The 113,276-nt window shown below is 62.2% G+C and carries 115 protein-coding genes and 1 pseudogene (2 of these 116 only partly in view); 73 read left to right on the top strand and 43 right to left on the bottom strand.

What is annotated here, in order from left to right; all coding sequences use genetic code 11:
* From FEZ60_RS14455 to FEZ60_RS14440, 4 genes are all read left to right on the top strand, one after another.
* Positions 1-34, top strand: the 3' end of a protein-coding gene (locus tag FEZ60_RS14455; protein ID WP_045063985.1) for a hypothetical protein. Its footprint begins 158 nt before the window's first position; 34 of the gene's 192 nt are visible here — the last part of the coding sequence; its start codon lies off the left edge, out of view; the stop codon is at positions 32-34.
* Between the two features lie 59 nt (positions 35-93).
* Positions 94-237 (top strand): hypothetical protein, encoded by a 144-nt coding sequence (locus FEZ60_RS14450; protein ID WP_165826254.1) that lies wholly within the window; start codon positions 94-96, stop codon positions 235-237.
* Positions 238-319: 82 nt separating this feature from the next.
* Positions 320-613, top strand: coding sequence for a hypothetical protein (locus FEZ60_RS14445; RefSeq protein ID WP_116101786.1), 294 nt, complete (start codon positions 320-322; stop codon positions 611-613).
* Between the two features lie 59 nt (positions 614-672).
* On the top strand, positions 673-816 hold the full coding sequence (locus tag FEZ60_RS14440; protein ID WP_165826256.1) for a hypothetical protein: 144 nt from the start codon (positions 673-675) through the stop codon (positions 814-816).
* Positions 817-884: 68 nt separating this feature from the next.
* Here FEZ60_RS14440 and FEZ60_RS14435 read toward each other — a convergent pair whose 3' ends face one another.
* Positions 885-1,088: a PspC domain-containing protein gene (locus FEZ60_RS14435; protein WP_116101785.1), complete on the bottom strand. Its 204-nt coding sequence runs from the start codon at positions 1,086-1,088 to the stop codon at positions 885-887.
* Positions 1,089-1,226: 138 nt separating this feature from the next.
* On the opposite strand from FEZ60_RS14435, the gene ppk2 reads away from it, so the two are divergent.
* Together ppk2 and FEZ60_RS14425 are read left to right on the top strand one after the other, a co-directional pair.
* Entirely contained in the window at positions 1,227-2,141 is a 915-nt protein-coding gene (ppk2, locus tag FEZ60_RS14430) for a polyphosphate kinase 2 (RefSeq protein WP_172936341.1), read from the top strand.
* 44 nt (positions 2,142-2,185) lie between these two features.
* Positions 2,186-3,019 (top strand): alpha/beta fold hydrolase, encoded by an 834-nt coding sequence (locus tag FEZ60_RS14425; RefSeq protein ID WP_033235572.1) that lies wholly within the window; start codon positions 2,186-2,188, stop codon positions 3,017-3,019.
* A 4-nt stretch (positions 3,020-3,023) separates the two neighbouring features.
* Here FEZ60_RS14425 and FEZ60_RS14420 read toward each other — a convergent pair whose 3' ends face one another.
* The 3 genes from FEZ60_RS14420 to FEZ60_RS14410 all read right to left on the bottom strand — a co-directional run bounded on the left by FEZ60_RS14420 (position 3,024) and on the right by FEZ60_RS14410 (position 7,429).
* Positions 3,024-5,075 carry a prolyl oligopeptidase family serine peptidase gene (locus FEZ60_RS14420; protein WP_242484603.1) on the bottom strand — a complete coding sequence of 684 codons (2,052 nt, stop codon included), beginning with the start codon at positions 5,073-5,075 and terminating at the stop codon, positions 3,024-3,026.
* An 84-nt stretch (positions 5,076-5,159) separates the two neighbouring features.
* Complete coding sequence (locus FEZ60_RS14415) at positions 5,160-6,206, bottom strand: alpha/beta hydrolase family protein (RefSeq protein WP_033235570.1); 1,047 nt, start codon at positions 6,204-6,206, stop codon at positions 5,160-5,162.
* A gap of 176 nt (positions 6,207-6,382) precedes the next feature.
* Entirely contained in the window at positions 6,383-7,429 is a 1,047-nt protein-coding gene (locus FEZ60_RS14410) for an alpha/beta hydrolase family protein (protein WP_033235569.1), read from the bottom strand.
* A 223-nt stretch (positions 7,430-7,652) separates the two neighbouring features.
* On the opposite strand from FEZ60_RS14410, the gene FEZ60_RS14405 reads away from it, so the two are divergent.
* From FEZ60_RS14405 to FEZ60_RS14395, 3 genes are all read left to right on the top strand, one after another.
* Positions 7,653-8,639 (top strand): membrane dipeptidase, encoded by a 987-nt coding sequence (locus FEZ60_RS14405; RefSeq protein ID WP_033235568.1) that lies wholly within the window; start codon positions 7,653-7,655, stop codon positions 8,637-8,639.
* Between the two features lie 49 nt (positions 8,640-8,688).
* Complete coding sequence (lpdA, locus tag FEZ60_RS14400) at positions 8,689-10,092, top strand: dihydrolipoyl dehydrogenase (RefSeq protein ID WP_033235567.1); 1,404 nt, start codon at positions 8,689-8,691, stop codon at positions 10,090-10,092.
* A 138-nt stretch (positions 10,093-10,230) separates the two neighbouring features.
* Entirely contained in the window at positions 10,231-11,223 is a 993-nt protein-coding gene (locus FEZ60_RS14395) for an iron-siderophore ABC transporter substrate-binding protein (protein ID WP_116101780.1), read from the top strand.
* 41 nt (positions 11,224-11,264) lie between these two features.
* Here FEZ60_RS14395 and FEZ60_RS14390 read toward each other — a convergent pair whose 3' ends face one another.
* Positions 11,265-11,678, bottom strand: coding sequence for a helix-turn-helix domain-containing protein (locus tag FEZ60_RS14390; protein WP_033235565.1), 414 nt, complete (start codon positions 11,676-11,678; stop codon positions 11,265-11,267).
* Positions 11,679-11,796: 118 nt separating this feature from the next.
* Between FEZ60_RS14390 and FEZ60_RS14385 the strand changes: the two genes are divergently transcribed.
* The gene (locus tag FEZ60_RS14385) at positions 11,797-12,648 is read left to right on the top strand and encodes an SDR family oxidoreductase (RefSeq protein ID WP_172936339.1); all 852 of its coding nucleotides are present in this window, start codon (positions 11,797-11,799) and stop codon (positions 12,646-12,648) included.
* A gap of 52 nt (positions 12,649-12,700) precedes the next feature.
* Here the strand turns inward: FEZ60_RS14385 and FEZ60_RS14380 are convergent, their stop codons facing one another.
* Positions 12,701-14,299: an MFS transporter gene (locus tag FEZ60_RS14380; RefSeq protein ID WP_116101777.1), complete on the bottom strand. Its 1,599-nt coding sequence runs from the start codon at positions 14,297-14,299 to the stop codon at positions 12,701-12,703.
* Positions 14,300-14,367: 68 nt separating this feature from the next.
* Between FEZ60_RS14380 and FEZ60_RS14375 the strand changes: the two genes are divergently transcribed.
* Positions 14,368-14,943 (top strand): TetR family transcriptional regulator, encoded by a 576-nt coding sequence (locus FEZ60_RS14375; protein ID WP_116101775.1) that lies wholly within the window; start codon positions 14,368-14,370, stop codon positions 14,941-14,943.
* Between the two features lie 7 nt (positions 14,944-14,950).
* Here FEZ60_RS14375 and FEZ60_RS14370 read toward each other — a convergent pair whose 3' ends face one another.
* The 9 genes from FEZ60_RS14370 to urtA form a co-directional block, all read right to left on the bottom strand.
* A complete protein-coding gene (locus tag FEZ60_RS14370; RefSeq protein WP_033235561.1) occupies positions 14,951-15,484 on the bottom strand; it encodes a carboxymuconolactone decarboxylase family protein in 534 nt (177 codons plus the stop codon).
* Positions 15,481-16,653 (bottom strand): MFS transporter, encoded by a 1,173-nt coding sequence (locus tag FEZ60_RS14365; protein ID WP_172936338.1) that lies wholly within the window; start codon positions 16,651-16,653, stop codon positions 15,481-15,483. The genes FEZ60_RS14370 and FEZ60_RS14365 overlap by 4 nt, the downstream gene beginning before the upstream one ends.
* Before the next feature lie 10 nt (positions 16,654-16,663).
* Entirely contained in the window at positions 16,664-17,653 is a 990-nt protein-coding gene (locus FEZ60_RS14360; protein ID WP_033235559.1) for an LLM class flavin-dependent oxidoreductase, read from the bottom strand.
* 103 nt (positions 17,654-17,756) lie between these two features.
* On the bottom strand, positions 17,757-18,458 hold the full coding sequence (locus tag FEZ60_RS14355) for a GntR family transcriptional regulator (protein ID WP_033235558.1): 702 nt from the start codon (positions 18,456-18,458) through the stop codon (positions 17,757-17,759).
* 1 nt (position 18,459) lies between these two features.
* Positions 18,460-19,152 (bottom strand): urea ABC transporter ATP-binding subunit UrtE, encoded by a 693-nt coding sequence (gene urtE / locus FEZ60_RS14350; protein WP_033235557.1) that lies wholly within the window; start codon positions 19,150-19,152, stop codon positions 18,460-18,462.
* Between the two features lie 3 nt (positions 19,153-19,155).
* A complete protein-coding gene (urtD, locus tag FEZ60_RS14345) occupies positions 19,156-19,974 on the bottom strand; it encodes an urea ABC transporter ATP-binding protein UrtD (RefSeq protein ID WP_033235556.1) in 819 nt (272 codons plus the stop codon).
* Positions 19,971-21,077 carry an urea ABC transporter permease subunit UrtC gene (urtC, locus tag FEZ60_RS14340; RefSeq protein WP_033235555.1) on the bottom strand — a complete coding sequence of 369 codons (1,107 nt, stop codon included), beginning with the start codon at positions 21,075-21,077 and terminating at the stop codon, positions 19,971-19,973. Before urtC ends, urtD begins: the two co-directional genes overlap by 4 nt.
* Positions 21,074-21,958: an urea ABC transporter permease subunit UrtB gene (urtB, locus tag FEZ60_RS14335; RefSeq protein ID WP_033235554.1), complete on the bottom strand. Its 885-nt coding sequence runs from the start codon at positions 21,956-21,958 to the stop codon at positions 21,074-21,076. The genes urtC and urtB overlap by 4 nt, the downstream gene beginning before the upstream one ends.
* 48 nt (positions 21,959-22,006) lie before the next feature.
* Complete coding sequence (gene urtA / locus FEZ60_RS14330; RefSeq protein WP_033235553.1) at positions 22,007-23,269, bottom strand: urea ABC transporter substrate-binding protein; 1,263 nt, start codon at positions 23,267-23,269, stop codon at positions 22,007-22,009.
* Between the two features lie 321 nt (positions 23,270-23,590).
* Here urtA and FEZ60_RS14325 point away from each other — a divergent pair, with 321 nt between their 5' ends.
* The 9 genes from FEZ60_RS14325 to FEZ60_RS14285 all read left to right on the top strand — a co-directional run bounded on the left by FEZ60_RS14325 (position 23,591) and on the right by FEZ60_RS14285 (position 32,885).
* On the top strand, positions 23,591-24,334 hold the full coding sequence (locus tag FEZ60_RS14325) for a TetR/AcrR family transcriptional regulator (RefSeq protein ID WP_154883411.1): 744 nt from the start codon (positions 23,591-23,593) through the stop codon (positions 24,332-24,334).
* Between the two features lie 116 nt (positions 24,335-24,450).
* Positions 24,451-25,635: an ABC transporter substrate-binding protein gene (locus tag FEZ60_RS14320; RefSeq protein WP_045063948.1), complete on the top strand. Its 1,185-nt coding sequence runs from the start codon at positions 24,451-24,453 to the stop codon at positions 25,633-25,635.
* 15 nt (positions 25,636-25,650) lie between these two features.
* The gene (locus tag FEZ60_RS14315; protein ID WP_033235550.1) at positions 25,651-26,526 is read left to right on the top strand and encodes a branched-chain amino acid ABC transporter permease; all 876 of its coding nucleotides are present in this window, start codon (positions 25,651-25,653) and stop codon (positions 26,524-26,526) included.
* Positions 26,526-27,530, top strand: a complete 1,005-nt coding sequence (locus tag FEZ60_RS14310; RefSeq protein ID WP_033235549.1) for a branched-chain amino acid ABC transporter permease — start codon at positions 26,526-26,528, stop codon at positions 27,528-27,530. The genes FEZ60_RS14315 and FEZ60_RS14310 overlap by 1 nt, the downstream gene beginning before the upstream one ends.
* Positions 27,527-28,321 (top strand): ATP-binding cassette domain-containing protein, encoded by a 795-nt coding sequence (locus FEZ60_RS14305; RefSeq protein WP_045063942.1) that lies wholly within the window; start codon positions 27,527-27,529, stop codon positions 28,319-28,321. Before FEZ60_RS14310 ends, FEZ60_RS14305 begins: the two co-directional genes overlap by 4 nt.
* Entirely contained in the window at positions 28,305-29,009 is a 705-nt protein-coding gene (locus FEZ60_RS14300) for an ATP-binding cassette domain-containing protein (RefSeq protein ID WP_045063940.1), read from the top strand. Before FEZ60_RS14305 ends, FEZ60_RS14300 begins: the two co-directional genes overlap by 17 nt.
* Positions 29,010-29,018: 9 nt before the next feature.
* Entirely contained in the window at positions 29,019-30,665 is a 1,647-nt protein-coding gene (locus FEZ60_RS14295; RefSeq protein WP_172936337.1) for a class I adenylate-forming enzyme family protein, read from the top strand.
* Between the two features lie 113 nt (positions 30,666-30,778).
* Positions 30,779-31,729, top strand: coding sequence for an alpha/beta hydrolase (locus tag FEZ60_RS14290; protein WP_242484602.1), 951 nt, complete (start codon positions 30,779-30,781; stop codon positions 31,727-31,729).
* A gap of 133 nt (positions 31,730-31,862) precedes the next feature.
* Positions 31,863-32,885 (top strand): alpha/beta hydrolase, encoded by a 1,023-nt coding sequence (locus FEZ60_RS14285; RefSeq protein WP_245006068.1) that lies wholly within the window; start codon positions 31,863-31,865, stop codon positions 32,883-32,885.
* Positions 32,886-32,895: 10 nt separating this feature from the next.
* On the opposite strand, the gene ramB is transcribed toward FEZ60_RS14285, so the two are convergent.
* Genes ramB through FEZ60_RS14270 form a run of 3 tightly spaced genes read right to left on the bottom strand, consistent with a single transcriptional unit; the run spans position 32,896 to position 35,940 of the window.
* Positions 32,896-34,308, bottom strand: a complete 1,413-nt coding sequence (gene ramB / locus FEZ60_RS14280) for an acetate metabolism transcriptional regulator RamB (protein ID WP_033235543.1) — start codon at positions 34,306-34,308, stop codon at positions 32,896-32,898.
* 56 nt (positions 34,309-34,364) lie between these two features.
* Positions 34,365-35,624 (bottom strand): formamidase, encoded by a 1,260-nt coding sequence (gene fmdA, locus FEZ60_RS14275; protein ID WP_033235542.1) that lies wholly within the window; start codon positions 35,622-35,624, stop codon positions 34,365-34,367.
* A gap of 28 nt (positions 35,625-35,652) precedes the next feature.
* Complete coding sequence (locus FEZ60_RS14270; protein ID WP_072782287.1) at positions 35,653-35,940, bottom strand: zinc ribbon domain-containing protein; 288 nt, start codon at positions 35,938-35,940, stop codon at positions 35,653-35,655.
* A 520-nt stretch (positions 35,941-36,460) separates the two neighbouring features.
* Here FEZ60_RS14270 and aceA point away from each other — a divergent pair.
* From aceA to FEZ60_RS14250, 4 genes are all read left to right on the top strand, one after another.
* A complete protein-coding gene (gene aceA, locus FEZ60_RS14265) occupies positions 36,461-37,750 on the top strand; it encodes an isocitrate lyase (RefSeq protein ID WP_003941533.1) in 1,290 nt (429 codons plus the stop codon).
* A 185-nt stretch (positions 37,751-37,935) separates the two neighbouring features.
* On the top strand, positions 37,936-38,832 hold the full coding sequence (locus tag FEZ60_RS14260; protein WP_033235540.1) for a 3-hydroxybutyryl-CoA dehydrogenase: 897 nt from the start codon (positions 37,936-37,938) through the stop codon (positions 38,830-38,832).
* A 90-nt stretch (positions 38,833-38,922) separates the two neighbouring features.
* Entirely contained in the window at positions 38,923-41,229 is a 2,307-nt protein-coding gene (metE, locus tag FEZ60_RS14255; protein ID WP_033235539.1) for a 5-methyltetrahydropteroyltriglutamate--homocysteine S-methyltransferase, read from the top strand.
* Positions 41,230-41,294: 65 nt separating this feature from the next.
* The gene (locus FEZ60_RS14250) at positions 41,295-42,335 is read left to right on the top strand and encodes an NAD(P)-dependent alcohol dehydrogenase (RefSeq protein WP_172936335.1); all 1,041 of its coding nucleotides are present in this window, start codon (positions 41,295-41,297) and stop codon (positions 42,333-42,335) included.
* Positions 42,336-42,354: 19 nt separating this feature from the next.
* On the opposite strand, the gene FEZ60_RS14245 is transcribed toward FEZ60_RS14250, so the two are convergent.
* Positions 42,355-43,167: a SigB/SigF/SigG family RNA polymerase sigma factor gene (locus tag FEZ60_RS14245; protein WP_033235537.1), complete on the bottom strand. Its 813-nt coding sequence runs from the start codon at positions 43,165-43,167 to the stop codon at positions 42,355-42,357.
* A complete protein-coding gene (locus tag FEZ60_RS14240) occupies positions 43,164-43,595 on the bottom strand; it encodes an anti-sigma factor (protein WP_033235536.1) in 432 nt (143 codons plus the stop codon). The genes FEZ60_RS14245 and FEZ60_RS14240 overlap by 4 nt, the downstream gene beginning before the upstream one ends.
* Before the next feature lie 355 nt (positions 43,596-43,950).
* Here FEZ60_RS14240 and FEZ60_RS32900 point away from each other — a divergent pair, with 355 nt between their 5' ends.
* Positions 43,951-44,490 carry an STAS domain-containing protein gene (locus tag FEZ60_RS32900; protein ID WP_342393910.1) on the top strand — a complete coding sequence of 180 codons (540 nt, stop codon included), beginning with the start codon at positions 43,951-43,953 and terminating at the stop codon, positions 44,488-44,490.
* 92 nt (positions 44,491-44,582) lie between these two features.
* On the opposite strand, the gene FEZ60_RS14230 is transcribed toward FEZ60_RS32900, so the two are convergent.
* Complete coding sequence (locus FEZ60_RS14230; protein ID WP_045063920.1) at positions 44,583-45,854, bottom strand: glycosyltransferase; 1,272 nt, start codon at positions 45,852-45,854, stop codon at positions 44,583-44,585.
* A 118-nt stretch (positions 45,855-45,972) separates the two neighbouring features.
* On the opposite strand from FEZ60_RS14230, the gene FEZ60_RS14225 reads away from it, so the two are divergent.
* On the top strand, positions 45,973-46,401 hold the full coding sequence (locus tag FEZ60_RS14225; protein WP_045063918.1) for a DUF6292 family protein: 429 nt from the start codon (positions 45,973-45,975) through the stop codon (positions 46,399-46,401).
* 55 nt (positions 46,402-46,456) lie between these two features.
* On the opposite strand, the gene FEZ60_RS14220 is transcribed toward FEZ60_RS14225, so the two are convergent.
* On the bottom strand, positions 46,457-47,035 hold the full coding sequence (locus FEZ60_RS14220) for a DUF2231 domain-containing protein (protein ID WP_045063917.1): 579 nt from the start codon (positions 47,033-47,035) through the stop codon (positions 46,457-46,459).
* A gap of 100 nt (positions 47,036-47,135) precedes the next feature.
* Here FEZ60_RS14220 and FEZ60_RS14215 point away from each other — a divergent pair, with 100 nt between their 5' ends.
* Positions 47,136-47,357, top strand: a complete 222-nt coding sequence (locus FEZ60_RS14215; protein WP_033235535.1) for a hypothetical protein — start codon at positions 47,136-47,138, stop codon at positions 47,355-47,357.
* A gap of 27 nt (positions 47,358-47,384) precedes the next feature.
* Here the strand turns inward: FEZ60_RS14215 and FEZ60_RS14210 are convergent, their stop codons facing one another.
* Both FEZ60_RS14210 and FEZ60_RS14205 read right to left on the bottom strand, forming a co-directional pair.
* Complete coding sequence (locus FEZ60_RS14210) at positions 47,385-48,239, bottom strand: polyphosphate kinase 2 family protein (RefSeq protein ID WP_033235534.1); 855 nt, start codon at positions 48,237-48,239, stop codon at positions 47,385-47,387.
* A 49-nt stretch (positions 48,240-48,288) separates the two neighbouring features.
* Positions 48,289-49,023, bottom strand: a complete 735-nt coding sequence (locus tag FEZ60_RS14205; RefSeq protein ID WP_033235533.1) for a TetR/AcrR family transcriptional regulator — start codon at positions 49,021-49,023, stop codon at positions 48,289-48,291.
* 136 nt (positions 49,024-49,159) lie between these two features.
* Here FEZ60_RS14205 and FEZ60_RS14200 point away from each other — a divergent pair, with 136 nt between their 5' ends.
* The 6 genes from FEZ60_RS14200 (at position 49,160) to FEZ60_RS14175 (ending at position 54,428) form a co-directional block, all read left to right on the top strand.
* Positions 49,160-50,443 (top strand): DUF445 family protein, encoded by a 1,284-nt coding sequence (locus FEZ60_RS14200; RefSeq protein ID WP_033235788.1) that lies wholly within the window; start codon positions 49,160-49,162, stop codon positions 50,441-50,443.
* 106 nt (positions 50,444-50,549) lie between these two features.
* A complete protein-coding gene (locus FEZ60_RS14195) occupies positions 50,550-51,059 on the top strand; it encodes a helix-turn-helix transcriptional regulator (RefSeq protein WP_033235532.1) in 510 nt (169 codons plus the stop codon).
* Complete coding sequence (locus FEZ60_RS14190) at positions 51,049-51,918, top strand: heparin-binding hemagglutinin (protein ID WP_172936334.1); 870 nt, start codon at positions 51,049-51,051, stop codon at positions 51,916-51,918. The genes FEZ60_RS14195 and FEZ60_RS14190 overlap by 11 nt, the downstream gene beginning before the upstream one ends.
* A 93-nt stretch (positions 51,919-52,011) precedes the next feature.
* On the top strand, positions 52,012-52,305 hold the full coding sequence (locus tag FEZ60_RS14185) for a DUF2516 family protein (RefSeq protein WP_033235530.1): 294 nt from the start codon (positions 52,012-52,014) through the stop codon (positions 52,303-52,305).
* Between the two features lie 105 nt (positions 52,306-52,410).
* Positions 52,411-53,346, top strand: coding sequence for a diiron oxygenase (locus FEZ60_RS14180; RefSeq protein WP_172936333.1), 936 nt, complete (start codon positions 52,411-52,413; stop codon positions 53,344-53,346).
* Between the two features lie 50 nt (positions 53,347-53,396).
* The gene (locus FEZ60_RS14175) at positions 53,397-54,428 is read left to right on the top strand and encodes an alpha/beta hydrolase (RefSeq protein ID WP_033235528.1); all 1,032 of its coding nucleotides are present in this window, start codon (positions 53,397-53,399) and stop codon (positions 54,426-54,428) included.
* A gap of 12 nt (positions 54,429-54,440) precedes the next feature.
* Here the strand turns inward: FEZ60_RS14175 and purU are convergent, their stop codons facing one another.
* Positions 54,441-55,328: a formyltetrahydrofolate deformylase gene (gene purU, locus FEZ60_RS14170; RefSeq protein ID WP_172936332.1), complete on the bottom strand. Its 888-nt coding sequence runs from the start codon at positions 55,326-55,328 to the stop codon at positions 54,441-54,443.
* Between the two features lie 64 nt (positions 55,329-55,392).
* On the opposite strand from purU, the gene deoC reads away from it, so the two are divergent.
* A complete protein-coding gene (gene deoC, locus FEZ60_RS14165) occupies positions 55,393-56,058 on the top strand; it encodes a deoxyribose-phosphate aldolase (protein WP_033235526.1) in 666 nt (221 codons plus the stop codon).
* Between the two features lie 37 nt (positions 56,059-56,095).
* Here deoC and FEZ60_RS14160 read toward each other — a convergent pair whose 3' ends face one another.
* Both FEZ60_RS14160 and FEZ60_RS14155 read right to left on the bottom strand, forming a co-directional pair.
* Positions 56,096-57,616 carry an HNH endonuclease signature motif containing protein gene (locus tag FEZ60_RS14160; RefSeq protein WP_172936331.1) on the bottom strand — a complete coding sequence of 507 codons (1,521 nt, stop codon included), beginning with the start codon at positions 57,614-57,616 and terminating at the stop codon, positions 56,096-56,098.
* 79 nt (positions 57,617-57,695) lie between these two features.
* On the bottom strand, positions 57,696-58,466 hold the full coding sequence (locus FEZ60_RS14155; RefSeq protein WP_033235524.1) for a DUF2993 domain-containing protein: 771 nt from the start codon (positions 58,464-58,466) through the stop codon (positions 57,696-57,698).
* 126 nt (positions 58,467-58,592) lie between these two features.
* Between FEZ60_RS14155 and FEZ60_RS14150 the strand changes: the two genes are divergently transcribed.
* From FEZ60_RS14150 to FEZ60_RS14140, 3 genes are all read left to right on the top strand, one after another.
* Positions 58,593-59,171: a hypothetical protein gene (locus FEZ60_RS14150; RefSeq protein WP_092803323.1), complete on the top strand. Its 579-nt coding sequence runs from the start codon at positions 58,593-58,595 to the stop codon at positions 59,169-59,171.
* 147 nt (positions 59,172-59,318) lie between these two features.
* Positions 59,319-60,758 (top strand): Ig-like domain-containing protein, encoded by a 1,440-nt coding sequence (locus tag FEZ60_RS14145; RefSeq protein WP_092802191.1) that lies wholly within the window; start codon positions 59,319-59,321, stop codon positions 60,756-60,758.
* 83 nt (positions 60,759-60,841) lie between these two features.
* Positions 60,842-62,869 carry an Ig-like domain-containing protein gene (locus tag FEZ60_RS14140; protein ID WP_172936330.1) on the top strand — a complete coding sequence of 676 codons (2,028 nt, stop codon included), beginning with the start codon at positions 60,842-60,844 and terminating at the stop codon, positions 62,867-62,869.
* 72 nt (positions 62,870-62,941) lie between these two features.
* On the opposite strand, the gene FEZ60_RS14135 is transcribed toward FEZ60_RS14140, so the two are convergent.
* The 3 genes from FEZ60_RS14135 to FEZ60_RS14125 are packed head-to-tail and all read right to left on the bottom strand — an operon-like array spanning position 62,942 to position 64,795.
* The gene (locus FEZ60_RS14135) at positions 62,942-63,730 is read right to left on the bottom strand and encodes a hypothetical protein (RefSeq protein ID WP_033235520.1); all 789 of its coding nucleotides are present in this window, start codon (positions 63,728-63,730) and stop codon (positions 62,942-62,944) included.
* A 6-nt stretch (positions 63,731-63,736) separates the two neighbouring features.
* Entirely contained in the window at positions 63,737-64,237 is a 501-nt protein-coding gene (locus FEZ60_RS14130) for a DUF2505 domain-containing protein (protein ID WP_045063896.1), read from the bottom strand.
* 60 nt (positions 64,238-64,297) lie between these two features.
* Positions 64,298-64,795: a DUF2505 domain-containing protein gene (locus FEZ60_RS14125; RefSeq protein ID WP_033235518.1), complete on the bottom strand. Its 498-nt coding sequence runs from the start codon at positions 64,793-64,795 to the stop codon at positions 64,298-64,300.
* Between the two features lie 74 nt (positions 64,796-64,869).
* Here FEZ60_RS14125 and FEZ60_RS14120 point away from each other — a divergent pair, with 74 nt between their 5' ends.
* From FEZ60_RS14120 to FEZ60_RS14105, 4 genes are all read left to right on the top strand, one after another.
* On the top strand, positions 64,870-65,913 hold the full coding sequence (locus FEZ60_RS14120; RefSeq protein ID WP_045066586.1) for a UDP-N-acetylmuramate dehydrogenase: 1,044 nt from the start codon (positions 64,870-64,872) through the stop codon (positions 65,911-65,913).
* 33 nt (positions 65,914-65,946) lie between these two features.
* The gene (locus FEZ60_RS14115) at positions 65,947-67,143 is read left to right on the top strand and encodes an Ig-like domain-containing protein (protein ID WP_033235517.1); all 1,197 of its coding nucleotides are present in this window, start codon (positions 65,947-65,949) and stop codon (positions 67,141-67,143) included.
* 87 nt (positions 67,144-67,230) lie between these two features.
* A complete protein-coding gene (locus tag FEZ60_RS14110; protein ID WP_172936328.1) occupies positions 67,231-68,739 on the top strand; it encodes a hypothetical protein in 1,509 nt (502 codons plus the stop codon).
* 59 nt (positions 68,740-68,798) lie between these two features.
* The gene (locus FEZ60_RS14105) at positions 68,799-69,548 is read left to right on the top strand and encodes an ESX secretion-associated protein EspG (RefSeq protein WP_172936327.1); all 750 of its coding nucleotides are present in this window, start codon (positions 68,799-68,801) and stop codon (positions 69,546-69,548) included.
* 14 nt (positions 69,549-69,562) lie between these two features.
* Here FEZ60_RS14105 and FEZ60_RS14100 read toward each other — a convergent pair whose 3' ends face one another.
* The gene (locus tag FEZ60_RS14100) at positions 69,563-70,312 is read right to left on the bottom strand and encodes an SDR family oxidoreductase (RefSeq protein WP_033235516.1); all 750 of its coding nucleotides are present in this window, start codon (positions 70,310-70,312) and stop codon (positions 69,563-69,565) included.
* A gap of 15 nt (positions 70,313-70,327) precedes the next feature.
* Entirely contained in the window at positions 70,328-72,649 is a 2,322-nt protein-coding gene (locus FEZ60_RS14095) for an arylsulfatase (RefSeq protein WP_172936326.1), read from the bottom strand.
* Between the two features lie 317 nt (positions 72,650-72,966).
* Here FEZ60_RS14095 and FEZ60_RS14090 point away from each other — a divergent pair, with 317 nt between their 5' ends.
* The gene (locus FEZ60_RS14090) at positions 72,967-74,229 is read left to right on the top strand and encodes an ROK family protein (protein ID WP_033235783.1); all 1,263 of its coding nucleotides are present in this window, start codon (positions 72,967-72,969) and stop codon (positions 74,227-74,229) included.
* A gap of 15 nt (positions 74,230-74,244) precedes the next feature.
* On the opposite strand, the gene FEZ60_RS14085 is transcribed toward FEZ60_RS14090, so the two are convergent.
* On the bottom strand, positions 74,245-74,604 hold the full coding sequence (locus tag FEZ60_RS14085) for a nuclear transport factor 2 family protein (RefSeq protein ID WP_033235515.1): 360 nt from the start codon (positions 74,602-74,604) through the stop codon (positions 74,245-74,247).
* 70 nt (positions 74,605-74,674) lie between these two features.
* On the opposite strand from FEZ60_RS14085, the gene FEZ60_RS14080 reads away from it, so the two are divergent.
* Complete coding sequence (locus tag FEZ60_RS14080) at positions 74,675-75,544, top strand: LysR family transcriptional regulator (RefSeq protein WP_116101749.1); 870 nt, start codon at positions 74,675-74,677, stop codon at positions 75,542-75,544.
* Here FEZ60_RS14080 and FEZ60_RS14075 read toward each other — a convergent pair.
* Genes FEZ60_RS14075 through FEZ60_RS14065 form a run of 3 tightly spaced genes read right to left on the bottom strand, consistent with a single transcriptional unit; the run spans position 75,510 to position 77,722 of the window.
* Positions 75,510-76,514 carry a tocopherol cyclase family protein gene (locus tag FEZ60_RS14075; RefSeq protein WP_233365685.1) on the bottom strand — a complete coding sequence of 335 codons (1,005 nt, stop codon included), beginning with the start codon at positions 76,512-76,514 and terminating at the stop codon, positions 75,510-75,512. The two genes, FEZ60_RS14080 and FEZ60_RS14075, sit on opposite strands and share 35 nt — an antisense overlap.
* Positions 76,511-76,903 (bottom strand): PaaI family thioesterase, encoded by a 393-nt coding sequence (locus FEZ60_RS14070; RefSeq protein WP_172936325.1) that lies wholly within the window; start codon positions 76,901-76,903, stop codon positions 76,511-76,513. The genes FEZ60_RS14075 and FEZ60_RS14070 overlap by 4 nt, the downstream gene beginning before the upstream one ends.
* A 45-nt stretch (positions 76,904-76,948) precedes the next feature.
* Positions 76,949-77,722 carry a PIG-L family deacetylase gene (locus tag FEZ60_RS14065; protein WP_033235511.1) on the bottom strand — a complete coding sequence of 258 codons (774 nt, stop codon included), beginning with the start codon at positions 77,720-77,722 and terminating at the stop codon, positions 76,949-76,951.
* Between the two features lie 101 nt (positions 77,723-77,823).
* Here FEZ60_RS14065 and FEZ60_RS14060 point away from each other — a divergent pair, with 101 nt between their 5' ends.
* The 8 genes from FEZ60_RS14060 (at position 77,824) to FEZ60_RS14025 (ending at position 86,346) form a co-directional block, all read left to right on the top strand.
* Entirely contained in the window at positions 77,824-79,050 is a 1,227-nt protein-coding gene (locus FEZ60_RS14060) for an MFS transporter (RefSeq protein WP_095886744.1), read from the top strand.
* On the top strand, positions 78,996-79,823 hold the full coding sequence (locus FEZ60_RS14055) for an alpha/beta hydrolase (RefSeq protein ID WP_116101747.1): 828 nt from the start codon (positions 78,996-78,998) through the stop codon (positions 79,821-79,823). The genes FEZ60_RS14060 and FEZ60_RS14055 overlap by 55 nt, the downstream gene beginning before the upstream one ends.
* 12 nt (positions 79,824-79,835) lie before the next feature.
* The gene (gene mshA, locus FEZ60_RS14050; RefSeq protein WP_172936324.1) at positions 79,836-81,194 is read left to right on the top strand and encodes a D-inositol-3-phosphate glycosyltransferase; all 1,359 of its coding nucleotides are present in this window, start codon (positions 79,836-79,838) and stop codon (positions 81,192-81,194) included.
* Positions 81,191-81,724 carry a YbjN domain-containing protein gene (locus FEZ60_RS14045; RefSeq protein WP_095886741.1) on the top strand — a complete coding sequence of 178 codons (534 nt, stop codon included), beginning with the start codon at positions 81,191-81,193 and terminating at the stop codon, positions 81,722-81,724. Before mshA ends, FEZ60_RS14045 begins: the two co-directional genes overlap by 4 nt.
* 134 nt (positions 81,725-81,858) lie before the next feature.
* Complete coding sequence (locus tag FEZ60_RS14040; protein WP_172936323.1) at positions 81,859-83,460, top strand: AMP-binding protein; 1,602 nt, start codon at positions 81,859-81,861, stop codon at positions 83,458-83,460.
* Positions 83,461-83,506: 46 nt separating this feature from the next.
* Positions 83,507-84,262 carry a phosphoglyceromutase gene (locus FEZ60_RS14035; protein WP_172936322.1) on the top strand — a complete coding sequence of 252 codons (756 nt, stop codon included), beginning with the start codon at positions 83,507-83,509 and terminating at the stop codon, positions 84,260-84,262.
* Between the two features lie 162 nt (positions 84,263-84,424).
* Positions 84,425-85,660: an ATP-binding protein gene (locus FEZ60_RS14030; protein WP_172936321.1), complete on the top strand. Its 1,236-nt coding sequence runs from the start codon at positions 84,425-84,427 to the stop codon at positions 85,658-85,660.
* Positions 85,657-86,346: a response regulator transcription factor gene (locus FEZ60_RS14025; RefSeq protein ID WP_033235505.1), complete on the top strand. Its 690-nt coding sequence runs from the start codon at positions 85,657-85,659 to the stop codon at positions 86,344-86,346. The genes FEZ60_RS14030 and FEZ60_RS14025 overlap by 4 nt, the downstream gene beginning before the upstream one ends.
* Positions 86,347-86,404: 58 nt before the next feature.
* Here FEZ60_RS14025 and FEZ60_RS14020 read toward each other — a convergent pair whose 3' ends face one another.
* Positions 86,405-87,190, bottom strand: a complete 786-nt coding sequence (locus FEZ60_RS14020) for a hypothetical protein (RefSeq protein ID WP_033235504.1) — start codon at positions 87,188-87,190, stop codon at positions 86,405-86,407.
* 66 nt (positions 87,191-87,256) lie between these two features.
* On the opposite strand from FEZ60_RS14020, the gene FEZ60_RS14015 reads away from it, so the two are divergent.
* From FEZ60_RS14015 to FEZ60_RS14005, 3 genes are read left to right on the top strand one after another with little or no spacing between them, the layout of a single operon-like run.
* Positions 87,257-88,207: a Ppx/GppA phosphatase family protein gene (locus tag FEZ60_RS14015; protein WP_033235503.1), complete on the top strand. Its 951-nt coding sequence runs from the start codon at positions 87,257-87,259 to the stop codon at positions 88,205-88,207.
* Entirely contained in the window at positions 88,207-89,286 is a 1,080-nt protein-coding gene (locus FEZ60_RS14010) for a hypothetical protein (protein WP_172936320.1), read from the top strand. The genes FEZ60_RS14015 and FEZ60_RS14010 overlap by 1 nt, the downstream gene beginning before the upstream one ends.
* 7 nt (positions 89,287-89,293) lie before the next feature.
* Positions 89,294-90,124: a sugar phosphate isomerase/epimerase gene (locus tag FEZ60_RS14005; protein ID WP_033235501.1), complete on the top strand. Its 831-nt coding sequence runs from the start codon at positions 89,294-89,296 to the stop codon at positions 90,122-90,124.
* Positions 90,125-90,155: 31 nt separating this feature from the next.
* Here FEZ60_RS14005 and FEZ60_RS14000 read toward each other — a convergent pair whose 3' ends face one another.
* From FEZ60_RS14000 to FEZ60_RS13985, 4 genes are all read right to left on the bottom strand, one after another.
* Positions 90,156-91,589 carry an HAD-IB family hydrolase gene (locus tag FEZ60_RS14000; RefSeq protein WP_172936319.1) on the bottom strand — a complete coding sequence of 478 codons (1,434 nt, stop codon included), beginning with the start codon at positions 91,587-91,589 and terminating at the stop codon, positions 90,156-90,158.
* A complete protein-coding gene (locus tag FEZ60_RS13995; RefSeq protein ID WP_092802142.1) occupies positions 91,586-93,892 on the bottom strand; it encodes a glycerol-3-phosphate 1-O-acyltransferase in 2,307 nt (768 codons plus the stop codon). The genes FEZ60_RS14000 and FEZ60_RS13995 overlap by 4 nt, the downstream gene beginning before the upstream one ends.
* A 3-nt stretch (positions 93,893-93,895) precedes the next feature.
* A complete protein-coding gene (locus FEZ60_RS13990) occupies positions 93,896-95,362 on the bottom strand; it encodes a wax ester/triacylglycerol synthase domain-containing protein (RefSeq protein ID WP_172936318.1) in 1,467 nt (488 codons plus the stop codon).
* 128 nt (positions 95,363-95,490) lie between these two features.
* Positions 95,491-96,138, bottom strand: a complete 648-nt coding sequence (locus FEZ60_RS13985) for a TetR/AcrR family transcriptional regulator (RefSeq protein ID WP_092802136.1) — start codon at positions 96,136-96,138, stop codon at positions 95,491-95,493.
* A gap of 135 nt (positions 96,139-96,273) precedes the next feature.
* Between FEZ60_RS13985 and FEZ60_RS13980 the strand changes: the two genes are divergently transcribed.
* The 7 genes from FEZ60_RS13980 to FEZ60_RS13950 all read left to right on the top strand — a co-directional run bounded on the left by FEZ60_RS13980 (position 96,274) and on the right by FEZ60_RS13950 (position 101,760).
* Entirely contained in the window at positions 96,274-96,906 is a 633-nt protein-coding gene (locus FEZ60_RS13980) for a MerR family transcriptional regulator (protein WP_172936317.1), read from the top strand.
* Between the two features lie 10 nt (positions 96,907-96,916).
* A complete protein-coding gene (locus tag FEZ60_RS13975) occupies positions 96,917-97,777 on the top strand; it encodes a thioesterase family protein (RefSeq protein ID WP_172936316.1) in 861 nt (286 codons plus the stop codon).
* A gap of 34 nt (positions 97,778-97,811) precedes the next feature.
* On the top strand, positions 97,812-98,627 hold the full coding sequence (gene proC, locus FEZ60_RS13970) for a pyrroline-5-carboxylate reductase (protein ID WP_033235495.1): 816 nt from the start codon (positions 97,812-97,814) through the stop codon (positions 98,625-98,627).
* A gap of 151 nt (positions 98,628-98,778) precedes the next feature.
* The gene (locus FEZ60_RS13965) at positions 98,779-98,991 is read left to right on the top strand and encodes a helix-turn-helix domain-containing protein (protein ID WP_263284141.1); all 213 of its coding nucleotides are present in this window, start codon (positions 98,779-98,781) and stop codon (positions 98,989-98,991) included.
* A 244-nt stretch (positions 98,992-99,235) separates the two neighbouring features.
* On the top strand, positions 99,236-99,337 hold the full coding sequence (locus FEZ60_RS13960) for an AURKAIP1/COX24 domain-containing protein (protein ID WP_003402602.1): 102 nt from the start codon (positions 99,236-99,238) through the stop codon (positions 99,335-99,337).
* Between the two features lie 309 nt (positions 99,338-99,646).
* Positions 99,647-100,738: an NAD-dependent epimerase/dehydratase family protein gene (locus FEZ60_RS13955; protein WP_172936635.1), complete on the top strand. Its 1,092-nt coding sequence runs from the start codon at positions 99,647-99,649 to the stop codon at positions 100,736-100,738.
* Positions 100,735-101,760 carry a lysophospholipid acyltransferase family protein gene (locus tag FEZ60_RS13950; protein ID WP_172936315.1) on the top strand — a complete coding sequence of 342 codons (1,026 nt, stop codon included), beginning with the start codon at positions 100,735-100,737 and terminating at the stop codon, positions 101,758-101,760. Before FEZ60_RS13955 ends, FEZ60_RS13950 begins: the two co-directional genes overlap by 4 nt.
* Before the next feature lie 54 nt (positions 101,761-101,814).
* Here FEZ60_RS13950 and FEZ60_RS13945 read toward each other — a convergent pair whose 3' ends face one another.
* Positions 101,815-102,810 (bottom strand): HAD-IB family hydrolase, encoded by a 996-nt coding sequence (locus FEZ60_RS13945; protein WP_033235493.1) that lies wholly within the window; start codon positions 102,808-102,810, stop codon positions 101,815-101,817.
* A 201-nt stretch (positions 102,811-103,011) separates the two neighbouring features.
* Between FEZ60_RS13945 and FEZ60_RS13940 the strand changes: the two genes are divergently transcribed.
* The 11 genes and pseudogenes from FEZ60_RS13940 (at position 103,012) to FEZ60_RS13890 (ending at position 111,758) form a co-directional block, all read left to right on the top strand.
* Positions 103,012-103,272: a glutaredoxin family protein gene (locus FEZ60_RS13940; RefSeq protein WP_033235492.1), complete on the top strand. Its 261-nt coding sequence runs from the start codon at positions 103,012-103,014 to the stop codon at positions 103,270-103,272.
* Between the two features lie 141 nt (positions 103,273-103,413).
* Positions 103,414-104,307: a redox-sensing transcriptional repressor Rex gene (locus FEZ60_RS13935; RefSeq protein WP_172936314.1), complete on the top strand. Its 894-nt coding sequence runs from the start codon at positions 103,414-103,416 to the stop codon at positions 104,305-104,307.
* A pseudogene (locus FEZ60_RS13930) lies at positions 104,304-105,590 on the top strand (glutamyl-tRNA reductase); the annotation flags it as partial. The gene FEZ60_RS13935 and the pseudogene FEZ60_RS13930, both read left to right, overlap by 4 nt.
* A gap of 71 nt (positions 105,591-105,661) precedes the next feature.
* Positions 105,662-106,636: a hydroxymethylbilane synthase gene (gene hemC / locus FEZ60_RS13925; RefSeq protein ID WP_033235489.1), complete on the top strand. Its 975-nt coding sequence runs from the start codon at positions 105,662-105,664 to the stop codon at positions 106,634-106,636.
* A 60-nt stretch (positions 106,637-106,696) separates the two neighbouring features.
* A complete protein-coding gene (locus FEZ60_RS13920) occupies positions 106,697-108,259 on the top strand; it encodes a bifunctional uroporphyrinogen-III C-methyltransferase/uroporphyrinogen-III synthase (protein WP_033235488.1) in 1,563 nt (520 codons plus the stop codon).
* 77 nt (positions 108,260-108,336) lie between these two features.
* On the top strand, positions 108,337-109,311 hold the full coding sequence (gene hemB, locus FEZ60_RS13915; RefSeq protein ID WP_033235487.1) for a porphobilinogen synthase: 975 nt from the start codon (positions 108,337-108,339) through the stop codon (positions 109,309-109,311).
* 51 nt (positions 109,312-109,362) lie between these two features.
* Entirely contained in the window at positions 109,363-110,013 is a 651-nt protein-coding gene (locus FEZ60_RS13910) for a hypothetical protein (RefSeq protein ID WP_033235486.1), read from the top strand.
* A gap of 206 nt (positions 110,014-110,219) precedes the next feature.
* The gene (locus FEZ60_RS13905) at positions 110,220-110,681 is read left to right on the top strand and encodes a hypothetical protein (protein ID WP_230590253.1); all 462 of its coding nucleotides are present in this window, start codon (positions 110,220-110,222) and stop codon (positions 110,679-110,681) included.
* Positions 110,674-111,195, top strand: a complete 522-nt coding sequence (locus FEZ60_RS13900) for a hypothetical protein (RefSeq protein ID WP_045063842.1) — start codon at positions 110,674-110,676, stop codon at positions 111,193-111,195. The genes FEZ60_RS13905 and FEZ60_RS13900 overlap by 8 nt, the downstream gene beginning before the upstream one ends.
* The gene (locus FEZ60_RS13895; protein ID WP_033235484.1) at positions 111,188-111,445 is read left to right on the top strand and encodes a hypothetical protein; all 258 of its coding nucleotides are present in this window, start codon (positions 111,188-111,190) and stop codon (positions 111,443-111,445) included. The genes FEZ60_RS13900 and FEZ60_RS13895 overlap by 8 nt, the downstream gene beginning before the upstream one ends.
* Before the next feature lie 31 nt (positions 111,446-111,476).
* Positions 111,477-111,758: a metal-sensitive transcriptional regulator gene (locus FEZ60_RS13890; protein ID WP_033235483.1), complete on the top strand. Its 282-nt coding sequence runs from the start codon at positions 111,477-111,479 to the stop codon at positions 111,756-111,758.
* Positions 111,759-111,771: 13 nt separating this feature from the next.
* Here the strand turns inward: FEZ60_RS13890 and FEZ60_RS13885 are convergent, their stop codons facing one another.
* Positions 111,772-112,383, bottom strand: a complete 612-nt coding sequence (locus FEZ60_RS13885; protein ID WP_033235777.1) for a TetR/AcrR family transcriptional regulator — start codon at positions 112,381-112,383, stop codon at positions 111,772-111,774.
* Positions 112,384-112,637: 254 nt separating this feature from the next.
* Here FEZ60_RS13885 and FEZ60_RS13880 point away from each other — a divergent pair, with 254 nt between their 5' ends.
* Positions 112,638-113,276 carry the 5' portion of a 3'(2'),5'-bisphosphate nucleotidase CysQ gene (locus FEZ60_RS13880; RefSeq protein WP_033235482.1) on the top strand. It continues 108 nt past the right edge of the window, so the window shows 639 of its 747 coding nt (coding positions 1-639); the start codon lies at positions 112,638-112,640; its stop codon lies beyond the right edge, outside the window.

The raw sequence follows: 113,276 nt of genomic DNA, 5'->3' as shown, positions 1-113,276 counted from the left end.
TAGTTTCCTGCCTGAAGTTATCCCGCCAGCTTGATCCTGCAATCTGAGCAGTTGGCACATCCACTTCACTCAACAGATATTTAGGAGTACAACATGATTGAAGGATCCGTCATGGATGCTGCGGGTTCCGTTGGCACCATTATCGGCCAGGGCATGGGCAGTGTTGCCGATATTGCTGTCAAGGGCCTCACCGCTCTTGCCGAACTGAGCGGTGGAACGCTGAAAGCCGCCAAGTAGCACAAAAGAGCTTGGTTTTGGGGCCCGGGCGCACGTCGCGCGGGCCCCAAAATGCTCTGTACCTGCATATTTGATCTTAATTATGGAGATTGACAGACAATTTTCCATTTCGCCACTGAATTTCAGTTTTGCCGCTAACGTGCTGATAGACAATGTTCGCAAGTTTTCTGTTGAGGAGTTAAAAATGGGGTCGCTGGTAAACATCCTCGGTTATGTTATGGAGAATGGCGAAACCGCAACTCAGGCACTGGTGAATGTGCTGTTAGGGTTGGATAACTTGGGTGCCAACTTGTTCGGCTCGTTGAGTGACACCTTCGGTGGGATCTCCGGATCTCTTGACGCCATCAGTTTCGCACCCGCTGTTGTCGCTCCGTAGTCTTGCAGTTCTGAATTATCTGACCATCCCGTAACTGTGCGGATAGAAGGAGAACAAACATGATTGAAGGCTCCGTAATGGATGCTGCGGGTTCTGTCGGAACTCTTATCGGCCAGGGACTAGGCAGTGTCAGCGAAATCGCTGTCAAAGGCCTGACCGCGCTTGCCGAACTCAGTGGTGGAACGCTCAAAGCCGCGAAATAGGTCAAGAGTTTTTATTGTGGGGTCCACGCGAGAAATGCGTGGGCCCCGCAATACTTTTCTCGGGCGCGCTATCCCAATGGCATGAGCATCCACGCTGCAAGATAGACCAAGGCTGCAGTTCCACCGGTGCAGACGGCGGCAATCACTGCCAGAACACGAATCAGATTGACGTCGGCGCCAAAATATTCTGCAATCCCGCCGCACACTCCGGCGAGCATTTTGTTTTCGGTGGATCGGGTGAACGGGCGGGGTGTGTTGCTCTCGAATGTCATGGTTCAAGTCTGGCCTGACCAGGCCACTTCGACCATCGGGAATCACCCCCATCTATCCCTGATCTTCACCGAGCATCGAATTCGCCCGTTCATCAGGGCGTCACCAACTGGTTGCTGTTGACGGCTAGCCTGTCGGGAATGACCGAGATAGCAGAGCGCCGTCCTTTTCTCAGTGCCTTCGCCGACCTGTCGAGTGCGGTGGACCTGACTGACACGACGGCATTCACCGTCGACGACAGTGACGACGACGATCCCGTGTTGCTCACGGCACCAGGCGGTTTCGAGGTCGACACGTGGCGCGAGGGATACCCGTACGACTCTCGGTTGTCACGCGAAGAGTACGAGATCGCCAAGCGTCTGCTGCAGATCGAACTCCTGAAGCTGCAGAACTGGTCCAAAGAAACCGGTGCCCGCCACGCGATCGTGTTCGAAGGCCGCGACGCAGCAGGCAAAGGCGGCACCATCAAGCGCTTCATGGAACACCTCAACCCGCGAGGCGCACGCGTCGTTGCGCTGGAAAAGCCGTCGGCGCGAGAGTCGACGCAGTGGTACTTCCAACGCTATGTGCAGCATCTTCCCGCTGCGGGCGAACTCGTGATGTTCGATCGCTCCTGGTACAACCGGGCCGGAGTCGAGCGTGTCATGGGGTTCTGCACGGACGAGGAGCACGAGCGTTTTCTGCGGCAGGTTCCGTTGTTCGAGCAGATGCTTGTCGACGACGGCATCAGCCTCATCAAGTTCTGGTTCTCCGTCTCACCGCTCGAGCAGCGGACGCGGTTCGCGATTCGGCAGGTGGATCCTGTTCGGCAGTGGAAGCTTTCGCCGATGGACATCGCCTCCCTCGACAAGTGGGATGCGTACACCGCCGCGAAGGAAGAAATGATCCGCTTCACCGATACGGAGACCGCTCCGTGGACCGTCATCAAGAGTAACGACAAGAAGCGTGCGCGGATCAACGCGATGCGGCATGTCCTCAGCCAGTTCGATTACGACAACAAGGATCACGACATCGTCGGAACGCCTGATCCGCTGGTTGTGGGCAGTCTGGAATAGCAAGACTGCTGCCCGATGCCGTCGCGGTCGTTAGTGTGAGACGAATGGAGACCGTGCCGATCCAACTTCCCGATGGAACCGTCACTCCGATCCGCCTGTTTCCGGGACCGGTCGACGACGCTCCCGTCGTCGTGATGTTTCCCGGTCTCGGTGTGCCTGCTGGGTTCTACGATCCGGTGGCCGAAGCGTTGGTCACCGCGGGGTTCAACGCGGCGATCGGGGAATTGCGTGGCCAAGGCGACAGCCGGCCGCGACCAAGTGCGTCGTCGAGTTTCGGGTATCAGGAGTTGGTGTCGGTAGATTTCCCCGCCACCTTCGAAGTGGTGCGCGAAAGGTTCCCAGCGAGTACACCATTCCTGCTCGGTCACAGCATGGGTGGTCAGCTAGGGACGATGTACGCAGCGAGGATTCGCGGACGCCTCGGTGGGTTGATCCTGGTGGCGTCCGGTTCGCCGTACCACCGGGGCTTCCCGGGCATTCGCGCTCCGGGGTTGTATCTGGGTTCGTCGGCGATGTCGGTGACAGCCAACATCGCCGGGTTCTGGCCCGGTGATCGCCTGAGTGTCGGCGGCTTCGGGCGGCAGTCGAAAGTGTTGATCACCGACTGGGCCAGATTTGCGCGCACCGGCACCATCGAACCCGTCGGCGCAGACATCGACTACGAGGAGCGGATCGCCCGCCTGAACCTGCCGGTCCTGTCCGTCACCATCGACGGCGACGACCTTGCTCCGCGTCGATCCGCAAAGAACTTGGTGGACAAGCTCACCGGATCACAGGTGACGATGGTGCACGTCGACGAACCACTCGGTCACAACGGCTGGATCCGGAAACCGGATGCTGTGACCGAGTGCATCGTCGCCTGGCTGCGCGACCGCTGATCGCTCAGCTGAACTTCTGCCACAGGAATTCGTAGGTCAGCGCGGTCTTGTAGGCCAACTGCGCGTTGTCCGCGGCGCCGCCGTGCCCGCCTTCGATGTTCTCGAAGTACAGCACCGGCTTGCCCAGTTCCTCCAGGCGCGCGGCCATCTTGCGAGCGTGCGCTGGGTGGACGCGGTCGTCGCGAGTGGACGTCGCGATGAGGATCGGCGGGTACGAGCCGTCCGCGTCGATGTTCTGATACGGGCTGTACTGCGAGATGAAGGACCACTCGTCAGCGTTGTCGGGGTCGCCGTACTCCGCCATCCAGGATGCGCCGGCCAGGAGGAGATGGAACCGTCGCATGTCGAGGAGTGGAACCTGGCAGACTATGGCGCCGAACAGCTCTGGGTACTTGGTGAGCATGATGCCCATGAGCAGTCCGCCGTTGCTACCACCCTGGGCGGCCAACAATTCCGGTGTGGTGATGCCGCGGTCGACCAGATCGCGAGCGACAGCCGCAAAATCCTCGTGCACCTTGTGGCGTCCGGACTTGAGAACCTGTGTGTGCCAACCTGGCCCGTACTCGCCGCCGCCGCGGATGTTGGCCACGACGTACGTGCCGCCGCGAGTGAGCCAGGCCCGCCCGATGGAACCGCTGTACGACGGAGTCAGCGACACCTCGAATCCGCCGTAGCCGTAAAGAAGAGTGGGTCCGGGTGTGCTGTCTTCGGTGCCGACCACGAAGTAGGGGACCTGGGTACCGTCGGCCGAGGTTGCGAAGAACTGTTGCGTCACAATGTCTGTGGCATCGAAGAATGCGGGCGCAGACTTGACAACTGTGGGTTCGGATTCCCCGATGACTCCGTGCAGAAGCGTTGCCGGCGAGGTGTATCCGCTGGCGTTGAGGAAGTACTCGTTGCCGGAATCGGGATCGGTGTCCAGGATTTCGATGGTGGTGAGCTCGGGCAGGCCCTCGAAAGGCCTTTCTTCCCAAGTGTTGTCGGCGGGAGTCAGAATGCGCAGGGTGGTCCGGACGTCGGTCAGAACGACGAGAATCAGATGATCGCGGGTCCAGCTGTAGTGGTCGAGCGACGAATGATCGTCGGGCTCGAACAGGACCGTGAGTTCGCGAGCGCCCGCGAGGTAATCCTCGTATCGAGCGGCCAGCAAGGTGCCCGTTGCGTACTCGGTGTCCTCGACCGTCCACGGCGATTTGGTGCGAATCAGCAACCACTCGTGGTGAATCGAGATACCGGCGTCTTCGGGTGTGTCGATGAGAACGAGTTCGTCGTCGAGCGTGAGCTGGAACCGTCGTGAGTTGTAGAAATCGACGGAGCGGGTGACGAAGTCCCGCTCGAAGCCAGGCGTCGGATCATGTGATGCGGAGATCGCAACGTCGGTGCTTTCGCCCTCGTACAGCGTTTCGGCGCTGGAGAGGGGAGTGCCGCGCTTCCATCGCTGTGCGAGACGGGGGTAACCGGAATCGGTGAGTGATCCCGGCCCGGTATCGGTTCCGAGATACACGGTGTCGATGTCGATCCAGTCGATGTCGGTCTTGGCCTCGGGAAGGTAGAAACCTGCATCGGGTCCATCAGGAGAGAGGAATTGTCGTGTCTCCATGTCGAATTCGCGAACCACTGCGGCGTCGGCTCCACCGCGCGACAAACTGATCAAGGCGCGATCGCGGTGGGGGCGCAGCAACTGCGTGCCCTTCCAGACCCAGTTCTCGCCCTCGGCTTCGGCCAACGCGTCGAGGTCGACCAACACGTCCCACTCGGGGTTGTCGCTTTGATACTGCTCGAGCGTGGTCCGTCGCCACAATCCACGAATATTGGTGCCGTCGCGCCAGAAGTTGTACAGATACTCACCGCGGCGACGCACGTACGGGATGCGAGCGTCGGTGTCGAGGACTTCGCGGACATCCGATTGCATCTGCTCGAAGCGCTCACCGGTTGCGAGTTGTGCTTCGGTGACGGCGTTGTGCGCACGCACCCAGTCGAGAGCGGTCTCGCCCGTGACGTCTTCGAGCCACAGGTACGGATCGCTGTCGACGGGGGAGTTCTGATCGGATGTCATGGCTCCATTCTTACTGCTCCCCGCCGACAGCATTCGACCCCGCTCCCGAAAGGCAGTGGGAACGGGGCCGAAAAGTGGGTGGACTCAGACGTTCAGCGAACGCGCGATCATCGGCCACGAGTTGTGGAGATCGTCCTGCCAGTAGCCCCACGAGTGGGTACCGGTGGGCTTGAAGTCGAACTGCGCGGGGATCTGCAGCTGATTCAGACGGTAGGCCAGATTGTGGGTGCAGTAGTTGACCGCTGCCTCGATGAGGCCGCCCACAATGATCTGGTTGGCCAGATTGGCGGGTTCACCGTTCATCGCAGGGTTGGCGAGGGTGTCGTGCGGGCCGGGCAGACCGGAGCCGGTGGACACGTAGAGTTCGGTGCCGCGAAGCTTCTCGGCGTTGACAACCGGGTCGTTGTCGATCCAACCCTGACTGCCCACCGGGCCCCACATGTTCGCGATGTCAGCTCCACCACGGATGCCGGTGACCAGCTGAATAGCACCCTGGCCGACAGGAGTGCTGGTCTCGGCGCAACCGCTGTACGCGCCGACGCTCTTGTACAGACCGGGGGCTGCGATCGCGAGGTTGAGAACCGACGTGGCGGTCATGGAGATCGCGGAGATCGACTGGACCTTGTTGGTATTGAATTCGGCGTCGATGACGGGTGGGAGTTCCTGTGTCAGGAACGTCTGCCACTTCTGACGACCGAGTTCGGGATCGTCGTTGACCCAGTCGGTGTAGTAGCTGAATGCGCCTTCGAGCGGGGTGACGACGTTGAGGTTCTTGTCCTGGAAGAAGTTCATGACGTCGGTCTTGCGCTGCCACGTCGCAGAGTCTTCGCCGCCGCCTGCGCCGTTGAGGAGGTAGAGCGTCGGGCGCGGTGCGCTGTTGTCTGCGGGGAGGATGACCTCGAGCGGAATGTTGCGACCCATCGACGCCGAGTACACGGAGATCGTGGACTTGCGGCCATTGTCGCTACGGCTCGCGAGGTACGAACCGGAGGTACCCGATGTGGCTTGTGCCGTTGTGCCGGATGAGTCGCCGCCCGCGGAGGCGATGGCGGGACTGATCAGCATCGGGATCACGGACAGTGCTGCTACTGCAGCGACCAAACGTCCCCGCGTGAATGTACGAGCGCCCATACGATCTGAAACCTCCACTACGTGTGCCCCGGCGTGTGTCCGGGGTCGATGTCACTGGTCAGTAAACCAGAATTGCCATGGTCAGGGGAGCGTTTAATGGTTCCAGCATCCATGTAGCACACAACCCCGCTCTCCAAGTCGAGGAGAGCGGGGTCGAGTGCTTGAAGCTGGTGGTGTCAGACGCCCATGGAGTTGGCGATCATCGGCCACGAGTTGTGGAGATCGTCCTGCCAGTAGCCCCACGAGTGGGTGCCGGTGGGCTTGAAGTCGAACGTTGCCGGGATCTGCAGTTCGTTCAAGCGGTACGCGAGGTTGTGGGTGCAGTAGTTGACCGCTGCCTCGATGATGCCGCCGACGATGATCTGGTTGGCCAACACGCCGACCTGGCCGTCGACTGCCTCGTTGGCGAGGGTGTCGTGCGGGCCGGGCAGACCGGAGCCGGTGGAGACGTACAGCTCGGTGCCGCGGAGCTTCTCGGCGTTGACAACCGGGTCGTTGTCGATCCAGCCCTGTCCGTCGAGCGGGCCCCACATGTTGGTGACATCCGCGTCGCCGCGCATGCCGACAACCAGTTCGATGGAGCTCTGGCCGACCGGGGTGCTGGTCTCGGCGCAACCGCTGTACGCGCCGACGCTCTTGTAGAGGCCGGGGGCTGCGATCGCGAGGTTGAGCACCGAGGTGGCGGTCATGGAGATCGCGGAGATCGACTGCACCTTGTTGGTGTTGAACTCTGCGTCGATGACGGGCGGGAGTTCCTGTGTCAGGAACGTCTGCCACTTCTGAACACCGAGAGCCGGATCTTCGTTAACCCAGTCGGTGTAGTAGCTGAATGCGCCCTCGATCGGGGTGACGACGTTGACGTTCTTGTCATTGAAGAAGTCCATGACATCGGTCTGGCGCTGCCAGGTCGCGCGGTCTTCGCCGCCGCCTGCACCGTTGAGGAGGTAGAGCGTCGGACGCGGTTCGCTCGTGTCAGCCGGAAGGATGACCTCGAGGGGAATGTCGCGACCCATCGACGGCGAGTACACGGTGATCGTGGACTTGCGACCGTTGTCGGTGCGGCTCGCGAGGTACGAATCCGTCGAATACGCTGCGGGAGCGGTACGAGTTCCAGCGGTGTCACCACCGGCAGAAGCCATGGCCGGACTGACAAGCATCGGCAGCACGGACACCGCTGCAATCGCGGCGACCACACGGCCGCGCTTGAATGTACGAGAACGCATAGGCTTAAGAACCCTCCACCTGAATTACCTTGTAGATCCGCCCCGGGTGGAACGATCCTTCGTCGACACTTCTCCGTATGGGTTTTTGCATCCCGACGCATATAGAGCGTGCAAGTCTTGATCTTTCTACAGCATCGGCGCGCTATTCGCCAGTGAACCGAAGATTTGCTGAACGATTGACCAGTTTCGGATTGACCTAGCTGTTTACCTATATGCTCAACGGGTGAACCGGACATATCCGATCTGGGAACAGCACTGCTGCCTGCCTTTGCAGTCCAATGCCTCCATTGCGGAGCTATTGCGGTACCGGCGGCCTGAGGGCAGTTACGTTTCGGTCAATGTCGGTTATGCGCCTCACACACGTGCGGATTCAACCGCGCTGGTCAAGAGCTTTGCCTGGCAGGCGCGCGTCGAGTATCCGGAAATCACACCGGTCTCGACGATTCTCGATGTTGCCGACGTGCAGCGATCCGGCGGAATCGCGCTGGCATTCGACCTCGAGGATTCCAACCCACTGGACGGCGATCCCGACAACATCGCGTACTTCTACGATCTGGGCGTGCGGTCGATGTTGCCGACGTACAACCACGTCAACGCCGCCGGCTGTGGATGCCTCGACGCCGTCGACACAGGCTTGACTGCGTACGGCCGCGAACTCGTGGCCGAGATGAACCGCGTCGGCATGATGGTGGACGGCTCGCACTGCTCGACCCGGACCGGTCTGGATCTGGCCGCTGCCACGACACGTCCCATGATCTACAGCCATTCGAATCTCCGCAGATTGTGGGAGCACCCCCGAAACATCACCGACGATCAGGCCAAGGCGTGTGCCGACACCGGCGGAGTTATCGGGATCAACGGCGTGGGAATCTTCCTCGGCGTCAACGGCCCCGACGACAACAAAGCCAGGCTCGAGGCGATGGCCGATCACATCGAGGAAGCCGTCGGACTCGTCGGTGTCGATCACGTCGGGATCGGTTCGGACTATTCGTTCGACGCGGAGGACTTCCTCGACGAGATACACAATCACGCGGCGTCGTTCTCCGAGGCGTACACCGCGTGGGGACCGCTGCAGTGGGTTCCGCCGGAAGACACCCTCACCTTGGACGTCGTTCTGCGTCGGCGCGGTTTCGACGAGTCCTCGATCGAAGCGATCTACGGCGGAAATTTCGCCCGAGTTGCCGCAGAAGTTTGGTCTACTGGCCGGTAAGGCGACCATCCGGGGACAGGAAAACGATGCAGGACTACCCTGTTACATCGTGACCTCACACTATGACGTCGTTGTCCTCGGAGCCGGCCCCGGTGGGTACGTCGCTGCTATCCGCGCGGCACAACTGGGCCTGAGCACTGCCATCATCGAGCAGAAGTACTGGGGCGGTGTGTGCCTGAACGTGGGCTGCATCCCGTCCAAGGCGCTTCTCCGCAATGCCGAACTCGCGCACATCTTCACAAAAGAAGCGAAGACGTTCGGCATGTCCGGAGACGTGTCCTTCGATTTCGGCTCCGCCTTCGATCGCAGCCGCAAGGTTGCCGACGGGCGAGTCAAGGGCATCCACTTCTTGATGAAGAAGAACAAGATCGCCGAATTCGACGGCAAAGGCACGTTCGCCGACGCCAACACCATCAACGTCGAGCTCAGCAAGGGAGGCACCGAGACGATCACGTTCGACAACGCGATCATCGCCACCGGTTCCTACACCAAGCTGCTGCCGGGCACCTCGCTGAGCGAGAACGTGGTGACCTACGAAGAGCAGATCCTCACCCGCGACCTGCCGGGCTCGATCCTCATCGTCGGCGCCGGCGCGATCGGCATGGAGTTCGGTTACGTCCTCAAGAACTACGGCGTCGACGTGACGATCGTGGAGTTCCTCGACCGGGCACTGCCCAACGAGGACGCCGACGTCTCGAAGGAAATCGCGAAGCAGTACAAGAAGCTCGGCGTCACCATCAAGACCGGCGCCGCTGTCCAGTCCATCAGTGACGACGGCAGCAAGGTCAGCGTTTCGATCAAGGACAACAAGTCCGGCGAGATCGAAACCGTGGTCGTCGATAAGGTTCTGCAGTCCGTCGGATTTGCACCGCGCGTGGAGGGCTTCGGCCTCGAGAACACCGGCGTCGCCCTCACCGACCGCGGCGCCATCGCGATCGACGACTACATGCGCACCAACGTCGAGAACATCTTCGCCATCGGTGACGTCACCGCCAAGCTGCAGCTTGCACACGTCGCGGAGGCGCAGGCCGTCGTTGCAGCCGAGACCATCGGCGGCGCAGACACGCAGACGCTCGGTGACTACCGGATGATGCCGCGTGCGACGTTCTGCCAGCCGCAGGTCGCGTCCTTCGGGTTGACCGAGGAGCAGGCCAAGGCCGAGGGCTACGACATCAAGGTCGCGAACTTCCCGTTCGCAGCGAACGGCAAGGCCCACGGTCTCGGTGACCCGACCGGTTTCGTCAAGCTGATCGCCGACACCACACACGGCGAACTGCTCGGTGGACACCTCATCGGACCGGACGTCTCGGAACTGCTGCCCGAGCTGACCCTGGCCCAGAAATGGGACCTCACGGTCAACGAGTTGGCACGCAACGTCCACACCCACCCCACACTCAGTGAGGCGCTGCAGGAAGCGATCCACGGCCTCGCCGGCCACATGATCAACTTCTAGGTAGGGCCTGCGGCCCCCGTGCGTCTTTCTGGTAGCTCACGCAACCAGAAAGGCGCACGGGCCTTTTTGTATTGCCAACACGCCAGATCGCGACTTCGAGTCCAGGTCTGAGCTGACGGCGCACTAGCGTCCCGATTCATGAAAACTCGTTGTGTACTGCTCGCGGCCGCTCTGGCTCTCGGTCTCACCGCGTGTGGAAGCTCGGCCGGTACCGAGTCGACCGCGGCTTCGACGGCATCCGCCGAAGCCGGCGCCTTTCCGGTGACAGTCGACCACGCCTACGGTTCGACCACGATCGATGCCGAACCCATGCGGATCGTGACCATCGGATGGAGCAGCCAAGATTCGGTGCTTGCCCTGAACAAGGTGCCCGTCGCGATGGAGAGCTTCTCGGGCGACGGTGTCGAGAACAACATATTGCCTTGGGACGCTTCAGTGTTGAACGGCGCGACGCCGGTTCTGATGACCACCAATCCGGATGTGCCGTTCGAGCAGATCCTTGCCCTCGATCCCGACCTGATCCTTGCCGTGTATTCGGGGATCACCGCGGAGAAATATCAGCGACTGAGTGACATCGCGCCCACCGTCGCATTTCCCGATCAGCCCTGGGACACCGCCTGGGACAAGCAGATGAGCATGATCGGTGCAGCGCTCGGGCAGCCCGCACGCGCACAGGAGTTGATCGACGACACCGGGGCGTATTTCGAGCGGCAAGCCGCCGAGCATCCGCAATTCGAGGGCAAGACGGCAACATACGCGATGCGCACCGACGAGGGCCTGATCGTGTTCTGCAACACCGATCCTCGCATCCGACTGCTGGGTCAACTCGGGCTGAAGACCTCGCCCGGGGTCGACGCGGTGTGCACGTCCGGCGACAGTTCGGTGTCCGTGGGGATGGAGTCCATCGAAACCCTCGACGCGGACGTCTTCATTCTGGTTGACGCCGACGGCACCAATCTCGACAAGCTGATGGCCTTCGGTCCGTTTGCCAACATGACCTCGGTGTCGAACGGCCGGATCGTTCGCCTCGTCGGAATGGACTACGCGATGGCAACGTCAGCGCCGACGGTCTTGAGCGTCCCGTATGCGTTCGACGAGTTCATCGCTCAGCTTTCGGGGGCGCTCGACTGACTCTCAGGCTTACCGATTGCGGGCCTCCCTGATTGCGGGCGTCACTGATTGCGGGCGTCGTAAGACTCTTGTGACGCAATGATTGTCGGCACGCGGGATTCGAGCAATTCGATCAGGGCGGTGATCTTGCCGGCCACGTCTGCGCCGAGTTCGGTCAGGCTGTATTCCACTTTGGGCGGGATGGTTTCGAGCACTTCACGGTGCACGAGACCATCCCGCTCCAGTGTCTGCAGGGTCTGCGAGAGCATGCGCTCGCTGACGCCGTCGACGCGTCGACGTAGTGCGCTGAACCGGTAGGGGCCTTCGTGGAGTGCTGCCAATGCAAGTGCGCCCCAGCGGCCGGTTGCGTTCTGGAGCGCTGCCCGAGAATTGCATCCGCGAGCGAACACATCGGCCTCGAGGGTGGGATCCTGATCTGTTTCGGCAGCACAGGCAGGGGTATCGGTGCTGGTCATGTCCCCAGGTTACTACTAAACATACCGATAGCGCTAACTTTCCGGGTTGCACTTACGAATAATTAGTGCATGATGGTTGCAGAGCACATTTACGCTTCAACCTAAAACGGGAGTTCGCATGAGCATCGCAGTCACCGGAGCAACGGGAAACCTCGGACAACTTGTTGTCGAGGCACTGATCACGCGGGGAACACCCGCGTCGGACATCGTCGCCGTGGTTCGTAATCCGGAGAAGGCGGCGGATCTCGCAGCCCGCGGCGTGGTGGTTCGCAAGGCCGACTACACCGACGCCGCCGCATTGGAAGCGGCCTTTGCCGGCGTCGACAAAGTGGTGCTGATCTCGGGCAGTGAGGTGGGCCAGCGGCTTGCGCAGCACACAAACGTCATCAACGCAGCGAAAGCTGCGGGCGTTGGATTCATCGCGTACACAAGCATTTTGGACGCTCAGGATACGCCGATGAAGCTCGCAGCCGAGCACAAGGCAACCGAAGATGTTCTGGCTGCCAGCGGCATTGCCTTTGCGCTCCTGCGCAACGGTTGGTACTGGGAGAACTTCCTCAATGACCTGGCCGGCGTTATCGAGCGCGGCGCGGTGGCCGGAGCGGGCGCTGACGGAAAGATCGCCGCTGCATCGCGGGCCGACTACGCCGACGCTGCCGCAGTTGTCGTCACCACGGACGGCCACGAAGGCGCAGTCTACGAATTGGGTGGTGACGAGCGTCTGACGTATGCCCAGTTCGCGGAGAAGGTCAGCGAATTTGCCGGCAAGCCTGTCGTGTATCAGTTTGTGCCGGAGGAGGCATACAAGGGCATTCTCGAGAGCGTCGGACTGCCCGCCCCTGTCGCAGAGATTCTCGCGGATTCCGACGCTGCAATCGCCAAGGGAGCGCTGGACACCGAGTCCGGTGATCTGCAGAAGTTGATCGGCCGCGCCAGCACGCCGGTGGCTGAGGTTCTGAAGAAGGCGTAACCGCCGGTGCGCCTTTCTGGTAGCGGGAACTACCAGAAAGGCGCACAGGGGTTTACCCCATATGGACAGCGCCCTCAGCGGGGAGGTCGCCCTTCTTGGCGCGGACGAGCACCACAACGACGGGTGCGATGATCGCCAACAGGATTGCCGCCCAACCGAATGCGGCGGTGTATCCGGAGACCTCGGCGCCGAAGACGTAGTCGGTCATCGAGGCGATGAAGTCCTGCACCGGCTGGGGGAGCAGAGCCAATTCGTCGCCGGTCGGAACGGTCGCGTTCGACATGTCGACTGGAATGCCTTCCGGGGGGATCGGCGCCGCGTTGTCGGTGGTGAATGCAGACTTGGCCGACGCGTAGATCGTGGTGAAGAGTGCGGTTCCCAGTGCGCCGCCGATCTGCAGCGTTGCGTTGACGAGGGCGCTGGCTGCGCCGGCGTCGTGGTCGGGAACACCGATCAGTGCAAGGTTCTGCATGGGCACCATCAGCAGGCCCAAACCGAAGCCGAAGATGGCAAGACCCGGGAACACGTGGGTCCAGTAGGAGCTGTGGACCTCGATCTGAGTGAGCATGAGTAGTCCGACTGCGGCAACCAGGGGGCCGGCAACCATGAGCGGCTTGGGGCCGATCTTGGTGGACAGCTGGGCGGCGGCGGTGGATGCAAGCACGATGAAGAAGGCCATCGGCAGCGAGCCGACGCCGGCCATGACGGGGCTGAATCCGAGCACGATCTGCAGGTAGAACGTCAGGTACAACGTGCCGCCGAGAAGCGCTGCGCCGACGAGCATGGACCCGATCAGTGCGGCGCCGCGGTCGCGGTGCCACGGAACGCTCAGTGGCAGAAGCGGATTCTTGCTACGGCTCTCGACGACCACGAACAGTGCCAGGAAGACCAAGCCCAAAGCGATGAACAGGAGGGTATCGGTCTGACCCCACCCGTGCTCGGCGCGCGTGAATCCGTAGACCAGGGATCCGAGTCCGAGTGCGATGAGGACGGCGCCGGGAAGGTCGTAGCTCGTGTCGCCGTGTGCCTTGGTTTCCTTGACGATCGGGACGGCAGCAGCAATCGCGATGAGCGCGATCGGGATGTTCACGAGCAGGCACCAGCGCCAGTCGACGTACTGAGTCAGGACGCCGCCGAGCAGCAGGCCGATCGCTGCGCCACCACCGGAAATCGCGCCGTAAACGGCAAAAGCCTTGGCGCGCTCCTTTTCTCCGATGAAGGTGGTGGTGAGCATCGAGAGCGCGGCGGGCGCGAGCAGTGCCGCGAAGACGCCCTGCCCGGCGCGGGCGATGAAGAGTTCGATACCGGACTGGGCGATCCCGCCGATGCCTGACGCCACGGCAAAGCCGGCCATGCCGACGATGAAGGAACGCTTACGTCCCCAGTAGTCGGCGATGCGTCCACCGAGCAGAAGCAGTGCGCCGAATGCCAGCGCGTACGAGGTGACAACCCAGGCGCGATCGAGGTCGCTGATTCCGAGTTCTGCCTGCGCGGCGGGCAGGGCGATGGAGACGATGGTGCCGTCGAGCACCACCATGAGTTGTGCAAACGCGACGATGCAGAGCACCAGCCAACGTCGTTGATGATTCGGGTTTTCGGAGATCGCCGGAGACGGCGGCGTTGCGCCGCTTTCGACGTCAGTGGTGGTCATCGTTACAAGGTAAGTGAGCGCTTCTTCGAGAGTCAAACGAAATAGTTCGTTCGGTTACGATAATCACTATGGCTCCCACAGATGTGACCGCAACGAAGCAGCGAATCCTTGACGCAGCGCTAGAAGAATTCGGCACCTACGGACTCGCCGGCGCACGGATCGATCGCATCGCGAAGAACGGCAACGCCAGCAAGGAACGGCTTTATGCGTACTTCGGTGACAAGGTGGCGCTCTTTCACGCCGTGCTCGACGCGGATTTTGTCGAAGCCATGGAATGCGTGGAGTGGGTGGGCGGGGACATGCCGCAGCATGCTGTCGAATTGTTCGATGCCATGACCCGAAAGCCGCACATCCAGCGCATGATGATCTGGGGCCAACTGCAAGGTGAAGGCCCGCGGATGCGTAAGCAAGCCGAAGAGCACTCCAGTTGGCTCCCGCGGATGGCTGCGATCCGCAAGGCTCAGGACGACGGCGGCATCGCAGCGCACTGGAATCCGGAAGACCTCATCACCTTGATCTTCGGCCTCGTCTTTGCTTGGGTGGTCGCACCCGGCATCATCGACAATCAATCCGTGGACGCGCAGGAACTCGCGCGCCGCCGTGAAGTGGTGCGGGAAGCGACAATTCGTATTTGCAAACCCTGATGGCCGGCTACGAAAAATCGCGTTGGACGCGCAACGTCGCGATAGTGGTAGCCAAGCCGTCGTATTGGGTGACCAGCAACGTGAATTCGATGAGCCGACGGTCGTCGAGGTGCTGGGACAACATGTTCCAGGTCACGTCGGTGACGTCTTTGGTGGTGACCAACTCGTCGACCGCGGTCAAGATCGCGTGGTGACGAGAACTCAACCCGGAAGCGTTGGGGCCCTCGATAATTCGGGCAAGCTCCTGGGCGTCGATTCCAGCCTTTCGGCCGAGCCTGATGTGGTGATCCATTTCGTAGTCGCACTGCCTCAGGTGTGCGACGCGCAGGATGATCAGTTCGGTGTCGTGGCGTGAGATCCTGCCGCCGGGCATCAGTGACCCGGAGTAGTGCAGCCAACCTCGGAACAGGCCGCCGGTCCGACCTAACGTGCTGAACAGGTGTGCGTCCGGTGCGCCCGCGGCTTTCGAGAGGACACGCCAGATTCCCCAGTTGATCGGGCCAAGTTCTTTGAATCGGCCTGGCCGGATGCGTGCGGTCATGACGCGTACTCCTCGAGTGTCGTGGGTTGATACGACGCTAACACTGCCCGGAATCGGATTACGGCAACCAGCGCGGCAAGTGCGGCGAGAACGAGCATCGGTATCGACGGTCCCAGGCTCGGTTCGAGGACAACCAGCAAGACCGGCAGTCCGAAGCCGAGGTACGTGCCGACGTAGAAGATGCCCGTCAATGTTCCGCGTGACGCCGGTGGCGCAAGGGTTTCGAGGTCGAGGAGACCACTACGCAGGCACAGGCCGTATGCGGTTCCGAGCGTGAGGGCGCACACGACAAACAGGGCAAGCGGCGGGTGGGCTCCGCCGGCTGCGACGAGGCAGTATCCGAGCGCGGCTAGTCCGGCACCGGCGCTTCCGGCCTGCCTGCCCCAATCGCGATGACGGGCAATGGTTTGAACGATGATGCCCGCGCCGAGTGTGAGTGCTGCGGCTATTCCGGGGAGTAGTGGTCCGGAGTATCGATCGCCTAGTCGCGCGGACATCGTCACGAATGAGACTGTCGCACTGGCAAACACCCAGGGCGCGAGCGGTAGCGCCCAGATCAAGGCCGAGCGGACGGATCGTTCCCCGTCGGCCGGTAACGGGAGCACTGCCGAAGGTGAGGTCGGTGTTCGACTCCACATCGCCGCGGCGGCAACGGAACAGACGGACAGCAGCGCCGAGACGACAAAGGGCGTGGCCAATGGAAAGGCCGCGAACTGGGCCATCAGGCCGGAGAACAAGGGACCCAAGGCGAAACCGGAAGTGAGGACAACGCCGGCCATCACGGTTCCGGCTTTGCCGCGCAGATCAGCGGCCCAGGCTGTGCCGGCGCCGATTGCCAGACCGGCGCCGACGCCGACCACAAGACGGCCAACCAGGAGGCCGGAAGTGTTGTGCCACAGCAAGAGAAATACCGTGCCCAGCGACGCCACCAGAGCTCCTGGCAGGACAACGGCTGCTCGTCCGACACGATCGGACAGCACACCACCGGTCAACAGTCCGGGCAGCAGACCCAGCGCGTAGATGCCGAACACGCCGTCGAGAACGGCGTGCGAGAGTCCCTCGTGTTCCCGCAGTACCGGGATGAGGGAGGCAAAGTGGTTGGCGGCCCACCCCGTCGACAGAAGTACGGCAAGTACCGAGATGAACCCGCGACGGGATGGATCGCCCATGCCCCGCAGCTTAGGCGGGCACCAGGTTGCTGACGTCGGCGAGTAGTTCGAACGTGCGCAGCCACGCGGCGCGGTTGGTGCCGGTTGAGACGGTGATCAACTCGTCGGCCTGCGCATGCTCGGTGAATTCGTCCAGGTACGTGCGGACTTCTGCGGGTGTGCCGACGGCGCTGTACCTGGCCATTTGCAGAACCTGTTGACCGGCGGGGGAGTCGAGCAACATGTCGGCCTCGTCGTCGGTGAACGTGCGGCCACGGCCGAGGAGCAAGCTGACGCGGTTGCGCTTGGATTCGAGGAACTCTTGCTGAGCCTGCTCGGTGGTATCGGCGGCGATGACATTGACGCCCGCGATCACGTACGGCTCCGCCAACTGTTCCGACGGCTTGAACTCCCGGCGGTAGATGGTCACGGCGTCGCGAAGAGCGTTAGGCGCGAAGTGTGACGCAAACGCGTAGGGAAGGCCGAGCATCGCGGCAAGTTTTGCGCCGAACAGTGACGAACCGAGGATGTAGAGGGGGACATGGGTGCCCTTGCCTGGCACCGCGCTGATGCCCGGAATGCGCGAGGTGTCGCCAAGATATCCCTGAAGTTCGAGGACATCCTGCGGGAAGCTGTCGGACGAACTGGGGTCGCGGCGCAGGGCCTGCATCGTCTTCTGATCGCTGCCGGGTGCGCGTCCGAGGCCAAGATCTATGCGTCCGGGGTGCAGTGTCTCGAGCGTGCCGAACTGTTCGGCAATGGTGAGCGGTGCGTGGTTGGGGAGCATGATGCCACCAGCGCCAAGTCGGATCTTGGTGGTGTGAGTTGCAACGTGGCCGATCAGGACACTGGTCGCGGACGACGCGATGGAGCCCATGTTGTGGTGCTCGGCGTACCAGATTCGCTGGTAGCCCCACTCCTCGGCTCGCTGCGCCAGCGTGACACTGGCGTCGAAGCTGTCTTTGGCGGTCTCGTTCTGGCCGATGTGCGCAAGATCGAGGATGGAGAGTGGAACCGACATGAAGTGGGCACCTTTCGAGGCGGCAGAAAACAGTTGTTGTGAGGTGCAACCGCCGCGAGTGCATTCCTATTTCCTCACCACCCGAAAAATCGAAACGCGCCCGTCAGTATCGAACCGCACTCGCCAGTGCCGCCAACGACAACGCCTGCCGCGCGTGCTCGACAACCACGAGCCTGCCGTCGTCGATGTGCGCCCGCAACGACTCGAACGCTTGTGGCAACTTGTTGTCGAGAACAAGTTCAGCTATCGCGATGTGCTCGTCGATCGTCGCTTCGATCCCGGCCGGCGTCAGGTAGTCGAACATCCGTACCGGCCGGATTTTGGCATTGACGGTTGCCAAGGCCTCCGTCAGTGCGGGGTTTCCGGCCGATACAAGTAGTGCCGTGTGAAACTCCTCGTCGAGAGTGACAAAGCTGGAGTCCGGTTCGAGCGAATGGGTGCGCAGCGCATACCACTTTTCGAGTTCAGCACCCAGAATATCTGCGTCGTGACGGGCGTACTCCGTATCGATGACTCGGCGAATTCCCTGTAGTTCGAGCAATATTCGTAGCTCGTACAATCCGTTGAGATCTTCCAGGCGTGGCCGATAAGGATACAGCCCATGCTCGCCGCGTTGAACCAAACCGTCGGATTGCAAGCGGGCCAGAGCTTCTCGCACCGGAGTTCTCGATACTCCGTAGATCTGCGCGAGTCGCTCCTCGCTCAGTCGTTCCGTCGGCGTGATCTTCCCGGCCATCAGATCGGCCCGGATCGACTGATACACCTGATCCCGCAGCGATCCGGTCGAATGTTCGACGGCGGACATGTCAGATGGCCATCGCTCGTCGGACGGCATCGGTGGATGTAGTGCCTCCCTCTCCGGTCGACGTCACATGACCGGCCGCGAGAACGCTGTAGTGCTGCGCTGACTGGAGCGCGAACCCGATGTGCTGTTCGACCAGGAGGACTCCGAGATCGCCGCGATTGGTGAGGTCGATGATGGTGCGTTCGATCTCGGCGACGACGTTGGGTTGGATGCCTTCGGTGGGTTCGTCGAGGATCAGAATCTTCGGTTCGGTGATGAGGGCGCGGGCGATGGCGAGTTGCTGTCGCTGCCCACCCGACAGCAAGCCGGCTCGGCGGTCGAGCAGTGTGGTCAGCGCGGGAAACATATCCAATGCTTCTGCAATCAGCGCCTTTCCGCGTTTGCGGCCGTCCGCGACAACCTGAAGGTTCTCGGCCGTGGTGAGTTGGCCGAAGGATTGTTGTCCTTGGGGGACATAGGCGAGGCCGCGGGTGACGCGGGCGCTCGGACGCAGTGTCGTGATGTCTTCGCCGTTCAGGAGGATCGTTCCACTGGTCGGTTTGATCAACCCGACAGCGGCTCGGAGCAACGTCGTCTTTCCGGCGCCGTTGTGGCCCATGACGGCGGCGACACCGTTGCCCGGAACGGTGAGCGAGATTCCGTGGATGACCTCGGTGCGTCCGTATCCGGCGCGGACGTCCTTGATTTCAAGCATGATTCACTCCTCGCCGTGAGGCACAGCCGCAGCGGTGCCGAGGTAGACCTCTTGGACTTTGGGATCGGCCTGAACCTGCGCGACAGTTCCTTCCGCAAGAACCTTGCCTGCTGCGAGGACGGTGACCGAGGTGGCAAATGCTCGCATGAAGTCCATGTCGTGCTCGACGACAACCACGGTGCGCGCACCACCGATACGACGCAGGAGGTTGCCGGTTTCCTCGCGTTCTTCCAGGCTCATTCCGGCGACGGGTTCGTCGAGTAGAAGTACCGAACAGTTCTGTACCAGAAGCATTCCGATCTCGAGCCACTGCTTCTGCCCGTGCGCGAGGATTCCGGCGGGTGTATCGCGTAGAGCTTCGAGTCCGGTGGTTTCGAGGGCTTCCTCGATCTCGGGGAGAACGGATTTGCGGGTGCGCAGCAACTCCCACGGGGAGCGTCCCGCACCGGCAGCGATGTCCAGGTTTTGCAGAACGGAGAGTTCTTCGAAGACGCTGGCGGTCTGGAAGGTGCGCCCGACCCCGAGACGGGCGATCTTGTGAACCTTCTTGCCCAGCAACTGTTCACCGGACTTGGTGATCGAACCCGTCGCCGGTACCAGTCCGGTGATGGCGTCGACAAGGGTGGTCTTCCCGGCGCCGTTGGGTCCGATCAGAAAGCGAAGGTCACCCTGCATCAGTGTCAGGTCCACACTGTCGACGGCTTTGAATCCGTCGAAGCTGACACTCAAGTTCCGCACTTCCAGGTATTCGGAGGACATTCCGGCATTGCCGCCCAATACGGGGTTCGGTGCGCTTGTGTCGGTTGTACCGGTGCTGGTCATACGGACACCTCCACAGTTTCCGGTTCGCTGATTTTCGGTGTTTCGGGGGTGGTCTTTTCACGCTTGCGGCGGTGGCGCAGGAGCGCAAAGAGTCCGGCGACTCCGGCGGGGAAGAACCCGACGACAACGATGAACATCAGACCCTGGGCATAGATCCAGCCGGACGGCATCTTCTCGGAGAAGGCCGACTGAGCCCAGGCAACACCGATGGCACCGAGCACGGGGCCGAGAAGCGTTGCGCGGCCGCCGATCGCCACGCCGATGAGGAAGGCGATGGAGGGGACGATTCCGACGTCGGCGGGGGAGATGATGCCGACGATGGGCACGAACAATGCTCCGGCGATACCGGCCAGGAATGCGGCGGTGACGTAGGCGACCAGCTTGATGTTGGCAGGGTCGTACCCGAGGAAGCGCACGCGCTCTTCCTGATCTCGCACTGCGACAAGCAGTTCACCGTAGCGTGAGTTCATCAGTTGCCGGATCAGGGCGACGGAGGCGAGGAGCACTCCGGAGGCGATGAAGAACAGCATCTGCTTGTTGGCGGGGTCGTTGAGGTTGAAGCCGAAGAACGTGCGGAAACGGTTGAGTCCGTTGCTGCCGCCGATGGTCTGCTGACCGATCAGCAGGATGGCGAATGCCGCTGCGAGAGCTTGCGAGAGGATCGCGAAGTATGCACCCTTGACGCGTCGTTTGAAGACGCCGAGTCCGAGGAGAAACGCGACGGTCGCGGGCAGGAACAGTACCGCGAAGATCGCGACGAACGGGGAGGCAAACGGCTGCCAGTAACCGGGCAGCTCGGTTTTGCCGGCGATCGCCATGAAATCGGGTACCGCGTCACCTTTGAGTTCGGCGTCGGCGATCTTGAGGTGCATTGCCATGACGTAGGCGCCGATGCCGAAGAACACACCTTGGCCGAGGGTGAGCATTCCGCCTCTGCCCCAGGCGAGTCCGATGCCTACTGCGACGATCGCGAAGCACAGGAACTTTCCCAGCAGGGAGAGCCGGAAGTCGGAGAGCACGGCTGGGGCCAGTCCGAACAGGATGATCGCGGCGAGCGCGAATCCGCCCCAGACCCGGATTCGGGGATTGGTCAGGACGCTCATACGAGGCTCCTTGTCTTGACTGCAAACAGTCCCTGGGGACGCACTTGGAGGAAGACGACGATGATGACGAACAAGATGACCTTGGCAATCGATGCGGTGGTGGAGTACTCGATGAAGGAGTTCAGGATGCCGAGTGCAAACGCGGCGATCACTGCGCCCTTCATCTGTCCGAGTCCGCCGACGACCACAACCAGGAACGCGTCGATCAGATACGACTGCCCGATGGTCGGGCTGGTGGAACCGATCAGGGTCAGGGCGACACCGGCAACGCCGGCGAGGCCGGATCCGAGGAAGAAGGTGGTGATATCGGTACGGCGGGAAGATATTCCGCTGGTCTCGGCCAGATCGCGGTTCTGGACTACGGCGCGGATGCGCCTACCCATCGACGACTGCTTGAGTGCCAGAGACAATGCGATCACTGCCGCGATTGCCAGCACCAGAATGAAGATGCGGGTTTTCGGAACTACGGCGCCGAGGATGTCGACACCGCCCGAAAGCCAGGACGGTGCGGTGGTGTTGACGGCAGGCGCACCGAAGATGTCGCGCGCCAACTGCTGAAGGATCAGTCCGACGCCGAACGTCACCAACAACGTGTCGAGCGGGCGGTGGTACATCCGTGACACCAGAAGCACTTCCAGGGCCACACCCATCAATCCGCCGACGATGAAACCGACCAGTAGAGAGATGATCAACGAACCGGTTGCATTGGAGATTACCTGCTGCACAACGTAGGCCGTGTACGAGCCGGCCATGATGAACTCGCCGTGGGCCATGTTGATGACACCCATTTGGCCAAACGTGAGCGATAGTCCCAATGCAGCCAACAACAGAATCGAGCCGATGCTCAAACCTGTGAACAGCTGTCCGATCACAACATCCATGACAGACGTTCCACCTCTCTACCAGTCGGTTTCATTGCGGTCAGGTTGTTACTTGCTGGCGCCGAGACCTGAGGCCCACGGGTAGCTCTCGAGGTACGGGTCGGGCTCGATCGGCTGACCGGAATCCCAGACGGTGTAGATCAGTCCGTCGCTTCGGATTTCGCCGATGCGGGCGGTCTTGGTGATGTGATGGTTGTCGCCGTCGATGGTGACGAGGCCTTCGGGGGCTTCGAAGGTGACCCCGTCGGCGTTGTCCTGAATATCCTTGACAGCAAAGGAATTGGCCTTCTCGGCCGTGTTCTTCCACAGGTACACCGACGTGTATGCAGCTTCCATGGGGTCGGACGTCGGCTTGTTCTGGCCGTACTTCGCCTTGTATGCCGCGACGAACTTGTTGTTTTCCGGGGTGTCGATGGTCTGGTAGTAGTTCCAGGCCGTCAGCTGTCCTTCGACGTTCTGCACGCCGATGCCGCCGACCTCTTCCTCTGCGATGGACACCGAGACGACAGGCATGTCGGCCGGCTTCAGCCCCACATTGGTGTACTCGCGGAAGAACGCGACGTTCGAATCGCCGTTGAGCGTGTTGAATACGGCGTCGGCGTCAGCCGTGCGCACCTTGTTGACGATGGTGGAGAAGTCGGTCGAACCGAGCGGCGTGTAGTCCTCGCCCTTGATCTCGATGCCGTTTGCTTCCGCGTACGCCTTGATGATGCGATTGGCGGTCTGCGGGAAGACGTAGTCACTTCCGACCAGGTAGAGGGACTTGACGCCCTTTTCCTTCAGGTAGTCCAGTGCCGGGATGATCTGCTGATTGGTCGTAGCGCCGGTGTAGAAGATGTTCTTGGAATCCTCGAGGCCCTCGTACTGAACGGGGTAGTAGAGGAGCGAATTATTGTCTTCGAAGACCGGGAGCATGGCCTTACGGCTCGACGACGTCCAGCCGCCGAAAACTGCTGCGACACAGTCGCTGCTGATGAGCTTCTCCGCCTTTTCTGCGAATACCGTCGGCTCGGATGCGCCGTCCTCGGCGACGATCTGAACCTTTTTGCCCAAAACGCCACCGGCGTCGTTGATCTCCTGAACTGCGAGTGCAATCGAATCGCGCACTGTCACTTCACTGATGGCCATGGTGCCGGACAACGAGTTGAGTGAACCGACCTTGATCGTGTCGCCGGAGGTGTCGACGCACGATGCTGCCGTGGTGTCACCCGACGTTGTATCAGAGGCTTTGCTTCCGCAACCGGTGAGTACCAAACCCAGAGCTGCAAGAGCTGCCGGAGCGGCGAGGGTGCGCTTCGAGAAGGTTCGCATAGACGGGCCTTTCGTCTTCATGACTTCAGTACCTGGCTTTTCACCTACGTGAAAACAGGCGCGTGGCTACAGGTACGTGGCTTCGGGGAACGGACTACCGGATGTGATGTATCCGGCTCGCGTATACGGCGTTGTATTCGTCGATGCGGATGAGCGTAGGGAGAACTTGTTTCTGAAAGAAATAGACTCGATCACCATCGTGTGTCCGATATGACGGTTTGATGAACGAGTGCTCACTCCGCAGGTCAGAGCAGGCTCGGTGTTAGCATCCTCGATATTCGATCAAGCATTCGCTTGACGATTGATGAGGGGACTAGACCAGTGCGTTCGACCCGACGGGAAGAGATACTCACTCACGCGGCAAAATTGTTCAGCGAGCGTGGTATCGCGGCAACGACGGTGCGAGATATCGCCGACGAGGTCGGAATTCTGTCCGGAAGCCTCTATCACTACTTCGAATCCAAGGATGCGATGGCGCACGAAATAGTCGTGCGTTTCCTCGAAGATCTCAACATCAGATACGAGGACTCGATCGAACCTGGTGGATCAGCTCGCGACCGGTTGGCCTCCATGGTCGAGGTGTCGTTCAATACCGCGCTCGACCACCCATACGCCACCGAGGTCTATCAAGGCGAAGCGATCCTGTCGTCCCAGCCTTCCGACGCGCCGATCACCGTTGCGGTCCATCAGGCGCACAGCTACTGGCGCACGGCAATTGCGAGTGGGATTGCAGACGGGGAGTTTCGCGAAGACATCGATCCTGAACAGTTTCATCGGTTGATGCGGGAGTCGGTGTGGTCGACGGTGGCTCAATACCGTTCACAGTTGGCCGAGTTGGCGCCTGAACTGCAGCGGAATTTGATCCTTGTGTTTCTCGACGGTTTTGCCCGCCGCGGCGACGGTTCCACAGCGCTCGCTCGGGTGAAGGTCAAGACTGACAATGTCGACGTTGCACCGCCGGTCGGCGAGGTTGCCGAACTGCGTTCGGACGTCGACGAGTTGAAGTCGGTTATCCGCGATCTGAGCACCGCGATTCGCGATCTGCAGGCCGAACAACGGGGCTGATCGCTCCCTGTTACGGCGGTTTTGACTATCTATGTGACCCAGTGCATACTTCTGCCCAGCGTCGTAAATCAAGCGCTTGTTTGATTTACCAAATATCGTTTGGACAGGAGTGGGATGTGAGACTCGCGAAGGCAATAGCCTTAGCCGCGGCAGTCGTGCTCGGGGCAGGTGCGTGTGCGTCTGCTGGAGTCATTCCGGACAACGAGATCGTGATCGGGCTGGACGAGGATTCGACGGGCCCCGGTGCGTCGTACAGCACCATCGCGGGCAAGACGGTCCGCCTCAGCGTCGACTTGATCAACCAGGCAGGTGGGATCAACGGCAAGCCCGTCCGCCTGGTTGTCGAGAATGACGAGAGCAGTCCCACCAAGACGCCGTCGATCATTCGTAAGTTGGTCGATCAGGGCGCAAGTGCCGTCATTCTGGCGACCGGCAGCGGCTCGGTCCTGCAGGCGAAGTCGATTCTCGAGCAGTCGAAGATCCCGGCGATTGCGCCCGTTGTCCTCAGCGACGCGTTTGCTTCCCCTCCGGGCAACGACTATTCGTTCATGATCCCCAACTCGCTCAAGCAATATGCCGAGGTGTATTGCGGAGCGTTCGAGAAGCTGGGCTACCGCTCACTCGGAATCCTCGGTGATGCAAGCGCTTCCATCGACGGCATCATCAAGACGCTGCGTCCGGCGCTGGAGAAGTGCGCAACGGTCACTGCCGTCGAGAAGGCTCCGGTAGACGCCGCGGACCTCACGGCGCAGGTGTCGCGACTCGCGGAGACGAAGCCTGACGCCATTCTTGTGGCCAGCATCGGTGGGCACTTCGAGATTCTGGCGCACAACACACTTTCGAAGATCGTTCCCGAGACGCAACGTTTCTCACTGGCCTCCATCGGAAACCAGCCGGCGTCGTGGGCTTTGGCCGATCCGAAGGCCCTGAGTGGCATGGTCTACATGGGATCGCTCAGTGCCGACAATGCGCGAACTGCGGAGTTGACCGAGAAGGTCCGGGCGGTCAAGGGCGCCGACTATCAGTTGACCGCCTACGACGCGCAATCGTACGACGCGGTCATGATGCTGGCGAAGGCCATCGAGATTGCCGGTGATCATCAGGACCGGACCGCCGTTCGTGATGCACTCCAGCAGGTTTCGGGTCTTCCCTCCAGTTTCGGCCAGGACGATTTGACACTGTCCTTCAGCCCGGGCGACCACTTGGCCCCGGACAGCCTGTGCGGACTGGTGCTCATCGAATTCGGTGACGACAACAAGCCCGCCCATCCGTGGGATTCCTATCAGCCCCCGTGCGGATAACCGAGGAGCTTTGACATGACAGACGCACAACTCTGGCTTGCAGCCATCGAGATCGGTGCTTTCTTCTCGTTGATCGCCCTGGGGATGTACCTCGTGGTGGTCGGCGCGGATTTCTTCAACTTCGCGATGGGTCCGTACGCCATGGCAGCGGCTATGGCGAGCAGTTGGATCGCGGTCAATCACGGGTTGGCGCTGTGGTTGGCCATGCCACTGGGAATTGCTGTTGCAGTGGCGCTTTCGGTGCTGACCGAAAAGCTGGTGGTGAAGCAGGTTCAGAAGCGTTCGGGGCGCGGTGAGCTGCCGGCCTTGGTAGCCGTGACGGCGGTGCTCTTCGGTATTCAGCAGCTTGCGGGAACCGTATTCGGGCGTACGCCGTTGCCGGGGCAGAAGATCTTCGACTTCGATCCGATCACCGTTGGCGGCGCAACGCTCGACAGCGCGACTGTAGTTCTGATCGTGGCGACTGCGCTGGTGTTCATCGGAATCGGACTGTGGCTGAACAGGTCCACCGCCGGCCGGTTGCTGCGCGCCGTGGGCGACAACCCTGAGGCAGCACGGGTACTTGGCTTGCCGGTCGACCGTGTTCGACTGATTGCCTTCACACTCGCGGGCGTCATCGCCGCGATCGCCGGACTGTTGTTCGCTCCCAAAGCCGGCGTGCAGTTCACCAGTGGATTGTCCTGGACGCTCACCGCATTCATCGCTCTGGTCATCGGCGGTACCGGGCGTAGCTGGGCACCGCTGATCGGCGGAATGTTGCTGGGCATCGTCCAGGTATTCGCGCCGTACTACTTCGGTGCCAGCGCCGCACAGACCGCGATCCTCCTGATCGCTCTGGTCTTCTTCGCCTTCCGCCCGGAAGGTCTGCTCTCGAGAAAGGTGCGCGTCTGATGGGTGCGATAACCACACCTCGCGCGATCAGGTCGCGAGCGCGGCTCGGCAACGTGTCGCGAGAAGTCCTGATTACGGTGACAGTTGTTGCCGTACTTCTCCTGTGGATGGGGCCGAGCCTGTACCGGCAGGACCTTATCTTCCTGGCCGCGACGTACTCGCTGATTGCGCTGGGGATGTATGTTCCCTTCGTTCTGGCAGGTTCCCTGTCGATGGCCTACAGCGCCTACGCGGCGATCGGGGCTTACGCGGTTGCCTTGATGTCGGTGAAGACCGGGATGTCGATGTGGTGGGGGTGGCTCATCGGCGCTCTGGTCGCGGCGTGTGTGGCAGTGCTGCTCAGTCTTGCCACGCAGAAGCTTTCCGGGTTCTACCTCGCCGCTGTGACTCTACTGTTCGGAATTGCCTTCGAGCACTGGCTCATCGACGGACCGAGTTTCACCGGCGGTTCGGCGGGAATCTCGGGCGTCGCGGCTCTCACGATGTTCGGCTGGGAACCACCTCGTTATGCGTTGGTCGTTTTCGCGATTCTGTTCGTCTGCGTCATCGCCGTTGCGGTCGATCGACTACGGAAGTCCGTGTGGGGCCTGATGTTGCAAGCTTCGCGGGACAATCGGAACGTCGCCAGGGCATCCGGTGTCAACCCGATGCATCTGACCGTCGTGGCACTGGCTATCGGCGCGGCAATCGCGTCGACCGGGGGATCGCTCTTCACCGTCTCGGTTCAAGCGGTGACGCCGGAAACCTTCACCCTCAGCATCGTCTTCCTTGCCATCTTCATGCCGATCATCGGTGGCCGCGGTTCCGCGTGGGGTGCACCGCTCGGCGCTCTCATCGTGGTGATCGTGACACTCAACATGCCCGGCTATCAGGGCAGTGGTGAACTCTTGCTGGCGGGTGCGGTTCTGGTCATCCTGATCGTCGCGCCTGGCGGCGTGATCGGTTGGTCTCGCGCGTTGATCAACCGTCTGACTGCTACCTACCAGGAGCGTGATTCCCGATGACCGATTCGTTGCTCGAGGTTCGTGGGCTCCACAAGTCCTACGGCGGTGTGCGTGCCGTCGACGACGTGTCGTTCAGTGTCGGTCGCGGTGAGGTGATCGGTCTGGTCGGACCGAACGGCGCCGGCAAGACAACACTCGTCGACTGCATCTTCGGTACCCAACAAGCCGATTCCGGAACGGTCACGCTGGCCGGTAAGTCCCTGAGCGGCCCGTCGGAACGTCGTGCCAGGCAGGGGCTCTCGCGTACGTTCCAGCACCCGCAGTTGGCACTCGAACTCAATGCCGTCGACAACATCATCCCGGGACTCTACGGGCACCGGATCTCGTCGCCGCTGCACTCGCTGTGGTGGGCGATCAAGGGCCCGTTCGAGAACTGGGACAAAGCGTCGGACCAGGCTTCGGCGCTCGCGCGGGAGTATTCGATCAGCGACACCGAAAGCGCGTGCGGGGATCTGAGTCTGGGAGCGCAGCGGTTGGTCGAGGTTGCGCGTGCGATGGCTACCGGTCCGGAAGTGCTGCTCCTGGACGAACCGTTTGCAGGCGCGGATCACGACGGCATCGACGCTATTTCGGGCGCTGTCCGTTCCATTGCCGCGCAGGGCAAGGGTGTTGTTCTCGTCGATCACAACGTCGACCTCATCGCAGAACTTGCGACAACGGTTGTCCTGCTGAACTTCGGCGGCGTCGCGTTTTACGGTCCGCCGCAGGACTGCCTGTCCAGCGACGCGATGCGTGAGGTGTATTTCGGTTCCGACGACGAAGAGGGTGTGAGCAATGCTCGAGGTCGATAAGGTCACTGTCCGTTACGGATCGGCCATCGCGGTACGCGACGTCAGCTTCGTCGCTGCCCCCGGTCAGGTCACCGCGCTGGTCGGACCCAACGGTGCGGGCAAGACTTCTCTGATGGGCGCGATCTACGGTTCCGTACCGGCGTCCGGCCGGATAACCGTCGATGGCCGCAGTGTCGAGAAGATGTCGGCACTCGAACGCGCACGCAGCGGTTTTGCTTATGTTCCGCAGGGACGGCAGTTGTTCATGCGCATGTCGGTCCGCGAAAATCTACGCGTGGGTGCCGATCTTCTAGGTCTGAACGCGGACGCAGCGGATTCGGCTTTTGCGCGCTTTCCCATTCTGAAGGACCGCGCCGAAAGCTTTGCCGGGGTACTCAGTGGTGGTGAGCAGCAGATGCTGGTTCTGGGCCGGGCGTTGCTGGCAAAACCGTCGTTGCTGCTACTCGACGAGATGATGACCGGTCTCGCGCCCAAGATCGTGGCTGAATTACGCACGCTTGTAGGACAACTGGCATCGGAAGGGGTTACGGTGATTGTGGCCGAGCCCGCTTTGTCAGCATTGAAGGCGGTCGTGGACCGTGGGTACGTGATGCAACGCGGCGAGATTGTGCGCGAATGCGATTCCGCCGCTTCGCTGGATGCTGCTTACAAATTGTCGATGGGCGTGCACAGCGCCGAGGGGAGATGAACGACGATCATGCAGGAACCCACAACGTTGGACGTGGCAATCGGCGAGTTTGCCCTCGATCCGGATCGATTTTCCGGCGTCAGTATCAGTGAAATAGTCCGTCACTGGTCGGAGACCATTCCGGACCGCACGGCCTTCATCACCCCGACTTCGCGAATTTCGTGGGCGCAGTACGACGCGGCCGCGGACGCCATTGCGTCGGCACTCGAACTTTCCAGAGAGGGATACGAGCATGTAGCGGTGCTGCTTCCGGACACCATGGTCTTCCACGCCGCGCTGTGTGCCGCGTACCGGACCGGCCGGGTGGCCGTGGGAATCGGGTCGCGATCCGGGCTCCGCGAGATCTCGCATCTGATCGAACGTTCCGACGCCACAGTTCTGGTGACGACGCGATCTTTGCGCGGCCTCGACACCACGGAGTTGATCTCACAACTGCGACAGGCGCATCCCACCCTCGACGTGGTGTTTGCCGACGACACCGGAGCCGTGAGCTTCGAACGGGCCGCCGCGGTGGGAGGTGTTGTCTCTCTTCCCGTGCCGAAGCGGGTTTTCGAGGCCTCGAGCCCGACCTTCTCGACGGCTGCCGTGTCCATGCTGAACTCGACGTCCGGTACGACCGGACTTCCGAAGCTGGTGACTCAGACGGAAGATCGGTGGGTTGCATTCTCCGAGATCGGCGCAGAGGCAGCCGATGTCGGACCGGAAGAAGTCTTCCTCGGGGCGGTTCCGGCTCCCTTCGGTTTCGGCCTGTGGACGTCGCATTTCCTGCCCGCGTTGCTTGGCGCCCCCAACGTGGTCATGGAGCGATTCGACGTCGCGGTGATGATCGATCTCATCGAACGTGAAGGCGTCACCGTGTTGAACTGTGTGAGTACACAATTCAAGATGCTGTTGCGATCCGACGCCGCTGCGAGCGCAAACCTCGATACGTTGCGCGTCATGTTTACCGGGGGAGAGGCGGTTCCGTACTCGGAGGCGCTGGCATTCGAGGAACGAACCGGAGCAGCAGTGCTGCAATTCTACGGTTCCAACGAAACCGGAGCAGTCTCCGTCACCACCGTCGACGACGACTCCGATACCAGGCTGCGTACCTGTGGTCACGTCATCGACCGGATGCAGGTTCGGGTATTCGACGACGCCGCAACAGAAGTGGTCGGATCCATGCGCCGCGGGCAACCGGCGGTCAACGGACCGTTGATGTGTCAGGGCTACTGGGGCGACGTCGACGCCAACAACGAGCTGTACACCGAAGACGGCTGGATGCTGCTCGGCGACATCGTCGAAATCGACGAGGACGGTCGCGTCCGCGTTGTGGGTCGTAAGGCCGACATCATCATTCGCGGTGGCAAGAACATCTCCGCCGTCGAAGTCGAGGAATACGTCCGTGCGCACCCGCTGGTGGATTTGGTTGCCGCGGTCGGCGTCGACGACGCTCTGTTCGGGGAAAAGGTGTGCGCCGTTGTCGTGACCACGGACAGTGAGGCACTGTCCGCGGCAGAGCTCACCGAGTGGATGCGTGAGCAGGGCATCACTCGCGAATACATTCCGGAGTATGTGATGACGCTGGCGGAGTTGCCTATGGCAGCCGGCGGAAAGGTTGCCAAAGGCGCCGTCAAGGAACTTGTGCGCGAGAAACTGGCTGAGGCGATCTGTTGATCCGGCGGCTTCGACGGTGTCGGGTTAGTCTGATTCGGACCTAGTGCCGAGCTGTCAGGACTCCGATGCCACATCGACTCAGGACACCGATGTCCCATCGACTCAGGACACCGATGTCCCATCGACTCAGGACTCTGCTTCGCAGTCCGAGACCCGGCGCGCTGATTGTGCGCTGGGTCTTCGGCCGTGACGCCGCAAAAGTCACCGACAAGCTGCGCAAACACGCGCCGGGAGGCGTCGACGCCGTTCGGGATCAGTACTATCGCACCGATGATTCCGACGCCCGACTGGACGTGTATTTCCCGGCAGGTACGCAGACCGCGCTCCCCACCGTGGTGTGGACACACGGCGGGGCCTGGATTTCCGGCAACAAGTCCAACAACGCCACGTACTACGAGTTACTTGCCTCTCGCGGTTTCACCGTGGTGTCGCTGGACTACTCCATCGGACCGGAGCATCGGTATCCGACGGCGATCGGTCAGCTCAACGACGCACACGCGTACATCGTCGCGAACGCCGAGAGGTTGCACGTCGATCCGTCGAAGATATTTCTGGCCGGTGATTCGGCAGGTGCTCAGTTGTCGAGCCAATTGGCAACGATCATCACCAATCCGGAGTACGCGGACCTTGTCTGTGTGAAGCCGGCCTTGCATCCGGATCAACTGCGCGGAGTTGTGCTGAACTGCGGAATCTACGATGTTGCGAACATGGTAGGTGGCCCCGGCATCATCGGCTGGGGTGTCGATCGTTCGCTGTGGGCCTATACCGGTGATCGCCTTTTTGTCGATAGCACAGCGGCGCAACAGATGTCGACGCTCCATCACGTCACGGCCGATTTCCCGCCCGCCTACATCAGTGGCGGCAATGCCGACCCGCTGACAGATCGTCAGTCGAAACCTTTGGCCGACAAGCTGACTGGATTCGGCGTCAAGGTGGACACGTTGTTCTTTCCGGAAGATCACGAGCCGCCGCTCGGACATGAGTACCAGTTCAACCTCGATGGTGCAGACGGTGTGGTGGCGTTCGAGCGCACCGTGGATTTCCTGTCGGCGCGGGTTGATTGATCGTATCCCCTTGTTCTGCTTGAGAATTTGACAATCCCGGCAATCTGGTCGTCGATAATTGACAGGCAATTCCCAGGAACCGCATCTCCGCTAGCCTTGTGCCCGATGCTGTTTCCGACGCCCAGGAGTTGCCGTGCCCAAGTCGTCCACACGTCGATCGCCCAGGTGGGCGCTCGGCCTGTTGAGCGCGGTGTTCACGCTGATGATTATCGGCGGATTGGCGACGTACTTCAGCCCATGGCCGGGGACGTTGGCAATGCGGTGGATGGCGGAAGGAAGTGCAGATTCGGTTTCTGCGACGCTGTCGGAGTTGGCTCCGTCCGGCGTCGAGACGCGTACCGATGTGACCTACCGCGACGGCGATCCGGATGCCCTACTCGACGTCTACTTCCCGGATTCGGCGTCGGCAGCGCTGCCAACACTCATCTGGACTCATGGTGGTAGTTGGATCTACGGCGACAAGGAAGATTACTCGGGCTACTACAAGAGTCTTGCCGGCCAAGGGTTCACGGTCATCTCCCTGGACTACTCTCTGGGCCCGGACGCGACGTACCCGACAGTGCTCCATCAACTGAACGACGCCTATCGGTACATCACCGACAATGCGGAGCAGTTGCACGTGGATCCGAACGCACTCTTCCTCGGCGGCGATTCTGCGGGCGGCCAGATCTCGAGCCAGATTGCTGCAATGATCACCGACCCGGTCTACGCCGCCGAAGTCGGAGTCACGCCGAGCCTGTCGCCGCAGCAGGTCCGGGGCGTCGTCCTGGACTGTGGCGTCTTCGATATGTACGAATTCCTCGATCCCGACGGCAGATTCGGGTGGACGGCAGACCGCGAATCCGTTTGGGCCTACACCGGGACCAAGGACTTCGAGAACTCACCGGCGGTCAGGCAGATGTCGACGATAAACATCGTCACATCGGCTTTCCCCCCGACCTTCATCACCGGCGGCAATGCTGACGAACTCACCGCCGGCCAGTCGAAACCTTTCGCTGACAGACTCCTTCGTCTGGGTGTCGACGTCGACGCGCTCTTCTACCCGGATGACTACGAACCGGCGCTCGAACACGAGTACCAGTTCGATCTGGATACTCCCGACGGGCAGATCGCGTTCGATCGCACGGTTGCATTCCTGCGTGCGCATTCGCAGTAGCGTCGAGCCTCTACCGAATTACGTACGGCGAGATCGAGCTTCGATGCTCGCTGATGTCCAAGGCCTTGCCCAATGGAGGGAAAGCGCGCTGGGGGCAGTTCAAGCGTTCGCACACCCGGCAACCCGAACCGATCGGTGTGCCGGGATTGGACTCGTCCAAGTCCAAGCCGTCGCCGTAGACGAGACGGTGGGCATGGCGGATCTCGCAGCCCAACCCGATGGCAAAGATCTTCTGGGGCTGACCGTATCTCGCGGCCCGACGCTCCACTGTGCGTGCCACCCACAGGTACCGTCGCCCGTCGGGCATCTGGGCGATCTGCGGCATGATCTTGCCCGGGTAGGAGAAGGTTTCGTACACATTCCACAGGGGGCACGTGCCGCCACTGGTGGAGAAGTGAAAACCGGTGGCGGACTGACGCTTCGACATGTTTCCGGCGCGGTCGACGCGGACGAACATGAACGGGACACCGCGCAGTTTCGGTCTCTGCAACGTCGACAGTCGGTGGCAGATCGTTTCGTAGCTGGCAGAGTAGAACGCTGACATACGTTCGATGTCGTACCGGAAATCTTCGGCCACATCGTGAAACTGTCCGTAAGGGAGGACGGTAGCCGCGGCGAAGTAGTTGGCCAGCCCGAGGCGAGCCAGCGACACCGATTCCTCGCTGGTGAAGTTACCTTCGGCGACGAGGGAGTCGAGTAGGTCGTTGTGTTCGAGGTAAGCCAGCTCGGTGGCGAACTTGAATACCTGCTGACCACCGGACAGGTGCGACGAGATCTCGAGGACCCGGTTCACGGGGTCGTACCGATGCAGAATGTTCTCGCCGAGGTCGATTCGGCGAACGATCTGCACGTCGTGAATCGTTTCCAGACGGCGGGCGATTTCGCCCGCGATGTCGCCACGGTGGAAACGCAGGCGTGACGTCAGTTCTTCCGCGGCAGTATCAAGATCGTGGATGTAGTTCTGCCGTTGGTAGAAGTAGTCGCGGACTTCCTCGTGGGGCATCGTGATGGAACCACTGCCGCTGCCGTCCGAGAAGCGATCCTCGGTGGCCGCGGCCAGCTGCGCCGTGGTGTTGCGGAAGCGGCGGTGCATGTTGACCATCGCCTTCGCCAACCCCGGATGGCTCGACACCATCTCGGCGATCTCGTGCGCGTCGGCGTCGATACCCATTTCCTGATCGAGAGCCACCTCGCGCATTTCGGCGATCAGTCGAGTGTCGTCCTGCGACGAGAAGAAGGTGGTGTCGACACCGAACACCTCGCTGATCCGCAGCAGGACCGGCACCGTCAGCGGGCGGACGTCGTGCTCGATCTGGTTGAGGTAACTTGCCGATATTTCGAGCGTCTTTGCCAACGACGCCTGGCTCAGCCCACGCTCGGTACGCAGTTGGCGGAGCCGGACACCGACGAAGGTTTTCGACATTCAGCCAGGATACGAGGGGTGTAGGAAGTTCGCAAACTTGTGTTTGCAGACTTAACCTAGGCTTTGTTCTCCGAACGCGGAGCACCCATGCCGGGGTCGATCTGGAACGGACCGTTCGCAGACGGGGCAAGTGGGAAGTCGAAGATCGCGGTCGGGAGATACACCGTCGAGCAGGAGTTCGGAATATCGACGACGCCGGAGAGCCGGCCTTCGATCGGCGCGGCGCCGAGTAACAGATATGCCTGCTCCGGTGCGTAGCCGAACTTCGTGAGGTATTCGATCGCGTGCAGGCAGGCGCGCTGGTAAGACAGATGGGAGTCGAGATACTTCTGCTCACCGTCCAGCGTCACGGATGTACCCGAGAATGCCAGCCACTCGGAGTACTGCGGATCTGTGTTGCCGGGCATGAAGATCGCATTCTCGGATACCCCGTAGGTGTCCATGCCGCCTTTGATGATGTCGACGCGCAGATCGATGAAGCCGCCCATCTCGATGGCGCCGCAGAAGGTGATCTCACCGTCGCCTTGGGAGAAGTGCAGGTCGCCGACGGACAGGTTCGCTCCGTCGACAAATACGGGGTAGAAGATTCGGCTGCCCTTGGTCAGGTTCTTGATGTCCTGGTTGCCGCCGTTCTCGCGCGGGGGAGCTGTGCGGGCAGCCTCGCCGGCAACACGCGTGTAGTCGTCGCCGGTGAGGGTGCCTAGTACTGCGTCACGGGGCTCGGGTGGAAGTGCCAGCGGGGGAACGCGATTGGGATCGGTGGCAATCAATGCACCTTCGCGGGCATTCCACTTGGCGAGCAAGGCCGCTGACGGCGCAGTGCCCATGAGTCCCGGGTGCACGATGCCGGTGAACGACACGTGTGGGATATGGCGCGACGTAGCGGTCTGTCCCGAGAAATCCCATACCGCTTTGTATGCGTCGGGGAACTGCTCGGTGAGGAATCCGCCGCCGTTGTTACGCGGGAAGATGCCGGTGTACCCCCAGCCCTGGCCGGCCAACGGTCCCGAATCTTCTTGGGGGATAGGGCCGATGTCGAGAATGTCGACGATCAGGAGGTCGCCGGGCTTTGCCCCTTCGACGGCAAACGGGCCGGAAAGCGTGTGCACGGTGGTGAGGGGCGCATTGAGGATGTCGTCCGCGGAGTCGTCGTTGTGAATGGCACCGTCGAACCACTCGCGGCAGTGAACACGGAACGCATCGCCCGGCTTCACCGTTACTGCGGCCGGAATATCAGGGTGCCAGCGGTTATGGCCGACGATGGCCTGCTCGGTGAACTTCTTGGTGGAATCGAGGGGGAACAGCAACTCCGGCATGTGAACTCCTCATCATCGAAGGTGATACTCAGGGGCGAGGTAGCTTGCGGTGCAACGGATTAGACGTAGTCGGGGTGACGGTGCGGCGAGTGCCCGGTAGTGAGCCGTTGACTACTGCCGGCTCATGGGCGGATCGCGCAGTGGCGTCGAGTAGTCCCATCGCGGCAGAGGATGCGTGACTCAATCTCGGTGTGGACATCACGCGTCGGGAATCAGCGGAGCATTGTGGGCACACAATCGACGAGGGGACCTCGGCCATCGCAAACGACCGTTCGAGCGGTCCGCAGCCGGTGCAGCGAAACTCGTACAGGGGCATGGCCGTCACGCTAGTGGAGGTTGGCGTCGGCGGCAGCGGAACGACGAGCCCAGGTGCACACAAGTGTGCGAAATCAGGCCGAAGCGCACGTTTCGAGGCAACTTGTGTGCAATAAATCCCGCCTGCGCACGGTGAATCTGCGAATTCCACCCAGACGGGCGTGATTGCGGTCACTTCGAGTCACAAAATGTTGCTGGGAGTGATGCTGGAGTTGCCCATCGGCGGCGCGCTTGCGTCGTCGCAGAGGGTTGCGTGCATTTCGTTCACAGCCTGCAGTTTCTTGCTACCGGCCAGTAGGAAACCTGCCCGATTGGCGAGGTTTGAACCCCTCTCGATCTTCACAGTCTTAGCAAAGTGTGTTGAAAAGCTAGCGAAGATTGGCATTAGCAACAGGTAGACGGCACTTTTTCGATGTGTCATTCTCGATGAGTACACAAAAAGGGCCTGGCAAGGATGTGAAGCAGTACGCACGTACCGCTCACAACGGGCCGGACCAGTAGATCTAAGAGATGGAGTCTTGATGTCGACCACCGGCACCCCGAAGACCGCAGCAGAGCTTCAGCAGGATTGGGACACCAACCCTCGCTGGAAGGGCGTAACTCGTAACTACACGGCCGATCAGGTCGTCAAGCTCCAGGGCACCGTCGTCGAGGAGCAGACCCTCGCTCGCCGCGGATCCGAGATCCTCTGGGATCTCGTGAACAACGAGGACTACATCAACTCCCTCGGTGCACTTACCGGCAACATGGCTGTGCAGCAGGTTCGCGCCGGCCTCAAGGCCATCTACCTCTCCGGCTGGCAGGTTGCCGGCGACGCTAACCTCTCGGGCCACACGTACCCGGACCAGAGCCTCTACCCGGCCAACTCGGTTCCGACCGTCGTTCGTCGCATCAACAACGCACTGCTGCGCGCCGACGAGATCGCCAAGACCGAGGGTGACACCTCCGTCAGCAACTGGCTCGCTCCGATCGTTGCCGACGCCGAAGCCGGCTTCGGTGGCGCTCTCAACGCTTACGAGCTGCAGAAGGCCATGATCGGCGCCGGCGCAGCAGGCGTTCACTGGGAGGATCAGCTCGCTTCGGAGAAGAAGTGCGGCCACCTCGGCGGCAAGGTGCTCATCCCCACGCAGCAGCACATCCGCACCCTGACCTCGGCTCGTCTGGCTTCCGATGTCGCGGACGTTCCGTCCGTCATCATCGCCCGCACCGACGCTGAGGCCGCAACCCTCATCACCTCCGACGTGGACGAGCGCGACCGCCCGTTCCTCGACGGAACCCGTACGGCTGAAGGCTTCTACGGCGTCAAGAACGGCATCGAGCCCTGCATCGCTCGCGCCAAGGCTTACGCACCGTACGCAGACCTCATCTGGATGGAGACCGGCGTGCCGGACCTCGAGGTTGCAAAGAAGTTCGCCGAGTCCGTTCGCAGCGAATTCCCGGACCAGCTCCTGGCCTACAACTGCTCCCCGTCCTTCAACTGGAAGGCACACCTGGACGACGCGACCATCGCGAAGTTCCAGAAGGAGCTCGGCGCGATGGGCTTCAAGTTCCAGTTCATCACGCTCGCAGGCTTCCACTCGCTCAACTACGGCATGTTCGACCTGGCCTACGGCTACGCCCGTGAAGGTATGACGGCATTCGTCGACCTGCAGGAGCGCGAGTTCAAGGCTGCCGAAGAGCGTGGCTTCACCGCCATCAAGCACCAGCGTGAGGTTGGCGCCGGCTACTTCGACACCATCGCCACCACGGTTGACCCCAACACCTCGACGGCAGCTCTCAAGGGCTCCACCGAAGAGGGACAGTTCCACTAAGAACTGACATCGGGTGGGGGAGAGGCTCGGCTTCGGGTCTCTCCCCTGCTTGTATCACCGCACTACTTCTCTTCCGTCTTCAAAGCAGTTCCGATTGCGCCGGCCATCAGCGTCGACGCGGTTCGAAGTGCTTCCACAGCTACACCTCCACCAGACAAACTCCACGAGACAAACAAGGAGCTGACGTGACCAGCGAAAAAATTCAGCGCGTCGGCGTTATCGGCGCCGGAATCATGGGTGCCGGAATCGCCGAGGTGTGCGCCCGCGCACATGTCGATGTTCTGGTCTTCGAGCAGACTCGCGAGCTTGCAGCAGCCGGGCGTTCACGCATCCTGCGTTCGCTCGACCGCGGCGTGAGCAGCGGAAAGATCACAGAACGTGAGCGTGAGCAGGCCGCATGGCGTCTGCGTTTCACCTCCGATCTGGGAGATTTCGCGGACCGCCAGCTCGTTGTGGAGGCCGTCGTCGAAGACGAGAAGATCAAGAGCGAAATCTTTGCCGAGCTCGACGCGGTCGTGACGGATCCGGATGCGGTTCTCGCGTCCAACACGTCGTCGATCCCGATCATGAAGCTGGGTATCTCGACCAAGCGTCCCGAGCGAGTCATCGGTATGCACTTCTTCAACCCGGTGCCGGTTCTGCCGCTCGTCGAACTGGTGACGACGCTCAAGACCAGCTCCACGGTGTCGCAGCGCGCCGAGGCTTTTGCCAGTGACGTCCTTGGCAAGCAGGTTGTCCGCAGTGCCGACCGCTCCGGCTTTGTCGTCAACGCACTCCTGGTGCCGTACCTGCTCTCGGCCATCCGCATGGTCGAGTCGGGCTTCGCCACCAAGGAAGACATCGACAAGGCAACGGTTCTCGGCCTCGCGCACCCCATGGGTCCGCTGGCTCTGACGGACCTGGTCGGACTCGACACCGTCAAGTCCATCGCCGACTCCATGTACGAAGAGTTCAAGGAGCCGCTGTACTCCGCCCCGCCGCTGCTCCTCCGTATGGTCGAGGCCGGTCTGACGGGTAAGAAGTCCGGCGCAGGGTTCTACGAGTACACCGACAACGGTCGTTCCGCCAAGCAGGCAAGCTAAGGCCAATGGCCCTGTGCGCCTTTCTGGTAGTTCCGGCTACCACAAAGGCGCACAGGGCGCTTGCGCCCCTCGGTTAGAAAGGTCGACCGCATGTCCAGCAGCACTGCAGCATTCGGCTCCAGCGTCCTGGGGTACCCGCGCATCGGGCCGCGGCGGGAGCTCAAGCGTGCCCTCGAGTCCTACTGGCACGGCAATTCCGACAAGGACGCACTTCTCGCGGTTGCCAAGGAACTTCAGGAATCGACCTGGAGCGAATTGGCTGCAACGGGATTGAGCCAGGTTCCCGGCAATACCTTCTCGTTCTACGATCACGTTCTCGACAACGCCTTGCTGTTCGGCGCCGTGCCCGAGCGGTTCAAGCCGCTCGAAAGCGCTTTGGACCCACTCGATTTCTACTTCACGATGGCGCGTGGACGTCCCGACTTCCCGCCCCTGGAGTTGGTCCGGTTCTTCGGCACCAACTACTACTACCGTCAGCCCGAGATCGACGCCGCCACCGAGTTCTCACTCCACTCGGAGGCGTTGCTCGACGAATTCGAGCGCGCCAAGGAACGAGGCATCGAACTGCGTCCCGTGATCATGGGACCGGTGTCGTTGCTTCTGCTCTCCAAGGTGGGGCCGGCAACCGAAGCGGTCGACGCCGATTTCACGCCGCTCGATCGACTCGACGATCTACTTCCCGTGTACGAGAAGCTGTTCGAGCAGTTGGCCAAGGCCGGTGCAACATGCGTTCAGCTGGACGAGCCTTCGGTGACGGAGGATCGCTCGGCAGAAGAGCTCGATGCGCTCAAGCGGGCGTACGAGAAGCTGTCCACCGCGCCGCTGCGTCCGCGTCTGCTGGTCACAGGACCGTACGGCAAGTTCGGCGAGGCTCTGAACATCCTGGCTGCCACCAAGATCGAGGCATTCGGACTGGACCTCGTGCACGGCCGGATCACGGCCGAAGAACTGGCTGCGGTTCCCCACATCAAGCGCAAGCGGATCTACGCCGGTGTGGTCGACGGCCGAAACGTCTGGCGAGTCGATCGTTTCAACACCTTGACGTACCTCAACGAGCTCAAGGACGTTGTCCCGGATCTTGTTGTCTCCACGTCGTCTTCGCTGCTGCACGTGCCGTACGACGTGCTCTCCGAGTACGACATCCCGGGAGACGTCGCGGACCGTCTGGCCTTTGCCAAGCAGAAGGTCGGCGAGGTCGTGACACTTGCGAAGGCCCTCACCGAAGGTCCGTCGGACAAGTGGCGCAAGCGTCCGACAAAGGTGCACTTCAAGCTCAAGCACGCCGTGCGAGCCCGGGTCAACGCAGTCAAGCCCGAAGATCGTATCCGCGCTCCGTACGAAGAGCGTCGTAAGGCCCAGCAGGAACGGTTGAACCTGCCCTTGGTGCCGGCTCAGACATTGGGCTCGTTCCCGCAGACCAACGAAATCCGCCAGGCACGTTACGAACTCGGCGAGGGTCGGTTGGAGTGGGAAGACTACTACAAGCGCATCCAGGAAGAGATCGAACGCACCATCCGCCTGCAGGAGGACATCGGACTCGACGTCCTCGTGCACGGTGAGCACGAGCGCAACGACATGGTCCAGTACTTCGCCGAACTGCTCGAAGGGTATGCCTTCACGCACAACGGTTGGGTGCAGGCATACGGATCTCGTTGCACGCGTCCGCCGATTCTCTACGGAGACATCGCGCGTCCGAAGCCGATGACGGTCGAATGGATTGCGTACGCGCAGTCGCTGACCGACAAGCCGGTCAAGGGCATGCTCACCGGACCGGTCACCATGATCGCCCGTTCTTTCGTCCGTCAGGATCAGCCGCTCTACGAAACGGCAGAGCAACTGGCCCTTGTCATTCGGGACGAAATTGCAGATCTCGAAGCGGCCGGCATCGCCATCATCCAGGTGGACGAGCCTGCAATTCGTGAACTGCTGCCGCTACGTGAGGACGGCCGGGAGGCCTACCTGGAGTGGGCCGTCGACGCGTTCCGTCTGGCAACAGGTGGAGCGAAGCCGGAAACACAGATCCACACGCATCTGACGTACTCCGCTCGGTCGTCGGTGGTCGACGCCATCGAACGGTTGGACGCCGATGTGACGGCTATCGTCGCGACCCGCTCCATCACGTGGGTGCTCGACGCACTGAAGGAAGGCGCGCTCACACACGGCGTCGGACCCGGTGTGTACGAGTCCCGTTCGGCGAGGATCCCGGATATCGACGAACTCGACGAATTGCTCACGGAGGCAAGCGAATCGATTTCTCTCGATCGTTTGTGGGCAAACCCGGACGGTGGGCTCAAGACCCGCCATCCGTGGCAGCTCGAGCCGTCACTGCGCAACTTGGTTGCGGCGGCGAGACGACTGCGTCGCCGGGCCGAGAACGCTCAGGATACCGACAACTAGACAAATCGGTACAAGAAGGGACCTGCAATTTGCAGGTCCCTTCTTGCGCGAGTAGGCATGTACCCATGGTTACTGCTGCTGCTTACGCCGCTATGTCCGCTGACGGTCCTCTGGAGAAGACCACCATCGAACGACGCGAGCTCGGTCCACTGGACATTCTCATCGACATCAAGTTTGCCGGAATCTGCCACTCCGACATCCACTCCGCCCGAAATGAGTGGGGCGGAACAAAATACCCGGTTGTCCCGGGCCACGAAATCGCGGGTGTAGTTGCCGCGATCGGCTCCGAGGTGACGACGCACAAGGTCGGCGACCGCGTGGGTGTCGGTTGTTTTGTCGACTCCTGTGGGGAATGCGACATGTGCGTCGCCGGTGAGGAGCAGTACTGCCGCACCGGAGTGACCGGCACTTACAACGCCAAGGGTCGCGACGGCGAGCGCACCCAAGGTGGGTATGCGACGTCCATCGTCGTCAACGAACACTTTGTTCTTTCGATCCCCGACGGCATCGAACTCGATGTCGCGGCGCCACTTCTGTGTGCAGGTATCACGTTGTACTCGCCGCTACGGCACTGGAAAACCGGACCGGGCACGAAGGTTGCGATCATCGGCTTCGGTGGTCTCGGCCACGTCGGTGTGAAGATTGCCAAAGCGATGGGGGCCGAGGTCACCGTCCTGAGTCAATCACTGAGCAAGCAGGACGACGGTCTGCGTTTCGGTGCGGATCACTACTACGCCACCAAGGACCCCGGAACGTTCAAGGAATTGCGTGGACAGTTCGATCTGATTCTCAACACCGTGTCGGTCAACCTCGACATCGACGCGTACATGTCGTTGCTCGCACTCAATGGAACCTTGGTCGAATTGGGATTGCCGGAGAAGCCGATCGAGGTGCGCGCGTTCTCGCTTGCCGCGAACCGTCGTAGCCTGGCCGGCAGCATGGTCGGCGGCATTCCGCAGACGCAGGAGATGCTGAACTTCTGCGCCGAACACGGAATCGGAGCCGAGATCGAACTCATTCCGGCAAGCGAGATCAACGTCGCTTACGATCGCGTGGTCGCAAGCGACGTCCGTTACAGATTTGTCATCGACACGGCCACAATCTGATCGCGGTCGCTACTGCGGGTTAGTCGAGTTGCTCGCGAAGGCTACTGAGAGTCTTCGCGAGCAACCGCGACACATGCATCTGCGATACCCCGACCTTCTCGGCGATCTGCGTCTGCGTGAGATTGCCGAAGAACCGCAGCATCAACACGGTCCTTTCCCGGTCAGGTAGCTTCTCGAGCAGTGGCCGCAGAGCTTCGTGATTTTCGACATTTTCGAGAGCTGCGTCGTAATCGCCGAGAGTTTCCACCAGGGGAAGATCGTCGGTGTGGTTGGACGCAGCGCCGTCGACCGACACTGTTTGATAAGCGTTTCCGGCGATGAGCGCTTGGGCTACTTCTTCGCGTTCGACACCCAGCGTCGCCGCAAGTTCGTCGACGGTCGGAGCGTGCCCCAACTGCTGTGACAGCTCGCTGATCGCCTGGCCGAGTTGGAAGTGCAATTCCTTCATGCGGCGAGGAACGCGGACCGCCCAGCCGGTGTCCCGGAAGTGTCGACGGACTTCTCCCATGACAGTGGGGACGGCAAACGATACGAAGTCCGATCCACGACTGACATCGAACCGGTCGACCGCATTGACCAGACCCAGCCGTGCGACCTGAACAAGGTCGTCATGTGCCTCGCCCCGGCCGTCGAAGCGCCGGGCAATGTGCTCGGCCAGCGGCAGGCAGCGCGTGATGAGCGCGGCCCGCACTCGCTCGTACTCAACTCCGTGACGATCGAGGGTGTCCAACTTCTCGAAAACGGCTATGACGTCTCGATACTCGTCTGTCGACCGACGACGCGGCCGCGGTGGGCCATGCTCGGGCGATGCCCCGCGAGCGGACGATGTCACTGGCGCCTGCCGTCGGCTTTGGTGAACTTCATAGTCGTGATGTACCCGGCGCCATTCGGATCTTCTTCTTGATCAAGGGAAATCGAGTCGGTGAGGGCGGTGAGGACGTGCCACCCGAAGGATCGCTGGTCGGCACCGTCGGACTCAGCTGTCGTGGTCGCGACCGAAATATGTAATTGGGACGCCGCGTAGACAAATCGGCACACCAGTACAGAATCGGGGAGAGCTCGGACGATGAGATGCGTACAGATCTCATCCATGGCCAGCCTGATGTCGGCGATGGCGTCGAGGTCGAAGCTCTCCTGAATCGCGACGGTCGCAGCGAGCGCCCGCAATATCGACAGTTGGTCAAGGGTTGCCCGGATTCTCAACTCGACGACGGGTTGAGTGCGATCCTGATCGGGTTCGATTGCGCTGAGATGTGGCATGAGTTCTCCGGATCGTCGTACCAGGTGCCGGCCCCGGACGCTGGTGCGGTGAACCATACCGACCGATACGATCACAGACACCCCTATACAGAAAATATCTACGCCGGTGCGCAGACGCTTAATGGGGATTACCTCCAAAGGGTGCAGTTCAAACCACAACTTTGCGCAACCTCGACCACCAGCTCGTGACGTGCGACCGAACCGAACGCTCACACCGCGCTTGTGACCTCCGTCATCTCGGGGTACTGTTCCTAACCGAGGTTGAGCACACAGCCGATGAGGGATTATCCATTATTTATGGGGCCCGATATCGCGTGCGCCCCTGGTGGATGTCCCCCGTTTCTTTGCACAGTGTATGCCGTTGCGGGATGGGAGAACCATGACTGTTGTTCCAAAATCATCTGTTCCAGGATCGCCTCTTTCCGGGCCGTCCGTCTCTGGATCGTCTGTCCCTGGGAAGGCGAACGTAGGTTCGAAACCGGGCTTTTCGTACGCAGGTCGAGGTTCGCTCGACTACGGTCCGCCGCCATCGGCGACGTCGACCGCCTCGTTTCGCGCGAACAAGGTCAGTGCCTCTACGGTCGTGATTTCGGTTCGCGGTGAAATCGACTTGTTGAGCGTCAACGCATTCCGTGATTATCTGTCCAGCCAGGTTGTGCCGGGTCGGACCCTGGTTGTCGACATGTCGGATCTCGAATTCATGGGTATGTGCGGGTTGTCGTCGTTGTCGATCCTTGCCACGCTCACCCGGGATGCCGGTGGTGCTCTTGCCTTGATCTGTGGTCGACCGGTTCAGCGTCTCCTCAGGGCCGCCGGCCAGGAATCCATGTTCGACTGCTACACCTCGTTGGAGCACGCAGTCGGCCTCGGCGAAACCAAACGTTTCCTTGCCTGAAAGCGCTGAGTCGTACGGCGTTAAGGAGTATCGGGGATACAGCGTCAAGGCGAATCGTTAAGGCGAATCGAACTTAAGGAGAATCGGGTCGCTCACCGAGCTACTTCGCTTCGGTGAGCGACTCTGTGCGCCCGCGTGCGGGGCGGCGCGGTGACGCAGCGACCATAGGTCCGCACAACTTCGCCGGCCACGTGTTCCCACGAATACGATTCGCACATCCTGGCTCTGCCCGCGCGTGAGAACAAGGCTCCTTCCTCAGCGTTGTCGAGCAGGTGCCGAACCACCCTCGCGGTCTGCTTCGGATTGTCGACCGGAACGCGGTGTCCGGTCAGTCCGTCCACCACGGTGTCGCGCAGCCCGCCGACCGGTGTTGCGACAACGGGAACACCGCAAGCCATAGCCTCGAGCGCGACGATGCCAAACGGTTCGTAGCGGGCCGTGCAGAGCAGTGCGTCCGCCGACCGCATCAACTTCGGCAGCGACTGGTGGGGAACGCGGCCGAGAAGTTTCACTCGATCTGCGACGCCCAGTCGTTCGGCGAGCTTCTGCAACTGCGTGGCGATCTCGTCGGTAGGCAGACCTGACGACGGTGGACCGCCGGCCACCACCAACTCGGTGTCGGGCAGCGACGCCAGAGCCGCTATCGCGACGTCGAATCCCTTCTGCTCTACCAACCTTCCGACGCACAACAATCGGTGCGGCGCGTTTCGTTTTGCCCGCGGCCCCTCCGGAGTGAAGTGGTCGATGTCGACGCCGGACGGAACCATGGTTGTCCGCGAGCGAGGCGAGCCGAGTCGGACGAGATCGAACACCTCGTCCGAGCTCGTCGCGATTACATGCGTCGCACCCTTCGCAACCAACTGCTCCAGATGGGAACGCTCCGAGGGGTTTTCGTCGGACAAGCCGAGATGGCGCCGTTCCGTGATACCGAGCGAATGGAATGTTTGCAAAACCGGGATGCCGAGAATCCTCGTTGCCAGTTCCGTGGCTATGCCCGACATCCAAAAATGCGCGTGCACTACGTCGGGTCGGTCCAGAGTCCACAAATTCCGTAGTTCACTACCGAATTCGCCGAGATACTGCAGTAGTTCCTTGTCGCTCAGCGCATGCAGCGGACCGGCTTCGGCATACACGACGGTATAACCACCGCGTGCGCGAACACGGTCGGGACCGTGCGCACTCTGCCGCCGCGTGTACACCGTAACGTCATGGCCCGCGCGAACGAGCGCCGAGGACAACTCGTCGACGTGCAGATGCTGGCGTCCGGCAACGGAATTGCCCACCTGAGCCAGTGGGTCCGCATTGACCGACACCATGGAGATATTGAGCATTCGTCCGGGTGCGATGGCGGGCGAATAAGTCATCTGGGCGCCTCTCGGTTGACTGTTTCGTCTTCGGATACCCCCAGTGCATGATCTGAACCGGGTTTCGCTGCGCCCCGGGATGGGCACATTTCAAACACGCAAGGTGAGGAGTGGATCGATGACCGAACAGGTACTAGTCGACGCGAGTGTGGGGCTCGGATTCCAGCGGTACATCCAGTCGGTGGCCGAGGGCGTCGGCGCAGGAATCGAGCAATGGTGCTGCCGGGGTGAGCATCCGATGGAGGCGTACATCGCCCTCGATCGAGAGGTGCCACGTTTCCCCGGCCGGGAAGTTGCATTGCTGTGGGAGGAAACATGTGGTTGGGCGTTGGCAGTGGAAACCCGATCGGGTGAGGATCTGATCGTTCTCGGATACTTCGGGGACGACGCAGTGCCCACTGCGGACGTGGTTGCGGCATTCGGTGCGAGCGTCGGCACTCCTGACGCCCGGATGCGTCGACGCGCCTCGTGGACCAACGATCGTCCGCTGGCAGATTCCGATCGGACTGCGCGCCTGCTCCGTCAATACGGTCACGACGCGAACTGATCGAATCCGCTAACTCACTACGTTCAGATCAACTAGTTCACTACGTTCAGATCAACTAGTTCACTACGTTCAGTGCCGGATCCAGGACCGGCGCTGACGCCGCCTCTGTGTCCAGATCATCCATCAGCCGGAACACGATGTGCCCGCCGATTGCGCCGCCGACACCGATGGCGCTCAGCCCGACCAGTGAAAGCAACCGCGCGAGTAGCGGAGGCGGGGAATCGTTGCTGCGCAAGAAGTACGACACCAGGAAAGCGTCGATGCCTACCGCATTGCTCGCTGCGTGGACGAGCCCGACCCGGCGCGCGATCGTGTCGCGTTCAGACCAATCGAGCCAGCCCGTGATGAGGGCGGGCGGTGTTGTGACCAGTCCGAGAAGGATCAGGTTGCGCACTGTTTTCGGGTCCCGCACAACATAATCGAACACAACGGATGCAGTCCACGCTCCGATGGGGACGGCCACCAGTGCGGGATGTAGCGGGTGCTCGACTGGTGATCCACGAAGGATCGACGCAACTTTGCGCGTAGCCGGTGAGCGTGAGGTTGCGTCGAGGATTCTGCGTTGAAGCCCTGTGGACGGACCGTCCAGTTGGTCGGCGGATTCGATTCTGCGGAAAAGGTTTCCGATATTCATGTAATTCGGCTACCCCAGGTGCCGCCGGGGAAACCCGCTTGTCGGGCTGTGTGCTCAGGCGTACGGTCGAATCGAAAGAGATCCGATCCGAGGAGCCAACATGAAGCTCAATCTCTTTGCGGCCTGGGCGTCGTACTTCCTGGTTCTAGTCACTGTGGTCTGTCTGGGCGGATTCCTCTTCGCAGCCGGATCAGGCAACGCCGGCTGGGCGCTGGTTTCCGGGTTGGCGGCAGCGGTGTCCATAGGCCTCATGATCGCGCTGTACAGCGGAACCGTTCGGCACGATCACAAGGTGCATCGGGAAACGCCCCACTTGTTCTGACTCTCCATCAGGCTGTTCTGAATTTCATCAGGACTCGGCGAGTCGAGCCTTCTCGATCTCGACGTCGAAATCGGCTGGCGGCCATGACAGGTCGAGGCTCTCGAATGCGTCGATCAACAGTTCGGTGACGGCGATGCGGCTGTACCACTTGCGATCACACGGCACGACGTACCACGGGGCGTGCTCGGTGGACGTCTTGTCGAGCATCGCCTGATAGGCCTCTTGATATGCGGGCCACAGTTTCCGTTCGGTCACGTCGCCCGGGTTGTACTTCCAGTACTTCTCTGGCCGGTCGAGTCGCTCCTGCAGACGTTTCTTCTGCTCGTCGAGCGACACGAACATCGCGACCTTGACGATGGTGGTGCCGGCGTCGACCAGTTCCTTCTCGAACTGATTGATCTCGTCGTATCGTGCTCCCCAGACATCCGGCGGCACCAGATCGTGAACTCGCACCACAAGAACGTCCTCGTAGTGGGAGCGGTCGAACACCCCGAGATAACCGCCGCGGGGGAGTTGCTTCTTGATCCGCCACAGGTAGTGATGCTGCTTTTCCTCGTCTGTCGGAACACCGAAGGACGCGTGGTCGACACCCTGTGGATCGACGTGCCCCACGACGTGGCGGACCATTCCGCCCTTGCCCGAGGTGTCCATTCCCTGCAGGACGAGGAGGACTGACCGCGAGTCACCCGAGCGACCGTTGGCATACAACATTTCCTGCAAGCCAGACAGCACGGCGCCGCGTTCTTCGAGGAGACGCTCGCCGTCAGCTTTCTTCCCGGTGAATCCCGGAGTGCTGTTGCGGTCGAGACCTTCGAGATCGAAGCCAGGCTGCGATCGAAGAATCGTCACGGCCGGTGTTTCCCACAGCGAGTCGTCTGTCATACCCGGAGACTGTGCCACAGCCGAGGTGGCCTCCGTGGGAACTTCAGGCTCAGTCGTTTTCGGGAGCGATCAGCGGATGCGGCATGGATTTGAACTTGGCCGGCGAACCCTTGACGGCGGCGATACCGGTGATGCCGCCCCACGTCATCATCGTCAAGTAGTCGATCAAGGATTCAGCGGACATCGACTTGTTGGAGATCCACCAGTGCGTCGCCAACTGAATACCGCCGACGATGCCGTACGCCCACGGCAGAGATCCGCCGGAATCCATTTCCATCTCGCGCAGACGATTGCCCAGCACCGTGGACAGGAGTTCGGCGATCATTCGCTCCGACTCGGCGACGACGTCACGACTTGCGCCGGCTCCGTTTGCCATGACATAGAGGTAGATCGCCGGGTCCGACGCAACAGTCTCGACATACGCGGTGATCGTTGCGTGTGTCAGTTCGAAATCGTCGAGTTCGTCGCTGATGGCCTGATAGATGCGCGGCGCGAGAATTGTCTCGACGTACCGCATCATCGTGGCCGTCGTCAGGTCGCTCTTATCGGTGAAGTAGCGGTAGAGAACAGTCTTGGAAACGCCGATTTCGGACGCGATCTCATCCATACCGATTTCACGGCCACGCGCCCGGATCGCTGCGATGGTGCCGTCGACAAGCTCTTCACGTCGGGCGATCTTGTGTTCGCGCCAGCGTCGTTTGCGTCCGTCGGACTTCTCGGGCTTCGTGTCAGCGACAACTGGGCCGTCTACCTGCTCGTTGTCCTGCACAGCGTTCTTAGCCACGGGGTATCTCATATCTGTGGTGCGATCCACGTCCGAGCGGTCTCATTCCGTTTCAGCTTAGTGTCCGGGGAATTACGGTGGGCACGCACCTGCGGCTTCGACGCACCAGCGACAAGCTTTCGGCACAATGGCAAGGGTGCAGCAATTGAGCCCTAACGCTTTCGACTCGACTTTCGGCGACGACGCCAAGCGTCGGGACCTCCGCAAGATGAAGTTCTTCGCGACCGGTCTCCTCGGTTTCGCGACGGTCGTCTATCTGTTCTGTCGATGGCAGGAATCACGCGGCGCGGGCGAGTGGGTCGGGTACGTGAGGGCTGCGTCCGAGGCAGGAATGGTCGGCGCGCTGGCGGACTGGTTTGCCGTCACGGCGCTGTTCCGTCACCCGATGGGCATACCGATTCCGCACACGGCGATCATCAAACGCAAGAAAGACCAGCTCGGGGCCAGTTTGAGTTCGTTTGTCGGTCAGAACTTCCTGGCCCCGGACGTTGTGTCCGCGAAGGTGCAGCAGGCACAGATCCCGCTGCGGCTCGGGACGTGGATGGCCGAGCGAGACAACGCTGCGCGTGTTGCCGCGGAGACGTCGACGATCTTGCGGGGACTGGTAGAAGTGCTGCGCGACGAGGACATCGCGCAGGTCATCGACCACACGATCGTCAAGCGGTTGGCAGAACCGATGTGGGGCCCGCCGATCGGCCGGGTACTCGGTGAGCTTCTGAAGGAGAACAAGCAACTGCCGATCATCGAACTGCTGGCCGAACGCGCTCATCAGTGGGCGCTCGGCAGTCAGGAGACCATCGACCGGGTGATCGTCCGGGACTCTCCCGCGTGGTCGCCGAAATTTGTCGATGCGATGCTCGGCGAGAAGATCTACAAGGAACTGGTCGAGTTCACGTGGAAGGTGCGGGCAAATCCCGAGCACGAGGTTCGGCTGGCGGCCAATCGCTTCCTGATCGATTTTGCGGACGATCTGCAGAACGATCCGGAGACGATCAAAAAAGCCGAGGGCATCAAGGCCGAGATCATGGGGCGAGAGGAAGTCACCGGACTCGCGTCGGCGACGTGGAAGGTCGCGAAGCGGCTGATCATGGAATCGGTCGACGATCCCAACAGCACCCTGCGGACCAAGGTTGCCGAGAACGTCGTCGGATTGGGCATCCGCCTGCGCGACGACGAGTCGATGCGAGGGAAGGTCGACGGGTGGCTGGCCGCCGGTACGACGTACATCGCGGAGAACTACACCGACGAGATCACCGGTGTCATCAGCGACACCGTCGAGCGCTGGGACGCCGAAGAAGCAAGTCGCAAGATCGAGCTTCAGGTCGGTCGTGATCTTCAGTTCATCCGCATCAACGGCACGGTGGTCGGCGCGATAGCCGGTCTGTTCATCTACACGGTGTCGACGCTGATCTTCGGCTAGTAATCGGCCCTCGAATGTGACGTGCACCCCAGTGCTAGCAGTAGTGCTTGCAATAGTTAGCACCCTCTCCTACTCTGGGAAATGTCCACAGGAAAGGGAAGACGCAATGTCTGCGAAGTCGACGAACTCCGATGAAGGAGAACGTGAATCATCCGGTGCCGCAGCCGGAGCCAGCGACTTGGCAGCGCGCGTCGTCAGCTCTGCGGCACACGACATCGGGGGATTCATTCGTGCGCAGCGCGAAGCCGCACAAGTCTCGATGCGCCAACTTGCACAGCTCGCCGGTGTAAGCAATCCGTACCTCAGCCAGATCGAACGAGGCCTACGGAAACCGTCAGCCGACGTGCTCGCGCAAATAGCAAAAGGGCTCCGAGTGTCTTCGGAAGTCCTCTACGTCCAGGCCGGATATCTCGAACAACGGCCACATAGTCCGATCCGTGACGCCGTACTCGCAGATACCTCCATCAGCGAGCGACAGAAACAAGTGCTGCTCGAGATCTACGACTCGTTCTGTCGGGAGAACGATTCGACGCGGCCCGCTGCAGTAGCCCAGAGCGCAGCTCCCACCACAATTCCGGACTCAGACCTCCCAGAAGGAGAACAACATGACCGATAAGACCGCCATCGACAACGTCAAGACCTCGATCTACGCCGCAGTCGGCGCCGGCGACCTCGTCGTCCAGGCCGTTGCCGACGTTGTTGCCCAGGTTCGTGAGCGCGCCGAGACCAGCCAGGACGAGGTCACCGGCCGCGTCGACGGTGCACGCGAAAAGTTCGCCGCAGTGCAGGGCGACGTCGTGGAAAGCGTTGAGGCTCTTCGTGAGCGTCTCGCCGGCCTGCCGTCCGAGCTGCCCGAGGAGCTTGCCGAGCTGCGCGAGAAGTTTGCACCCGACGAGCTCCGCAAGGTCGCCGAGGCATACCTCAAGGTTGCAGGCGATCTGTACAACTCGCTGGCAGAACGCGGCGAAGATGCAGTTGAGCGCATCCGCAAGCAGCCGGCCGTCGAAGAGGGCATCGCCGCTGCGGAGTCCGCTCTCGGTGACGCCGTCGAGCTGACCGAAGACGCACTCGGAACCGTTGCCCGTCAGACGCGCGCCGTGGGCGAGCAGGCTGCCAAGCTGGCCGGCCGCGCTGCCGGGCGCATCTCCGACACCGCCGAAGAGGTTGGCGAGAAGATCTCCGACGCCGGCGAGAAGATCGCCGATGTGGGCGACGAAGCTGCGCTCAAGGTCCTCGACCTCGGCGACCAGGCAGACGAGGCTTCCAAGGAAGCTGCAGCTCGCGTGACCGCTGCCGCATCCGACGTCCAGGAGCGCGCAACAGCCGCTGCCAAGAAGGCTGAACCCGCCAAGGCTGCACCGACCAAGGCTGCGCCGGCGAAGGCTGCTCCCGCGAAGGCTGCTGCCGCACCGGTGAAGGCTGCTCCGGCCAAGGCCGCTGCACCGACGAAGGCTGCACCGACCAAGAAGGCTTGATCGGCCGGCTCGACAAGTGAGAAGGCTCCTGCGCTCTCGGGTGCAGGAGCCTTCTGTTCGTGATGTCGGACTACGGAAACTAGGATGTAAGACGTGGTAGCTGTGGATGGCATTATCGGCCTGATTTTTCTCGCACTGAAGTTGCTTGCCTTGGCAGGTGCTGTCTTCGCGATCGTGCATGCCGTGCGGCAGCGCCCCGACGCGTTCACCGCAGTCAACAAGCTGACCAAGCCGATCTGGCTTGGCATCCTTGTCGTCGCGGCTTTGGTGTTGTTGGTGACGTCTCCGGTGGGAATGCTGGGCATCATCGCGGTAGTCGCAATCTGCGTCTATCTCGTTGACGTGCGGCCTCGCGTGGACGACATCCAGCGCGGTCCGCGCTGGTAGCGCGTTTTTCGCAGTTCGTCCCCACCGGGGTGGCACTATGCGGTGCTATTGTGGGTTAACGGCAGTCACACATAGATTGCCGGTCCTCGTGGGGAGTGAACTGCGATGTCTGTCGAGCATGGCCGATCGACGAACGATCGGCGCCCATCCCGACTGACGCGTGCCGGTGACCGCCAGGAAACAGCGTCCAAGCTCCTTGCCTCGGCTGCCCGCACGTCCTACGACCCGTTGATCGAAATCGACTGGGAAGCTCCCGTCCCCGGCGACCTGTACGGGATGAGCCCCGAGTGGTGCAGCCTCTACGGCACGCCGATGTGGGACGAGATGACGCATCAACAACGCATCACGCTCACCATCCACGAGGCCGCCAGCATCGCCGGCACCGGCATCTGGTTCGAAATGATCCTCATGCAGATGCTCGTCCGCGACATCTACTTCCACGATCCTTCCACGGCGCACGTGCAATTTGCGCTCACCGAAATCGCCGACGAATGCCGGCACTCCACGATGTTTGCGCGCTCCGCAGCCAAATTCGGCGTCCCGTCCTACCGCCCGAAGACCTGGATCCGCACCGCCGCGCGCCCGTTCAAGGCCACGGCCACCGGATCCCTGGCCTACGGCGGAACACTCTTCGCCGAAGAAATCCTCGACATGATGCAACGCGAATTCATGCGAGACACCCGAGTGCAACCGCTCACCCGAACCGTCAGCAGAATCCACGTGGTCGAAGAAGCCCGCCACATCAGATTCGCCCGCGAGGAAACCGTCCGACGAGCAGCCAACATCACCCGGTTCCAGCAAGCCCGCGTCCGGTTCGTCCTTGCCGTCACCGCTTACTTCGTGGTCACCAGCCTCGTGAACAAGAACGTTTACGCAGCCGCCGGACTCGACGCCGAAGCGGCAATCCACGCCGCGAAGAACAATGTCCACTACCACGACATGGTGCGTCGAGGATGCGCGAATACCGTCGAGTTTCTTACCGAGGTCGGCCTGATCGGCGGCCGGTCAACGATGTTGCTGCGCCGAGCGCACATCATCTGACACCCATCATCCGTATCGATTTTCTTTCGAATTCAGTCAGGGGTACATGCATGTCCAGCAGTTCGCGAACCACCACACTCCGGGTATTGGCCGGAGTTGCCGGAGCCGGAGCGTTTGCGGCAGCCGTCGCCGCTATCCGTCGTCGTAGCTCCACCAGAGGGCTCACTCTCGTTGCCGACGTCGAACCGAACGCACTCTTGAAGACCCCGACGTTCAAAGCGGACATCAGCGAACTGACCACCGAAGACGGCGCGATCATCAACATCCGGGCATACGGCCCCGTCGACGGTGATCCCATTGTTCTCAGTCACGGCTGGACCTGCTCAACCGAATTCTGGTACCCACAGGTCAACGCGCTGGCCGGCGAGTACCGGGTCATCACGTACGACCAGCGCGGACACGGACGCAGTACTGTCGGCACCCTTCCGCTTGGGCCCGACGTACTCGCCGACGATCTCTCGGCAGTGCTCGGAGCGACCGTCCGTGAAGACAAGAAAGCCGTCATTGTCGGACACAGCATGGGCGGCATGAGCATCATCGCGTGGGCCGGAAAGCACCCCGGCGACGTCAAGAAGTACGCGTCGGCGGTAATGCTGGCCAGCACGGCAAGTGACCGTCTGATTGCCGAAACCACCGTGATTCCGCTGCCGGAACGCTTCCCGCGGGTGCCGGTTCCGGTCGGCCGCGCCATCCTTAGCTCGCCCGTGCCATTCGTGTCCTCGGGCGCGATGACCAAGGCGATCCAGTACGTCTCGATGTCGCCCAACGCCACCAAAGCCGAAGTTCAGTTCTGCGAGAACATCGTTCGAGAGTGCAAGCCGCGCATCCGCGGCGGTTGGGGAGCGGCACTGAGCACTCTCGACATTCACGAGGGACTCGACAATCTCGAAGTGCCGACCACCGTGCTCGTCGGATCACTCGACCGACTCACGCCACCCGTCCACGCACGCAAACTTGCGCAGGTGCTCGACGAAGCCGGCAACCTCGAACGGCTGATCGTGATTCCCGGTGTCGGTCACATGTCGTCCATCGAGAGCATCGACGAATTCGACCGCGAGATCGTGCGGTTGCGCAATCTCTAGCTGAACGCCCTGCTAGCTGAACACCACAGTCTTGCGGCCGTGCACCAACACCCGATCTTCGAGGTGCCACCGCAAACCGCGAGAAAGAACAAGCTTTTCGATATCGCGACCCTGGCGGACCATGTCGGCAACATCGTCGGCATGGTCGACGCGGATCACGTCCTGCTCGATGATCGGGCCGGCATCAAGTTCCGCGGTGACGTAGTGGCACGTCGCACCGATCAGCTTCACACCCCGAGCAAAAGCCTGGTGGTACGGGCGGGCCCCGATGAACGACGGCAAGAAGCTGTGATGGATGTTGATCGCGCGGCCCGCCCAGTGCTCGCACAGTGACTGCGGCAGAACTTGCATGAACCGAGCCAGGACAACCGCGTCCGGGTCATGGGCGTCGACCAGGGCGCTCACCTTCTCGAAGGACGGTCCGCGTTCGGCCGGGTCCTTGGGAAAGGGAACGTGGTGGAAGTCGATCCCGTGACGCTCGGTCACGCTGCGCAAATCCTCGTGGTTTCCGATGACGGCGCTGATTTCGGCTGGGAGTTCGCCGCCGGCCGCGCGTCCGAGGAGGTCGTGAAGGCAGTGACCTTCCTTGCTCACCAGCAGGACGATTTTCTTGGGAGCCCCCGAATCGTGCAGCGTCCACTCGGTTTCGGGTCCGATCTCGGCGGCAACGGCCTTGAAACGCTCACGCAGTTCCTCGATGCTGATACTCACCGACGATGCCCGCACTGCCTGACGAGTGAAGAACCAACCGGTGTCCGCGTCAGCGTGATACGCCGCTTCGACGATCCAGCCACCGACATCGGTGAGGAAAGACGAAATGCGCGCGACGATGCCCGTCGTGTCCGGGCAGCCGAGGGAGAGTACGTAGCGTCGATCATCAGTCGAGGGTGCAGCGGTCATACCGCCTAGTCTCTCAGGTGTCGCAGTGCCGCTCGACGCATGGTCGTATGCCAAGCTTTCTTTCATGGCCCACGCTGCGCTCACTCGTTCACAGGTTGCCGCAATGGTCGACCACACCCTGCTCAAACCCGAAGCCACGGCCGCCGACGTCACGGCGTTGATCGACGAGGCCCGGGAATTGGGCGTTCTCGCTGTGTGCGTCTCACCGTCGATGCTGCCGATCCGGGCCGACGGTCTGATCACCGCCGCGGTGGTCGGCTTTCCGTCCGGCAAGCATCACTCCTTGGTGAAGGGTGCCGAGGCTCGTCTTGCCGTTGATCAAGGTGCCCGCGAGATCGACATGGTCATCGATGTCGGGGCAGCACTCGCCGGTGACTACAACGCTGTGCTTGCCGATGTACTCACCGTCCGTGAAGCCATGGGCGAGCACGCGGTGCTGAAGGTGATCCTCGAGACTGCGGCACTGCCCGACGAAGCGATAGTCGAATGCTGCCGCGCGGCAGTACATGCGGGCGCGAACTTCGTGAAAACTTCCACAGGTTTCCATCCCGCCGGCGGGGCAAGCGTCGAGGCTGTTGCGTTGATGGCCAAAACCGTCGGGCCGTCGGTGGGAGTCAAAGCCAGCGGTGGAATCCGCACGACGCAGGCAGCACTCGACATGATCGCTGCCGGTGCCACCCGCCTCGGGCTTTCGGGAACCCGTGCTGTGCTCGACGGTCTGGGGGAGTAGCACTGGATTACCCGATCGGAAGTGATTCAGACCTGATTCAAAACGGTGGCGGGTCGTTGCCGTAGTCGACGGGTTTGTGGGGCACCTGCTTTCGGGGTGTGGAGATCGGGAAGGTTTGCCGCCGTTTGCGTTCCGCATTCTTCGCCGCCCGGTTTTGAATCTTGACGCGGCGATGTTTGCGTTCACTTCGGATGTGGGCGGCTTTGTTCTCCAGTCGAGTTCGTCGCGGTTTGCCGCCTTCCGGTGGCGGTGGTTCCTGCATCCCCGTGAGTAGTCCGGCAGCCCTGGTGCGGTAGCAATGACCGGTCTGCGAGGTCAAGGTGAGGCTGCGATCCGGATTCGGGTGGAGTTGCCACTTGCCGGAATGCTTGAGGCGGTGATGGTTGCGGCAGAACGCACTCAGATTCGACGCAACCGTCTTGCCACCCTGTGCAGCGTCCGCGTGGTTGAACGGATCGTTGTGGTCGAGGTCGCAGTTCCAGGCTGGGACATCGCAGTGCGGCCATTGGCAGCTTCCCGCGATGACCCGCAGCCAGGTGTCGAGTGCCGCGCCGGGGCGGTACACCGATGCCGACGCGGGCTCATATGTCGGTTCGGGATCTGCGGGTACGCGGACTTCTTTTATCGTGGCGTCTTTTGCGATGTCGCGGGCATGTTCGGCGCTGATCACCCCGAACCCGTCGAGATGCGCAGGTTCATCCGATCCTGCGTGCAGTGCGGAATCGTGTATCACCACATGCACGAGTGGCCGGCGAATGATGACAACACCGCTACGATCCTGCGGGCAATCACCGCGGTCGCAGTCACACACCAACACCGTCGAACCGCTCACCAGGGCGCCCAAGGCATCGGCTCGGCGCTGTTCGTACGTGCGGGAATCGTGGCGGCACACCGACATGGCCAATTCCCGCAACCTGCCGTCGAAGGCGCGGGCTTGTTCGGCCGGGATACTGCCCAGGATGCGAGCCATGCCGTCTTCGGCGGCGCTGACTCCGACAAACCTGTCGGCGAGGGCGCGGCGGCGTCGTTCCCGCATACCTTCCGGATCGACTCGGGCCACGATCCGGTCGATCGCCGCCGTCAACCGCCGACCCGTCAACCCCGTCCCACCGTCCACGAGTGGAGCGAGAACCTGCTCGAGCAGCAAGCGTTCTACTTCGTCGATCAGCTCGTCACCGACATTTGCGGTCGCGGACTCGATCAGCCCGACCCGGTAGAAGTCGAGTTCACCGCGGGCCATCGCGGCCCGTGTGCGATGCAACCGCGTCTTCAACGCAAAACCCAAACCGATGAGCTTCCCGGCAGCAGCCCGTCCCATCGTCAGGACCGCGCCGACCTCGGATTCGGCGAGCTCGTGCGCCGACGACGTCCACGTACCGCCCTCGACATGCTCGGCACTACGACGGGTGAAGAACTCCGCCACCACCGCCAGTTTCCGCTCGACCAACATCGCTTCACATGAATGCAATTCGGCCATCAAATCGACGAGGGCGCAATCGGTTTCGGTACCACTCAGCTGTGCTGAGATACCGAAAATTCCCACCCCCGGATCGAACATTCCCCAACCGTAATCGAAATCCTGTTCGAATAGAACAGTTATTCGAAATCAGTCGGAAAAGTCCGATAACAGGTAGAGATCAGGTGAGAATTCCGCAGCTGTCAGGGACTGCGGATGCATTCTGGGCCGAGGCATTGGCAACGGGCATCGCGTAGGCGCCGCCCTCGAGTGAAATCTCGATCGCGTCATCGGTAACGGTGAGCTCGGTGGGCTTCATGTCCAACGGGTAGGTCTGCAGGCTGTCGGTCAGAGTCTGGACGATGCCGTCGACCAGGTCGGTCGGAAGTCCGAATCCCAGGATCTCGGCGCCGACGGTTTGTACGTCGACAACTCCGTTCGAGATAGTCGGCTTGACCGTGAGCTTCGCGAGACCTGCCGGTCCGACGTCGAAGGCCAAAGTTCCCGCGGCGGAATCAGCCGTGACACCGGTGACAAGTCCGCCGAAGGTCTGTTCCTGGAGGGTGGCCAGGATTCCGGCAGTGGACCAGGTGACATCGGCGCTCGAGCTTCCGATGGTTCCGCTGTTTCCGTCGGACGGTTGGAGATTGATGTCGTTGACCTTTGCGTGGACCTGCATTCCCGTTGCCGGCCCGAATGACGAATCGTCACTGTCGATGGTGATGTACGGGACCTTCTTGTCGATGGCCTGAAGCAGGACAGGCTTCCAGCTCAAGCCCACGTCTACCTGCGAGCCGAGTTCACTCTGAAACTGGTCGGCCATGCAGCTTTTGACTTGATTGCGAACGTAGAGTTCTCCGCCGACAAGCGCTGCGACCAGTACAGCGATCACGACGAGCAGGATGATGAGCACACGGTTGCGCGGGGGCGCGTTGTTTGCTGCGACAGTCATCTCAGGGATTCTTCCCGACGACTCTGAACGAACTCTGTGAATACGCGCCCATCCGATACTGTGATCTGAAACACAGAATGCCGTAGCCTGGCGGAAAAGCGCTCCAGACGGTCACCGGAGGTGGTCATGGCTCCAGACTATGAAGCACTCGAATTGTTGGCACTGCGCCAATGTGGGTTTGTTGCGACTGATCAGGCCGCCGCCCTGGGTTTTTCCGGCAGTGACTGGGACTGGCTCTTGGAATCCGGAACCTGGATTTCGGAGTGTCCGGGGCTGTTCCGACTGGATCGGGTACGCCGCACCGCGATGGACGAGTTTGCCAAATGGTGTACGTGGTTTGCCGGCCGAGCAACCGTTTCGCACTACAGCGCTGCCGAACTTCACGGTCTCGGCCACTTACAACCACGGTTCCTGCACTTGTCCGTCGGAGTGCCCGTTTCGGCGCCGACTCGTCAGCTTGCTCTGCACCGATGCTTGCTCGCGGAATCGGAATGCGAGCAGTTCGGAGCCATTCGAATTACGACGCCGGTGCGTACTGTCCTCGACATTGCGTCGGGTGGCATTTCCCAGGACCTGCTCAACGAAGTGGTGTCCGACGGCGTCGCGATCGGTCGACTCGACGCCCATGAGTTGTACCGCTCGTGCGAGAACGCCGCCGTCGACGTGGCTGTTCGCGTGGAATTGGCACTCACCGCAAGCCTGTAGTGGTAACCGACCTTGTGCCAAATGCACCAATTTGGCGAAAAGGGTAGTTGCGTTACAGGCAAAGGGATAACGTCACGGCATCAAAGCAGATGGACACTTGTCCTAGACACCTGTACTGGACGCCTGTCTGCTCCGTCGTCGAGAGGGATGTCTGTGAGTGGTGTTCGCCGTGTTGTCGGTGGTCTGAGTGTGTTTGCTGTTGCTGCGGGTTTCGTGGCGGTTGCGGGTGTCGGGGTTGCGGGGGCTGCTCCGGTGACGGCTGAATTCAATTCGAGTGGTTACAAAATCACTCGAACAATCAGTGACGGGACGCCGTCCGAAGGTGATGTGATCACCTCCACCACGGTATTCAAGCGGACCGACTTTGTGGTCAATTATCTGTACGCGGTTCGGGATTTTCATCCGTCGTGCATGACGTATGTCGAGGGTTCGGCGAAGGTGAACGGGAAGGCGTACGCGCCGGAGACTCCGGTGAGCACTGACTCGGTGCGCGTGAGCGCGAGCATCACCGATTGGCCGTTGTATCAGAACAATACGAAGTCGTTCGAGTTTCAGTATCGGGTCGGCGCAGGGTGTGAGCGCGGTAATGATTTGGCGAGCACAGTGCATTTCGACGGTTCGGCTTGGGTGAATGACACGACAAGCGGTCGTGGTCCGTCGATCAATGTTCGGAAGAACGTGTCGTCGACGGTCGTGTCGCCGGTTAGCGGTGCCCAGGTGGGTCAACCGGTGACGTTGAGCGCGACGGTGACCGGTGGTGCCGACGGTGATTCGGTGGAGTTCTTCGACGCAGGTTCCAAGATCGGCGCCGGCGCGCTCGCCAATGGTGTTGCCACACTTGACTGGACACCGACCACTCGTGGGAATCACTCGATTACCGCGAAGTTCGCCGGCACCGCGCGAGCTGTCGAGTCGACATCGGCGGCGCTGAACGTGAACGTCTCGCAGGCTGATTCTCCGTCGACTACAGCGCTGGCGCCGATCTCGGGCGCTCAGGTGGGTAAGTCGACCACCCTCAAGGCGACGGTGTCTGCGCCGGGAACGGGTGGGACGGTGACGTTCAAGGTCGGTACGACGGTTCTGGCTTCGGTGCCGGTCGCAGGCAATGGCGAAGCCACTTACGCCTGGGTTCCGACGGTTGCGGGCGCGCAGACGGTTGAAGCTGTGTTCGCGGGCCGATCCGGTGTCACCGGGTCGAGCACCACAGCGAGTACGACAGTTGCCGAGCAACCAGTCGGAACGACAAATTCCACAACAGTTCTCAGCGCCGGAGCGGGTCAAGTCGGTGTTGCGCAGACCGTTTCGGCTCAGATCAACCCGGCAAACGCCGGTGGCACAGTCACCTTCAAAGACGGTGAGTCGGTCATCGGCACAGCAACGGTCGATTCTTCCGGCAAGGCCGGCATTTCGTGGACGCCGGCAACTCAGGGCCAGCGCGTCGTAACGGCCGAGTACTCGGGCGCCGGAACAGTGACGGCTTCGGCCGATCAGGTCTCCGTTCAGATCGCAGCACCCGTCGACGGCGGAGAGCCAGGTACAGGCGGAACAGGTTCGCTCGGCAACCTTGGAAACATCTTCGGCTCCTAAGACATTCGACACCTGGTGATGCCCCGTCCGCGTGAAGCGGTGGGGCATCACCCATATCGCTCGCTTCTCGAGAAGGAAAATCTATGTCTGTTGGTTCTGCACGCCGTGTTGTCGGTGGTGTGAGTGTGTTTGCTGTTGCTGCGGGCTTCGTCGCGGCTGCCGGTGTCAGTGTCGCGGGTGCTGCTCCGGTGACGGCGGAGGGAAATGTGCACGGTTACCAGGTTGTGCGCACTATTTCGAACGGAACGCCCAGTGCGGGTGAGACGATTACCGTGAAGTCAGTACTGACTCGAACTGGTTCCCTCGAATACTTGCAGCAGGTTAAGGATGTTCATCCGGATTGTCTTTCCTATGTGACGGATTCGGCCAAGGTTGACGGTTCGGTGATCGGCCGTGACAAGGTCGAGGTTGCTGCCGACTACGCGAAGATCTCTGGCAGTTGGGCGGTCTACTGGGATGGTGGTCTGATCAATCCGAAGTACCGAACGGTTGAGTTCAGTTATACGGTCGGTGCGGGTTGTGCTCGTGGTGTGGATTTGACGACTGAGTTGCATGTGAGCGGGACTTTGGGGTCGGGGCAGCTCAAGGGTGTCGGTCCGTCGATCAGCGTGGCGAAGAACGTGTCGACGACGACGCTGTCCCCTGCCAGTGGTGTTCAGTTGGGGCAGTCAGTTCCGCTGAAGGCGACGGTTACCGGTGGCGCCGACGGTGATTCGGTGGAGTTCCTGGACGGTGGCACCACGATCGGCACTGGCACGCTGGCCAATGGTGTTGCCACACTGGCCTGGACACCGACCGGCGTCCGCACACACACCGTGACGGCCAAGTACCTCGGCAACACGAAGGTGGCAACCTCGACGTCGTCGGCAGTCGACGTCGTTGTGTCCGAAGCGGACAAGTCCACGGCAACCACGATCACCGGCCCAACGACTGCAGACGCAGGTGAGTCCGTGACTCTCGAGGCTTCGGTCTCGCCTGTGCCGGTGGGCGGCACGGTGCAGTTCAAGGACGGCACAACCGATCTCGGTAGCGCAACGACCGTCGATGCCAGCGGCAAGGCCTCGCTGACGGGTTCCTATGCAGCCGGTGAGCATTCGATCGTGGCGGTGTACTCCGGTTCCGGTCTTTACCAGACCTCGACGTCGACGCCGCATACCTTGACGGTCGCTCCCGTCGTGGTCGAGCAGAGCACAACGACCACACTCGTCGGTCCGTCGAGCGCTTCGACAGGAGAGGAATTGTCGTTTACTGCCACGGTGTCGACCGGCTTTGCGGGCGGCACGGTGCAGTTCAGGGAAGGGGCCAGAGATATGAGCTCGCCGATTCCCGTAGACGCCTTGGGTAAAGCCACGATCACACCGACGTTCAACGACGCCGGTGAATACAACATCACCGCAGTGTTCTCCGGTTCGGGGAACTTCCTGGGTTCGACCTCGAGCGTTCAGACTGTGAAGGTCGCTGCGCCGGCTCCCGTCGATCAGCAGACCCAGACGGTCTTGACTGTTCCCGCGAACGCAAAAACCGGTACGGCAGTGGGTCTTTCCGTGACGGTTACGCCGGCTCCGTCAGGTGGCACGGTGCAGTTCAAGGACGGTTCGGGCACTCTCGGCTTGCCCGTGGTGGTTGTCGACGGCAAAGCGTCGATTATGCATGAGTTCGGCAGCGTCGGTACTCACGACATCACGGCGGTGTACTCGGGTGCGAGCGGATTCCTCACCTCTACCTCGGCCGTGCAAGCGATTTCGGTCACGGCTCCGGCCGCAGAAGATCAGGAAACGTCCATCACAGTGAGCGCTCCGGCGTCCGCCACGAAGGGCACAAAGGTAGATCTGGCTGCTGCCGTTGTACCCACGCTCAACGGCGGGACGGTCCAGTTCATGGACGGCGCCACCCCGATCGGCGGACCGGTTGCCGTAGTGAACGGTAAAGCCACACTCTCGCATGCCTTCACCGAGGTCGGCGATCGTCGGATCACCGCGGTGTTCAGCGGAACTGACGGATACCTCGGTTCCGAGACGCAGGCCGGCGTCACCGTCAAGGTCACGGCAGAGCCCGGCACCGGCGCTCCGACCGGTTCGCTCGGAGACCTGGGCGCCATCTTCGGTTCCTAGCTCGAAGCAGCATTGACGAAAGGCCCCGCCGCGGAGAACACCTCCGCGGCGGGGCGCTTCGTGTCTGTGAGGTCAGGGGTTCGGGGCGACAACGTGCCAGGGCACGGTCAGGATGCAGTCACGCACGCGTCGCCGCGCCGGTTGAACCGGAATGCCCTGCCCACGAAGTATTTCCAGTGCCGCCGCCCAGCGGTGTCTGGGGCCGAACGACGCATGGGGCGCCGCAGTGGCCCACGCGCGATCCGCGGCCGTGAGTAGCGCGTGAATCGGTTCTCCCGGAACATTGCGGTGAATGAGGGCCTTGGGCAACCGTTCTGCGATGTCCGACGGTTTCTCGATGTCGAAGGGATCCCACGCCAAGGTGAGGGTCAGGGGTCGGTGCGCATCGAGCAGCACCCAGGCGCACCGACGCCCCAGCTCGTCGCACGTCCCGTCGAGGATCAAACCGCCAGGCGCCAAACCGGACTGAATGTGCGACCACGCCGATTCCACCGCGTCTTCGGGGTACTGGCGCAAAACGTTGAAAGCGCGAACGAAAATCGGTGACAGGCCGGCCAATTCGAACCCGCCGCGCGCGAAACTGACTCCGTTGCGGCTTTCCACCACGCGGGCGGGGTCGATTTCGAGTCCGATGACCCGGCGGTCGCGTCGTACCGCGGTGAGGCGGTCGGCCATCTCGAACGTCGTGTCGGGGCGGGCGCCGTAGCCGAGGTCGACGATCAAGGGGTCGGCAGCGTCGTGCAGTGCCCGTTGAACGGCCCGGTTGTGCACGAGCCAGCGGTCGCTGCGCCGCAGACGGTTGATGCCGGTTGTGCCGCGTGTGATGACACCCTCGATCTTCGGGGGTGGAGCAGTCCTCACCGGGGGTCAGCGAGCGGCGAGCCAGGTCGCGGTGACCTGAGCTTCGGTGCGGAACAGGTCGACAAGATTGGTGAGCATCAGCTCTTCCAACTTTCCGCCGACAAAGGGGATGTGCACTTTGGCTTCCGACGACGTCCGCAAGGTGCAGCCTGTTTCGGTGCCGAACAGTTCCATGGTTCCGGTGAGACTGCCCGGTCCGGCCGGGATGGAGGCCTCGTAGGTTCCGGTTACCGTGTCACCGAACGGGCTGTAGGACTCGGTGCGCGTGATGATCAGGTCGTTGCGCATGACGGTCTGCGCGATATCGGGCAGATCGGTGCGGGGCAGGACGTGGTGCAGGACGAGTTCGATTCCGGAATCGCTGACCTCGAAATGTTCCACCCGATTTTCGGAATGCTTGCGCATCTCTTCGACCCGGGCGTCCCAGTATCCGCGATCGGTCAGTGCTTCGTAGACCTGTTCGGGGGAGTGCTGGTAGCGGGCGGAGTAGTCGATGCGTCGAGCCATGATCGCAAACGATACCGGCTACCTGCTGTTACAGAAAAAACCTACCCCGCCCGCAATGCCCTATTTTGCGATCCAGTCCCGCGTGAAGTCCTGCTCCGCCTCGATCAGACGGGTGACCTCGTCGACGATCGCGCTTTCGATCTTGCCGCCGAAAATCGGGATCTTGACCTCGACCTCACCGGTGGCACTCAAGGTGCAACCCGTGTCGTCTCCGCTGAGCACCTGGGTGCCCTCGATGCGGGCAGGGACGCCGTCGACGTGCGCCGAGAAGGTTCCCGTCGCGGTTCCGCCGTTGAGCGGTGCGATGGTCTCGCTGCGCTTGATGACGATGTCACCCTTGATGAAGTTGGAGACCATGGAGGGAAGGTGCTCGGCCGGAATGACCTGCGACATGGTGACTGCGACGGTTTCGTCCCGGACAGTCAGTTCGTCGATGGTGGCGCCAGGGCCACCTACTGCGGCGATACGGTCACGCCAGTACTGCTCCGACGTCACCGCCTCATGGACCTTGGCGACGGGGACGGTGTACTTCGATGAATGCTCGATGCGACGGCTCACGATTGTGGAGGCTACCGTTTACCGATGTGTGGGACGTAACCATTGGCCAACGCGTCGTAGATTCCGGCGCTTTCGTGTCCGAGAACATTGACCTGTCCGGATTGACGACGCTCCGGGTAGGAGGACCTGCGCGGCTGCTCGCGGAATGCCCGACGACGCAGTCTCTGGTCGACGTCGTTCGGCTTCTCGATCGTGAAAACGTGCCGACGCTGATCTTGGCGGGCGGGTCGAATCTCGTCATTTCGGACGAGGGTTTCGACGGAGTTGTGGTTCGTGTGGCGAACACCACGGTGACCCTCGACACGGATCGTGTTGTCGCAGAGGCAGGCGCCGTGTGGGACGAGGTGGTCGGTCAATCCGTCGCCGCGGAATTGGGCGGACTCGAAGCCCTGTCGGGGATCCCTGGTTCGACGGGCGCAACCCCGGTGCAGAATGTCGGCGCATACGGCGTCGAGGTGGGCTCGCGACTTCGGCGGGTCCAGTTGCTCGATCGCCGCACCGGAGAGGTGTCCTGGGTCGATCCGTCGACTCTGCAACTCGGCTACCGCTCGAGCGTCCTCAAGCATTCGGACGCAGCGCTGGTTCTGGCGGTCGAACTCGACGCGACAACGGATGGACTGAGCGCGCCCCTGGCTTACCGGGAACTGTTCACGGCACTCGATGCTCAGGAAGGTGATCGATTGCCGTCGTCGCAGGTCCGCGAAGCTGTTCTGGGTTTGCGCGCCGGTAAGGCGATGGTGCTCGACCCTTACGATCACGACACGTGGAGCGCGGGTTCCTTCTTCACCAATCCGGTTGTGCCCGAGGATCGGTTGCCCGCAGTTCTTTCCGCTATTACGACGCAGCTCGGGGATGTGACTGTCCCGCAGTATCCGGGGGTCGGCGGAACCAAGCTGTCGGCGGGGTGGCTGATCGAACGAGCCGGCTTTTCCAAGGGATACCCGGGCGAGGACGCGCCGGCTCGGTTGTCGACTCGTCACACACTCGCCCTGACAAACCGCGGCGACGCGAAGTGCTCGGACATCGTGGCTCTCGCCCGCACCGTGCGAGACGGCGTGGACGCCGCGTTCGGTGTGCGTCTCGAGCCGGAACCGGTCACCGTGGGTTGCCGGATATGAGCTGACAATCGTTAGCGCGGGTAGCCTGTTGAGGTGCATCAGCTGGGTATTCGGAGAAAACGTTCGCGTCTTGCTGCTTTGGTAGCTGTTCTGCTTGCGGCGATGCTCGCTGTTGCGGGATGCACCATCGGTGGCGCCGAGACGGCCGGCGAGGCATCACCAGCTGACAAGGCACCCGTTGCGCAGGTTGTCGAGACGCCGGTTGTCGGTGCCAGGGACGTCAGCCCGATCGCCCCGGTATCCGTCACAGTCACCGGCGGCACTCTCGACGAGGTTGCGCTGAACAACTCGGCGGGTACCCCCGTCGCAGGTCAGCTGTCTGCGGACCGGACGTCTTACGTCGTCAGCGAGGCTCTCGGGTACGCGGCCACGTATTCGTGGTCTGGTTCCGCCACCGGCACGGACGGAAAAACCGTTCCCGTCGAGGGCAGTTTCACAACGTTGGCACCCGATTCGCAGACCGGCGGCACCCTCAACATCGCCGACGGTCAGGAAGTCGGAATAGCAGCGCCGATCACCCTCCAGTTCGACAACTCCGTCGTCGACAAAGCAGCAGTGGAGAAGGCGCTTGTTGTCACGAGCGTTCCGGCGACCGCAGGTTCATGGGCGTGGCTGCCGGACGATAACGGGGGCTCGCGCGCGCATTGGCGTCCCGCCGAGTACTGGGTCCCGGGAACCGTCGTTCATCTGGACGCGAAGCTGTACGGACTGAACTACGGCGGCGGCGCGTACGGCGATCAGGACCTCACTCTCGATTTCACTATCGGTCGTAGTCAGATCGTGAAGGCAAACGCGCCCAGCCACCGTATGCAGGTCGTCCGCGACGGCCAGACGATCATGGACATCCCCGTCAGCTACGGCGAAGGCAACGAGGCCCGCAACGTCACGCGCAGCGGCATCCACATGGTGACCGAGAAGTACGAAGATTTCCTCATGTCCAATCCGCCGTTCTACGAGAACGTCCGCGAACGGTGGGCCGTTCGCATTTCCAACAACGGTGAGTTCATCCACGCAAACCCGCAAACCACGGGAGTTCAAGGTTCGTCGAACGTCACCAACGGATGTATCAATCTCTCGATGTCGGATGCGCAGGAGTATTTCGGAACCGCGCTGTACGGCGACCCCGTCGAGGTGACCGGGACGTCGATCGACCTCTCCGCCGCCGACGGCGACATCTACGACTGGGCGATCGATCTCCCGACCTGGAAGTCCATGTCCGCGCTCGCCTGAGCCGCAAGAATCTTTTCTGTCGGCGGAACCCCTGGCATCACCGATGCGTCTATCCAGGTAGACACGGATGAATTCGGGGGGATAGTCGTGAGTCTTCATGATGTTGTGGCGGATGGTCTCGCCCTTGTGGCATCGGTGCCCGGTCGTGTCGCCGATGTGGCATTGGCCCCGACCGCTGTGCTCCAACATTTCACCGACGATCGCGGCGAGTTCGACGACACAATCGCCGAAGCATCGAAGGTCGCCGACCTGGAACGCGAAGTGAACTGGGCAATCCGCGATGCACTGACTCCGCGGGCGACGGCGTTGGAGTACAGCGAACACGCCATTCTTGAGGACGATCCCTTCGACGCGATGTCTCATGCTCAGATTTTTGCGCATGTCGACGAGATGAAGCCCGACATTCTTGTCGCGATCAGTAAGGCCTGGACCGAGATATCGGAGCGGGTTGTGAATGGAATCTCGGCCTTCAACCTCGCCGTCGGATCCGCAATCGGTGACGGCTGGCAGGGCAAGGGTGGATCTGCGGCCTTGGAGGCTGTTCTTGCGTACTCAGCTGACGGCCAGGAACTTCAGACACGAGTGCAACTGGTAGCCAACAAAGTCGAAGAAGCAAAGATCGCACTGGGACAGGCAAAACAGTCGATACCGCGTCCAAGCGACGCATCGCTTGGGGAACAGCTCATCAGCATGATTCCAGGGGAGTCGTGGCGTCAGGCGCAACATGAAGCCGAAGAAGCGGAGCGACTGGCGCGCCAGGTCATGAAGGAGATGTACCTGCCGTACATGAAGCGCGCCGATGATCAGGTTCCCGTCCTGCCGCCCGCATTCAATCCCATCACCTCCGGCGGCGGAACCTCCGGCGGCCGTAGTCCGTTCCAGACCGGTACCGATCAGATGTCGTACGAGCAAGCGGCATCCGCCGTGGGCAACTACCAAACATCTGGCGGTGGTAGCGGATTGGAACAGCGCACAGCTGATTCGCCAGGTGGCGCCGGGACTGACCCGACGGTCGGCGGCGCGGGTAACGGTGCTTCGGCTGGTGGATCAGGTGCGACGCCAGGCGCTGCGCTCGGCGACAGCGGACGGGTATCCGGGTCGGGAATCGGCCAGAGTGAAAGTGGTTCCGGGCCGGCGACTACCTCGGCGGCGTCCGCTGTGCCGCAGTCTGTCGGCAGTGGGTCCATCCCTGGTGTCGGACATGGCGCCGGACTTGGTGGAGGTACCGGTCTCACCGGCGGACCTGGGAGTGGCGGATTTGGCGGCGGCGGATCTGCAGGTGGGGCAGGTGGCGGCATCGCGGGCGGTGGGTCAGGCGCGAATGGATTGGGTGGCAGTGGTTTGGGTGGCAGTGTGGCAGGCGGCGGCCTGGGCAGTGCCGGCGGCAGCGGTGCCCGCGGCGGTGCGGCAGGCAGTCTCGGAGCAGCCGGTAGCCGGGGCATGATGGCCGGCGGAATGGGAGGCATGGCAGGCGGCCGCGGACAAGGCGACGACGACAAGATGCACGAGACGCCGGGCTACCTCATCACTCTCGACAACGGAAACGAACTGATCGGGGACCTGCCGATGGTCACGCCGCCGGTGCTGGGGCAGTGAACACTGGTGCTGGGGCAGCGAACACTGGTGCTGAAGCAGTGAACACTGGTGCTGAAGCAGTGAACACACAGTCACATTGGCGCTTCACCGGAATGGAATTCCAGATTCTGTGGGAAGCCGTAGGTCGGGACAGATTGCCGTACCCATTGAAATTCCGTCCGGCGGCCGAAACCATGACCGAACTGACTATGCAGCGGAAAAACGCGGCACTGCGGATCCGGCAGATTCTCGACGAGAGTATGACCGACGCGTTGCAGATACTGGCGGAGCCCACCGTACGCATCGAAGTGTCAGGATTTCACGGCGCCCGGATGAACATGGTGACACGGTTGCACGGTGCGATCGCCGGCGAGTGGGGAGTGCTGGTTGAGCAGTTGCCAGGTGCGGCAGCTGATTCCGCCTCCGATGTTGTTCTTTCGGTGCAACGGGCGTCGGTGCTGGTGTCCGCGATGGTGACGCACCTGCCGCAATGCCAGGCGGGGAAGGTTCGGGTCGCGTCGGCTCGGAACACGAAACATATTCCGGGAGAGTCGATCCTGAGTCGAGCCGACGATCCGCGACCAGCGCAGGAGTTGGTGAGGTTCTTTCGTCGGCCGCGCACGTCGATCGGTGAAATCACTATCTCGTCGGGCAGTGCCATAGACAGCAGACCGAACCGGGGCGACGTTGTCTTTCAATGGAACGACTTTGCCGACGACGGTAGGTACATCGTGAGAGGTGGTGAAACGCTCAGCGCTGTTGCGGCTTCCGCCCTCGACGTGGAAACGGCGATCATGGCCGCCGTTTCCACGAAGAGGCAACAACTCTAGGTGGTTGGGCTGTGCTAGGTCGTAGTGCGGTGGAAGCGTCCAGCACCTGCCTGATCGCGAGGACGCACGACGATCTGATCCAGGTTCACATGTGACGGACGTGCCGCGACAAAGCCGATGATCTCGGCGATGTCCTGAGCCACAAGCGGAGTGATGCCTTCGTACACCTTGTCGGCCTTCTCCTGATCGCCCTCGAAACGGACCAGGGAGAATTCGGTTTCGACGGCGCCGGGAGCGATCTCCGTCAACCGAACGGGCTTGCCCAACAATTCGCCGCGTAGGGTCCGATGCAGAACGGCCTGAGCATGTTTGGCGGTGGTGTACCCGGAACCGTTGTCGTATGCCTCGAGTGCGGCGATCGAGGTGATGGTGACCACCAAACCGTCGCCGGAGTCGATGAGCTTGGGCAGCAACGCTTTTGTGACCCGCAAAGTGCCCAGCACATTGGTTTCCCACATCCAGCGCCAGTCGTCGAGATCGGCCTCCATGACTGTCGCCAGGCCCTTGGCACCGCCCGCATTGTTCACCAGGACGTCGACGCGGGGCAGGACCGCGGCAAATGCGTCGACGGAATCCTCGTCGGTGACGTCGAGTTCGAGCGCGGTGCCGCCGATCTCCTCGGCGATCTTCTCGAGGCGATCGAGGCGCCGGGCCCCGATCACCACGTGAAATCCCTGATCGGCAAGCGTGCGGGCAGTGGCCTCGCCGATTCCGGAGCTGGCTCCGGTGACAACAGCGACGCGGGCATCGGAAGAAATGGTCATGACGCAATCGTAGGGCTAGTCGGCCGCGTACTCTGCCTCCCGCTCGATGGATTCGATGTGACGAGCCGGGACCTGGACGGTTCCCGGGGTGTATGTGACGGCTCGGAGCGCGCCGCTGTAGCGGAAGCTGCCGCGTCGACCATGCAGGTCCCAGGACACCGGTCCACGCGCATCGACGCCGACCGAGATGCCGGTCCACGGCGCCATGCCCACAAGTTGGACCTGATCGCGGAGGTGGCCGGCCGGAACGCCGTCGACGCTGACGTCGAGGTTCCAGCGCAGGCGCGGCGCGACTCTCACCGCAACGTCGATGCGGGTGCTGCCCACCGCGAGCGGCCCGGTGTCGATGCTTCGGTAGTCCCCGAACGCGTTGTATTCGAGATGGAGATGGCCGTCTTCGACGTACAGGATGTACCCGCCTTGGGGGTCGCCGTGCGCTACGAGGACGCCGGAGTCGCCGCCCTGGTAGCCGCTCAGTTCTACGGTGATGTCGAAGTCGCGGAAGGCGATGAGCCGAGACGATCGGTATCGCTCGAGGGTTGGGGTTCCTGCCAGGATTCGCACCGGCCGCGACAGCGCTTGTTCTTCGGGCCGACGCACCGCTCCGACGCCGTTGCCCAACAGCGGGAAGACGGTGTTCGCCCACGCCGAGTTGTCCCAGGCGTCGGCAAGTTCGCGGACCTTGTCCGGGTACTGCGCGGCGAGATTGTTCAGTTCGGTGGGGTCTGCGGTGACGTCGAACAGTTGCCAGTCGGGTTCGTCGATGTTGTCGGGTGCCAGCGCCAGCAGTTTCCAGCCGTCCTTGTAGTACCCGCGGTTGCCGGTCATTTCGGTGTATTGCTCGGTGTGGGAGCTCGGTGCCACCGGTGAATGCAGAACGTGGGCAGCCGAGACTCCGTCGAACTCCTTGGCGGGAAGGCCATGACGCACGGTCGGAACGTCGATGCCTGCAAGATCGAGGAGGGTGGGGGTCAGATCGGTGACGTAGGCAAACTGGTCTCGAATGCCGTTGTCGGCCGCAGCCGGTTTGATACCGGCCGGCCAGGACAGGACAAACGGCACTCGGACGCCACCGGCAAACGACTGGCCCTTGTAGAACCGGAACGGGGTGTTGGACGTCTGTCCCCATCCGCGAGGGTAGTGAACCCCCAACTGCGGACCACCGATCAACGATTCGTCGTGCGGGACATCGCCCACCCACTCGGGATCCTGCACGTGCGCGAACTGCGCGAAGTAGCTGCGCGTGCCGTCCGAACCACCCTCGGCCGTGCCACCGTTGTCGGAGGTGAAGACGATGATGGTGTTGTCCAACTCTCCGAGTTCTTCGAGCGTCTCGACAATGCGGCCAACGCTTTGATCAACCGAATCCACCATGCCTGCATAGACTTCCATGTAACGGGCAAACCGCGACTGTTGCTCCGATGTCAGGGAATCCCATTCGGGAACGTCGAAGCCAGGCTCGGAATTACGCGGTGCTTGCCGCGTACCTTCGGGGAACAGTCCCGCCGCGAGCTGAGCAGCAAAGCGGGATTCGCGGATTCGGTCCCAGCCTTCGTTGTAGCGGCCCCGGTACTTGGCTTGATCTTCGGGTTTGGCTTGCAACGGCCCGTGCATGGCGACGTGCGCAAAGTAGAGGAAGAACGGCTTCTCCGCATCGTGTGCCCGAAGGTCTTTGATGTAGCTGACAGCTTTGTCGGTGAGATCGTCTGTCAGATAGTAATTCTCGGGATACTCGTCGACGTCGACGACGGAGTTGTCGGAGATCAATTGATTGGGGTAGTAGAAGGAATTGAGGCCTTCGAGTGATCCGTAGTAGCGGTCGAATCCGCGCTGCGTCGGCCAGGAGTCGCGGCTGCGACCCGGCGCGAGGTTGGCATCACGCACGAGGTGCCATTTACCGACGGCGTATGTGGCGTAACCGGATTCGCGAAGGATCTCAGGCAGGGTCAGGATGTCGTCACCAAGCTCGAGCCGTAAGCCCGGGTAGCCGGGGTCTGCGTTTGCCACGAACCCGTATCCCGCGCGATGTGGATTGACTCCGGTCAGGAGCGCTGCCCGAGAGGGCGAGCACAGCGGCGTCGTGTGATAGTTGGTGAGCCGAACACCTTGTGCAGCAAGTCGGTCCAGGGTCGGTGTCTCGATCTCCGATCCGAACGGGCCGATGTCGCTGTATCCCATGTCGTCGATCAAGACGACCACGATGTTGGGGGCATCCGACGCCGGTGACGCTGTCGACGGCCAAGACGGGATCGAGTCGGCTGCGGTACGGCCGATCCGGCCACCGAACCCCTCGTAGCCGCGTGCGTGTGGTGGGGGAGTGGTGTCTGCGCCGGTCATGTCAGCACTAAAACAGCTGTATTTGCGGTTGGCCATAGTTGCATTCACTGTGATCGTTACCGCACCCGATTTGTGAAACTGGACAGAGCTGCTATTTTTGGATCTATGTCGACCGACCAGCCTGCCGCTTTGCGCGTCACCTATGTGACCGCTGCGTTGGGGTCGCGTCTGCCTCTGGCACGCGAACTGTGTTGTTGCCGCCGTTCTTTCTGCAGCTAATTTTCTGCGCCGCTCTCCACCCTTTCTTCCTTGACCAGCATTGATGCCGGTCCGAGGGCTGAAGTGTGCGCTTTCTCCTCCTTCTGCAAGGGACTGCCATGTCGACCCCCACACTTACTGCCCCGCAGCTTCGATCACGAACCGTCCTCTCCGGACCGCGGCCTCAGGTTGTTGCACCTGAGCTGCGCATCGCCGACGGACCGGCGGCAACTGTCCTCCGCATCGCTCGGCTGAGAGGCCCGATTTCGCGGGACACTGCTGCCAAGGCCTCCGGGTTGAGCATTGCAACCGTCAATCGGCAGGTCACGAGCCTGCTCGACCTCGGAGTGGTCCGTGAGCGAGCAGATCTGATTGCCTCAGGTGCCATCGGTCGCCCCAAGGTTCCGTTCGAGGTGAATCACGAGCCGTATCTGACGGTCGGCATCCACATCGGTGCAGCCGTCACCAGCATCATTGCCAGCGATATTCGGGGCCGGGTGCTCGGCGCCGTCGAAATCCCGACGCCCACCACCAATTCATCTGTTGCACTCGCGACTATCGCGCGTTCGGCAAAATCGTTCACATCCCGGTGGCACAAACGTCGACCGCTGGCTGTCGGCGTTGCGATCGGTGGACGCGTCGACTCTGCTACCGGCGTGGTCGACCACCCCCGATTGGGATGGAAGGGAGCAAAGGTCGGCGCCGTCATCGGAGCCGGATTGGGCTTGCCGGTTTCGGTTGCCGCGCACGTCGAGGCCATGGCCGCATCGGAATTGCTGCTGAGCGCCGATCGCACCGAGACACCGGCTACCGGGACCACTGCGCTGTACTTCTATGCGCGCGAAACATCAGGCATTGCGATCACTTTCGAGGGTCGCGTGCACACCCCGTCCAGCGGACCGGGCTCGATCGCGCACCTGCCGACGGGGTCGTCGGCCCGGTGCGCCTGCGGTTCCGTGGGGTGCTTGGAGGCGACCATCAGCGATCGAGCGATTGTGACGCAGGCGCTGTCGAGCGGCGCGGTGATTCAGGGTAGCGAGCGCATCACCATCGCCGACGTGTACGCGGCGGCCTCTGCCGGTTCGGCTGCGGCACATGAACTCCTGGTCGAACGAGCACGGGTGCTGGGTCGCACGGTGGCGCTGTTGCGTGATCTGTTCAACCCGGATCGTGTGATCCTCGGTGGCCAGGCTTTCACCGACTACCCGGCCGGCGCGCCGTATGTAGCCGAGGCTTTCTCGACGACATCGTCCCTGGAGCGTAAGGACATTCGGATCACCGGCTTCGGGAATCGGGTGCAGGAATACGCGTCGACCGTGGTGTCGCTGAGCTCGCTGTTCGCTGATCCGGCCGCAGCGATGCGCCGGGCCGCCGTAATCTGACTTCGTCTGTGCCGGTTACAGCTCCGGCCGGTCGAGTACCCGCAACCACCGTCCGTCGGGCTGGCGGCGCGCAACCTGAGTGCGTCCGCCGGTACCGTCGGCCGGCGCAGTGGAGGTCATCGCGAGATCACCGCTGACGACCGTCGGCAGCGCCTTCTCGACGGTGAACGTGGGTGCGGCAGCGAGCATCTGTGCGATCACGTCGCGGATGGCCGAACGCCCGACGGTAAGCGAACCGGGCGGAAATGCCATCACGGCGCCCTCTTCGTAGAGTCCCGCTACTGCGTCGGCGTCACCGGCGTTGGCGAACTCGACAAAGAGGCGAGCGAGGTCTTCCGGGGTCCGGGCTTCTCGAGTTGTGTCTGTTGTTGTCATGCCTCCATCGTGCTGCGATCCTGATGATAAGTCCAAGATCTGGTTTTTCTCGTAGCTAGAATCAAAAGTTATGGAACTTCGGCAACTCGAGTACTTCGTCGCAGTGGTCGACGAAGCGAATTTCACCCGCGCGGCCGAGCGTCTACACGTCGCTCAACCAGGTGTGAGTGCGCAGATCAAACGCCTCGAGCGGGAGCTGGGGCAGGAACTGCTCGATCGAAGCGGCCGGACCGTACGTCCCACCGAAGCGGGGCGCGCTGTGCTGCCCCACGCTCGCGCTGCCTTGGCCTCCGTGGACAGCGTCCGCGACGTCGTGGACGCGCTGAAAGGATTGGTCCGAGGCTCGGTTTCCGTCGGGATGGTCACGGCCTGTGCTTCGGCTGACCTGACGGATCTCCTGGCTCGGCTGCACCTCCGACATCCGGGTCTGGATATCTCTCTGGCCGAAGATGATTCACGCAACCTTCTTGCCGGTGTCGCGGACGGAACCTTCGACATAGCGGTTGTCGGGGTGGCGGGGGAGCTGCCCGAGGGCCTCGAATCCCGCGTGATCACCGATGAGCGACTGGTGGCGGGAGTGGCCGCGAATCATCCACTTGCCGAACGGGATACTCTGCCGTTCGCGGAGCTCGGGACGCGGTCCGTGATCTGCCTTCCACCGGGAACCGGTATCAGGACGTGCCTCGACGCGGCCTGTGTGGCGGTAGGCGTCGCCCCCACAGTTGCGCTCGAGGCCAGCAATCTCGGGATTATCGTCTCACTGGCAGCGCAGGGGTTGGGGATGGCGGTTATCCCGGAATCCGCAGTGGGACAGTTGCATCGGATCAACCTCGAACCTGAGGCCCGGTCCCGCTTGGAAATGGTGTGGCGCGCCCGCGGCGGCAAGAATCCGGCGGCGTCGGCGCTCATAGATCTGGCGCGATCTGCTCCCGTCTCGTGACTTCCGATTGGGCGCGGTCCAACCCGCCGTGCTCGAGGGCCGCGAGGTGAGAAGTGTCGGTCCAGTACACAGCGCCTCGCCGACGTACGGTCACAGTCAACGTGGCACCCAGATGTTCCAGTGCGCCAGGAACGTTGCGGCGCTGCGCGGGAAGAGGTACCGGGAGGATATGGGCGTCCGACAGGGGAGCGCTGCCCTCGATCTCGACACTCCAGAGGTGATTGCGGCCGCGTAGTGTCCAGCGGTCGTCGGCAACCACTGTGGTCACGGGCGAGGTGACCGGGTTTCCCAGCCGGAATACGGTTCCGTCGGGCAGTGCGACAACAACGGCGGTGACTTCGGTGCGAAGCGGCCCCGCGCTGATCTGCCCGCCCGCGAAGGCGATACATGCATGCGGGTCGGTGAACCCCTGAGCCTGGCCCCACCACCAGGATTCGGGGAAACCACCCTTGCCCCAGTTCTTCTCGCCGTACACCTGTGCTCCGGTGAGATCCCAGGTCTCGCCGTCGATGATCGCGGCGCCCTCGGCTCTGCCACCGAGAAGCCACGGATGCCAGTACTGATTGAGAGCGGGAACCGACTGGAAATAGCTGGAACCGCCGAAGCGTCGACGCGGCCAGAATCGCTGGTTCGAGATGCGAACGTCCAGACGCGCGGTCTCGAGATCGGCGTGTACCTGATCCGTCGTGCCGCGAAAAGCGTTGTCCGCATAGGCCCCTAGCCGGTCAGGGTCGGCATATCCGCCGGGATACTCTGTGTCGCTGAGGAAACCGCCGGGATGCGCGGCTACCGCGAGTGTCGACCAATGGCCGTCGGCCGCTCGATTGATTCCGGCCAGTGCAATGACAACGCGGCCGCTTTCCGGCAGTGTGAACCGCCAGAAATAGCCCTCCATCGCAACATCGTGCGAGGCAAGTAGATTGCCGTACGGCGCGGTGGCGCCGGATGACCGGTACCCGGGAAGGTTCACGGCCCCAACACTGCCTGGGATGCCGTGACCTGAGCGACCAGACGGCCCTCGTCGTCCCGGAGTTCGGTGACTATCGCGATGGTGCTGCGGCCGGCATGCAACGGCCGGGCAGTTGCAGTGACGGTGCCCTTGCGGACACCCCGAGTGAAGACCGCCGACGAACTGGTAGTCGAGGTGCCGGCGCCGGGTGGCAGGTTGAGGAATGCACAGACGGCGCCGACGCTGTCTGCCAGCGTCATCAAGGCGCCGCCGTGCATTCCGTTGCCGGCGGTGGTGCGGTGGTTGTCCCAATCGAGGTGCCCGACAACCTCTTCGGAGGTCGCACTGTCCAACTGCACTCCGGTATGAACGGCAAAAGGCATGCTCGCGACAAGCTGTTCGAGGTCCATGCCTACCGATGCTAACCAGAAGTCGAAGCCGATGTGGAGCTTCGGCTACAGCGGAAGCGCAGTTTCCGACAGGCCGTCCGGGGCGTTGCGTCGACGGAACCACTCGGTACCGAATGCCGCGGTGAGCTGCTCGGTGGGCATTTCGAGGAACGGCCCGAAATCCCCGACCTGTGTGGCGTGCGCGTACATGGCCGCGCGCTTCGAGCTGATCACCGAACTGACGTCGACGGCCGTGGTGAGCTGTTCGGCTGGAAGGCCGAACGTCTCGATGTCCGGTGGCTGCGCTTCTTCCGTCCACTCCGGGTTGGCAAGCATCAGCATCTTCATGTGATCGCGGTTGGTGGACGCCTCGTAGACGAGCGGTGTGCCCGCGAGCTCAGCCGCCCGAATGCCGACGTAGTGCACCTGAATGTGGTCCGGGTGTCCGTAACCACCATTGGCGTCGTAGATCGTCAGGATGTCGGCGTTCTCCTCGCGAAGAACTTCTGCCAGACGCTCGGCCGCCTCGTCTACTTCGGCATTGCAGAAAGCGTCGGGATTCTCGTTCTCGGGGGTGCCGACCATTCCGGAATCCGGATAGTGCAGCGACACGACACGGCTGGCACCGAGGGCATCGGTGGACGCCTCGAGTTCGCGGCTGCGACGCTCCGCCAATGATTCGTGCTCGTCCAACAGGCCGTCGGGATACTCACCCAGCGCACCGTCGGTGGCCGTGACGACAACAACGCGATGACCCGCGTCGGCAGCCATTCTCATGACGCCACCCGTGATGAATACTTCGTCGTCGGGATGGGCGTGGAAACACACCAGGACACTCATTCGCGCAATCGTAGGGCAAGCTACCGACAGGTCAACTCGAGCCGGGATTTGTGGTGGCTGCACATATTCTGTGAACCTTGTGGGGTGCACGAGAATAAGTCATGACCAGTTCCGACGATAAAGGCCTGATGGGGGCATATCGCGAAATATTCGCCGCCCCTGGCGCCATTGCCTTCTCCGCCGCCGGTTTCATCGCGCGGTTGCCGATCGCGATGATCGGCATCGGAATCGTGACGATGATCTCGCAACTTCGTGGTGACTACGGGCTGGCCGGCGCGCTCGCAGCAGTATTTGCGCTGTCCTGCGCCGTCATAGCGCCGTTGGTGTCCCGCACGGTGGATCGATTCGGGCAGCGCGCGGTTCTGCCCCTGGCCGCTGCGGTCAGCGCCATCTCGATCGGTGCGCTGCTGCTGTCCGTGAGATTCGAAGCGCCGGACTGGCTGCTGTTCGCTCTGGTGATCCCGGCCGGTGCGACCCCGACGATCGGTGCGATGGTTCGCGCCAGGTGGGTTGCGATCTACGTCGGAAAACCTGAGTTGCGCACAGCTTTTGCGTTCGAATCCGTCGTCGACGAACTCTGTTTCGTGGTGGGGCCGGTGCTCTCGGTCGGTCTGAGCATCGGGTTGTTTCCCGAAGCCGGTCCGCTCGCGGGAGTAATTCTTCTTGTGGTCGGCACGCTCCTACTGGTGGCGCAGCGATCGACGGAACCCAAGATTCATCCGCGCATACCGGGCCGGGGACGCTCGGTTCTCGCGAACCCGGCGATGTGGATCGTCATCATCGTGATGGTGATGCTGGGAACCATGTTCGGCGTCATCGACGTCGGTGCCATCGCGTTCACCCAGGAACAGAACTCGCCCGGGTCGGCGACCGTCGTCCTCGCCCTGTTTGCCGGCGGATCGGGAATCGTGGGCTTGGTGTTCGGGTCCCGGCACCCGACGCGCTCGCTACGCGGACAGCTGATGATCGCGTCCATTGCCGTCACCGTGCTGAGCATTCCGCTCCTGCTGGTCGGCAACGTCGCGGGACTGGCAGCGGCCTACATCCTGGCCGGCGCGACAATCGCGCCGACGCTCATCATCGCCACAGCTCTTGTCGAGCAGATCGTCCCACCCGAGAAACTCACCGAAGGTATGACGCTGACGGTGACCGGCCTGGGCGTCGGCGTGGCGCTCGGATCCGCGCTGGCGGGGCAGCTGATCGACCGCTACGGAGTCTCGTCGGCGTACACGCTTGCCGTCGGCGCAGCGGTCACAGCCTCTATCGTGACGGCATGTCTATTCGTGAAGCCGTCAGCGTCGACGGCACGTCCATCGTCTACCGAGTAACCGGAAACCCGGAAGCAACCCCGCTGGTCCTGCTGCACGGCTGGGCACAGTCCTCGCAGTGCTGGGGTGAGCAGGTTCTGAGCGAACTGGCGTCCTCGCACCGGTTGATCGCCGTTGATCTACGCGGCCACGGATACTCCGACGCCCCCGAAGACGGTTACGACAACAGCGCGAACTGGGCCGGCGATGTTGCCGCTGTCCTGGCAGCCGAGGGCATCACCGAGAAAGCCGTGTTGCTCGGGTGGTCGTACGGCGGACTCGTGATCTGCGATTACCTGGCAGCGCACGGAACGGACGCTGTGGCCGGCGTTGTCCTGGTCGGGGCGATCACGAGCATCGGACGCGGTGAGAAGGGCGGCAAGGTGGGTGCGGCAATGCGCAGCGCTGTTCCCGGTGCCATGTCGGAAGATCCCCGCGAGGCGATTCGGGCACTCGGCGCGTTCGGCAACGCGCTCACCGGCCCGCCGGAAGGCAAAGGGGCCCAGTCGCAGGCCCTATTCGGTGCGAGCCTCGCGACCCGCCCGCGCGTGCGGGCCGCACTGTTCAACCGTGCGGTCGGTCACGACGAACTGCTCCGTTCCCTCGACATCCCGGCGCTGGTTCTGCACGGCACCGAAGACTCCGTTGTCGACGTGAGTGCAGGTAAGCACGCCGAAGAGCTGATTCCGAAGTCGCAGGCGTCGTACTGGGACGGCTGCGATCACGGGCCGTTCGTCGAGGATCCGACCCGATTCGTGTCCGAAGTGAGAACGTTCGTCTCCAGCCTCGGTTAGAGTTCGCGCCCGGTGAGGGGGCACTATGGAGTCGTGACACCCACGCACACTTCGCGCCCTCGCCGGGTGGCCGTACTGTCGGTCCACACCTCGCCCTTGGCGCAACCAGGCACCGGTGATGCAGGTGGGATGAACGTCTACGTCCTGCAATCCGCGATTCAGTTGGCTAAACGTGGTGTCGAGGTGGAGATTTTCACCCGCGCGACGTCATCGGCAGACTCTCCCGTCGTCGAAGCCGCACCGGGGGTTCGGGTGCGCAACGTCGCCGCCGGTCCGTTCGAGGGCCTCGACAAGGCAGATCTCCCGACGCAACTCTGCGCGTTTGTCGCCGGAGTCCTGCGAGAGGAAGCGCGTCGTGAACCGGGCTATTACAGCCTGATTCACTCGCACTACTGGCTGTCCGGGCAGGTCGGCTGGTTGGCTCGGGACCGCTGGGGCGTTCCGCTCGTCCACACCGCGCACACTCTTGCCGCCGTCAAGAACCTGTCGATGGCAGAGGGGGACACGCCCGAACCCGCCGCTCGGCAGATCGGTGAGCAACAGGTTGTGGCCGAGTCCGATCGGCTTGTTGCCAACACCACCGACGAAGCCAAAGCTCTCCACGAGTTGTACGGGGCCGACCCGACGCGCATCGACGTCGTCGCGCCTGGCGCGGATCTGACGCTCTATCGTCCGGGCGATCGTGATCGGGCCAGGGCGTCGTTCGGCCTGAATCCCGGCGAAGTGATCGTGACGTTTGTCGGTCGCATTCAACCGCTCAAGGCGCCGGACGTCCTGCTGCGTGCCGCTGCGGAAGTCATCAGCCGCAACCCCGGATTGCCGCTACGCATCCTGGTCGTCGGTGGTCCCTCCGGTACCGGGTTGGCTCAGCCGGACGTCTTGATCGAGCTGGCACGCGCCCTCGGCATCACAGCGCAGGTAACCTTCCTGCCGCCGCAGGCGCCGACGCGGCTGGCCGATGTGTATCGGGCGTCGGATCTTGTTGCCGTACCGAGCTATTCGGAATCGTTCGGGCTGGTGGCCATCGAGGCTCAAGCCTGTGGGACTCCCGTGATCGCCGCTGACGTCGGCGGGCTGGGTGTTGCCGTTCGCAACGGTGAGACGGGCCTACTGGTGCAGGGGCACAAGACTCAGGATTGGGCAGGCGCTCTCGAAGCGCTGGTCACCGAACCCGCGCGTCTGGAAACTCTTGCCGAGCGCGCTCCGCGTCACGCGGAGAACTTCTCGTGGGAACACACCGCGGACGGACTTCTCGAGAGCTACCGCAAAGCCGCCGTCAACTACAACAACGGAACCGGTCCCAGTGACTTCTCGCCCCGCCGCGCGCGGGGACTGTGGCGTCTGCGACGGACCGGAGGAGTGCGTACATGAGCAGTGTTTCCGACATCATCGAGCAGGCCCTCACCGAGCGTGAACTCGAATTCACGAAGCGCGACGGCACCCATTTCATCGTCGAACTTCCCGGTGAGCACAAACTCAAGACGTCGACTTTGCTGACCGTCGGGAACCACGGTGTGCGGGTCGAAGCTTTTGTGTGCCGCAAGGTCGACGAGAACTTCGAGGGTGTCTACAAGTTCCTGCTCAAGCGGAACCGTCGCCTGTACGGGGTGGCGTACACGCTCGACAAGGTCGGGGACATCTACCTCGTCGGCAAGATCTCCGAACATGCGGTGACCGGTGACGAACTCGATCGGGTTCTCGGCCAGGTCCTCGAGGCTGCGGACGGCGATTTCAACGTCATCCTCGAACTCGGATTCTTCTCGTCCATCAAGCGTGAATGGGCGTGGCGTGTCTCGCGTGGGGAGTCGCTGGCGAACCTGCAACCGTTCAGGCATCTGATCGAAGAAGCGGACGCAGAGAACGCGGATGCCGAAGAATTGGACACTGCCGCCGAGAAGTGATGCGTGAGACATATCGGTGATGTGTCCCGTAGGGTGTTCTTTACTTTGTGACTACCATCACGGAATAATGCTGTTTCCGTAAGTCACAGTAAATTGTTCGTCGCCTTGCCGCGCAACCTTCACGAGGAGCACCGTTGAGCTTCAAGAGTCCGTTCCCCGACGTCGACATCCCCAACGTCAGCGTCTACGACTTCCTGTTCGGAAACATCGAACCCGCTGATCTCGACAAGACCGCGTTTGTCGAGGGCGCTTCGGGCACCGTCACCACGTACGCCTCGCTGATCGCGCAGATCAACGGCGTCGCTGGAGCCCTCGCCGCGCGCGGACTCGCTGTGGGGGACGTCGTCGCTCTGCATTCACCGAACGTCCCGGCGTTCGGATCCGTCTTCCACGGCATCTTGCGTGCCGGTGGCGTTGCGACCACCATCAACGCTCTCTACACCGCCGAGGACATCGCCAAGCAACTCACCGACTCGAAGGCCACGTTCCTCTTCACGGTCTCGCCGCTGCTTCCGCAAGCCAAGGCGGCGGCCGACGAGGTCGGCATCCCCGCCGAGAACGTGATCGTCCTCGACGGCGCCGAAGGCCACCTCTCGCTGCGCGATCTGCTCGGTGAAGGTGCGACGCCGCCCGAGGTTTCCTTCGATCCGGCCACCCAACTCGCGGTGCTGCCGTACTCGTCAGGCACTACCGGTCGACCCAAGGGGGTCATGCTCACCCATCGCAACCTGGTCGCGAATGTCTGCCAGATCATGCCGCGGATGGGCATCGGCTCCGACGACAAGATTCTCGCAGTCCTGCCGTTCTTCCACATCTACGGCATGACGGTGCTGCTCAACGCCGCGCTCTTCGCCCGCGCGAGCCTGATTACGATGCCGAAGTTCGATCTCGTCGAATTTCTGCGGATCGTCGCAGAGCAGAAATCGACGTACATCTTCGTCGCGCCGCCAGTCGCGGTCGCGTTGGCGAAACATCCACTGGTCGACCAGTACGACCTGTCGAGTGTGCACACGATTTTCTCCGGCGCCGCCCCGCTCGATGCCGCCCTCGGCAAGGCCGTCGCCGATCGCCTGAACTGCCGGGTCCGTCAGGGCTACGGCATGTCCGAGATGAGCCCGGTCAGCCATGCAATTCCGTTCGACCGGGACGACCTGCCGCTCGACTCGTGCGGCCCGACCATCGCGAACATGGAATGCAAGCTCGTCGATCCGGGCACCGGTGAAGAGGTTGCATACCCGGCGGCCGGTTCCGGTGAGGTCAGTGCGCCCGGTGAGCTGTGGTGCAAGGGCCCGAACATCATGGCCGGGTACCTCGGGAACGAGCAGGCAACCAAAGACACCCTCGACGCCGACGGTTACCTGCGTACCGGCGACATTGCGACCGTCGACGACGAAGGTGTCGTCACCATCGTCGACCGTCTCAAGGAACTGATCAAGTACAAGGGCTACCAGGTTCCGCCGGCCGAACTCGAAGCGTTGCTGCTCACCCACCCGCAGATCGCCGACGCTGCCGTCATCGGAGTGCTCGACGAGGAGGGCGAGGAAGTGCCGAAGGCGTTTGTCGTCCTGCAGGACGGTGCCGCGTTGTCCGAGGCCGACGTCATCGCTTTTGTCGCCGAGCGCGTCTCACCGCACAAGAAGGTTCGCAAGGTCGCCTTCATCAGCACGGTCCCCAAGTCCGCGGCCGGAAAGATTCTCCGCAAGGATCTGCGCACCGCAGAAGCAGCGCAAAGCTGATTTCGCGGCAGGGTTGATCAAGACGTGTTCCGGTACTCATGCCAGGATGAACGGCATGAGTATCGGAACACTGGTCCTGCTTCGCCACGGCGAGAGCGAATGGAATGCACTCAATCTGTTCACCGGCTGGGTGGACGTACACCTGACCGACAAGGGCATGGCCGAAGGCAAGCGCGCCGGCGAACTGCTCGCCGAGCACGGCCTGCTGCCCGATGTCCTCTACACCTCGCTGCTTCGCCGCGCGATCAGCACAGCCAACCTCGCACTCGATGCGGCCGATCGCCACTGGATCCCCGTCGTCCGCGACTGGCGCCTCAACGAGCGCCATTACGGCGCCCTGCAGGGCAAGAACAAGGCTCAGACCAAAGAGGAGTACGGCAACGATCAGTTCATGCTGTGGCGTCGTAGCTACGACACGCCGCCGCCGGCCATCGAAGCGGGCAGCGAATACAGCCAGGACACCGATCCGCGTTACGCAAACCTCGACGAGGTGCCGCTGACCGAGTGCCTGCTCGACGTCGTCAAGCGGTTGATCCCGTACTGGGAAGACACGATCTCCCAGGAACTGCTCGCGGGTAAGAACGTTCTGGTCACCGCTCACGGCAATTCGCTGCGCGCCTTGGTCAAGCACCTCGACGGTATTTCCGACGAGGACATCGCCGGTCTCAACATCCCGACGGGCATTCCGCTGCGTTACGACCTCGACGAGAACCTGCAGCCGCTCAACCCGGGCGGCACCTACCTCGATCCCGAGGCGGCCGCCGCAGGCGCTGCCGCAGTGGCGAATCAGGGCGCGAAGTAGCGCCATCATGATGACTTCCGAAGCCCCTCGAACTGACTGTTCGGGGGGCTTCGGCGAACAGCAGATGAACGGCGCGCCAACGCCGCCCACCGGGCGGATGACGTGGGTGGAAATGCTCGAACCCGCCGTAACCCACTCGACGCGCGAACGTACGATTGCGCCGTGAGTGTCGCAACTGCAGTGCTGCTGATCGTGGTTGGCGGCTTGATCGGATACCTCGTCGGAGGTGTGCTGATTCCGAGGCTGAGCTCACGGCACCGCGAACGTGCTGCAGAACAGACCGGGTTGACAATGTCGCAGGTCCTGGACCTGATCGTGCTGGCGTCCGAGAGCGGTATCGCCGTTGTCGACGGCTATCACGACGTGGTGCTGTTCAATCCCCGCGCGGAAGAGTTGGGGCTTGTCAAGAATCGCCGCGTCGACGAGCGGGCGTGGCAGGCAGCCCTGAAGGTGCTCGAGACCGGGCAACCCGTCGAAGTGGATCTGACGGCCACAGCCGTCCAACGCGGACGCGACAAGATCGCGGTTCGCGGGGTGGCGCGTCTGCTCAGCAAGGACGAGCGCAATTTCGTGGTCTTGTTCGCGGACGACGATTCCGAGCAGGTTCGCATGGAGGCGACGAGACGCGACTTCGTTGCGAACGTCAGTCACGAACTCAAAACCCCGGTCGGAGCGATGAGTTTGCTGGCAGAAGCACTGCTGGAATCCGCCGACGATCCGGAGTCGGTGCGGCACTTCGGCGAACGAGTGCACAGCGAGTCGATTCGCCTCGGCAAGATGGTGACGGAACTGATCGCGCTTTCACGATTGCAAGGAGCCGAGAAACTTCCCGACCTCGATGTCGTGGACGTGGATACCGTTGTCTCCGAAGCGTTGTCGAGGTCGAGGTTGTCGGCCGAGGCGGCCGAGATCACCGTCACCACCGATCATCCGAGTGGACTCGAAGTTCTCGGCGATCAGACGTTGCTCGTTACCGCACTGTCCAATCTCATCGAGAATGCGATTGCATACTCGCCCAAGGGTTCTCCGGTGTCGGTCAGTCGCTCGATGCGCGGTGGCAACGTCGCCATCGCCGTGACCGATCGCGGCGAGGGAATCGCAAAAGCCGACCAGGAACGCGTATTCGAGCGATTCTTCCGGGTCGACAAAGCACGATCGCGCCAGACCGGAGGCACCGGACTGGGGCTCGCGATCGTCAAGCATGTAGCGGCCAATCACAACGGCTCCATCGACGTATGGAGCAAACCAGGAACCGGGTCCACCTTCACCTTGCAGATACCAGCGCATGTGGAGGAGACCGACGACCTCGACGACGGCGACGCGGGAACACTCGGTTCCGGGCGAAGCGGTAGACGAGACTCAGGCAGTAAAGACACAGGCATGGAGGCCAAACGATGACGAGGGTGCTGATCGTGGAGGACGAGGAGTCGTTGGCGGATCCGCTGGCGTTCCTGCTCCGCAAGGAAGGGTTCGAGACCACCATCGTCAACGACGGCCCGTCGGCCTTGGCGGAATTCGATCGTTCCGGCGCAGACATCGTGCTGCTGGACCTCATGCTTCCCGGTATGAGCGGTACCGACGTGTGCAAGGCGCTGCGCACTCGTTCCGGTGTGCCCGTCATCATGGTGACGGCCCGCGACAGCGAGATCGACAAGGTTGTCGGCCTCGAACTCGGTGCGGACGACTACGTGACCAAGCCGTATTCGGCCCGCGAACTCATTGCCCGTATCCGGGCCGTGCTGCGCCGCGGCGTCGAGAACGAGGCAGACCTGGGTTCGGAAAACGGTGTCCTCGAAGCCGGACCGGTCCGGATGGACGTCGAACGCCACGTCGTCCAGGTGGGTGGGAATCCGATCACGTTGCCGCTCAAGGAGTTCGATCTCCTCGAGTACCTGCTCCGCAATTCCGGACGCGTGCTCACCCGCGGCCAGTTGATCGATCGTGTGTGGGGAGCGGACTACGTCGGCGACACCAAAACCCTTGACGTGCACGTGAAGCGGCTGCGTTCCAAGATCGAAGCGGACCCGGCCAAGCCGGAGCATCTCGTGACCGTACGTGGTCTGGGATACAAGCTCGAAGCCTGAAAGAACGACGAAAAAGTTCAGCCGCCCCACACGTCGTGTGGGGCGGCTGAAGTTGTTTTTACGCCTGAGCTTTGTTCTGAGCGATCGTGGTTGCCGGGTGGACTGCGATAAGGCCGAGCCCGGCCCGGCGCCTGCAGAGGCGAGCCAGCTCGTCGTAAACGGCCTTCCCGAGTAACTCGGTCAACTCCGGGGCGTACGACTGCCACACCTGCTTCTGGCCGACATGAGCGTCGGGCGAGCCCGAGCAGTACCAGGACAGGTCGTCGCCGCCCTCGCCCCAGCCGCGGCGGTCGTACTCGGTGATCGTGGTCTTGAGGATCTGAACCCCGTCCGGGCGGTCCACCCAGTCCTGGGTACGACGGATCGGAAGCTGCCAGCACACGTCCGGCTTCACCTCGAGCGGCTCGATGCCCTTCTTGAGCGCCATCGAGTGAAGCGCGCACCCCTGGCCGCCCGCAAAACCCGGCCGATTCAGGAAAATGCACGCGCCCTTGTAGCGGCGGGTGCGCAGCGCCGGCTCGTCCTCGAGGTCGTCTTCCTCGACGTAGCCCTTCTTGCCGAGACCCTTCTCCATGAACTGCCAGTCCTCGGCTGTGAGCAGTTTCACTGACGCATCGAGCTTGTCCTGATCCTCCTGATCGGAGAGAAACGCGCCGTGCGAGCAACATCCGTCGTCGGGACGATCGCCGAGAATTCCCTGGCATGCCGGAGTACCGAACACGCAGGTCCAGTGCGAGAGCAGCCACGTCATATCGGCGGCAATGAGGTGTTCGGAGTTGTCGGGGTCGACAAATTCGACCCACTCGCGCGGGAAATCGAGGTCGACCTCGGGGCTTGGAGTCATCTTGTGGGACCGGTCTGGGTTACCTGCTGTCACAAGGGCAGACCGTAGACCCAGTAACGTGGCGATGTGCGACTAGGGGTACTCGACGTCGGAAGCAACACCGTTCATCTACTGGTAGTGGACGCCCACCGTGGCGGCCACCCAACACCCATGAGCTCCACCAAGGCGACTTTGCGGCTCGCGGAAAACACCGACGACCGGGGCGACATCACTGTCGTCGGGGCCGATCGGCTGGTCTCCACGGTCGGGGAATTCGCCGGTATCGCCAAAATGTCCGGATGTGAGGAAATGATGGCGTTTGCCACCTCCGCCGTGCGCGACGCCAACAATTCCGAAGCCGTGCTCGCCCGCGTGCGCGCCGAGACGGGCGTAGGACTCGAGGTGCTCTCCGGTGTCGACGAAGCCCGATTGACTTTCCTTGCGGTCCGCCGTTGGTACGGCTGGAGCGCCGGACGCATCCTGAACCTCGATATCGGTGGAGGTTCACTCGAGCTCACCGCAGGCGGCGACGAGGATCCGGATGTCGCGTTCTCACTCCAACTCGGCGCAGGCCGGCTCACCAGGGACTGGCTCCACGCCGACCCGCCCGGCAAGCGCCGCGTCGCCGTGCTTCGGGACTGGTTGGACGCAGAACTGCTCGGACCAGCCAAGGAACTCCGCAGCGCCGGCGACTGGGACCGGACCGTCGGCACCTCGAAGACCTTCCGTTCCTTGGCCAGGCTCACCGGCGCGGCACCGTCCGCAGCCGGGCCGCGTGCCAAACGGACCCTGACCGCCAGCGGACTCAGGCAACTCATAGCCTTCATATCCAGGATGACGGCGTCAGACCGTGCAGAATTGGAAGGAGTGAGTGCAGATCGGTCACAGCAGATTGTGGCCGGCGCACTCATCGCAGAAGCAACCATGCGAGCGCTCGGAGTGGACGAACTCGAAATTTGTCCGTGGGCATTGCGCGAGGGTCTGATTCTGCGGAAGCTCGACACAGAAATGGGCGGTGAATTGGTGGTGAGTGCTTGATGACCGAGGACAGTCAGCAGATTTCCGTAGCGGAACTGCTCAAGCGGAACGGTCAGACGGTCGAGTCCCGCGGTGGGCGTCGTCGTAGGGGCGTGGCCGGAGGTATCTCCGTAGCTGAACTCACCGGCGAAATTCCGATCGTTCGGCCTGCCGGTTCACGTTCGGCAGCCGAATCGGACGCACCCCCGGCACCGCCTGAAACCAAGCCTGCCGAGACCGAGATCGTCGAGACCAAGACCGTCGAGACCAAGCCTGAGTCCACTCAGGCTCCGGTGACCGAGTTCACGCAGTCGGTCGAGAACGACGAGTCGGACGACACCAAGATCGACCTTCACAAGCCGATCTCCAAGAGCGCGCCGGGGCAGTGGGTCAGCCGCGCACCCGTCGAGCCGAAGAAGGCTGCGCCTCTCCCGCCGACCCAGGCTGTGCCGGTTGTGTCGACCCAGGCTGTGCCGGTTGTGTCTCAGCAGGACGTGCCCGAGACCACGACCAGGAAGCCGGTGCCGGCTGGGCCACCGAAGGTGACGCAGGAGCCTGCTCTGCTGTCCGGTCAGACGTTGGCAGGTGACCTGATGCGGCAAGAACGCGAGGTTTCCCAGAATCCGTCGATGCGCTCGCCGATCCTGCCTCCGCGAGTCGCGCCAAGCCCGGCTGACGCTGATGTCAGCACCGAGATGATGGCCTCGATCAGCGACGAACCGGCCGAGAATGCCGGTTCGACGGAACCAGCCGCCGCAGCGCCGGAGCCCTCGCCTGCTTCCGTGGAAGAGGTTGCACCGACCGAGCCTGCCACTGCAGAAGACACCGGCGATCGGAACTCGATCCGTGAATGGGCGATCCTGGCCGGACAGGTTGTTGTTGCGCTCATCATCGGCGGCGCGATGTTCAAGGGTTTCGAGAAGCTCTGGGACATGCTGCCGTGGGTGGCGCTGGTACTTGCCCTGATCGTTATCGTCGGTCTGGTGGCGGTTGTTCGAGTTCTGCGGAAAACGGACGACATCACGAGTTTTGTGATTGCGGTCGTTGTCGGCATGATCGTGACCTTGGGTCCGCTGGCGTTCTTGTTGACCTCGGGTTGATCCGACGATGATCGCTGTGGGCTTGTCGACGGCCTCGGTTTATCCCGAGAACACCGAAGCCGCGTTCCGCTACGCGGCCGATTTGGGATACGACGGCATCGAATTGATGGTGTGGGCCGAGTCGGTCAGCCAGGACGTCGGTGGCGTTGCGGCGTTGGTGCGCAAATACGGAATTCCGGTGCAGGCAGTTCATGCGCCGTGTCTGCTGATTTCGCAGCGTGTGTGGGGAGCCGATCCGATCGAGAAGCTCGAGCGGTCCGTCCGCACTGCGGAGACGTTGGGCGCCACCACTGTGGTTGTGCACCCGCCGTTTCGGTGGCAACGCAAATATGCCGACGGATTTGCGGATCAGGTCGTCGACCTCGAATCGCGAAGCAGCGTCGTCGTAGCTGTCGAGAATATGTTCCCCATGCGTGCCGACAGCTTTTTCGGCGGCAAGGACCGCTCGGCCGAGCGACTGCGTAAGCGCGGCGGTCCCGGTGCGGCGTTGTCGGCGTTCAGTCCGTCGTACGATCCCACCGATTCCGATCATTCCCACTACACACTCGACTTGTCGCACACCGCAACTGCCGGCATGGACGCGTTCGAACTGGCTGCGAGAATGGGCAAGGGACTCCAGCATCTGCACCTCGCGGACGGGCGAGGCGCGTCGATGGACGAGCACCTGATTCCCGGCCACGGATCACAACCCTGTGCCGAGATATGCCGACACCTGGCCGCAACAGGTTTCACCGGCCAGGCCGTCCTCGAGATCAATACCCAGAATGCTCGCACGCGGCGGGAAAGATCCTCGATGCTGGCGCAGGCACTCGCGTTTGCACGCGAGCACCTGGCCTGAATCTTTGGTGGTTGTCAGCGATGTCCGATATTCAGCGATGCCCGGCAGTGAGCGCTGCGTCGAACTGTGAGCGCACTTCCTCGATGTGAGAATCGAGGTCGTCGAGTTGCCATCCTGTAGTGGAGATGGGGTCGAGAACCGAAACGTAGACCGGGCCCGGATGGGCGACAAGGGAATTACGCCACATGCGTTCACCGGCATTGTGGATCACAACGGGCACGATGGGAACGCCCGCTTGCATGGCCAGGTGGAACGCGCCCTTCTTGAATGCCCCGAGTTTTGGTGTGGCGGAACGTGTTCCCTCGGGCGCGATGACTATCGAGACGCCGTTTTTCAGCTTGTCGACGGCAGGTTGCAATGCCGCCTTGGCCTTGGCAGTGTTGGAACGATCGATGTACGCGACGTCCAACAGGGCGCCGATCGGAATGAAGCGAGGATCGTTTGCCGCTTCCTTCTTCGCCACTCCGGTCACGTCGCGTTTGATCACGGTGCCCAGTACCAGCAGGTCCAGCGAGCTTTGATGATTGAACATGAAGACGGCCGGGCGGTGATCCCATATGTTGTGCTCACCGTCGATGTCGACGTCGATGCCCAACAGTGACAGGGAGATATCCGGGCCGTAGGTGCCTACGAGGTTGGCTCCCAGTTGCCGGTTGCCGGTGACCAAGCCGGCCGAGAAGCCCACCACAGCAGTGGCAGCCAATGCGCCCATCGCGGTGGCGGTGCGCACCGTCGAGAGGGGAGTTGCGCCGCGTTGTGGTTTACGCAGCGTGACGGAGGGCCAGCCCTTGAGCCTCGCGACACTCGCCAGGGTGCGATCCGGATTCAAGGCGACGGGGCGGCCGACGGATTCGAGCATCGGAACATCTTCGGCACCATTGGAATACGCAAAGGCATTCCGCAGATCGACGCCGCGCTTCTCGGCGTAGGCCGCGAGTGCGTCGGCCTTCGCGGGACCCCATAGTGCCGGCGCCGACAGGTCGCCGGTGAGCATGCCGTCGATCACTTCGATTTCTGTGCACAGCACGTCTTCGATGTCGAGATCCGCGGCAACCCCTCGGGCCTGGAACGGCGTGGCCGATGTGGCCATCACAACGGTGTGACCGGCCTTTCGATGCGCCGCGAGAATCTCGCGAGCGTCGGGATAGATCATCGCGGCGATTTCCTGCTTGAACAGCCGCTCGCCCCAGTCGTCCAGTTCTTCCACCGTGCGGCCGGACAGCGCCCGGACAGCGATGTCCATGAGCGCGCCGACGTCGGCACCGCGGAACTGGGTGTCGATGGCGGCACCGGTGGTCCGCAACAGTTCACCGAGGCTGATATCGAAGCGCCGCAGTCGATCACGGTAGACAACGCTGGCGGAGTACCCGCTGATGAGGGTGCCGTCCAGGTCGAACGCGGCGATGGTGTCGGGTCCGGGTGGTGCCGCTTTGATTGCGGCGTGCAGACGCTCGAGTCCGGTCACGATCCTGCTTCCTCATGGGGGGTGGGAGTGGTTGTGGCGCCATAGGACTTGGTTGCCGCATCGAGGCGGGCGTGGGCGAGCTCGCGGATTCGTCGCAACCGGTCGACCAATACCCGGAGTTCCTCGGCAAAGGCGACTCGACGCTCGGCGACCTCGTCGTCCTCGGCTTCGACGAGATTGCGATTGCGTGCCAAATTGAGTGCGGTCGCAAACAATTCGCCGGATACCGATTCGCTGCTGGCAATCTGCTGACGCAACCGACGTTCGTGGGCAACGTCGATGCAGTTGCGGGTGAACGACTTTTCGTCGAAGGACTTCGACACCGGTGCGAGGACCAACTGATCGGCCACGACCTGGTACGCCTCGAGGAACGGTTGCAGTACACGGTGGGCTAGGTAAGGGCGAACGCCCTCGATGATGTGCGCTGTGTGGTTCGGGTCGGCGGTGACCGAGCTCCAACTGGGGTCGATCAGGTCCAGTTCGGTACGCATCTCTTCTTCGAAGGTGTCCCGGTCGCTGAAGAAGAACTCGAACTTCATCAGGTCCCGAATGCGTTTGGCCTCGTTCCAGCCGTCGAGGATCGGGTCGGTGAACTGCTCGTCTACCGCCGCTTGTAGGACCAGTTCTGCGATTGCCCGGGCGACGAGGAAGTGAATGGTGTTGTTGCGGTAGAACGCCGCAACAAGACCCTGATCCTTGCCCAGGTAGAAGACCTTTTCGCCGCCCTTGTCGAAGTGCATCAGCACGCCCGACTCGACATGCGTCTGCAGTGCCTTGTCGATGACGTGCGGATCGTCGAGTTCCACATCGCCGGCGAGCGGTAGTTTGCGCGCCGTGATGTATTGGAACAGGGGCGTGAGGATGAGGGTCAGTTCCGTGACGGTGAGCGCGCGATCCTCGATTCCGAGGAAGGGGAGCATCGCGAGAGAGGACACCGTAATCGGTGTCACCTCGTTGATGCGGTGGCACACCTCGATCGCCGCCTTCTGAATGGCCAGGCGCTGGTCGGGTTCTTGCCGGAGTGCTTCGGCAAAGGAAAGCGGCCGCCCGATCGTGACGTGCGCGACGCCGTTCCTCTTGCCTTGCGCCCGAACGTATCCGAACATCCAGCGCAAGCCTTCGGGCTTCTTCTCAGCGCCGAGGGCTTCGGCGGCCATGGCACCGACTTCGTAGAGTTGGTCGTAGCTCAGCGCTACCGGCACCAGGTAGACGTCGGAGGCGCCGCTGACGTGAAAAGCCTTGGCCAGATACGTCATCAACCCGAAACGCGGCGGACGAAGTTTGCCGGTGCGTCCACGACCGCCTTCGATGTACCACTCGAGATTGAATCGTTTGGTGAGCAGGTACCGCATGTACTCGTGCATCGACCACTTGTAGACCTCGTCGTCGCCGATGCTACGACGGATGAAGACGGTGCCACTGCGCTTGAGGATGGACCCCATTGGCCAGAAACTGATGTTGAGTCCGCCCATCACGTGATTGAGCGGAAGGCCGTTGTTGATCAGTGCGGGGCGGAGCACCAGTGGATCGAGATACGAGCGGTGGCTGGGAAGGAAGACAAGTGAATGTTCCTTGTTGAGCTCCCGCAGTTCGTCGAATCGACTGGTGTCGACATCGATCGTGTACGCGCGAGCGAAGTAGCGTCCCAAACGGTCCCACACCGCGATTGCCTGGCGGCTCTGGGTGGCAACCATTTCCTCGAGTGCTTCGCGCGCACGCCGGTCCACTTCGGCAACGGCGATGCCGAGACGGTCGGCGAGGGCCATGGTCTCGGTGGTGAAGCGCCGGGTGTCGGTGATTTCGTCGACGACAAATCGCGATACCTTGTACTGCCCGCCGATCAATTCGAGTTCTGCTCGCTCGAGGGCGAGGGCAGCCTGACGGCGGATGAACTCGGGCAAAGATCCGCCGCCGCTTTCGTCGAGGCGGCGTGACAGGTCGCTCAGCGGGGCGGGTTGACCCTCGATGACCTGGCACCGGTCGGGGTCGGTGCGCAGTGTGCGACGCTGCGCGCTCCGGCCGGGGTGCAACGGATCTCGCGGGGCGAGCGCATTACGAACGCGCCCTGCTACGTTCTGTTCGGTTTGGTTGCCGGGTAGCCACACGACTCGCAACGGAGCGAGCATCGGGTCGTCGGTTCGGCGGGACAGTTCGCCGAGCGTGCGATCGGTGATCGCGACGGTAGTCGACGGCTGCGCTGTGCCGCGGGCTTTGTCGGCCAACCACTTTCGCAGCACGCCTGCTTCGGCCTCGGTCATCGGCTCGGTCAGGTATACATTCTGTCGGGTCACGTCTGCGGTCATGACTCACGCACCTTCCGCAGCGGTTCCGAGGGCCACGATCTCGTCGAGGCTGTCTTGGATGCACTGCATGAGTAATGCAGGTTTGGTGACGGCTGCGGTGTCGATATTGATTCCGATGCAGCAGATTCCGACGTGCGAGACCAGCGTTGCCATCACGGCGCAGCCAGGGGCGGGACCGAACGGGAACATCCGCTCGATCTTCGCGCCGGCAAGATAGACCGGGACGGGAACGCCCGCAACGTTGCTCGCTTGCAGATCGAGTCCGGTTGACTGGGACAGGTACCAGCTCGCGAGGAGCTGATTTGGCAGGCGCGCGAGGACGGGCGCAGCCAGGTCGACGGCGTCGAGCGCCGGCTCTTCGCGGAGGTTCAGAACGATTTCGCGGACCTGCCGGATTCGTTTGGCCGGGTCCGTCTCCGAGATCGGGCCGCTGAAGCGAACGGCGGCAAATCTGTTGCCGCCGGACGGATCCGAACCGGTGCGCATGCTGACCGGCATCCCCATGGGAACACTGTCGACCGACTGACCGAACGCGTCGTGATAGCGACGGAATCCGCCGAGTAGCGCTGCGACATACGCGTCGTTGAGTGAACCGCCGGCCGCTTTTGCGCCTGCTTTGAGTTCGGGCACACCAACTTCCAAGGTTCCGAACCAGCGGCCGAGACCGCGTTCGCGTAGGAGTGGAGAACCGGAACTGGCCGGCGGAGTGACAATTCGGCGCAACGAGTTGGCGTAGTCCAGTATCTCGGTGGTTGTGGTGATCGGTTGTGTGATCGCGGTGGCCGCGATGTTGGTGACGCCGCGCAGGAGCCGTGCCACTCGCGACGGCGCCCGGCGGATCTCGCCGATTACTTCTTCGCCGAAAGCGCCGATCGAGGACAAATGCTCTGCCGGCGGCGGCGTGCGATCGGGCTTGTCCGGCGTGGGATCGGCGCGCCTGCTGTGCAGGAGCGTCATCATTTGAATTCCGCCCATGCCGTCCGTGATGGAGTGGTGGGTTTTGACGACAAAAACCGCGCGGCCGTCGTCCAGTCCCTCGATGAGCAGTGCGCTCCAGGGCGGGCGAGCCTTGTCGAACGGTTCGGTGGCGAGGTGGCGGCACATACGCAGTGCGTGATCGAAATCGGCAGGTGCGGGTAGACGGACGCGTCGCAAGTGGTACCCGATGTCGAATTCGGGATCTACGGACCAGACCGGGTTACCCAGGTTCAGGGTGGGTTCGACAGCTCGCATCCGGATGCGGGGTACGACGTGCGACGCCCATTCGACAGCCCCGCGAAGACGATCCCAATCGGGCGCTTGGTCGAGGACTTCTACCGCGACGATCGGCGAGCGCAATTGTGGTTGCGCTTCCTCCATCCGCCACATCCCGGTCTCGAAATCGGACATCGTCCGGTTCGCGCCCCACGCGACCGCAGAGAGGTCGACGTCGACCGCACTAGGAGGAACAAATGGATTGTTGTCGGCCATACTTCAAGAACTCCCTCGGTCTTCGGGTCCACCCCGTCGTTCTGTATCTAAGTGTGGACCCGAGACCGTCGGTGCGTCCCGGTTTCGGTGGCAGTGAACAGATGTGACGTTCGACTGGACCGGTCAAATCAGACAGTGGCGACGGCGCCCACTGCGTTGAGTGCGATTTCTCGATAGAAGACACTGACTTCGTGCGGTGTCTGCGGGCCGTCCGGCCGGAACCAGAGCGCCACCGATTGGCACATGCCCAGCATGGCGCGCCCGGCGCCGGCGATGTCGGTGACGGTGAAGTCGCCTTGTTCGACACCTGCTGACAGGACGTCGGCCAGAAGGTTCTCGAGATGCTTTCGCTTGGCCGCATAGGCTTTTCGCTCTGTGTCTTCGAGGTAGCGCAGTTCGGAATCGAGGAAAGCGATGTCCGTTCGGCTGGTCATGTGCAATACAACGGCCTCGACAAGGTTTCCGAATTGTCGGGTAGGGGAGGGTCCGGCAGCGTCGACCGCCTCGCGTGCCCGGACGGTGACCGCTTCGATGCCGGTCATCATCAAGGCGACAAGAATGCCCTGCTTGTTTTCGTGGTGGTAGTACAGCGTCGGAACGGTGACGCCGGCGCGTTTGGCGATATCGCGGACGGAGGCGCCGTGGTACCCAAATTCGTGGAAGGTGGCCAGGGCTGCTGTGAGGAGCGGCGTCAGTGTCAGTGGTTCGACGGTGCGCCACCCTTCGTCCTGGGGCAGTGCAGCGTCCTGGGGCGGTGCAGAAGGTTTTCTTGCCATTGTGCCTGTGAGCTCCGCTCGACAATCGTTTCTTAGTGTTCGCTAGAACGTCCGAGGATAGTCCACGCAGGGGTGGGATCACCGGCGCATTTCAGTTGGATAGTATCGGTATCTAGTGAGGGGGCGAGGAGCGCGATGAAGATTTCCGAACTGTCGGCCAGATCCGGCGTGGCACTGCCCACTGTGAAGTACTACCTGCGTGAGGGTCTGCTGATGGCGGGCGAACCCACCAGTGCGACCGGCGCACAGTACGGCGACGATCACATTCGTCGCCTCGGGCTGATCAGAGCGCTCTCCGGGGCGGGCCTCTCCATTCCGCGCATACGTGCGATTCTCGATCTCGTCTCGGCGACGGACCTCTCCGAATTCGAGCGGATCGGACGCGCCATCGCCCAGTTGCCACCCCACGTCGACAACGATCCGGTGCACGAATTTCCGCGGGCGCAGAAGGTGCTGGAGTTTCTCGGGCAGGTGTACGACCCGCGGTATGTCGCCGTCGCTCATCTGGAACAAGCGCTGATCGGTCTCGAAGGAGCAGGTCTGACGTTGAGCGAGGAACGACTGCGGGCTTACGGAGAACACATTCGAGGAATTGCCGAAGTGGAAATCGATCTGATGCCGCTCGGTTCGACGGAAGAGGCAGTTCGGTACGCGGTCCTCGGGACCGCGATGTACGAACCGGTCCTGACAGCACTACGACGCTTGGCGCACCAAGACCTAGGATCCGCAAAGTTCACGTCACCTGCGGAGCACACGACAACCGGATGAAGGAAAATTGATGAGCACCAGCCCTTTTCGTGATCTGAACCGACTGGAATCGCTCGGTGGCGGCCGTTTCCGCGCAACGATCGACCCGATCTGGACCATCGGACCCAAGGTTCACGGCGGGTCGATGATGGCAGTGTGCGCGGCGGCTGCGAGAGCGGCGTTGCGCGACAATGCTTCCGGCAACGACGGCGGCAGCAACGACGGTGTGCGGGCGATGCAACCTATCGCCGTGAGCGCGAATTACCTTGCCGCACCCGATCCGGGTGACGTGGAATTGGCAGTGACAGTACAGAAGCAGGGGCGCCAGGTGTCGCTGGTGGACGTCGAGTTGAGTCAGGCGGGAAGGGTTGCCGTCCGCGCCGCGGTCACACTCGGCATTCCCGACGGCGACGTGCCTGCCTTCGTGAGCACCTCGTCGATCGACGACATGCCTGCGGAACCGTCGGAGCACGCCGCCGCGGTAGAGGGTGATCATCCGATGGCGCAGATCGTGCATGTCGGTCAAGGCTGCGACATGCGGATCGACACTACGTCCGCGCACTTTCTCACCGGCGCTCAGGGGGAGCCGGAGGTGCGGATGTGGGTGCGCGCTCGGCCCGATGACGAAGCGGATGTCGACACCGCGGTGTTGTTCGCGATCATGGCGGGAGACATCAGCGCTCCGGTCACGATGAACCGTGGACTGTTCGGCTGGGCGCCGACCGTGCAGTTGACGACGTACCTGCGCAGGCTGCCTGCACCGGGCTGGCTGCGGGTTCGGGCGAGTTCGGATGTGTTGGGCAGCACGTGGTTCGAAGAGGATCACGACATTCTCGATTCCACCGGGGCCGTGGTGGTGCAGAGTAGGCAGTTGGCCATGATGCCCCGGTAATTCCCCTCGATGTCGTCGTGGCAGGCTTGACGGCATGACAAGAATTGCGATTATCGGTGGCGGCAAGATCGGCGAGGCGCTGATCTCCGGGTTGCTGCACGCAGGCCATGCGATCAAGGATCTGGTTGTTGCCGAGCAGTATCAGCCGCGTGTGGAGGAACTGATTGCCGAGTACTCCATCCGCGTCACCACGATCGAGGACGCGGCCGACGGTGCTGACGTTATCGTGATCGCCGTCAAGCCGAACGACGTCGAGGCAGCTCTGACAGCGCTGTCGAAGGTGGATCTCGACGGTGATCTCGAGCAGTTGATCGTCTCGCTCGCCGCCGGTATCCCCATCGGGTTCTACGAAACGCGGCTTCCCGCAGGGTTCCCGGTGATTCGGGTCATGCCGAATACGCCGATGCTGGTCGGCGAAGGCGTCAGCGTTCTGGCGCCGGGCCGACACGTCAAGCCGGAGCACCTGGAATTGGTGCGCGGAATTCTGGGCAGCGTCGGCAAGGTCGTCACGGTGCCCGAATCGCAGATCGATGCTGTCACGGCCGTATCCGGTTCTGGTCCGGCATACATGTTCCTGGTGGCCGAAGCGATGATCGATGCCGGTGTCAGTCTCGGCCTCACTCGTGCAGTTGCGTCTGAATTGGTTGTTCAGACGATGGTCGGTTCGGCCGCGATGCTCGATCGCACCGGAGACAGCGCCGGCGATCTTCGGGCTGCCGTGACCTCGCCAGGTGGCACGACAGCCGCAGCGCTTCGCGAACTCGAGGCAGGCGGTCTTCGAACCGCGTTCTACAACGCTCTCGAGGCCGCTAAGACGCGTTCAGTCGCAATGGGTGCCGCTGTCGAATAGTCGCCCATTACGCCACACCCGTCGCTTTAACCCCACAAGTACAGCTAAGCTCGGGGTTAGTACGTACGTGTCTGTTCCGCCGGAGGGGAAGCCGGCGGCGCGAGTCGTACTGGAGGTATGTGGATTTATGGTGTCTGCAAACAAGCCGTCCATGGGTTCGTCCCACGACGGGAAGCCGGCCGTGGCCGGAACACAATTCCTCACGGTTGCCGAGGTGGCAACGTTGATGAGGGTGTCGAAGATGACTGTGTACCGTTTGGTACACAGCGGCGAATTGCCCGCTGTTCGAGTGGGACGTTCGTTCCGTGTACATGCGAAAGCGGTGCACGATTATCTCGAAACCTCGTACTTCGACGCAGGCTGACCAGCCGATTCGGAGAGGACGACCTCGGCGTAAGCCCTGTCGCGGGCACAGCAGAAGCTGTGCCGGAGGCTCGGTTTATGTCGAGTGAGTCCGCACCGGTACGATAATCAACTGTCGTACCAGCAAGCTGGTGTCGTAAGGCGCTGAGCTAGTTAAAACGAGGGCCAGGCGCCAGTTGCTTGGCGCAGGCGTACGTGACCGGCGTGCGCAGGAACGCTATAGAAGAACGTGAGGGACACCCGCTATGGGTTCAGTGATCAAGAAGCGTCGCAAGCGCATGTCCAAGAAGAAGCACCGCAAGTTGCTTCGTCGTACCCGAGTGCAGCGCAGGAAACTCGGTAAATAAGCAGTACTGTGCACTAAGCGTCGATGCCCGCCACTTCTTCGGAAGCGGCGGGCATCGTTGTCTGTTCGGGGCCTGTTCGGGGGGTTATGGACACGCCGTCCCACTCCGTGGGAGATATGTCTTGAATGAGTGTGATGCGGGTAAACAGCGCGAGACCCCGACTGGCCGTATGGTGGGGGAAACTTGTCACAAAAGTGATTCGGGAACGATCGTTCGTCCTGGATAGGGGGGTACTTGGTGGTAGTTCGTGACACAGCAGCCGACGAAAAGTCAGCAGGCGACACGAAATCGGACAATGTAGTTCCCCGCGTGGTTCTCGTGACCGGCACTAGCCGATTTCTGGGCGGTTACCTGGTAACCCGATTGGCGCAGAATCCGGCAATCGAGCGAGTGATCGCCGTTGACTCCGTGAGCCCGAGCAAAGACATGTTGCGCCGAATGGGCCGTGCCGAATTCGTGCGCGCCGATATCCGCAACCCCCTCATCGGCAAGGTCATCCGAGGCGCCGAAGTTGATACCGTCGTACACGCGTCGACCCTGCAGAAGGCCCCCAAATCAGGTTCACGCGCAGCGATGAAGGACATGAACGTCATCGGCGCAATGCAGTTGTTCGCTGTGTGCCAGAAGGCCCCTACCGTTCGCAAAGTCGTTCTCCGCTCCGCGTCGGTTGTGTACGGGTGCAGTGCCAAAGATCCCGCCCAGTTCACGGAAGAGATGAGTGCGCGTCGGCGCCCGCCCGGAGGTTACGCCAGGGACACCCTCGAAATCGAGGGGTACCTCCGCGGCATGGGACGTCGCCGGCCCGACATCGACGTGGCAATTCTGAGACTTGCTCCGTTGATCGGCCCCCAACTCACCGCAACGGTCGGGCACTACGTCAGTGCACCGGTGGTTCCCACCATTGCCGGACGCAACGCACGTCTGCAGTTGCTGCACGCCGAGGACGCGCTTGCCGCGCTCGAATGCGCCACCGTTACCCCGGTGGCGGGAACGTACAACATCGCAGCAGACGGGGTTGTGATGATGTCGCAGGCCATCCGGCGAGCCGGACGCATCGAAGTTCCGATGCCGCTGGCGCTGTTCCGCAGCGTCGGCAACGCCTTGGTGGGTTCGTCCATGCGGTTGTACACCGACGAACAACTCGAGTACTTCCGGTTCGGGTGCGGTCTGGACACCACACGAATGCGCAGCGAGATGGGATTCGAGCCGAGGTGGACGACGATGCAGGCGCTCGACGACTTCGTCCGGGCCATGCAGACGCGGCGGATCATCGGACCCGAGTGGATCGACCGGGCCGAGAGAACGTTGACCGCGATAGTCGGCGGTAACGGAGCCGTGGCGTCACCGAGCGCCGACGTGATGTCGATGACGACCCCGGACCGAGGTGTGGTGGAGCGATGAGTGACGTGGCAAAGGTAATTCCGTTGCGGTCGCACTCGGCCCGAAGCGAAGCGCGCTCACATGAATCGATAACCGGCGCGCAGCGATTGGTGCGAGAGCAGAGTGAACGCCGGCATCCTTCGAGTGGGGCGTTGCCACCCAAGACTCCGAACGACGGGTCGTTTGTCGACACCGTCCGCTCGGGACTGGTCGATCAGATCGCGTCGACGGCGGAGTTCCTTCGGCGCCGGATGGCCGGTGACTACGAGGTCGACGAGTTCGGGTTCGATCCGCACTTCGCGGACCACATCGTCATGCCGGTGCTGCGGCCACTGTTCGAGAAGTGGTTTCGTGTCGAGGTCAGCGGAATCGAGAACATCCCCCTTACCGGCGGCGCTCTGGTGGTCGCGAATCATGCCGGCGTTATTCCGATCGACGGGTTGATGACGTCCGTTGCCGTACACGATCACCACCCGGCGCACCGGCCACTGCGAATGTTGGCTGCGGACATGGCATTCGAGATGCCGCTGGTCGGCGGACTTGCGCGCAAAGCGGGGCACACACTGGCCTGCAACCCGGACGCCGAGCGACTTCTGCGTGAGGGTGAAGTGGCGGCGGTCTTCCCCGAAGGGTTCAAGGGAATCGGAAAACCGTTCAGTGAACGCTACAAGTTGCAGCGGTTCGGACGCGGCGGATTCGTTTCGGCCGCAATGCGTACCGGTGTTCCGATCATCCCGTGCTCGATAGTCGGCTCGGAAGAGATCTATCCGAAAATCGGCGACTTGACGACGCTGTCGCGGTTGTTGGGCCTTCCGTATTTCCCGGTCACTCCGTTGTTTCCGCATCTGGGACCGCTCGGGCTGGTTCCGCTGCCGTCGAAATGGCACATCGAATTCGGGACGCCGATCGTCACGGACACGTACGACCCAGGTGCAGAAGAAGATCCGATGGTTCTCTTCGAAGTGACCGACCACGTCCGCGAGACCATCCAGCAGACGCTCTACCGACTGTTGGCCAAGCGCCGCAACATTTTCCTGGGCTGAAAGCTGGGCTGAACTGAAAGTCCGGATCGGATTCGATCCGGACTTTCGATTCCGTCAGGCGTTCTGTTCTTTCCGACGCGCAAGGATGACGGCGAGTGCACCACTGATCGCTCCGAGCACCAGTGCCGTGGGAACACCGATCTTGGCCGCTTTGCGCGCGGTGCGGAAATCACGCACTTCCCAGCCGCGGTTCTTTGCGAGTTCGCGAAGATCGGCGTCGGGATTGATCGCAACAGCGGTACCGACGAGGGACAGCATCGGGACGTCGTTGTGAGAGTCGGAGTACGCAGAGCACCGCTTGAGGTTGAGGCCCTCGCGAACCGCCAGCGTGCGGACGGCATGCGCCTTGCCCATTCCGTGCAGGATGTCACCGACAAGACGGCCGGTGAAGACGCCGTCCTCACTCTCCGCGACTGTGCCCAAGGCTCCGGTCAGACCCAACTTCTCGGCGATGACCTGCGCGAGTTCGACAGGGGTAGCCGTCACCAACCAGACCTGCTGGCCCGCGTCCAAGTGCATCTGAGCCAACGCACGGGTGCCAGGCCAGATCTTGTCCGCGATCACCTCGTCGTAGATTTCCTCACCGAGTCGGGCGAGTTCGGCCGTTGACCGGCCGGCGACAAACGAGAGAGCCTTCTCGCGGCCCTCGGCAACATCGTCACTGCTCTCGCGTCCGGTTACCCGGAATTTGACCTGTTTCCAGGCGAAATCCACCAGGTCCGACGTTTTCAGGTATTTCCGGGCGGCCAACCCACGTGCGAAGTGAATGATGGACGCACCTTGGACCATGGTGTTGTCGACGTCGAAGAATGCCGCAGCAGTGAGGTCTCGCGGCACCGCCGGTACAGCGTCGTCGGCCGTGGGCTCTTCCGCTTGGGCGGCCGCGGTGAGTGCCAGGGCCGCGTCCGCACTGGCCTCACCGGCGAGGTTGGCTCGAACTTCCGATTCGCTCGGTCCCAGCGGATTCTTGACCCGGCGACGACCAGGGAGAATGACCCCGGCCAGCCCCGACCCGAATCCGGAACCGTTCGGTAGTGATCGCGCAGGCACCCGCACCTCCCGTGTTGCACCGTTGAGCAGAGAACTCTTGAAGTCAGCCTATCCTCCGCGGTGAGGCTCCAAGGCGTGGATGGCGATGAGTGTCGGTGTGTGTGACCTTCCTCTCGGGCGATTTGGTATCGGGGTGGGCACAAAAGGCACACTTGACCGACTGATAGATGAACATCGCGCCTGAGGAAGGGTCCTTACTCGATGACTGTGAACACCCATGAAGTGACCTTGTTGACCCGTGCGGGATGTGCCTCCTGTGTAGGCGCGGCGGAGGTGCTGGCGCGGGTCTGCAGCGAGTTCGAGCTTGAAGTGACGTGCATCGACGTGGACGAAGCCGCAGCAAGCGACCCGGAACTGAGGGCCGAGTACGGAGACCGGCTACCGGTCATTCTTCTCGATGGGCGCGAGCACGGTTACTGGGAAGTCGACGAAGAGAGACTTCGAGCCGATTTACGCAAGTAAGGCAATGCTAAATATGGGGAAATCTGCCGCTCTGCAGGTTAAAGGCACATCGAACCCGTTCCAAGCAACTTTGTGCATGGGTTCACAAGCGGTTACCGTGGTGTGAACATTCCCCCCGGAGCATCGTGGAGGTCGACAACTGTGTCGGTCGGACGAGGAGCCAACGACGTGACCGAACCGCACCAGACGCACGAGCCATCGGCTCAGAGCGTCACCGGCGCTGCGGGCCGTCCTGTCACCACTGCTGCTCCAGTCGCTGCTGAGGTCGATTCCGCAACTACGCAGGATCGCGTCATCCCCCAGGCTACGGTGACCCGGTTGGCGGCATACCTGCGGGTCCTCGGAGTCATGTCCGATCGCGGTACGTCCATCGTCTCCAGCGAAGAACTGGCGCAGGCATCAGGCGTCGGATCAGCGAAGTTGCGCAAGGATCTTTCGTTCCTCGGTCCCAACGGTGTTCGCGGCGTCGGGTACGACGTCACCAAACTTCGCATCCGCATCGAGCGTGCGCTCGGGCTGGACCGCGGACACAAGGTTGTTCTGGTGGGCGTCGGAAACCTCGGGAAAGCACTGGTCGGCTACGGCGGGTTCAGCCGTCGTGGATTCGAGATGGTCGGACTCTTCGACAGCGACGCCGCTCGCGTCGGAACCCAGGTGGGGGATCTGACCGTGCGGGACACCGCCGAACTCGAATTCGCGTGCCGCGAACTCAAGGCCACCATCGGCGTCATCTCCACTCCGGACGAGGCCGCGCAGGACGTATGCGATCAGTTCGTTCGCGCCGGCCTCCTCTGCATCATGAGTTTCTCGCCGATCGCTCTCGACGTTCCGGATCACGTGGAACTGCGACGGGTCGACTTGGCAGTCGAAATGCAGGTTCTCTCGTTCAACAGTGCACGCAACGCAGATCAGGCGTCAGCTGCACCAAGAGTGCGCGTCGCTCATGCGGCACCCGCTTCGTCCCGTCCCTCCATAAGTTCACCCGCTCCGGTCGGAGCAGGTTCGACAAGAAACGGATCAGTGATCGCGCCGTGAGTGTTTTGCTTGTCGGGGTTTCGCATAGAACTGCGCCCGTGCCGGTTCTCGAGCGAGTGGCGGTGACCGACACCGACCGTCCGAAGTTGATCGACAAGCTTCTGGCGTCGTCGCACATCACCGAGGCGATGATCGTCTCCACCTGCAACCGGGTAGAGGTATATGCAGTCGTGGACGCATTCCACGGCGCTCTCACCGAGGTCGGCGAGATCCTCTCCGACCATTCCGGTCTGGACCTGACGGCCCTGCATGCCCACGCCTACGTGCGGTACAGCGAAGCTGCCGTCGAGCATCTCTTTGCCGTCGCGAGCGGACTCGACTCGATGGTGATCGGCGAGCAGCAGATCCTCGGCCAGATTCGTACTGCCTACGCGTCGTCCGACGCGCAGCAGGCGGCAGGGCGGGTTGTGCACGAGCTTGCCCAGCAGGCACTGCGTGTCGGCAAGCGGGTGCACTCCGAAACCGGAATAGATTCTGCCGGAGCATCAGTGGTGTCGGTGGCGCTCGACCGCGCTGCCGGAATCCTCGGTGACGGTGGATTGGTCGGACGCACCGCAGTGGTTGTCGGCGCAGGTGCGATGGGCGGACTGTCGGTCGCGCACCTGACCCGCGCCGGAATCGATCGCATCATTGTGGTCAACCGCACCCGCGAGCGTGCCGAGCACTTGGCGGACACCGCTCGTTCCAACGGCGTCATCGCCGAAGCTGTTGATTTCGAGCAGCTTTCAGCGGTCATGGCGCAGGCGGACGTGTTGGTGACCTGTACCGGTGCGGTCGGAGCAGTAGTCACATTGGCCGACGCGCACCGCGCGCTCGCCGAACCCGATCGCAACCCGAACAAGCACCTTGTCATCTGCGACCTCGGTCTGCCCCGCGACATCGACCCTGCAGTATCGGGTCTGCCCGGCGTCACGGTCCTGGACATGGAAGCGCTGCAACGGGATCCGGCTGCGGGGGCCGCGGCATCGGATGCCGACGCTGCCCGCGCCATCGTTGCCGGTGAGTTGGCGATGTACCTGGCCGGTCAACGACTCGCCGAGGTCACACCCACGGTAACGGCTCTGCGGCAGCGCGCCGCAGATGTCGTCGAATCCGAACTGATGCGCCTCGATTCGCGGTTGCCCGATCTCGACGATCCGCAACGCGACGAAGTAGCACGCACCGTACGACGCGTCGTGGACAAACTGCTTCACGCACCTACCGTGCGCGTCAAGCAACTGGCGTCGGCGCCTGGCGGAGATTCATACGCGGCCGCGCTGCGTGAACTATTCGAACTCAGCCCGGCATTGCCCGCGGCAGTGGCCGCACCCACCGATCGGGTGGACGGCGATCGCGGTGGAAGGGACAAGCAGGTATGAGCACCACACCACTGCACTCCGAGGGCACCCTGCGGATCGGTACTCGCGGAAGCCTTCTCGCCACCACACAAGCCGGAACCGTGCGCGACGCACTCATTGCGGCCGGGCACCCGGCTGAACTGGTCATCATCAAGACCAAGGGTGATCAGTCCACCGATCCAGTGCAGAAGATCGGCGTCGGCGTGTTCACGGCGGAGCTTCGAGAAGCGTTGGCAGACAACCGCGTCGACGTTGCCGTGCATTCGTACAAGGACTTGCCCACTGCGCAGGACGAGCGTTTCGTGATCGCCGCGATCCCGCCTCGCGAAGATCCGCGTGATGCGCTGGTTGCCCGTGACGGCCTGGTGCTCGGTGAACTTCCGGCGGGATCGAAGGTCGGAACCTCTGCGCCACGACGAGTGTCACAGCTCGCGGCCCTCGGCCTCGGGCTCGACATCGTGCCGCTGCGCGGAAACCTGCAGCGTCGGCTCGGCAAGGTCGAATCCGGTGAACTCGATGCCGTGATCCTCGCTCGCGCCGGTCTGTCCCGCATCGGCCTCCTTGATCTCATCACCGAGAACATCGAGCCCGTTCAGATGCTTCCGGCGCCGGCGCAGGGTGCGCTGGCAGTCGAATGTCTCTCTGCCAATGAAGAATTGGTGGCGATACTCGCAGAGCTCGATCACGCGGACACACGTGCGGCGGTCATCGCCGAACGCGCCCTGCTGGCCGAACTCGAAGCGGGATGTACTGCCCCCGTAGGGGCACTCGCCGAAGTTGTCGAATCAATCGACGACAACGGCAAAATTTTCGACGAACTGTCGATCCGCGGCTGCGCAGCCGCATTCGACGGTTCGGACGTCATCCGTACCGGTGCAGTCGGTGCACCGGACAACGCCGAGGAACTCGGCAGAGCGGTGGCCCGAGAGTTACTCGAACTCGGCGCCCGAGAGTTGATGAACGTGACCACAGGCGAGGCCGCCGATGTTTGACACAACCTATTGCACTTGCACCAAGTTCCCATTTCGATACAGCGCACTGGAGAATCACCGATGACCCGAGTCCGAAAGAACACTCCCGGACGGATCCTGTTCGTGGGATCGGGACCGGGCGACCCCGCCCTGCTCACCGTTCGCGCACGCGACGTCCTCACCGGCGCAGCCTTGGCATTCACCGATCCTGATGTGGACAAGGGCGTCGTCGCTCTCGTGGGCATCGACATGGGTCGCGACGAGGAAACCGGCGAACTGATCGCCGACGTTCGTCCCGCACTCGGGGAACCGGCCGAGGTCGCCAAAACTCTTGTGCACGAAGCCAAGAACGGCCACGACGTCGTCCGTCTCGTCTCGGGTGATCCGCTTACCACGGATTCCGTGATCGCCGAGGTCACCGCTGTGGCACGCACCCAGGTTCAGTTCGAGGTCCTGCCAGGGCTGCCCTCCGGCTCAGCGGTTCCCAGCTATGCCGGCATGGCACTGGGATCGGGACACACCGAAGCCGACGTGCGCGGCGAGGTCGACTGGGCCGCATTGGCCGCAGCACCGGGACCGCTGGTCCTGCACGCAACCTCCGGACACCTCGCCGAGACCGCCAGCGCGCTGGTCGAGAACGGCATGGCTCCGCAGACCCCCGCAGCGATCACCGTGCGCGGCACCACCCGGCAGCAGCGCACCGTCGAAGCAACGTTGGCGACGCTCAACGAGGCCGGCTCCGAACTGGTCGGCTCCTTGGTCATCACGGTCGGCAAGGTTGTCGCCCAACGAAACAAGATGTCCTGGTGGGAATCACGCGCACTGTACGGCTGGACCGTCCTCGTGCCGCGCACCAAGGATCAGGCCGGCGAGATGAGTGACCGTCTGGTCACCCACGGCGCCATCCCGATCGAGGTCCCGACCATCGCCGTCGAACCGCCGCGCAGCCCCGCTCAGATGGAACGCTCCGTCAAGGGACTCGTCGACGGCCGCTACCAGTGGGTCGTCTTCACTTCCACCAATGCTGTTCGCGCAGTGTGGGAGAAGTTCGAAGAATTCGGCCTCGACGCCCGCGCGTTCTCCGGTGTGAAGATTGCTTGCATCGGCGAAGCCACCGCAGCCAAGGTCCGCTCGTTCGGTATCAACCCCGAACTGGTGCCGAAGGGTGATCAGTCCAGTGAAGGGCTGCTGGCCGAATTCGCGCCGTACGACGACGTTTTCGACCCGGTCAACCGAGTTCTGTTGCCCCGCGCCGACATCGCAACCGAAACCCTCGCCGAAGGCCTGCGCGAACGTGGCTGGGAAATCGACGACGTCACCGCCTACCGCACAGTGCGCGCCGCACCGCCTGCCGCCGAGACCCGCGAGATGATCAAGACCGGCGGATTCGACGCCGTGTGCTTCACCTCGTCCTCGACGGTGCGCAACCTTGTCGGTATCGCCGGCAAGCCGCACGCTCGCACTCTGGTTGCGTGCATCGGCCCGAAGACCGCCGAAACTGCCATCGAGTTCGGACTGCGCGTCGACGTGCAGCCCGAAACCTCGCAGGTAGGGCCGCTGGTCGAGGCACTGGCCGAGCACGCCGCTCGCCTGCGCGCCGAGGGTGCATTGCCGCCTCCGCGCAAGAAGTCACGTAGGCGCTAAAGCGCCTGTGCGCCTTTCTGGTAGTGCCCACTACCGGAAAGGCGCACAGCAACGTCCGACGAAGGAGAATCCGTCTCGTGTTTCCCACCCATCGTCCGCGCCGACTCCGGCGAACCCCTGCGCTTCGGCGGCTGGTAGCGGAGACGACCCTCGAACCGCGGCACCTCGTGCTGCCGATGTTCGTTGCGGACGGTATCGCCGCCCCGCGTGAGATCTCCTCCATGCCCGGCGTGTACCAGCACACTCTCGACTCGTTGCGAGCAGCGGCTACCGAGGCGGTGAGCGCCGGCGTCGGCGGTCTGATGCTGTTCGGTGTGCCCAAGCCCGAGGACAAGGACGCACAGGGATCGGGCGCTATCGACCCCGACGGAATTCTCAACGTCGGATTGCGAGCTCTCGCAGATGAACTCGGTGATTCGACGGTCATCATGGCCGACACGTGTCTCGACGAGTTCACCGATCACGGGCACTGCGGAGTGCTGACACCGGCCGGCGCCGTCGACAACGACGCGACCTTGATTCGATACGTCGAGATGGCGTTGGCTCAAGCAGATTCGGGTGCTCATCTCCTCGGACCGAGCGGAATGATGGACGGGCAGGTCGGGGCGATTCGCGGCGCACTCGACGCGGCGGGGTACACCGAGGTCGGTCAGTTGGCGTACGCAGCGAAATACGCGTCGGCGTTCTACGGGCCGTTCCGCGAAGCAGTCGGATCCTCGCTGCAGGGTGACCGTCGTACCTATCAGCAGGACGCGGCCAACCGTCGTGAGTCGTTGCGCGAAGTTGATCTCGACATTGCCGAGGGCGCGGACATGGTGATGGTGAAGCCCGCCATGTCGTATCTCGACATCCTGCGCGAGACTGCGGACCGTTCACCGGTGCCGGTGGCTGCGTATCAGATCTCGGGGGAGTACTCGATGATCACAGCGGCTGCGCAAAACGGCTGGATCGATCGCGACGCCGCAGTTCTCGAATCGCTGACCAGCATCCGACGTGCCGGTGCCGACGTCGTTCTCACGTACTGGGCGTCCGAGGTCGCCGGTTGGTTGTGAGCTCGGACCAAGCCGGATGATCATGAAGAGCCGGACAGATAGGCTGTCATCATGACCGAGCCGTGGCAGCCTCCTCGCCAGGAACCGCCGTACGACAACCAACCGTCGTACGACAATCAGCAGTATCAGAACCAGCAGTTCCAGAATCAGTTCCATCCGCTGGGCCCGATGCCGACCAATCCGTCGTCGCATCCTTCGGGCACGCAGAAGTCCGAGCCGCCGACCGACGTGGTGACGGCGATTCAGCTGTGGTGGGCAGTGGCTGTGCTCGGTGTGGTGCAGGGCGGCGCGATGATCGCGATGATGCTCGGTCAGAAGTCGTCGTTCATCGACGAGATGATGAGCAATCCCGCCGCCGCCGACGCGGGTCTCACCCGCTCGGACATCGAGAGTGTTTTCCCGATGGCTGTGGTGGTGTCGGTGATCATGATTTTGGTGTTCACTGCGCTTTTCCTGCTGGTCGTGCGATCGATGAGCCGCGGCAAGAACTGGGCGCGCATGCTGTTGACCTTTGGTGGGGTCTTCATGGTCGTCTCTGCGATTCCGGTGATTCTCGGTCTCGGTGGGGGCGGTGACGGTGCCACCCTGCTGTTCGGCGGCGCGCAGATCCTGCAAGCTGTCGCGGCCGTCGGTGCCATCGTGATGATGCATCGCAAGGAGTCGAATCCGTACTTTCTGAGGTTCCCCCCACAGTCCCGGTGAGGCGCCATGCGGGGTAGTGTGAATCAGGTCACGACGGTAGTTGGGAGAGGCAAGCGCAGTGCATTCTCGAGACGCTTTGAACGCCGAGGGCACACATGACGCCCCACGACCGCGACGCAGCTCGCGAACCGAAATGATCGTATTTCTGCTGTTGGGTATATCCGTGATCGCCACTGCACTCCTGGTTGTCGTGCCAGGAGTCGTGAGTGGCTAGCGCGGACTCGGCACCTGTGACGACGTCGAAGAAGGTCCGGCCCCCCACCGCTGTCAACGCTGCCTTCTGGTTGTGGATAGCAAGTGCATTCCTCCTGATCCTGTTCGGCTTGATCAGTATGTCCAGCGCGTCATACGAGCTCCGCGAACAGTTCGCCGATCAGGGAGTGTCGGCGGACAACATCGATACCTATGTCACGTTCGTTCGTGTGTCCGGTGTTGCGCTGTTGCTCAGCGGATTGATCATCGGCGGCTTGGCCGGACCGACGCGGCTCGGCCGGAGGTTGTGTCGACGGATACTCGTCATCTATTCGGGAGTCTTTGTGTGGCTCCAGCTGGCACTGGTGATTACCGGTATCAGCACCGCTCTGGCGTTGGTTGTTCCGGTGATGCTGATCAGCGCGGGGGTGTCGATTTATCGGGGCTCGACGCGCAGCTGGTTTGCTCATGGCTGACAACGCGTCCGAGGTTCTGTTCTACGAGCCTGGTTCGCGGATGTCGGCTGTTGCCCTCGGTCCGGCGTTCTGCCTGGTGGCTCTGGTGATCGAATTGTTTACCGGGCCGGTGGTGCACTGGTTCGGATTGGCAATGTTCGCGGTGATTCTGACGGGCTTGGTCTACGTGCAGGTCACTGCCGCGCGCCGGCATGTGAGCGTCGAGTTGACCGACGCGATGCTTCGTCAGGGCACCGAGGAGGTTCCGGTCGACGAAATCGCCGAGGTGTTTCCCGAATCGGACGACTCCGCCTACGAAGACGAAATGGAGCCGTGGGAAACCGCCCGAGCGCTCGGCGAACTGTCCGGAGTGCCACGTCGTCGTCACAGCATCGGCTTGCGACTGACAACGGGTGGTCTGGTCCGGGCCTGGGCGAAGGACGACATCGCGTTGCGTGAGGCGTTGAATCAGGTAATGGCGCGCCGCGGCGAAGCGGAAAGTGCGCGAGATTCCGAGAGGGTGTCCGATGACTAGAAAAGTCGATGCCAAGACCTTGGTAGGTGTTCTGGGTATGGTCGCGGCGCTGACGCTGGCGCTCGTGTGCTGGCGATCAGGGCTGACCACGTCGACCTTCGGTCCGATTATCGAGGGCGCACCGTCGTTCGAGGGCACCCACTACGACGGACTGTGGATCTCCGGTGCCGGTCTGGCTCTCTTGCTGGCCGGGCTCATGGCGATCGATGTGACGCGTCGGCTCCGTATGGCCTACGTCGCATCCGACTAAGCACCATACGGGTAGGGGGTATAGTGGCCTTATGAGTGGTTACAGCCCCGAGCAGGACGATCTGCTCAAACGTCTTCGCCGCATCGAAGGTCAGGTCGCGGGTATCTCGCGCATGGTTGCCGACGATCGGTACTGCATCGACGTCCTGACGCAGGTTTCGGCCGCAACCAGCGCGTTGCAGTCCGTGTCCCTGAAGCTTCTCGACGCGCATCTTGCCGGCTGTGTTGTCGAAGCCGCCAAGCAGGGCGGTCCGGAAGCCGACGCCAAGATCAAGGAAGCTCAGGCAGCGATCGCTCGCCTCGTTCGTTCCTGAGTAGCTGTTCGGTTCACTCCGTGATGGCCCGCGCGAGCGCGCGGGCGGAGAAGTTCACGAAATGCTCGGGTGTGATTTCTTTGGCGACGTTGATGACGATGGTGTCCGACAGGCCTTTGAGTCCGGAGAGCACAAGATGGATGAGCGCGGGGTCTTCGATCAACCGGCTGCCTTCGGCTGCAGCAGATTCGGTGAGCGCTCGAATCAATGCCGAGTTGAAGACCGCAACTGATGCGTGAAGTTCCCGCATACTGTCGCGGTCGGATCCGGCCATTCCCTCGATGTCGCGCCACGTGGTGGTGAGTCTGCCGACTCGCGCCCAGTGCCGCGCGAATTCGGGAATCATGGACTCGAGTAGCGGCGTCAGTCCTTGCTCGCGGGGGAGCGAGCTCACAAAGTCCGCCATTTCCAGTTGGCTCTCGCTGAGCAGGGCGGCAAAGATGTCCTGCTTGTCGACGAAGTACTGGTAGATCAGGCCGGTGCTGGTTCCCGATCGTTTTGCCACCGCGCGAATAGTGAGCGCGGAGTAGCCGCCTTCGTCGAGGAGTGCGATCGCCGCGTCCAAGGTGCGGCGTCGGCGCGCTTCGGCGTCGCCGTAGATCGAGTTAGTGCTGGTACTGCTCATTTGATCACCGTAGTCGGGACAGGCCGCAACCTCAATTGCAAATGAACGTCGTTCATTCTTGACCATAGGGTTTGCTGTTCAGTGATACCAATCACAGAAAGAACGTTGTTCGAAATAGAATGAACATCGTTCATTCTGGTGCTACGCTATGGCGCAGACCACATCGAGACCAGTGCGTAGCGCTGGACACTCTGCGGTCGGCCTGACGTTTCTTCCCGTATCCATCGGGAGGTCTACACAGTTGTGGAGTACCTATGACACGCACCAACGATGAACGCGCGGCGATCGAGATCGCCGCTGCGGCTGGAGAACTTCTGCTCGAACACCGGAAATCCCTCGGTGCGAACGACGTCGATGCCGCGACTTTCAAGGACGCTGCCGATCGGCTCAGTCACGACTTCATCGTCGCCGAACTTGCCCGACGCTTCCCCGCGGATGCGGTGCTGTCGGAGGAAGGCGCTGACGACCTCGCGAGGTTGAATGCGGATCGGGTGTGGATCGTCGACCCGCTCGACGGCACCCGTGAATACGGAGAAGCCGGCCGATCGGATTGGGCCGTGCATGTCGCACTGACCGAAAACGGCGTCCTCACAACAGGTGCGGTCGCAATGCCTGCCCTCGGCGTCACCTATGCAAGCAGCGATGATCGAACCGATCGCGGCGCTACGACGCCGGTACGCGTCGTCGTGTCGCGGACGCGGCGTCCGGAACCGGTCATGCGAATGGCTGACTCGATGGGCGCGGAGCTGATCGAGATGGGCTCTGCCGGCGCTAAAGCGATGGCGGTTGTATCCGGAGAAGCAGACATCTATGCACATGCGGGCGGACAGTACGAGTGGGATTCGGCGGCCCCTGTTGCCGTCGCACGCGCTGCGGGACTGCATGTTTCGCGT

It is taken from the genome of Rhodococcus sp. MS16, from assembly GCF_013277795.1.
GTDB classification, from domain to species: domain Bacteria; phylum Actinomycetota; class Actinomycetes; order Mycobacteriales; family Mycobacteriaceae; genus Rhodococcus_F; species Rhodococcus_F globerula.
This window is presented reverse-complemented; position numbering and strand designations above follow the sequence as displayed.

Coding starts and splice junctions, on each gene's coding strand:
- FEZ60_RS14450 (WP_165826254.1), top strand. CDS start 94: ATGATTGAAGGATCCGTCATGGATGCTGCGGGTTCCGTTGGCACCATT.
- FEZ60_RS14445 (WP_116101786.1), top strand. CDS start 320: ATGGAGATTGACAGACAATTTTCCATTTCGCCACTGAATTTCAGTTTT.
- FEZ60_RS14440 (WP_165826256.1), top strand. CDS start 673: ATGATTGAAGGCTCCGTAATGGATGCTGCGGGTTCTGTCGGAACTCTT.
- FEZ60_RS14435 (WP_116101785.1), bottom strand. CDS start 1,088: ATGACATTCGAGAGCAACACACCCCGCCCGTTCACCCGATCCACCGAA.
- ppk2 (WP_172936341.1), top strand. CDS start 1,227: ATGACCGAGATAGCAGAGCGCCGTCCTTTTCTCAGTGCCTTCGCCGAC.
- FEZ60_RS14425 (WP_033235572.1), top strand. CDS start 2,186: ATGGAGACCGTGCCGATCCAACTTCCCGATGGAACCGTCACTCCGATC.
- FEZ60_RS14420 (WP_242484603.1), bottom strand. CDS start 5,075: ATGACATCCGATCAGAACTCCCCCGTCGACAGCGATCCGTACCTGTGG.
- FEZ60_RS14415 (WP_033235570.1), bottom strand. CDS start 6,206: ATGGGCGCTCGTACATTCACGCGGGGACGTTTGGTCGCTGCAGTAGCA.
- FEZ60_RS14410 (WP_033235569.1), bottom strand. CDS start 7,429: ATGCGTTCTCGTACATTCAAGCGCGGCCGTGTGGTCGCCGCGATTGCA.
- FEZ60_RS14395 (WP_116101780.1), top strand. CDS start 10,231: ATGAAAACTCGTTGTGTACTGCTCGCGGCCGCTCTGGCTCTCGGTCTC.
- FEZ60_RS14390 (WP_033235565.1), bottom strand. CDS start 11,678: ATGACCAGCACCGATACCCCTGCCTGTGCTGCCGAAACAGATCAGGAT.
- FEZ60_RS14385 (WP_172936339.1), top strand. CDS start 11,797: ATGAGCATCGCAGTCACCGGAGCAACGGGAAACCTCGGACAACTTGTT.
- FEZ60_RS14380 (WP_116101777.1), bottom strand. CDS start 14,299: ATGACCACCACTGACGTCGAAAGCGGCGCAACGCCGCCGTCTCCGGCG.
- FEZ60_RS14375 (WP_116101775.1), top strand. CDS start 14,368: ATGGCTCCCACAGATGTGACCGCAACGAAGCAGCGAATCCTTGACGCA.
- FEZ60_RS14370 (WP_033235561.1), bottom strand. CDS start 15,484: ATGACCGCACGCATCCGGCCAGGCCGATTCAAAGAACTTGGCCCGATC.
- FEZ60_RS14365 (WP_172936338.1), bottom strand. CDS start 16,653: ATGGGCGATCCATCCCGTCGCGGGTTCATCTCGGTACTTGCCGTACTT.
- FEZ60_RS14360 (WP_033235559.1), bottom strand. CDS start 17,653: ATGTCGGTTCCACTCTCCATCCTCGATCTTGCGCACATCGGCCAGAAC.
- FEZ60_RS14355 (WP_033235558.1), bottom strand. CDS start 18,458: ATGTCCGCCGTCGAACATTCGACCGGATCGCTGCGGGATCAGGTGTAT.
- urtE (WP_033235557.1), bottom strand. CDS start 19,152: ATGCTTGAAATCAAGGACGTCCGCGCCGGATACGGACGCACCGAGGTC.
- urtD (WP_033235556.1), bottom strand. CDS start 19,974: ATGACCAGCACCGGTACAACCGACACAAGCGCACCGAACCCCGTATTG.
- urtC (WP_033235555.1), bottom strand. CDS start 21,077: ATGAGCGTCCTGACCAATCCCCGAATCCGGGTCTGGGGCGGATTCGCG.
- urtB (WP_033235554.1), bottom strand. CDS start 21,958: ATGGATGTTGTGATCGGACAGCTGTTCACAGGTTTGAGCATCGGCTCG.
- urtA (WP_033235553.1), bottom strand. CDS start 23,269: ATGCGAACCTTCTCGAAGCGCACCCTCGCCGCTCCGGCAGCTCTTGCA.
- FEZ60_RS14315 (WP_033235550.1), top strand. CDS start 25,651: ATGACAGACGCACAACTCTGGCTTGCAGCCATCGAGATCGGTGCTTTC.
- FEZ60_RS14310 (WP_033235549.1), top strand. CDS start 26,526: ATGGGTGCGATAACCACACCTCGCGCGATCAGGTCGCGAGCGCGGCTC.
- FEZ60_RS14305 (WP_045063942.1), top strand. CDS start 27,527: ATGACCGATTCGTTGCTCGAGGTTCGTGGGCTCCACAAGTCCTACGGC.
- FEZ60_RS14300 (WP_045063940.1), top strand. CDS start 28,305: ATGCTCGAGGTCGATAAGGTCACTGTCCGTTACGGATCGGCCATCGCG.
- FEZ60_RS14295 (WP_172936337.1), top strand. CDS start 29,019: ATGCAGGAACCCACAACGTTGGACGTGGCAATCGGCGAGTTTGCCCTC.
- FEZ60_RS14290 (WP_242484602.1), top strand. CDS start 30,779: ATGTCCCATCGACTCAGGACTCTGCTTCGCAGTCCGAGACCCGGCGCG.
- ramB (WP_033235543.1), bottom strand. CDS start 34,308: ATGTCGAAAACCTTCGTCGGTGTCCGGCTCCGCCAACTGCGTACCGAG.
- fmdA (WP_033235542.1), bottom strand. CDS start 35,624: ATGCCGGAGTTGCTGTTCCCCCTCGATTCCACCAAGAAGTTCACCGAG.
- FEZ60_RS14270 (WP_072782287.1), bottom strand. CDS start 35,940: ATGCCCCTGTACGAGTTTCGCTGCACCGGCTGCGGACCGCTCGAACGG.
- aceA (WP_003941533.1), top strand. CDS start 36,461: ATGTCGACCACCGGCACCCCGAAGACCGCAGCAGAGCTTCAGCAGGAT.
- metE (WP_033235539.1), top strand. CDS start 38,923: ATGTCCAGCAGCACTGCAGCATTCGGCTCCAGCGTCCTGGGGTACCCG.
- FEZ60_RS14250 (WP_172936335.1), top strand. CDS start 41,295: ATGGTTACTGCTGCTGCTTACGCCGCTATGTCCGCTGACGGTCCTCTG.
- FEZ60_RS14240 (WP_033235536.1), bottom strand. CDS start 43,595: ATGCCACATCTCAGCGCAATCGAACCCGATCAGGATCGCACTCAACCC.
- FEZ60_RS32900 (WP_342393910.1), top strand. CDS start 43,951: ATGCCGTTGCGGGATGGGAGAACCATGACTGTTGTTCCAAAATCATCT.
- FEZ60_RS14230 (WP_045063920.1), bottom strand. CDS start 45,854: ATGACTTATTCGCCCGCCATCGCACCCGGACGAATGCTCAATATCTCC.
- FEZ60_RS14225 (WP_045063918.1), top strand. CDS start 45,973: ATGACCGAACAGGTACTAGTCGACGCGAGTGTGGGGCTCGGATTCCAG.
- FEZ60_RS14220 (WP_045063917.1), bottom strand. CDS start 47,035: ATGAATATCGGAAACCTTTTCCGCAGAATCGAATCCGCCGACCAACTG.
- FEZ60_RS14215 (WP_033235535.1), top strand. CDS start 47,136: ATGAAGCTCAATCTCTTTGCGGCCTGGGCGTCGTACTTCCTGGTTCTA.
- FEZ60_RS14210 (WP_033235534.1), bottom strand. CDS start 48,239: ATGACAGACGACTCGCTGTGGGAAACACCGGCCGTGACGATTCTTCGA.
- FEZ60_RS14195 (WP_033235532.1), top strand. CDS start 50,550: ATGTCTGCGAAGTCGACGAACTCCGATGAAGGAGAACGTGAATCATCC.
- FEZ60_RS14190 (WP_172936334.1), top strand. CDS start 51,049: ATGACCGATAAGACCGCCATCGACAACGTCAAGACCTCGATCTACGCC.
- FEZ60_RS14180 (WP_172936333.1), top strand. CDS start 52,411: ATGTCTGTCGAGCATGGCCGATCGACGAACGATCGGCGCCCATCCCGA.
- FEZ60_RS14175 (WP_033235528.1), top strand. CDS start 53,397: ATGTCCAGCAGTTCGCGAACCACCACACTCCGGGTATTGGCCGGAGTT.
- purU (WP_172936332.1), bottom strand. CDS start 55,328: ATGACCGCTGCACCCTCGACTGATGATCGACGCTACGTACTCTCCCTC.
- deoC (WP_033235526.1), top strand. CDS start 55,393: ATGGCCCACGCTGCGCTCACTCGTTCACAGGTTGCCGCAATGGTCGAC.
- FEZ60_RS14160 (WP_172936331.1), bottom strand. CDS start 57,616: ATGTTCGATCCGGGGGTGGGAATTTTCGGTATCTCAGCACAGCTGAGT.
- FEZ60_RS14155 (WP_033235524.1), bottom strand. CDS start 58,466: ATGACTGTCGCAGCAAACAACGCGCCCCCGCGCAACCGTGTGCTCATC.
- FEZ60_RS14150 (WP_092803323.1), top strand. CDS start 58,593: ATGGCTCCAGACTATGAAGCACTCGAATTGTTGGCACTGCGCCAATGT.
- FEZ60_RS14145 (WP_092802191.1), top strand. CDS start 59,319: ATGTCTGTGAGTGGTGTTCGCCGTGTTGTCGGTGGTCTGAGTGTGTTT.
- FEZ60_RS14140 (WP_172936330.1), top strand. CDS start 60,842: ATGTCTGTTGGTTCTGCACGCCGTGTTGTCGGTGGTGTGAGTGTGTTT.
- FEZ60_RS14130 (WP_045063896.1), bottom strand. CDS start 64,237: ATGGCTCGACGCATCGACTACTCCGCCCGCTACCAGCACTCCCCCGAA.
- FEZ60_RS14100 (WP_033235516.1), bottom strand. CDS start 70,312: ATGACCATTTCTTCCGATGCCCGCGTCGCTGTTGTCACCGGAGCCAGC.
- FEZ60_RS14095 (WP_172936326.1), bottom strand. CDS start 72,649: ATGACCGGCGCAGACACCACTCCCCCACCACACGCACGCGGCTACGAG.
- FEZ60_RS14090 (WP_033235783.1), top strand. CDS start 72,967: ATGTCGACCCCCACACTTACTGCCCCGCAGCTTCGATCACGAACCGTC.
- FEZ60_RS14085 (WP_033235515.1), bottom strand. CDS start 74,604: ATGACAACAACAGACACAACTCGAGAAGCCCGGACCCCGGAAGACCTC.
- FEZ60_RS14080 (WP_116101749.1), top strand. CDS start 74,675: ATGGAACTTCGGCAACTCGAGTACTTCGTCGCAGTGGTCGACGAAGCG.
- FEZ60_RS14070 (WP_172936325.1), bottom strand. CDS start 76,903: ATGGACCTCGAACAGCTTGTCGCGAGCATGCCTTTTGCCGTTCATACC.
- FEZ60_RS14065 (WP_033235511.1), bottom strand. CDS start 77,722: ATGAGTGTCCTGGTGTGTTTCCACGCCCATCCCGACGACGAAGTATTC.
- FEZ60_RS14060 (WP_095886744.1), top strand. CDS start 77,824: ATGACCAGTTCCGACGATAAAGGCCTGATGGGGGCATATCGCGAAATA.
- FEZ60_RS14055 (WP_116101747.1), top strand. CDS start 78,996: ATGTCTATTCGTGAAGCCGTCAGCGTCGACGGCACGTCCATCGTCTAC.
- FEZ60_RS14045 (WP_095886741.1), top strand. CDS start 81,191: ATGAGCAGTGTTTCCGACATCATCGAGCAGGCCCTCACCGAGCGTGAA.
- FEZ60_RS14035 (WP_172936322.1), top strand. CDS start 83,507: ATGAACGGCATGAGTATCGGAACACTGGTCCTGCTTCGCCACGGCGAG.
- FEZ60_RS14025 (WP_033235505.1), top strand. CDS start 85,657: ATGACGAGGGTGCTGATCGTGGAGGACGAGGAGTCGTTGGCGGATCCG.
- FEZ60_RS14020 (WP_033235504.1), bottom strand. CDS start 87,190: ATGACTCCAAGCCCCGAGGTCGACCTCGATTTCCCGCGCGAGTGGGTC.
- FEZ60_RS14010 (WP_172936320.1), top strand. CDS start 88,207: ATGACCGAGGACAGTCAGCAGATTTCCGTAGCGGAACTGCTCAAGCGG.
- FEZ60_RS14005 (WP_033235501.1), top strand. CDS start 89,294: ATGATCGCTGTGGGCTTGTCGACGGCCTCGGTTTATCCCGAGAACACC.
- FEZ60_RS13995 (WP_092802142.1), bottom strand. CDS start 93,892: ATGACCGCAGACGTGACCCGACAGAATGTATACCTGACCGAGCCGATG.
- FEZ60_RS13990 (WP_172936318.1), bottom strand. CDS start 95,362: ATGGCCGACAACAATCCATTTGTTCCTCCTAGTGCGGTCGACGTCGAC.
- FEZ60_RS13985 (WP_092802136.1), bottom strand. CDS start 96,138: ATGGCAAGAAAACCTTCTGCACCGCCCCAGGACGCTGCACTGCCCCAG.
- FEZ60_RS13980 (WP_172936317.1), top strand. CDS start 96,274: ATGAAGATTTCCGAACTGTCGGCCAGATCCGGCGTGGCACTGCCCACT.
- FEZ60_RS13975 (WP_172936316.1), top strand. CDS start 96,917: ATGAGCACCAGCCCTTTTCGTGATCTGAACCGACTGGAATCGCTCGGT.
- proC (WP_033235495.1), top strand. CDS start 97,812: ATGACAAGAATTGCGATTATCGGTGGCGGCAAGATCGGCGAGGCGCTG.
- FEZ60_RS13965 (WP_263284141.1), top strand. CDS start 98,779: ATGGGTTCGTCCCACGACGGGAAGCCGGCCGTGGCCGGAACACAATTC.
- FEZ60_RS13960 (WP_003402602.1), top strand. CDS start 99,236: ATGGGTTCAGTGATCAAGAAGCGTCGCAAGCGCATGTCCAAGAAGAAG.
- FEZ60_RS13950 (WP_172936315.1), top strand. CDS start 100,735: ATGAGTGACGTGGCAAAGGTAATTCCGTTGCGGTCGCACTCGGCCCGA.
- FEZ60_RS13940 (WP_033235492.1), top strand. CDS start 103,012: ATGACTGTGAACACCCATGAAGTGACCTTGTTGACCCGTGCGGGATGT.
- hemC (WP_033235489.1), top strand. CDS start 105,662: ATGAGCACCACACCACTGCACTCCGAGGGCACCCTGCGGATCGGTACT.
- FEZ60_RS13920 (WP_033235488.1), top strand. CDS start 106,697: ATGACCCGAGTCCGAAAGAACACTCCCGGACGGATCCTGTTCGTGGGA.
- FEZ60_RS13910 (WP_033235486.1), top strand. CDS start 109,363: ATGACCGAGCCGTGGCAGCCTCCTCGCCAGGAACCGCCGTACGACAAC.
- FEZ60_RS13900 (WP_045063842.1), top strand. CDS start 110,674: ATGGCTGACAACGCGTCCGAGGTTCTGTTCTACGAGCCTGGTTCGCGG.
- FEZ60_RS13895 (WP_033235484.1), top strand. CDS start 111,188: ATGACTAGAAAAGTCGATGCCAAGACCTTGGTAGGTGTTCTGGGTATG.
- FEZ60_RS13890 (WP_033235483.1), top strand. CDS start 111,477: ATGAGTGGTTACAGCCCCGAGCAGGACGATCTGCTCAAACGTCTTCGC.
- FEZ60_RS13885 (WP_033235777.1), bottom strand. CDS start 112,383: ATGAGCAGTACCAGCACTAACTCGATCTACGGCGACGCCGAAGCGCGC.